General features: G+C 75.5%; 103 protein-coding genes (2 of these 103 only partly in view). 48 read left to right on the forward strand and 55 right to left on the reverse strand.

Annotated elements, in window-relative coordinates; translation table 11 throughout:
* A protein-coding gene (locus AC1050_RS10300; RefSeq protein WP_482387316.1) for a glycoside hydrolase family 13 protein crosses the window boundary here: on the forward strand, positions 1-2,631 show its 3' portion. 450 nt of this gene lie to the left of the window's left edge; only the last 2,631 of its 3,081 coding nucleotides appear in the window; the start codon falls outside the window, past its left edge; the stop codon is at positions 2,629-2,631.
* Positions 2,632-2,691: 60 nt separating this feature from the next.
* On the opposite strand, the gene AC1050_RS10305 is transcribed toward AC1050_RS10300, so the two are convergent.
* The 4 genes from AC1050_RS10305 to AC1050_RS10320 are packed head-to-tail and all read right to left on the reverse strand — an operon-like array spanning position 2,692 to position 5,159.
* The gene (locus AC1050_RS10305; RefSeq protein ID WP_482387317.1) at positions 2,692-3,681 is read right to left on the reverse strand and encodes a hypothetical protein; all 990 of its coding nucleotides are present in this window, start codon (positions 3,679-3,681) and stop codon (positions 2,692-2,694) included.
* Positions 3,678-4,322: a SigE family RNA polymerase sigma factor gene (locus tag AC1050_RS10310; RefSeq protein ID WP_482387318.1), complete on the reverse strand. Its 645-nt coding sequence runs from the start codon at positions 4,320-4,322 to the stop codon at positions 3,678-3,680. The genes AC1050_RS10305 and AC1050_RS10310 overlap by 4 nt, the downstream gene beginning before the upstream one ends.
* Positions 4,323-4,375: 53 nt before the next feature.
* Positions 4,376-4,930 (reverse strand): DinB family protein, encoded by a 555-nt coding sequence (locus AC1050_RS10315; protein ID WP_482387319.1) that lies wholly within the window; start codon positions 4,928-4,930, stop codon positions 4,376-4,378.
* 40 nt (positions 4,931-4,970) lie between these two features.
* Positions 4,971-5,159 (reverse strand): hypothetical protein, encoded by a 189-nt coding sequence (locus AC1050_RS10320; protein WP_482387320.1) that lies wholly within the window; start codon positions 5,157-5,159, stop codon positions 4,971-4,973.
* Positions 5,160-5,272: 113 nt separating this feature from the next.
* Here AC1050_RS10320 and AC1050_RS10325 point away from each other — a divergent pair, with 113 nt between their 5' ends.
* The 3 genes from AC1050_RS10325 (at position 5,273) to AC1050_RS10335 (ending at position 6,722) form a co-directional block, all read left to right on the forward strand.
* Positions 5,273-5,584: a hypothetical protein gene (locus tag AC1050_RS10325; protein WP_482387321.1), complete on the forward strand. Its 312-nt coding sequence runs from the start codon at positions 5,273-5,275 to the stop codon at positions 5,582-5,584.
* A gap of 37 nt (positions 5,585-5,621) precedes the next feature.
* A complete protein-coding gene (locus AC1050_RS10330) occupies positions 5,622-6,083 on the forward strand; it encodes a hypothetical protein (RefSeq protein WP_482387322.1) in 462 nt (153 codons plus the stop codon).
* Positions 6,084-6,215: 132 nt separating this feature from the next.
* Entirely contained in the window at positions 6,216-6,722 is a 507-nt protein-coding gene (locus AC1050_RS10335; RefSeq protein ID WP_482387323.1) for a GXWXG domain-containing protein, read from the forward strand.
* 10 nt (positions 6,723-6,732) lie between these two features.
* Here AC1050_RS10335 and AC1050_RS10340 read toward each other — a convergent pair whose 3' ends face one another.
* Genes AC1050_RS10340 through AC1050_RS10350 form a run of 3 tightly spaced genes read right to left on the reverse strand, consistent with a single transcriptional unit; the run spans position 6,733 to position 8,435 of the window.
* Complete coding sequence (locus AC1050_RS10340) at positions 6,733-6,933, reverse strand: hypothetical protein (protein WP_482387324.1); 201 nt, start codon at positions 6,931-6,933, stop codon at positions 6,733-6,735.
* Positions 6,934-6,954: 21 nt separating this feature from the next.
* Complete coding sequence (locus AC1050_RS10345) at positions 6,955-7,959, reverse strand: cation diffusion facilitator family transporter (RefSeq protein WP_482387325.1); 1,005 nt, start codon at positions 7,957-7,959, stop codon at positions 6,955-6,957.
* A complete protein-coding gene (locus AC1050_RS10350; protein ID WP_482387326.1) occupies positions 7,956-8,435 on the reverse strand; it encodes a transporter substrate-binding domain-containing protein in 480 nt (159 codons plus the stop codon). The genes AC1050_RS10345 and AC1050_RS10350 overlap by 4 nt, the downstream gene beginning before the upstream one ends.
* Before the next feature lie 134 nt (positions 8,436-8,569).
* Here AC1050_RS10350 and AC1050_RS10355 point away from each other — a divergent pair, with 134 nt between their 5' ends.
* Positions 8,570-8,890: a hypothetical protein gene (locus AC1050_RS10355; RefSeq protein WP_482387327.1), complete on the forward strand. Its 321-nt coding sequence runs from the start codon at positions 8,570-8,572 to the stop codon at positions 8,888-8,890.
* A gap of 162 nt (positions 8,891-9,052) precedes the next feature.
* Here the strand turns inward: AC1050_RS10355 and AC1050_RS10360 are convergent, their stop codons facing one another.
* Positions 9,053-10,282, reverse strand: a complete 1,230-nt coding sequence (locus AC1050_RS10360) for a saccharopine dehydrogenase family protein (protein WP_482387328.1) — start codon at positions 10,280-10,282, stop codon at positions 9,053-9,055.
* A gap of 75 nt (positions 10,283-10,357) precedes the next feature.
* Between AC1050_RS10360 and AC1050_RS10365 the strand changes: the two genes are divergently transcribed.
* A complete protein-coding gene (locus AC1050_RS10365) occupies positions 10,358-12,061 on the forward strand; it encodes an alpha/beta hydrolase (protein WP_482387329.1) in 1,704 nt (567 codons plus the stop codon).
* Between the two features lie 202 nt (positions 12,062-12,263).
* Here the strand turns inward: AC1050_RS10365 and AC1050_RS10370 are convergent, their stop codons facing one another.
* Positions 12,264-12,488, reverse strand: a complete 225-nt coding sequence (locus AC1050_RS10370) for a DUF2188 domain-containing protein (protein WP_482387330.1) — start codon at positions 12,486-12,488, stop codon at positions 12,264-12,266.
* Positions 12,489-12,565: 77 nt separating this feature from the next.
* On the opposite strand from AC1050_RS10370, the gene AC1050_RS10375 reads away from it, so the two are divergent.
* The gene (locus AC1050_RS10375; RefSeq protein WP_482387331.1) at positions 12,566-13,450 is read left to right on the forward strand and encodes an NAD(P)-dependent oxidoreductase; all 885 of its coding nucleotides are present in this window, start codon (positions 12,566-12,568) and stop codon (positions 13,448-13,450) included.
* Here the strand turns inward: AC1050_RS10375 and AC1050_RS10380 are convergent.
* Both AC1050_RS10380 and AC1050_RS10385 read right to left on the reverse strand, forming a co-directional pair.
* Positions 13,434-14,633 carry a GDSL-type esterase/lipase family protein gene (locus AC1050_RS10380; RefSeq protein WP_482387332.1) on the reverse strand — a complete coding sequence of 400 codons (1,200 nt, stop codon included), beginning with the start codon at positions 14,631-14,633 and terminating at the stop codon, positions 13,434-13,436. The two genes, AC1050_RS10375 and AC1050_RS10380, sit on opposite strands and share 17 nt — an antisense overlap.
* The gene (locus tag AC1050_RS10385) at positions 14,630-15,232 is read right to left on the reverse strand and encodes a TetR/AcrR family transcriptional regulator (RefSeq protein WP_482387333.1); all 603 of its coding nucleotides are present in this window, start codon (positions 15,230-15,232) and stop codon (positions 14,630-14,632) included. The genes AC1050_RS10380 and AC1050_RS10385 overlap by 4 nt, the downstream gene beginning before the upstream one ends.
* A gap of 752 nt (positions 15,233-15,984) precedes the next feature.
* Between AC1050_RS10385 and AC1050_RS10390 the strand changes: the two genes are divergently transcribed.
* Positions 15,985-18,606, forward strand: a complete 2,622-nt coding sequence (locus AC1050_RS10390; protein ID WP_482387334.1) for a glycoside hydrolase family 78 protein — start codon at positions 15,985-15,987, stop codon at positions 18,604-18,606.
* 10 nt (positions 18,607-18,616) lie between these two features.
* Here AC1050_RS10390 and AC1050_RS10395 read toward each other — a convergent pair whose 3' ends face one another.
* From AC1050_RS10395 to AC1050_RS10410, 4 genes are all read right to left on the reverse strand, one after another.
* Positions 18,617-19,660 carry a LacI family DNA-binding transcriptional regulator gene (locus AC1050_RS10395; protein WP_482387335.1) on the reverse strand — a complete coding sequence of 348 codons (1,044 nt, stop codon included), beginning with the start codon at positions 19,658-19,660 and terminating at the stop codon, positions 18,617-18,619.
* 86 nt (positions 19,661-19,746) lie between these two features.
* Positions 19,747-20,571 (reverse strand): carbohydrate ABC transporter permease, encoded by an 825-nt coding sequence (locus AC1050_RS10400; RefSeq protein ID WP_482387336.1) that lies wholly within the window; start codon positions 20,569-20,571, stop codon positions 19,747-19,749.
* Entirely contained in the window at positions 20,568-21,497 is a 930-nt protein-coding gene (locus tag AC1050_RS10405) for a carbohydrate ABC transporter permease (protein ID WP_482387337.1), read from the reverse strand. The genes AC1050_RS10400 and AC1050_RS10405 overlap by 4 nt, the downstream gene beginning before the upstream one ends.
* An 87-nt stretch (positions 21,498-21,584) precedes the next feature.
* On the reverse strand, positions 21,585-22,898 hold the full coding sequence (locus tag AC1050_RS10410; protein WP_482387338.1) for an ABC transporter substrate-binding protein: 1,314 nt from the start codon (positions 22,896-22,898) through the stop codon (positions 21,585-21,587).
* A 266-nt stretch (positions 22,899-23,164) separates the two neighbouring features.
* Between AC1050_RS10410 and AC1050_RS10415 the strand changes: the two genes are divergently transcribed.
* A complete protein-coding gene (locus AC1050_RS10415; RefSeq protein ID WP_482387339.1) occupies positions 23,165-25,201 on the forward strand; it encodes an alpha-L-rhamnosidase-related protein in 2,037 nt (678 codons plus the stop codon).
* Between the two features lie 5 nt (positions 25,202-25,206).
* On the opposite strand, the gene AC1050_RS10420 is transcribed toward AC1050_RS10415, so the two are convergent.
* The 3 genes from AC1050_RS10420 to AC1050_RS10430 all read right to left on the reverse strand — a co-directional run bounded on the left by AC1050_RS10420 (position 25,207) and on the right by AC1050_RS10430 (position 26,912).
* Positions 25,207-25,425 carry a hypothetical protein gene (locus AC1050_RS10420; RefSeq protein ID WP_482387340.1) on the reverse strand — a complete coding sequence of 73 codons (219 nt, stop codon included), beginning with the start codon at positions 25,423-25,425 and terminating at the stop codon, positions 25,207-25,209.
* 103 nt (positions 25,426-25,528) lie between these two features.
* Positions 25,529-26,629, reverse strand: coding sequence for a PQQ-dependent sugar dehydrogenase (locus AC1050_RS10425; protein ID WP_482387341.1), 1,101 nt, complete (start codon positions 26,627-26,629; stop codon positions 25,529-25,531).
* Positions 26,630-26,678: 49 nt separating this feature from the next.
* Positions 26,679-26,912: a DUF6480 family protein gene (locus tag AC1050_RS10430; protein ID WP_482387342.1), complete on the reverse strand. Its 234-nt coding sequence runs from the start codon at positions 26,910-26,912 to the stop codon at positions 26,679-26,681.
* 130 nt (positions 26,913-27,042) lie between these two features.
* Here AC1050_RS10430 and AC1050_RS10435 point away from each other — a divergent pair, with 130 nt between their 5' ends.
* Together AC1050_RS10435 and AC1050_RS10440 are read left to right on the forward strand one after the other, a co-directional pair.
* Positions 27,043-27,273 carry a hypothetical protein gene (locus AC1050_RS10435; protein WP_482387343.1) on the forward strand — a complete coding sequence of 77 codons (231 nt, stop codon included), beginning with the start codon at positions 27,043-27,045 and terminating at the stop codon, positions 27,271-27,273.
* On the forward strand, positions 27,274-28,029 hold the full coding sequence (locus tag AC1050_RS10440; RefSeq protein WP_482387344.1) for a ZIP family metal transporter: 756 nt from the start codon (positions 27,274-27,276) through the stop codon (positions 28,027-28,029).
* An 8-nt stretch (positions 28,030-28,037) separates the two neighbouring features.
* Here the strand turns inward: AC1050_RS10440 and AC1050_RS10445 are convergent, their stop codons facing one another.
* Together AC1050_RS10445 and AC1050_RS10450 are read right to left on the reverse strand one after the other, a co-directional pair.
* A complete protein-coding gene (locus AC1050_RS10445) occupies positions 28,038-28,493 on the reverse strand; it encodes a GAF domain-containing protein (RefSeq protein ID WP_482387345.1) in 456 nt (151 codons plus the stop codon).
* Positions 28,494-28,584: 91 nt separating this feature from the next.
* Positions 28,585-29,595, reverse strand: a complete 1,011-nt coding sequence (locus AC1050_RS10450) for a LacI family DNA-binding transcriptional regulator (protein WP_482387346.1) — start codon at positions 29,593-29,595, stop codon at positions 28,585-28,587.
* Between the two features lie 199 nt (positions 29,596-29,794).
* Between AC1050_RS10450 and AC1050_RS10455 the strand changes: the two genes are divergently transcribed.
* The 5 genes from AC1050_RS10455 to AC1050_RS10475 all read left to right on the forward strand — a co-directional run bounded on the left by AC1050_RS10455 (position 29,795) and on the right by AC1050_RS10475 (position 36,392).
* Positions 29,795-31,060 (forward strand): sugar ABC transporter substrate-binding protein, encoded by a 1,266-nt coding sequence (locus tag AC1050_RS10455; protein WP_482387347.1) that lies wholly within the window; start codon positions 29,795-29,797, stop codon positions 31,058-31,060.
* A gap of 62 nt (positions 31,061-31,122) precedes the next feature.
* On the forward strand, positions 31,123-32,064 hold the full coding sequence (locus AC1050_RS10460) for a carbohydrate ABC transporter permease (RefSeq protein ID WP_482387348.1): 942 nt from the start codon (positions 31,123-31,125) through the stop codon (positions 32,062-32,064).
* The gene (locus AC1050_RS10465; RefSeq protein ID WP_482387349.1) at positions 32,061-32,876 is read left to right on the forward strand and encodes a carbohydrate ABC transporter permease; all 816 of its coding nucleotides are present in this window, start codon (positions 32,061-32,063) and stop codon (positions 32,874-32,876) included. Before AC1050_RS10460 ends, AC1050_RS10465 begins: the two co-directional genes overlap by 4 nt.
* A 32-nt stretch (positions 32,877-32,908) precedes the next feature.
* Positions 32,909-34,849 carry a glycoside hydrolase family 127 protein gene (locus AC1050_RS10470; protein ID WP_482387350.1) on the forward strand — a complete coding sequence of 647 codons (1,941 nt, stop codon included), beginning with the start codon at positions 32,909-32,911 and terminating at the stop codon, positions 34,847-34,849.
* A 247-nt stretch (positions 34,850-35,096) separates the two neighbouring features.
* Positions 35,097-36,392 (forward strand): chloride channel protein, encoded by a 1,296-nt coding sequence (locus AC1050_RS10475; protein WP_482387351.1) that lies wholly within the window; start codon positions 35,097-35,099, stop codon positions 36,390-36,392.
* 67 nt (positions 36,393-36,459) lie between these two features.
* Here AC1050_RS10475 and AC1050_RS10480 read toward each other — a convergent pair whose 3' ends face one another.
* From AC1050_RS10480 to AC1050_RS10495, 4 genes are all read right to left on the reverse strand, one after another.
* On the reverse strand, positions 36,460-39,018 hold the full coding sequence (locus tag AC1050_RS10480; protein WP_482387352.1) for an MMPL family transporter: 2,559 nt from the start codon (positions 39,016-39,018) through the stop codon (positions 36,460-36,462).
* 41 nt (positions 39,019-39,059) lie between these two features.
* Positions 39,060-39,707 (reverse strand): TetR/AcrR family transcriptional regulator, encoded by a 648-nt coding sequence (locus tag AC1050_RS10485; RefSeq protein ID WP_482387353.1) that lies wholly within the window; start codon positions 39,705-39,707, stop codon positions 39,060-39,062.
* 80 nt (positions 39,708-39,787) lie between these two features.
* Positions 39,788-40,453, reverse strand: a complete 666-nt coding sequence (locus tag AC1050_RS10490; RefSeq protein WP_482387354.1) for a response regulator — start codon at positions 40,451-40,453, stop codon at positions 39,788-39,790.
* Complete coding sequence (locus tag AC1050_RS10495) at positions 40,450-41,703, reverse strand: sensor histidine kinase (RefSeq protein WP_482387355.1); 1,254 nt, start codon at positions 41,701-41,703, stop codon at positions 40,450-40,452. Before AC1050_RS10495 ends, AC1050_RS10490 begins: the two co-directional genes overlap by 4 nt.
* 116 nt (positions 41,704-41,819) lie before the next feature.
* Here AC1050_RS10495 and AC1050_RS10500 point away from each other — a divergent pair, with 116 nt between their 5' ends.
* Positions 41,820-42,428 carry a hypothetical protein gene (locus AC1050_RS10500; protein WP_482387356.1) on the forward strand — a complete coding sequence of 203 codons (609 nt, stop codon included), beginning with the start codon at positions 41,820-41,822 and terminating at the stop codon, positions 42,426-42,428.
* 40 nt (positions 42,429-42,468) lie between these two features.
* Here the strand turns inward: AC1050_RS10500 and AC1050_RS10505 are convergent, their stop codons facing one another.
* The 4 genes from AC1050_RS10505 to AC1050_RS10520 all read right to left on the reverse strand — a co-directional run bounded on the left by AC1050_RS10505 (position 42,469) and on the right by AC1050_RS10520 (position 47,048).
* Positions 42,469-44,274 (reverse strand): glycoside hydrolase family 2 protein, encoded by a 1,806-nt coding sequence (locus AC1050_RS10505; protein ID WP_482387357.1) that lies wholly within the window; start codon positions 44,272-44,274, stop codon positions 42,469-42,471.
* Positions 44,275-44,357: 83 nt separating this feature from the next.
* Positions 44,358-45,383, reverse strand: coding sequence for a LacI family DNA-binding transcriptional regulator (locus AC1050_RS10510; RefSeq protein ID WP_482387358.1), 1,026 nt, complete (start codon positions 45,381-45,383; stop codon positions 44,358-44,360).
* 48 nt (positions 45,384-45,431) lie between these two features.
* Positions 45,432-46,166, reverse strand: a complete 735-nt coding sequence (locus tag AC1050_RS10515) for an SIR2 family NAD-dependent protein deacylase (protein WP_482387359.1) — start codon at positions 46,164-46,166, stop codon at positions 45,432-45,434.
* Between the two features lie 9 nt (positions 46,167-46,175).
* Positions 46,176-47,048: a LysR family substrate-binding domain-containing protein gene (locus tag AC1050_RS10520; RefSeq protein WP_482387360.1), complete on the reverse strand. Its 873-nt coding sequence runs from the start codon at positions 47,046-47,048 to the stop codon at positions 46,176-46,178.
* 106 nt (positions 47,049-47,154) lie between these two features.
* On the opposite strand from AC1050_RS10520, the gene AC1050_RS10525 reads away from it, so the two are divergent.
* The 10 genes from AC1050_RS10525 to cydC all read left to right on the forward strand — a co-directional run bounded on the left by AC1050_RS10525 (position 47,155) and on the right by cydC (position 60,196).
* Positions 47,155-47,541, forward strand: a complete 387-nt coding sequence (locus tag AC1050_RS10525; protein WP_482387920.1) for a DUF5997 family protein — start codon at positions 47,155-47,157, stop codon at positions 47,539-47,541.
* Positions 47,542-48,175: 634 nt separating this feature from the next.
* A complete protein-coding gene (locus AC1050_RS10530) occupies positions 48,176-49,312 on the forward strand; it encodes a heme/hemin ABC transporter substrate-binding protein (protein WP_482387361.1) in 1,137 nt (378 codons plus the stop codon).
* A gap of 59 nt (positions 49,313-49,371) precedes the next feature.
* Positions 49,372-50,418 carry a FecCD family ABC transporter permease gene (locus tag AC1050_RS10535; protein ID WP_482387921.1) on the forward strand — a complete coding sequence of 349 codons (1,047 nt, stop codon included), beginning with the start codon at positions 49,372-49,374 and terminating at the stop codon, positions 50,416-50,418.
* The gene (locus tag AC1050_RS10540; protein WP_482387362.1) at positions 50,415-51,272 is read left to right on the forward strand and encodes a heme ABC transporter ATP-binding protein; all 858 of its coding nucleotides are present in this window, start codon (positions 50,415-50,417) and stop codon (positions 51,270-51,272) included. The genes AC1050_RS10535 and AC1050_RS10540 overlap by 4 nt, the downstream gene beginning before the upstream one ends.
* Positions 51,269-52,519, forward strand: coding sequence for a hypothetical protein (locus AC1050_RS10545; protein ID WP_482387363.1), 1,251 nt, complete (start codon positions 51,269-51,271; stop codon positions 52,517-52,519). The genes AC1050_RS10540 and AC1050_RS10545 overlap by 4 nt, the downstream gene beginning before the upstream one ends.
* Positions 52,516-53,769, forward strand: a complete 1,254-nt coding sequence (locus tag AC1050_RS10550) for a hypothetical protein (protein WP_482387364.1) — start codon at positions 52,516-52,518, stop codon at positions 53,767-53,769. The genes AC1050_RS10545 and AC1050_RS10550 overlap by 4 nt, the downstream gene beginning before the upstream one ends.
* Before the next feature lie 137 nt (positions 53,770-53,906).
* Positions 53,907-55,283, forward strand: coding sequence for a hypothetical protein (locus AC1050_RS10555; RefSeq protein WP_482387365.1), 1,377 nt, complete (start codon positions 53,907-53,909; stop codon positions 55,281-55,283).
* Positions 55,284-55,290: 7 nt separating this feature from the next.
* The gene (locus AC1050_RS10560; RefSeq protein ID WP_482387366.1) at positions 55,291-56,457 is read left to right on the forward strand and encodes a WxL protein peptidoglycan domain-containing protein; all 1,167 of its coding nucleotides are present in this window, start codon (positions 55,291-55,293) and stop codon (positions 56,455-56,457) included.
* A complete protein-coding gene (locus AC1050_RS10565) occupies positions 56,454-58,424 on the forward strand; it encodes an ABC transporter ATP-binding protein/permease (protein WP_482387367.1) in 1,971 nt (656 codons plus the stop codon). The genes AC1050_RS10560 and AC1050_RS10565 overlap by 4 nt, the downstream gene beginning before the upstream one ends.
* Positions 58,421-60,196 (forward strand): thiol reductant ABC exporter subunit CydC, encoded by a 1,776-nt coding sequence (cydC, locus tag AC1050_RS10570; RefSeq protein ID WP_482387368.1) that lies wholly within the window; start codon positions 58,421-58,423, stop codon positions 60,194-60,196. Before AC1050_RS10565 ends, cydC begins: the two co-directional genes overlap by 4 nt.
* A gap of 90 nt (positions 60,197-60,286) precedes the next feature.
* On the opposite strand, the gene trmB is transcribed toward cydC, so the two are convergent.
* The 5 genes from trmB to AC1050_RS10595 all read right to left on the reverse strand — a co-directional run bounded on the left by trmB (position 60,287) and on the right by AC1050_RS10595 (position 66,966).
* On the reverse strand, positions 60,287-61,057 hold the full coding sequence (gene trmB, locus AC1050_RS10575; protein ID WP_482387369.1) for a tRNA (guanosine(46)-N7)-methyltransferase TrmB: 771 nt from the start codon (positions 61,055-61,057) through the stop codon (positions 60,287-60,289).
* A gap of 116 nt (positions 61,058-61,173) precedes the next feature.
* Entirely contained in the window at positions 61,174-61,953 is a 780-nt protein-coding gene (locus AC1050_RS10580) for a VOC family protein (RefSeq protein WP_482387370.1), read from the reverse strand.
* 180 nt (positions 61,954-62,133) lie between these two features.
* Positions 62,134-63,537 (reverse strand): UDP-glucose dehydrogenase family protein, encoded by a 1,404-nt coding sequence (locus AC1050_RS10585; RefSeq protein ID WP_482387371.1) that lies wholly within the window; start codon positions 63,535-63,537, stop codon positions 62,134-62,136.
* Between the two features lie 53 nt (positions 63,538-63,590).
* Complete coding sequence (locus tag AC1050_RS10590) at positions 63,591-65,303, reverse strand: glycoside hydrolase family 26 protein (protein ID WP_482387372.1); 1,713 nt, start codon at positions 65,301-65,303, stop codon at positions 63,591-63,593.
* Positions 65,296-66,966, reverse strand: a complete 1,671-nt coding sequence (locus AC1050_RS10595; protein WP_482387373.1) for a glycosyltransferase — start codon at positions 66,964-66,966, stop codon at positions 65,296-65,298. The genes AC1050_RS10590 and AC1050_RS10595 overlap by 8 nt, the downstream gene beginning before the upstream one ends.
* Positions 66,967-67,611: 645 nt before the next feature.
* Here AC1050_RS10595 and clpB point away from each other — a divergent pair.
* The 3 genes from clpB (at position 67,612) to AC1050_RS10610 (ending at position 71,662) form a co-directional block, all read left to right on the forward strand.
* Entirely contained in the window at positions 67,612-70,224 is a 2,613-nt protein-coding gene (gene clpB / locus AC1050_RS10600; RefSeq protein ID WP_482387374.1) for an ATP-dependent chaperone ClpB, read from the forward strand.
* Positions 70,225-70,335: 111 nt separating this feature from the next.
* Positions 70,336-71,010, forward strand: coding sequence for a DedA family protein (locus AC1050_RS10605; protein WP_482387375.1), 675 nt, complete (start codon positions 70,336-70,338; stop codon positions 71,008-71,010).
* On the forward strand, positions 71,003-71,662 hold the full coding sequence (locus AC1050_RS10610; RefSeq protein WP_482387376.1) for a UdgX family uracil-DNA binding protein: 660 nt from the start codon (positions 71,003-71,005) through the stop codon (positions 71,660-71,662). The genes AC1050_RS10605 and AC1050_RS10610 overlap by 8 nt, the downstream gene beginning before the upstream one ends.
* Positions 71,663-71,686: 24 nt before the next feature.
* On the opposite strand, the gene AC1050_RS10615 is transcribed toward AC1050_RS10610, so the two are convergent.
* Complete coding sequence (locus AC1050_RS10615; RefSeq protein ID WP_482387377.1) at positions 71,687-72,778, reverse strand: FAD-dependent oxidoreductase; 1,092 nt, start codon at positions 72,776-72,778, stop codon at positions 71,687-71,689.
* A 140-nt stretch (positions 72,779-72,918) separates the two neighbouring features.
* On the opposite strand from AC1050_RS10615, the gene AC1050_RS10620 reads away from it, so the two are divergent.
* Entirely contained in the window at positions 72,919-73,716 is a 798-nt protein-coding gene (locus AC1050_RS10620) for a DUF3800 domain-containing protein (RefSeq protein ID WP_482387378.1), read from the forward strand.
* Between the two features lie 108 nt (positions 73,717-73,824).
* Here the strand turns inward: AC1050_RS10620 and AC1050_RS10625 are convergent, their stop codons facing one another.
* Positions 73,825-76,092, reverse strand: a complete 2,268-nt coding sequence (locus AC1050_RS10625; protein WP_482387379.1) for an aryl-beta-d-glycosidase — start codon at positions 76,090-76,092, stop codon at positions 73,825-73,827.
* A gap of 154 nt (positions 76,093-76,246) precedes the next feature.
* On the opposite strand from AC1050_RS10625, the gene AC1050_RS10630 reads away from it, so the two are divergent.
* Positions 76,247-76,846: a TetR/AcrR family transcriptional regulator gene (locus AC1050_RS10630; RefSeq protein ID WP_482387380.1), complete on the forward strand. Its 600-nt coding sequence runs from the start codon at positions 76,247-76,249 to the stop codon at positions 76,844-76,846.
* Here AC1050_RS10630 and AC1050_RS10635 read toward each other — a convergent pair.
* The 3 genes from AC1050_RS10635 to AC1050_RS10645 all read right to left on the reverse strand — a co-directional run bounded on the left by AC1050_RS10635 (position 76,843) and on the right by AC1050_RS10645 (position 79,508).
* Positions 76,843-77,505, reverse strand: a complete 663-nt coding sequence (locus AC1050_RS10635) for a DUF4190 domain-containing protein (RefSeq protein WP_482387381.1) — start codon at positions 77,503-77,505, stop codon at positions 76,843-76,845. The genes AC1050_RS10630 and AC1050_RS10635 overlap by 4 nt on opposite strands.
* 1 nt (position 77,506) lies before the next feature.
* On the reverse strand, positions 77,507-78,619 hold the full coding sequence (locus AC1050_RS10640) for a DUF4190 domain-containing protein (protein ID WP_482387382.1): 1,113 nt from the start codon (positions 78,617-78,619) through the stop codon (positions 77,507-77,509).
* 91 nt (positions 78,620-78,710) lie between these two features.
* Entirely contained in the window at positions 78,711-79,508 is a 798-nt protein-coding gene (locus AC1050_RS10645; protein WP_482387383.1) for an exodeoxyribonuclease III, read from the reverse strand.
* Between the two features lie 78 nt (positions 79,509-79,586).
* On the opposite strand from AC1050_RS10645, the gene AC1050_RS10650 reads away from it, so the two are divergent.
* On the forward strand, positions 79,587-80,360 hold the full coding sequence (locus tag AC1050_RS10650) for an SDR family NAD(P)-dependent oxidoreductase (protein ID WP_482387384.1): 774 nt from the start codon (positions 79,587-79,589) through the stop codon (positions 80,358-80,360).
* Between the two features lie 46 nt (positions 80,361-80,406).
* A complete protein-coding gene (gene pyrE / locus AC1050_RS10655) occupies positions 80,407-80,970 on the forward strand; it encodes an orotate phosphoribosyltransferase (RefSeq protein WP_482387922.1) in 564 nt (187 codons plus the stop codon).
* Positions 80,971-81,139: 169 nt separating this feature from the next.
* On the opposite strand, the gene AC1050_RS10660 is transcribed toward pyrE, so the two are convergent.
* Together AC1050_RS10660 and AC1050_RS10665 are read right to left on the reverse strand one after the other, a co-directional pair.
* Positions 81,140-81,904, reverse strand: coding sequence for an HAD-IIA family hydrolase (locus AC1050_RS10660; protein WP_482387923.1), 765 nt, complete (start codon positions 81,902-81,904; stop codon positions 81,140-81,142).
* 32 nt (positions 81,905-81,936) lie between these two features.
* Positions 81,937-82,686 carry a VTT domain-containing protein gene (locus AC1050_RS10665; protein ID WP_482387385.1) on the reverse strand — a complete coding sequence of 250 codons (750 nt, stop codon included), beginning with the start codon at positions 82,684-82,686 and terminating at the stop codon, positions 81,937-81,939.
* 115 nt (positions 82,687-82,801) lie between these two features.
* Between AC1050_RS10665 and purT the strand changes: the two genes are divergently transcribed.
* From purT to fbaA, 3 genes are all read left to right on the forward strand, one after another.
* A complete protein-coding gene (purT, locus tag AC1050_RS10670; protein ID WP_482387386.1) occupies positions 82,802-84,034 on the forward strand; it encodes a formate-dependent phosphoribosylglycinamide formyltransferase in 1,233 nt (410 codons plus the stop codon).
* Positions 84,031-84,699 carry a TrmH family RNA methyltransferase gene (locus AC1050_RS10675; RefSeq protein ID WP_482387387.1) on the forward strand — a complete coding sequence of 223 codons (669 nt, stop codon included), beginning with the start codon at positions 84,031-84,033 and terminating at the stop codon, positions 84,697-84,699. Before purT ends, AC1050_RS10675 begins: the two co-directional genes overlap by 4 nt.
* A gap of 161 nt (positions 84,700-84,860) precedes the next feature.
* Positions 84,861-85,883, forward strand: coding sequence for a class II fructose-bisphosphate aldolase (gene fbaA / locus AC1050_RS10680; RefSeq protein WP_482387388.1), 1,023 nt, complete (start codon positions 84,861-84,863; stop codon positions 85,881-85,883).
* An 87-nt stretch (positions 85,884-85,970) separates the two neighbouring features.
* Here the strand turns inward: fbaA and AC1050_RS10685 are convergent, their stop codons facing one another.
* Positions 85,971-86,390 carry an STAS domain-containing protein gene (locus tag AC1050_RS10685; protein WP_482387389.1) on the reverse strand — a complete coding sequence of 140 codons (420 nt, stop codon included), beginning with the start codon at positions 86,388-86,390 and terminating at the stop codon, positions 85,971-85,973.
* Positions 86,391-86,497: 107 nt separating this feature from the next.
* Here AC1050_RS10685 and AC1050_RS10690 point away from each other — a divergent pair, with 107 nt between their 5' ends.
* On the forward strand, positions 86,498-88,720 hold the full coding sequence (locus AC1050_RS10690; RefSeq protein ID WP_482387390.1) for an ATP-binding SpoIIE family protein phosphatase: 2,223 nt from the start codon (positions 86,498-86,500) through the stop codon (positions 88,718-88,720).
* Between the two features lie 147 nt (positions 88,721-88,867).
* Here the strand turns inward: AC1050_RS10690 and AC1050_RS10695 are convergent, their stop codons facing one another.
* Positions 88,868-89,245, reverse strand: a complete 378-nt coding sequence (locus tag AC1050_RS10695) for an STAS domain-containing protein (protein WP_482387391.1) — start codon at positions 89,243-89,245, stop codon at positions 88,868-88,870.
* Positions 89,246-89,337: 92 nt separating this feature from the next.
* Between AC1050_RS10695 and AC1050_RS10700 the strand changes: the two genes are divergently transcribed.
* From AC1050_RS10700 to AC1050_RS10715, 4 genes are all read left to right on the forward strand, one after another.
* Complete coding sequence (locus AC1050_RS10700; RefSeq protein ID WP_482387392.1) at positions 89,338-89,760, forward strand: DUF3151 domain-containing protein; 423 nt, start codon at positions 89,338-89,340, stop codon at positions 89,758-89,760.
* A 154-nt stretch (positions 89,761-89,914) separates the two neighbouring features.
* Positions 89,915-91,201, forward strand: a complete 1,287-nt coding sequence (locus AC1050_RS10705) for an adenylosuccinate synthase (protein ID WP_482387924.1) — start codon at positions 89,915-89,917, stop codon at positions 91,199-91,201.
* A gap of 31 nt (positions 91,202-91,232) precedes the next feature.
* Positions 91,233-92,495, forward strand: a complete 1,263-nt coding sequence (gene purD, locus AC1050_RS10710) for a phosphoribosylamine--glycine ligase (RefSeq protein WP_482387393.1) — start codon at positions 91,233-91,235, stop codon at positions 92,493-92,495.
* A 122-nt stretch (positions 92,496-92,617) separates the two neighbouring features.
* Complete coding sequence (locus AC1050_RS10715) at positions 92,618-94,240, forward strand: HNH endonuclease signature motif containing protein (RefSeq protein WP_482387394.1); 1,623 nt, start codon at positions 92,618-92,620, stop codon at positions 94,238-94,240.
* Between the two features lie 26 nt (positions 94,241-94,266).
* Here the strand turns inward: AC1050_RS10715 and AC1050_RS10720 are convergent, their stop codons facing one another.
* Positions 94,267-94,485 carry an SCO4848 family membrane protein gene (locus AC1050_RS10720; protein ID WP_482387395.1) on the reverse strand — a complete coding sequence of 73 codons (219 nt, stop codon included), beginning with the start codon at positions 94,483-94,485 and terminating at the stop codon, positions 94,267-94,269.
* Positions 94,486-94,541: 56 nt separating this feature from the next.
* On the opposite strand from AC1050_RS10720, the gene AC1050_RS10725 reads away from it, so the two are divergent.
* Positions 94,542-95,465, forward strand: a complete 924-nt coding sequence (locus tag AC1050_RS10725) for a phosphoribosylaminoimidazolesuccinocarboxamide synthase (RefSeq protein WP_482387396.1) — start codon at positions 94,542-94,544, stop codon at positions 95,463-95,465.
* Positions 95,466-95,502: 37 nt separating this feature from the next.
* On the opposite strand, the gene AC1050_RS10730 is transcribed toward AC1050_RS10725, so the two are convergent.
* Positions 95,503-96,507 carry an iron-siderophore ABC transporter substrate-binding protein gene (locus AC1050_RS10730; protein WP_482387397.1) on the reverse strand — a complete coding sequence of 335 codons (1,005 nt, stop codon included), beginning with the start codon at positions 96,505-96,507 and terminating at the stop codon, positions 95,503-95,505.
* Between the two features lie 92 nt (positions 96,508-96,599).
* On the opposite strand from AC1050_RS10730, the gene AC1050_RS10735 reads away from it, so the two are divergent.
* From AC1050_RS10735 to AC1050_RS10745, 3 genes are read left to right on the forward strand one after another with little or no spacing between them, the layout of a single operon-like run.
* Positions 96,600-97,655, forward strand: coding sequence for a FecCD family ABC transporter permease (locus AC1050_RS10735; protein WP_482387398.1), 1,056 nt, complete (start codon positions 96,600-96,602; stop codon positions 97,653-97,655).
* Entirely contained in the window at positions 97,652-98,701 is a 1,050-nt protein-coding gene (locus AC1050_RS10740; protein ID WP_482387399.1) for a FecCD family ABC transporter permease, read from the forward strand. Before AC1050_RS10735 ends, AC1050_RS10740 begins: the two co-directional genes overlap by 4 nt.
* The gene (locus AC1050_RS10745; RefSeq protein ID WP_482387400.1) at positions 98,695-99,504 is read left to right on the forward strand and encodes an ABC transporter ATP-binding protein; all 810 of its coding nucleotides are present in this window, start codon (positions 98,695-98,697) and stop codon (positions 99,502-99,504) included. Before AC1050_RS10740 ends, AC1050_RS10745 begins: the two co-directional genes overlap by 7 nt.
* Positions 99,505-99,648: 144 nt before the next feature.
* On the opposite strand, the gene AC1050_RS10750 is transcribed toward AC1050_RS10745, so the two are convergent.
* The 11 genes from AC1050_RS10750 to AC1050_RS10800 form a co-directional block, all read right to left on the reverse strand.
* Positions 99,649-100,617, reverse strand: a complete 969-nt coding sequence (locus AC1050_RS10750) for an anti-sigma factor (protein WP_482387401.1) — start codon at positions 100,615-100,617, stop codon at positions 99,649-99,651.
* On the reverse strand, positions 100,614-101,189 hold the full coding sequence (sigK, locus tag AC1050_RS10755; protein WP_482387402.1) for an ECF RNA polymerase sigma factor SigK: 576 nt from the start codon (positions 101,187-101,189) through the stop codon (positions 100,614-100,616). Before sigK ends, AC1050_RS10750 begins: the two co-directional genes overlap by 4 nt.
* 137 nt (positions 101,190-101,326) lie before the next feature.
* Entirely contained in the window at positions 101,327-102,619 is a 1,293-nt protein-coding gene (locus AC1050_RS10760) for a hypothetical protein (protein ID WP_482387403.1), read from the reverse strand.
* A 76-nt stretch (positions 102,620-102,695) separates the two neighbouring features.
* A complete protein-coding gene (locus AC1050_RS10765; RefSeq protein WP_482387404.1) occupies positions 102,696-102,881 on the reverse strand; it encodes a hypothetical protein in 186 nt (61 codons plus the stop codon).
* Between the two features lie 207 nt (positions 102,882-103,088).
* Entirely contained in the window at positions 103,089-104,807 is a 1,719-nt protein-coding gene (locus AC1050_RS10770; RefSeq protein ID WP_482387405.1) for an ABC transporter ATP-binding protein, read from the reverse strand.
* On the reverse strand, positions 104,804-105,406 hold the full coding sequence (locus AC1050_RS10775) for a GbsR/MarR family transcriptional regulator (RefSeq protein ID WP_482387406.1): 603 nt from the start codon (positions 105,404-105,406) through the stop codon (positions 104,804-104,806). Before AC1050_RS10775 ends, AC1050_RS10770 begins: the two co-directional genes overlap by 4 nt.
* Before the next feature lie 4 nt (positions 105,407-105,410).
* Complete coding sequence (locus tag AC1050_RS10780; protein WP_482387407.1) at positions 105,411-106,850, reverse strand: serine hydrolase domain-containing protein; 1,440 nt, start codon at positions 106,848-106,850, stop codon at positions 105,411-105,413.
* A 55-nt stretch (positions 106,851-106,905) separates the two neighbouring features.
* A complete protein-coding gene (locus AC1050_RS10785; RefSeq protein WP_482387408.1) occupies positions 106,906-107,808 on the reverse strand; it encodes an ABC transporter permease in 903 nt (300 codons plus the stop codon).
* Entirely contained in the window at positions 107,801-108,727 is a 927-nt protein-coding gene (locus AC1050_RS10790) for an ABC transporter permease (protein WP_482387409.1), read from the reverse strand. Before AC1050_RS10790 ends, AC1050_RS10785 begins: the two co-directional genes overlap by 8 nt.
* Positions 108,724-110,115 carry a M14 family zinc carboxypeptidase gene (locus AC1050_RS10795; protein WP_482387410.1) on the reverse strand — a complete coding sequence of 464 codons (1,392 nt, stop codon included), beginning with the start codon at positions 110,113-110,115 and terminating at the stop codon, positions 108,724-108,726. The genes AC1050_RS10790 and AC1050_RS10795 overlap by 4 nt, the downstream gene beginning before the upstream one ends.
* Positions 110,112-111,722, reverse strand: a complete 1,611-nt coding sequence (locus AC1050_RS10800) for a peptide ABC transporter substrate-binding protein (RefSeq protein ID WP_482387411.1) — start codon at positions 111,720-111,722, stop codon at positions 110,112-110,114. Before AC1050_RS10800 ends, AC1050_RS10795 begins: the two co-directional genes overlap by 4 nt.
* A gap of 343 nt (positions 111,723-112,065) precedes the next feature.
* Between AC1050_RS10800 and AC1050_RS10805 the strand changes: the two genes are divergently transcribed.
* Both AC1050_RS10805 and AC1050_RS10810 read left to right on the forward strand, forming a co-directional pair.
* Positions 112,066-112,821, forward strand: a complete 756-nt coding sequence (locus AC1050_RS10805; protein WP_482387412.1) for an FMN-binding negative transcriptional regulator — start codon at positions 112,066-112,068, stop codon at positions 112,819-112,821.
* 26 nt (positions 112,822-112,847) lie between these two features.
* On the forward strand, positions 112,848-113,626 hold the 5' portion of the coding sequence (locus tag AC1050_RS10810) for an amidohydrolase (protein WP_482387413.1). 709 nt of this gene lie beyond the right edge of the window; only the first 779 of its 1,488 coding nucleotides appear in the window; it begins with the start codon at positions 112,848-112,850; its stop codon lies off the right edge, out of view.

Genomic DNA, 113,626 nt, shown 5'->3' on the forward strand with positions numbered 1-113,626 from the left:
CCGCTCGGCGACGCGCTGCTCGCGCTGTCCGGCACGATGAACGACGGCGAGCCCGGTCCCGGGGACTACTTCGTGCGCAGCTGCGACGCCTACTTCCTCAACGTGGACCTGGAGGGCGCGCACGAGTTCGTCTTGACCGACCCGGTCGGGGGCGGCGCCACCACCTTCGGCGCGCCCGACGCCGAGCACGCGCAGGCGCAGCAGGACGTGCCGTTCCCGCTCGTCGCGCAGGGCGACGCCGCCACGGTCGAGCCGGTGCGGTTCGACTTCGCCGGCCGGCACACGCTGCGCCTGGACGTCGCCGAGGACGGCAGCGCGCCGACCCTGACGATCACCGAGGAGACGTTCGTGAACCCGGGCGTCCAGGAGCCGGTGACCGACCCGGTGGCGCGGCAGGTGCGGTTCGACTCGCGGGCCGAGTCCGACCGCGCGCCGTACGGCGCCCAGCCCGCCGGGACCACCGTGGACTTCGCGCTGCAGGCGCCGGCGGGCGTGGAGTCGGCGACGCTGGTCGTGGAGAAGCGCCGGCTCGAGGGCAACCAGGAGGTGCTCGAGTACCTCGACCCGGTCCGGGTGCCCCTGACCCGGGAGCCCGGCACCGACCTGGACCGGTGGACCGGGAGCCACACCTTCGACGCCGTCAGCGTCTACGGGTACTACTTCGAGGTCGTCGTCGGCGGCGAGACGTACGTCTACCAGAACAACGACGCGACGATCTACTGGACGCTGGAGCGCGGCTCCGGCGGCGTCGGCGAGATCGCGTTCGCGCCCGAGGACCGCGCGGACGTGCAGCGCTACCGGCACACCTCGTACAGCCCGGACTTCACCGTCCCCGACTGGGCGTCGGACGCCGTGTACTACTACGTGTTCCCGGAGCGGTTCCGCAACGGCGACGCCGGCAACGACCCGGACCCGGCCGAGGACACCTACCTCGACGAGCCGGTCGAGCTCCACGAGAACTGGCTGGAGCGCCCGTTCGTGCCCGGGGACGCCGACGGGTCGACCACGGACGACGACCAGTACAACAACGACTTCTTCGGCGGCGACCTGCCCGGGATCATCGAGAAGCTCGACTACCTGGACGAGCTCGGGGTGAACACCCTCTACATCAACCCGATCTTCGAGGCCGCGAGCAACCACAAGTACGACACCGCCGACTACCTGCACGTGGACGACAACTTCGGCACGGACGAGGACGTGTCCCGGCTGACCGCCGAGGCCGAGGCCCGCGGGATGCGCGTGGTGCTGGACACCTCGCTCAACCACACGGGAAGCGACTCCGCGTACTTCGACCGCTACAGCAACTTCCCCGAGGACGGCGCCTTCGAGGGCGGGACGATCAACCCGGCCTCGCCGTTCGCCGACTTCTACACCTTCCACCCCGAGCAGACCGAGCCCGACCGGCAGTACGACGGCTGGACCGGCGTGACGACCCTGCCGGAGCTCACGGAGTCCGAGAGCTGGAAGGACTTCGCGTTCCGCGGCCCGGACTCCGTCATGGGCACGTGGCAGGCGCGCGGCGTCGACGGGTGGCGGATGGACGTCGCGCCGTGGGTCAGCGACCCGTTCTGGCGCGAGTGGCGCACGTCGGTGAAGGCCACCGACCCCGAGGCGCTCACCATCGCCGAGACGTGGTTCGACTCCTCGAAGTACTTCCTGGGGGACACCTTCGACACGACGATGAACTACATCTTCCGCAACGCGGTGCTCGACTACGCCGACGGCCGCGACGCCGGCCAGGCGTACGAGAACATCGAGCTCATGCGGGAGGCGTACCCGGCGCAGGCGTTCTACGCGCTGATGAACCTGCTCTCCACGCACGACGCGGCGCGCGCGCTGCACCAGTTCGGGTACACCGACGACTCCGTCACGCCCGAGCAGGAGGCCGAGGCCAAGCAGCGGCTGCGCCTCGCGGTGCTGTTCCAGATGACGTTCCCCGGTGCGCCGAGCGTGTTCTACGGCGACGAGGTCGGCGTCACCGGCGGGGAGGACCCGTTCAACCGGGCCACCTACCCGTGGGAGGACGAGGGCGGCGACCCCGACACCACGCTGCTGGCGGAGTTCCAGGAGCTGATCGCGCTGCGCAACGAGCACGACGTGCTGCGCAACGGCTCGATCGGCGCACCGCTGCACGTCGACGAGCACGTGGTGGTCCTGCTCCGCGAGCAGGACGGCGTCCAGGCCGTCACCGCGTACAACAACGACACCGAGGCGCACGAGGTCACGGTCGACCTGCCGGACGGGGGAGCGGGCCGGGTGTTCACCGACGCGCTGACCCAGGCCGTCGCGACGCCGGCCGACGGGCGGCTCACGCTCACCGTGCCGGCGCTCGACGGCAACGTGCTGATCTCGGAGGCGGTGGCCGCCCCCACGATCGACGACCTGCAGGCGGCGCTCCGCGAGGCCCAGCGGGCCCGCGAGATCACCGGTCCCGTGTCGCTGCTGCTCAGCACGCACCTGCTGCTCGCCGAGAAGCTGCACGACCACGGCAAGGACGCGGCGGCCGTCCGGCAGCTCGAGCGGTTCGTCGACCGCCTCGAGGACCCGCCGGGGCGGCACAGCCGGGTCGCGCCGGGGGTGGCGGCCTCGCTCACGGCGCAGGCGAACGCGCTGGCGGCCAGCTGGTCCTGAGCCGTCGGGTGGAAGTGCGGGGCGCCGCGGACCGGGGACGGTCCGCGGCGCTCCGGCGCGCTAGGGGATCTCGGGGTGCGCCGCCAGGTACGCCTCCGCCCGTGCGACGACCTCCCGCTGGTACGCCAGCCGCTCCTGCAGCTCGTCGCGGAACTGCGCGATGACCGGCGCCTGCGCCGCCGCGTGCGCGTCGGCCATCCGCGGCACGAAGTCGACCGCGGTCTTGCACTGCACGTCGGTGACGGCCATCGCGACGCTCGCCGGGTCCCACCGGGTCGTCTCGGCACCTGCGACGGTGTACCCGCTGTCCCCGCCGGCGGGCTCCAGCCCGTGCTCCGCGAGGCAGGTCGTCCAGTCGGCGACCGCGCCGCGCGCCGCCTCGGACGACTCGGCCGCGTCCCACGACTGCCTGAGGGCGTCGGCCAGCTCGTAGCTGCCCTCCACCTCCGGGCTCAGGTCCCGCACCTCGTCGGTCTGGTTGCACGCCTCCCACACAGCACCGTCCACGTCCGCGTCGACCGCGCCGCCGCTCACCCCGCCCTCGGGCGGGACCGCGTACCCGTACTCCTGCGCCTCGGACAGCGACCAGACCCCGAACGTCCGGTCGCTGCGCGGGGTCCCCGGTACGGACTGCTGCCAGGCGATCGGTCGGCCGACCGCGGCCTCGGCGCAGAGCTTCATCTGCCAGCGGAGCGCCCGGTTCAGCGTGGACCGCTCCTGCTCCGTCAGGTCGTACCGGGACAGCGGGAAGGTGACGGTCCCGGCCACCGGGTCGACGTCGGCGTGCAGGTCGGCGGGGTCGATGCCCGCGTCCGGGGCCGAGGTCCCGGCGGGAAGCTGGACCTGGCCGCGACCATGGTCGAGCGCCTGCACACCGGACCAGGCCCCGCCGAGCACGAGCGCGCTCACGGCGAGCACCGCGCCGCCCCGGGCGACGCGTCGCCGGCGACCCGATCGCATGACCGTGTCGACGTCGACCGACATCGTCGGCACCGCGGCGTCGGCACGGTCGCGGAGGGTGCGGGCGAGGTCGTCGTCGGCGTGGCTCATCGGTCGCTCTCCTCTCGGGGCGTGCGCGGGGCGGGGGCGTGCTCGGCAGCGAGGACGGACCGCAGCTGCGCCATCGCCCGGGACGCGGTCGACTTCACCGTGCCGGGGCTGACGCCGAGGTCGTCGGCCACCTCCGCCTCGGACAGGTCCAGGAAGTGCCGCAGCACCACGACCCGGCGCTGCCGCGGGGTGAGCGTGGACAGGGCGCGCACCAGCTGGTCGCGGTCCCCGGTGCGGTCGCCCGCCTCGGCGCGGCCGTGCACCGGGGTGCTGTCCGGACCGACGTCGTCGGGAGGTACCAGCACCTCCCGCCGCCGACGCCGCCAGTGGTCGATCCGCAGGTTGGCGAGCGCCTTGCGGGCGTACCCGAGCGGGTCGCGCTGCCGCACGTGCGGCCACCGGCTGTAGGTGCGGACCAGCGCCTGCTGCACCATCTCCTCCGCCTGGTGCCGGTCCCCGCAGAGCAGCCACGCGGTCTTCAGCAGGTCGCCCTGGTGCGCGCGGACGAACTCGGTGAACTGCCGGTCCCGGTCGACCGCGACGTGCTCGGTCTCCTCGACCGGCTCGGGCGCGGCGGGGACGAGGTGCTCCGCGGCGTCCAGCCGCCGCCGGAGGAAGTCCACGCCGTCCGCGCTGCTCATCGTCGTCACAACCTGGAAGACGCAGCGGGGCCCGGATCGGTTGTGCCGCGCGGTCACTGCCCGACGCGGCCGTCGATGCACTCCCGCAGCAGGTCGGCGTGGCCGCAGTGCCGGGCGTACTCCTCGATGCGGTGCACCTGCAGCTCCCGGACGGCGATGCCGGCGGGCTCCAGGCGCTCGCCGAGGTCCGGGTGCTCGGCCAGCGCGGCGTCCGTCGCGGCCTGCTCCCGAGCGAGGTCGGCGAACGCCGCGTCGACCAGCGCCCGGTCGGGGGCGGCGCCGTCGAAGTCGGCGTCGCCGTCGCCGTACAGCCGCGGCAGGGGACCGCTGATCCACCCGCGCCAGTCGCGCTCCACCTCGGCGAGGTGCCGCACCAGCCCGAGCAGCGACAGGGTCGAGGGCGGGACCGAGCGGCGCGCGAGCTGCTCCGCGTCCAGGTCGTCGCACTTCATCCGCAGGGTCGCCCGGTAGCTGCTCAGGTAGTCGAGCAGCGTCGGCAGCTCGCCGTCGGGGCTGACGCCCTCGCTGTTCCGCGGGTCGTCCTCCGGGTCCACCCACATGTCGGGGTAGACGGTCGCCTTCGTCCAGCGGGGAGCCTGCTCGCTCATGCCGCCATGCTCGTCCTCCTGCGGTGCCGGACGCGAGCGCTTACCGCGAGGGCTCGTCGGGACCGAGGTCGGCCTCGCCGCGTCGCGCGCGGCGCCTGCTGTCCCGCTCCGCGATCCCCTGCCCGACGACGAGCAGCAGCATGGCGGCCGCGGTCCACCAGCTGCCGACGATCACCGACACCACGCCGATCACGAGGCCGGCGAGCACGAGGACGAGGCGCAACGTCATGGGCGCAGGATGGTGCACGGTCGCTCCCCGACGCCACCGTCGTCGGGCGAGGCGAGCACTGCGTCGCCGGACGCGGGTTCGGGACGTTGCGTGCGACGGGGGAGGATGCCTCTGTGGAACCGAACCGGATCGATCTGCGCTTCCTCTCCGAGGTGTGGACCGGGACCGTCGACCGCCTGATCGCGGAGCACGGGCCCGACCTGGAGATCACGCAGGACTACTTCTGGGCGATCGTCGATCCCGCGGTCGGCGAGACGGTGACGCCGCCGGAGCCGACCATCGGGCAGCTCACGGAGGCGTTGGCCTTCCTCAGAGGCGATGGCGCGAACGATCCTGCCGGGGATTGCCTCACGGCAGCTCGTCTGCGGTGGCTCGGGCAGATCCTGCAGGGGCTCGCGATGGAGCTCGGGGCGCGCAGGGGATGATGGCGGACCAATCTCCGCTCCGAGACGAGGTCAGGTCATGAGGTGCACGAGAGCAGCCGCCGCGCTGGCGGGGGTGCTGCTGCTGGCCGCCTGCACGGGCGGAGACCCCGAGTCCGCGCCGGCGGGCACGTCGGGACCGAGTCCGACTCCGACCCCGACGGCCACGTCCGAGCCGACGACCAGCCCGGCCCCGAACCCGACGCCCGCGCCGACCGCGCGCGTGGACGCCGCCGCGGCGGACGCCTTCGTGGCAGCCGTCGGCGAGGACCTCGGCCGGGACTCGGGCGAGATCAAGGACGCGCTGATCAGCCAGGGCGTCTTCATCTGCCAGACGCTCAGCGTGACCAGCCGGTCGCTCGACGAGGTGGTCGAGGTCTACGAGCAGTACCTGGCGGAGGACCCGACCACCACCGGCCCGCTGTGGGACAACGCCGTCCGGCACCTGTGCCCGGAGCTGGTCGACGGGTACGAGCTCGTCCTGGACCGCGCGCAGGGGTGACGCGCCCTAGGCTCGTCCCGCGGCCGACCTGTCGGTAAGGGCAGGCACGGGTCGGGTGCTCTCCGGGTGCCCGAGAAGGGCAGGAAGTAGACCCCGGCCTGACGCCGCACCCGCGCCGAGGAGAGGGCGTCGATGACCGGGACCGCGCTGGACCGCTTCGACGCCTTGCCGCCGGTGGCGCCCTTCGACCTGCGCGGGCTGTGGCGCGGCGAGGGCGTCCCGTCGGGGCACCCGCTGGACGGGGTGCTCGAACGGCTCGGCTGGTTCGGCAAGCGGTTCGACGACGACGAGCGTGTGCACCCCCTGGTGTTCCGCGCCGGCCACGGCCTCGTGAGCGTCAACCCGGCGCTGGTGCCGCTGGGCCCGGTCGTGCGGGTCGCGCCGCTGCTGCGGACCGCGCCCGCGGCCGCGGCGTTCGCCGCCGTCCGGCCCCTGGCGACGACGCGGCGACCGCGGGCGCGGCTCCGCGAGGTCCGGTACCGGGGTGTGGTGTCGGCGGCGCTGGTCTACGACGACCTGCCGGTGATCGACGCCTTCCGTGCGGCGGAGGACGGCTCGGTGCTCGGCGCGATGGACGCGCGGGGCATGGCGCAGCCGTACCTGTTCGCGCTGCGGCGCGCGCGGCCCGTCGGCGGGTAGCGCCCCCGGATCAGCGCCGTCGACGTCCGCGCAGGTACCAGATCCGCGTCGCGGTCGAGGTGACGAACAGCGCGGCGACCCCGAGGATCGTCAGCACCGGGTTGCCGGTGACGACGCCCGCCAGGGTCAGTGCGCCGCCGATCACGAGGCCGGCGACGATCCGGATGATCGCGGGCCGGTCGTCGCGGGGCAGGCGGGTCTCGTCGCTCATCGGACGAGCCTCGCACGGATCTCAGCCGGCCTCGGCCCGCTCGCCCTCCTCGGCGCGCACGCCGGGCAGCAGGTCGGCCGGCAGCTCCTCGACCGGGATCACGACCAGGTCCTGGATCTTCCAGTCCAGGGCGATCGTGCTCTCCCGCACTGCGGTCAGCTCGTCCAGACCGGGGGAGCGGCCGTCGCGCGGGACGACGAACGCCTCGACGTGGAACACGTGCCCCTCGTCCCGGATGCGGGAGCCCGCCTCCGCCACCCACGGCACGGCGTCCAGGTGGGCGTCGACCGTCCTGATCAGGGGGTGCGGCTCGTGGCCCTCGACCGTGGTGGCGCGGGCGTCCATCAGCGCGCTCGCCGCGACCCGCAGGTTGGTGAGGCCGTCGCGCAGGATGCTGACCGAGATGAACAGCGCCGCGGCGGAGTCCGCCCACCACAGCCCGGCGCCGATGCCCAGGATGCCGACGATGCTGCCGAGCGCCGTCATCCAGTCGGCCTTGTTCATGTCGGCGTCGGCGTAGAGCACGCGGTCGTGCAGGGTGCGGGCCAGCGGCATCTTGGCCCGGCCGAGCAGCACGGGCGGGACGCCGGTGACCACCATCGCGCCGATCATCGGCCACCCCGCCCAGAACACGTGGCCCCCGAGGTGCATGACGCCGACCGGCGGGTGCTCGGCGGCGAGCAGCCCGCTGGCGGAGTCGACGACGAGGAACGCGCCCATGGTCAGCAGCGCCGCGGCGGCGACGAGGTGCCCGACGCCGACCGACCGGTGGTAGCCGTACGGGTGCTCGGCGGTCGGCCGCCGCTTGGCGAACCGGACCGCGACCAGGAAGCTGATCGGCGGGATGAACGACAGCAGGTCCTCCGTCCACGCCGCCTTCATCGCCTGCGAGCTGCCCATGACCAGGTAGACCAGCGTGACGCCGACGACCAGGAACGCGATCGTGACCCACGCGAGCCGCACGGCCCGGCGCAGCGCGGCGGCCTGCTCGTCGGGGAGCTCGGTGTGCCCGAAGGTGGTGCTCACGGCAGCACGTCCTTGTGCTCCTCGAGCAGGAAGGTCTCGAGCGCGACGAGGAACGCGTTCTCCCCGAGCGGCGCGGCCATCACGTGCGGCTCGGGCTTGCCCTGCTCGTCCGGGACCGTGGTGTACGGCGTGGTCAGGGCGGCCTGGGCCGCCCACGGCGACTTCCCCGTGAAGCCGCCGACCACCAGGTCGAGCTCCTTGCGCTCCAGCCTGCCGATCAGGTCCTCCTCGCTGCCGACCGTGAACTCGACACCGGCGTCCAGGGTCTCCGCGAACTCGGTGGCCAGGTCGACCTCCAGGCCGGCGGGCGGACCGCCCGGCTCGGTGGCGGTCCACGGGTCGTTCGCGGTGACGCCGACGCGCAGCGTGCCACCGGTGACGCGCTGCAGGGTGCCGTCGGGGTCGGCGGGGAACGGCCCGCTGCACCCGGCGAGGAGGAGGACGGCGCCCAGGACGCCGGCGACGGTGCGGAGCATGGCCTCAGTGAAGCGCTGTCCCGATCGCGCCGCACGTCAGAGCAGCGGCGCGGATCTCCTCAGGGCGTGGGGTCGCGCGCCGATCGGAGGGACGAGCGGCGTGCGCCGCCCCCACCGCCTCCGGAAGGACCTCTGTGCTGCGACCGACCCGGATCCTGCTGCGGGACGGCGAGTCCCGCGCGCTGCTGCGGGCGCTCGACCTGCGCGGCCGCACGGTGCGCATCGAGGGCACGGCCGCGAGCCTGCGGGTCGCGGACGTCACCGACCCGGCGGCCGGCGCGGACGGCGCGCTGATCGTCGACGCGCCGATGGCCCAACTGGAGCTGATCGACGGCGAGGCGATCCACTACACCGGCGCCGGGCGGATCCTCGACTCGCGGGAGCTGCGGTACCTGCGGATCACGCTGGAGTTCTCGGAGCCGGAGAAGCGGTCGCTGCCGCGCGTGCCGCGCTGACCGCGAGATCACTACGATCCGTCGTACCACGACGCGTCGTAGTGAACTCTGCGGTTGCGCAACCTCACCGTCCCAGCACGAACGTCTGGATCGCGACGACCACCGCCCGGTGATCGACGGCGACCGCAGTGCCGGCGGCGGCGCGGCCGGAGGGTGCGCGGCTCACCAGGCGACGGGTGCCACCGGCACGGCGTCGAGCCGGAACCCCCGGGCTCGCAGCCGCTCGACCAGCACGTCGCCCAGCGCGGTCGCCGGGGTCAGCGAGCCCGCCCGGTCCGGCAGCGCGGCGCCGTCGAGCGCGAGCGCCAGCGCCGCCTCGCCGAGCATCACCGACGTCGCGGCGTAGCCGGGGTCGCCCGTGGCCTGGACCCGCGCGGCGTAGGTGCGGCCGCTCGTGGTGCGGGCGAGGAACCGGTGCCGGAAGAACCCGTCGTGCCGGGTCGTGGCGTCGGGGCCGCCGCCGGCGGGCAGCGCCCGCTCGACGAGCGCGCGTGCCCGCGGGAGCGCGAGCGCCGCCGCCCCGAGCGCGGTGCCGGCCGTGACGGCCAGCGCCGTGACCGCCCCCGACGCGCCCCGGCCGGCGTCCACGTGCTCGGCGTACCGCAGGTCGCGCCCGTAGGCCCACCCGGTCAGGGCGTTCGATCGCCGGACGACCATCGTGTTGAACGGCGCCATCACGAACGGCGCGGCCCACCGGCCCGCGAGCACCCGCGGCCCCGCGAACGGCGAGGGCTGCGCGCGGTCGCTCTCGGCGGCGCGGTCCGGGGAGAGGGCGAACGGGTCCGCGTGCAGGGCCCGCACCCGCGGGTCGGTCCGCACCGACTCGACCTCGCCCAGCATCGAGGCGACCGTCCCGCCGGACACGCCGCCGCGCGCGGTGGCGAGCGCGTGCACGTCGAGCAGGTCGCCCGCAGCGTCCGCCGTCGCGGCACGGTGCAGCAGGTGCACGCCCAGGTCGGACGGCACGGAGTCGTACCCGCACGCGTGCACGAGCCGCGCCCCGGTCGCACGGGCGACCGCGTCCGTGGCGTCGATCGCGGTCCGGACGAACCCGAGCTCCCCGGTGAGGTCGGCGTAGTGCGTCCCGGCCGCGGCGCAGGCCTCGACGACAGGCAGCCCGTGCCGCGTGTACGGCCCGACGGTCGTGACCAGCGCCGTGGTCGACGCGGCAACGCGATCCAGCGTGGGGCGGTCCTCGACGTCGACCACGAGCAGCGGCCAGGAGGCGGCGGTGCCGGGCAGCCGGTCGCGGAGGGCGGCCAGGCGCTCGCGGTCGCGGCCCGCCAGCGCGATCCGAGCGTGCGCCGGCGCGCTGCGGGCGAGGTGCTCGGCGGTCAGGGCTCCGACGAAGCTCGTCGCGCCGAGGAGGACCAGGTCGTGATCGCGTGCCACCCCCAGCACGGTAGGGGCCGACCGGGTGCGGCGCGCGTCGGCCCGTGACCGCGGGCACCGGGTAGCGTCCTCGGCGTGACGGCCGACGGACCACCCGAGCGCGAGCCCGCTCACCGGCGCCTCCGGATCCGCCCGCTGCACCCCGGCGGCCTGGTCGTCGGCGTCGCGTTCGCGATGCTCGCGATGACGCCGTCCCTGCTGCCCCGCGACTGGCTGTTCCAGGGTCTGGTCTCCGGCGTCTCGGGCGCGATCGGGTACGGCGTCGGCGTGGCGCTGGCCTGGCTGCTGCGGCGCTCGGCCACCTGGCGCCGGTTCCAGGCGTGGGTCGGCGCTCGGGTCCCGGCTCGGGTGCGGCGCTGGGTGCTCCCGGGGCTGTGCGTCGCCGGCGTCGCCGCCCTGCTGGTGATGCTCTCGGTCGCGGCCGGGTGGCAGCGCGAGCTGACCGCCGCGATGGGCATGCCGCCGACCACGACGTCCGGCTGGCTGCGCGCGGCCCCGGTGCTGGTGCTCGTCGCGGCGGCGTTCCTGGTGGTCGCGCGCGCGATCCGGGCCGTCAGCCGGATGGTCGCGCGGTTCCTGCGGCGCCGGCTGCGGCTGCCCGGGGTGGTCGCGGGTGCGGTCGGGGCGGTCGTGGTCGCGCTGGGCCTCGTCGTGGTCCTCAACGACGTCGTGCTGGCCCGGGCGCTGTCGCTCGCGGACCAGGCGTTCGCCGTGGCCAACACCGAGGACCACCCCGGGGTGGAGCAGCCCCAGGACGGGATGCGCTCGGGGTCGCCGGAGTCGCTCGCCGCCTGGGACACGCTCGGCCGGGAGGGCCGGCGGTTCGTCGCGCAGGCGCCCTCCACCGAGACGCTGGCGGCGACGCCGGCCGGCGCGGTCGCCGACCCGATCCGCGTCTACGCCGGGCTGGACACCGCGCCGGACGCCGAGGGCCGCGCCGCGACCGCCGTGGCCGAGCTGGAGCGGACCGGCGCCTTCGACCGCGCCGTGCTGCTGGTCGTGACCACCACCGGCAGCGGGTGGGTCAACGCCGCCGCGGTCGAGCCGCTCGAGCTGATGTACGGCGGGGACACCGCCACCGTCGCGACCCAGTACTCCTACCTGCCCAGCTGGCTGTCGTTCCTCGTGGACCGGATCCGCGCGAAGGAGGAGGCGCAGGCCCTCTTCTCCGCGATCGAGGCCCGGGTGGACCAGCTGCCCGTCGACGACCGGCCCCGGCTGCTGGTCTACGGCGAGAGCCTCGGGTCGTTCGGATCGGAGAGCGTCTACACGTCGCTGGCGGACATGCGCGAGCGCTCCGACGGCGTGCTCTGGGTCGGCCCGCCGAACGCCAACGAGGTGTGGCGGGCGCTGGTCGAGCGCCGGGACCCCGGCACCCCGGAGACCGCGCCGGTGTACGCCAGCGGCCTGGTCGTGCGGTTCGCCGACGAGACCGGTGACGTCGGCGTGCCCGACACCCCCTGGGAGGACCCGCGCGTGCTGTACCTGCAGCACCGGTCCGACCCCATCGTCTGGTGGGGCCCCGCGCTGCTCGTCCAGCGGCCCGACTGGATCACGGAGCCGGCCCCGGACCGCAGCGGCCCGACGATGACCTGGTACCCGGTGGTGTCGTTCTGGCAGCTGACGTTCGACCTGGTCAACGCCAAGTCGGTGCCGGACGGGCACGGCCACAACTACGACCTGCAGCTGGCCCCCGCGTGGGCGTCGGTCGCCGCGCCGGACGGCTGGGACGACGCGGACGCGGCGCAGCTCGCGGACGCGCTGGCCGCCGCGCCCTGAGCCCACGCGTCCGCAGGCCCGGGCCCCTGGGTCCAGGCTCGGGCCGAGCCGCGCTCCGGTCGTCAAGTGTCCATCAACGTGCGGACATATCGCCCGAACCGACCGCGTTTCCGGACACTCGGTGGCGGGATGCGCGCGTGTGCGGGGTGCGGGTGCGCACGGACGCGGGGTCGTCGCGGGCTGCGCGGGTCGCGGGCGCTCGTCAGCCCGGGATGCTCCGCGGGTCGTGGCCGTAGCTGTTCTTCTCGTGCACCTGGCCGTCGAGCCCGTGGATGTGGTGCTCCAGCCGGCGGGTCACCGCCAGCTCGCGGCCGGCGGCCACGGCCGGCTCCTTGGTCTCGTACGACTCGCCCTCCTGCACGCCGCCGACCTCGTTGCGCCACCCGCCGTCCCGGTGGACCGTGTGCACGCCGTTGCCCTCGCTCACGCTGACCTCCTCGCTCGTGGGACCTGCAGTCTCGCCCGGTCCGCGCGACGCGGCACGTCGGGGAGAGGATGGGAGCCATGAGCGACACACGGACGGTGGCGGTGCTGGGCACCGGGATCATGGGCGCGGCGATGGCCCGCAACCTGCTGCGCGCGGAGCACGCGGTGCGGGTGTGGAACCGGAGCGCGACGAAGGCCGACCCGCTGGCGGCGGACGGCGCCGTCGTGGCCGCGACGCCCGCCGAGGCCGTCGACGGTGCCGACGTGGTGCTCACCATGCTGCACGACGGCGCCGCGGTCGCCGAGGTGATCCGGCAGGCGGGGCCCGGGCTGCGGCCGGGGGCGGCGTGGGTGCAGTCGACGACCGTGGGGGTCGACGACACCCCGGCGCTCGCAGCGCTCGCCGACGACCTCGGCGTGACCTTCTACGAGGCGCCCGTGTCCGGCACGCGGCAGCCGGCCGAGGCCGGGACGCTCGTCGTGATCGCGGCCGGGCCCGTGGCCGGGCGCGCGGTGGTGGCGCCGGTGCTCGACGCCGTCGGTGCCCGCACGGTGTGGACCGGCGAGGACGGCGCCGCCGGCTCGGCGACGCGCTTGAAGCTCGTCGTCAACAGCTGGGTGATCACCGTGGCGAACGCGGCCGGCGAGGTGCTCGGTCTGGCCGACGCCCTGGACGTGGACCCGGACCGGTTCTTCGAGGTGCTGGCGGGCGGGCCGCTCGACACGCCGTTCCTCGCGGTCAAGGCCGACCTGATCCGGTCCGACCGGCTGACCCCCGCCGCGTTCGCGGTCGGGACGTCCCGCAAGGACGCGCACCTGATCGTCGACGCGGCGCGGGAACGAGGCCTCCGGCTGGACGGTGCGGAGGCGTTCGCCGCCCGCCTCGACCGCGCGGCCGATCAGGGCCGCGCGGACGAGGACATGGCGGCGACCTACCACGCGAGCATCACGCCCGGGCGCTGACCTCCGCCGCACCCGGGACGGCCAGCGGGCCGTCGGCACCGAACGCCAGGCGCCCGAACCGCTCGCCCATCACCTGGTGCGTCGCGGCGTCCGGGTGCAGCGCGTCGGGCAGCGGGTGCGCGGCCTCGTCGGCCGGGCCGTAGAGCGCGAGCCCGTCCAGGTACGCGATCCGGGGGTCGGTCGCGCGGCGCTGCTCGACGATCCGCGCGAGCTCGGCCCGGATGACCTCGAGCGTCAGCCGGCCCGCGGGCACCTCGGCGGGGTCGCCGGTGGCCAGGAACCGCACGGTGCCGGTGCCGAGCGACGCGGGGTCGACGGCGCCAGGGCCGGGCGTCCGCTCGTGGATCGGGCACAGGATCGGCGAGACCACGAGCAGCGGCGTGTCCGGGTGGCCGTCGCGGATCGTGTCCAGGAACCCGTGCACCGCCGGCACGAAGGCCCGCAGCCGCATCGCGTCCGAGTTCACGACGTTGATCCCGATCTTCACGCTGATCAGGTCGGCGGGGGTGTCCCGCATCGTCCGCGCGGCCAGCGGGTCCAGCAGCATCCCGCCGCCGAACCCCAGGTTGACCAGCTCGACGCCGCCGGCGACCGCCGCGACCGCGGGCCAGGTGCCGGCGGGGGTCGCCGCGTTCGACCCGTGGCTGATGCTGCTGCCGTGGTGCAGCCAGACCAGGCGCCCCGTGCTGGGCGCGCGCGCGACCGGGGCGTCGGCGCGCAGCGCCACCAGCTCGGTCAGCTCGTTGTGCGGGAGCCAGATCTCGACGGTCTTGTCCCGGTCGGGCAGCCCCGCGAACGTGACCGTCCCGGGCGCTCCGGGCCGGACCTCGCGCGCGCCGGTCTGCAGGTCGATCGCCAGCACGTCGCCGCCCGTGACGGTGCCGGCGGCGGTGCGCTCGCCGTCGACCACGAGCTCGTACACGCCGTCCGGCCGCGCGGGCGCCCCGAGGTAGGCGATCTTCGTCGGTCGCGTCGTCAGCTCCAGCACGGTCGCCCGGGTCCCCAGCGCCAGGCGCACGCCCGACGGCTGGGCCTCGGCCATCATCAGCTGCGGGTCCGGGAACTGCCGGCGGGCCCACGCGGGCAGCCGGTGCGGGCGCACGCCGTCCGCGGTGCGCTCGAGCTCGACCGCGCCGCGGACCAGGTCGTCGGTCAGGGGGACGTCGTGGGTGGTGGTCGTCATCGGGGTTCCTCGTCGGGGTCGTGGGGTCGGGAGGCGCGGGGCCAGTGCCGGAGGGCGGCGTCCAGCGCGTCGGTCATGCGGCGCCAGGACAGCTCGGCGTCCGGCGTCGAGTGGTCGAAGCCGCCGTTCGCCTGGAGGCGCACGAAGCCGTCGACCGTGCTGCCGAGCAGGCGCACGGCGTGCGGCTCCTCGTCCGGGTCGAGGCCGTATCCGTGCAGCGCGCCGCGCATCAGGGCCGACACCCGGAAGCCCGCGGCGCCGGCCCGGTCGACGTCGAGCCGCACCTGCGTCGCCGCCCACCGGCCCGGGTGGTCCCGGGCGTAGTCGCGGACCGCGTCGACCACGGCCTCCAGCGCGCCGAGCCCGGACCGTCCCGCCAGGCCCAGCGCGAGCCGGTCCCCGAGCTCCTCGAGCGCGCGCACGCCGATCCGGGTCCGCACGTCGTCCGTGCCGCGGACGTGCGCGTACAGGCTCGCGGGCTGCACCCCGAGCCGTCGCGCGAGCGCCGACACCGACACCTGGTCGAACCCGACCTCGTCGGCCAGCGTCACGGCGGCGTCGGTGACGGCCTCCACGGTCAACCCGGCCCGAGCGGCCACGGCGCGCCTCCTGTCTACTATGTGTCGGCGTCAGCCTACACGGCGTAGACACCCGCTCACCGTCCACCCGCGGTCCCGTCGCCGAGGTAGGGCGTTCGCGTCGAGGTAGGGCCGTACACCGCTCTACCTCGACGCGAACGCCCGACCTCGGCGAGGTCGCGGGGGTGCGGGGGCGAGGTCGCTGGGGTGCGGGGGTGGGTGCGAGGGCGCGGCGCGGGCGCGAGGGCGCGGCGAGCGCGCGGGGGCCGCGCGGCGGGGTGGCGCCGGGGGCGGCGGTCGCGGAAGCGGTGGTGGAACGGCCCTCCCGGCAGGGTCCGGGACGCTAGCGTGCGGAGGCACCCCGCAGCGGCGGGGACGATCCACCTCGGAGGTCCGGTGTTCGGCATCCAGCCCTGGCACGTCGTGACCGCCGTGCTCGTGCTGCTCGCGGTCGCGGCAGCGGTCGCGCTCGTCGCCGTCGCCGTGCGCGCCTTCCGCCGCTGACCCGCACCCTCCCAGCGCCGGCCGGCGCCGCACGAGGTCGAGCGTTCGTCGGTCGGGAGCGCCCGGGAACCCTCGACCTCGGCGGAAACCCTCGACCTCGCCGCCAGGCCGGCCCGCGCGCGCCACGAGGCCGCGCCCGACCTCGCCGCGCAGGGCGGCGCTTGACGGCGGCGGCATGGCGGCCGAGACTGAGCGCGGTTGAATCGCTTCAGTCCCGCGCGCTTCCGCGCGGTCCCGGTCATCGACGATCGACAGGAGAACGCGCCCCCATGGAGACCACCCCCACCGCGACGAGGGTGCGGTTCGAGCACCACGCACCCGGCCGGCTCGGCACCGGGGAGGCCACGCCGCGGCTCTCCTGGCAGGTCGCGGAGGCGGCACCCGGCTACCGGCAGCGCGCCGCCCGCGTCGAGGTGACGCTGTCGCTCCCGGGGCAGGCTCCCGAGACGTCCGAGCACGTGCTCGACGGCCCCGAGCAGGTGCTGGTCGCGTGGCCCGCCCGGCCGCTGCGGTCCCGCGAGCGCGCGAGCGTGCGGGTGCAGGTCGCGGACGACGCCGGCTGGGGTCCGTGGAGCGAGCCGACCTGGGTCGAGGCGGGCCTCCTGGAGCCGGTGGACTGGTCGGCCGCGCTCATCGGCCCGGCCTGGGTCGAGCCCGCCGACGACCTGCGTCGGCCCGCGCGCGTCCGGCACGAGTTCGACCTCCCGGGGGACGTCGTCGGCGCGCGGCTGTACCTGTCGGCGCACGGGCTGGCGGAGGCCGAGATCAACGGCGTCCGGGTCGGCGACGAGGAGCTGACGCCCGGCTGGACCAGCTACCACCACCGGCTGCGGTACGCGACGTTCGACGTCACCGGGCTGGTGCGCGCGGGGCGGAACGCGGTCGGGGTGTGGCTCGGCGACGGGTGGTGGCGCGGGCGCCTGGCGTTCGAGGGCGGGCGCCGGGACCGGTACGGCGACGACCTGGCGGCGCTCGTCCAGCTCGAGGTGACGACGATGGACGGCACCCGGCGCACCGTCGCGGGCGACGGCGGCTGGACCGCCGGCTACGGGCCGATCCGCTGGAGCAGCCTGTACGACGGCGAGGAGTTCGACGCGCGGCTCGCCAACCCGGCCTGGTCCACCCCCGGGTACGCCGACCCGGCGGCGACGCCGGTGCGGGTGCAGCCGCTGGACCCGTCGGTGCTGGTCGCGCCGGACGGCCCGCCGGTCCGCGTGGTCGAGGAGCTGGAGCCGGTGTCCGTCGAGCGCCGCGGCGCCGGCCGGTACCTGCTGGACTTCGGGCAGAACCACAGCGGCCGGCTGCGGATCACCGCCGACGGACCGCGCGGGACGACGATCACGCTGCGGCACGCGGAGGTGCTGCAGGACGGCGAGCTCTACACCCGCACCCTGCGGCAGGCGGCCGCGACCGACCGGATCACGCTGGCGGGCGACGGGCCGACCACCTGGGAGCCGCGGTTCACGGTGCACGGCTACCGGTACGCCGAGGTGCAGGGCTGGCCGGGCGAGCTGCGCCCCGGCGACGTCGTGTCCCGGGTGCTGCACTCGGACATGGAGCGCACCGGGTGGTTCCGGTCGTCGCACCCGCAGGTGGACCGGCTGCACGAGAACGTGGTGTGGAGCCTGCGGTCGAACTTCGTCGACGTGCCGACCGACTGCCCGCAGCGCGACGAGCGGCTGGGCTGGACCGGTGACCTGCAGGCGTTCGCGCCCACGGCGGCGTTCCTCTACGACGTGTCCGGGTTCCTGGTCTCGTGGCTGCAGGACCTGGCCGCGGAGCAGCGGGACCTCGGGTGGCTGCCGCTGTGGATCCCGTACACGCCGCAGGGCGGCTGGACGGACATGCCGGAGGACCCGGTCGCGGTCTGGGGCGACGTGGCGACGCTGACCCCGGCGGTGCTGCACGAGCGGACCGGCGACCTGGAGGTGCTGCGGCGGCAGTACGACAGCGGCCGGCGCTGGCTGCGGCACTGCGAGGAGCGCACGCGCGACGGCCTGGTGCAGGGGACGACGCAGCTGGGGGACTGGCTGGACCCGACCGCTCCGCCGGAGGACCCGATGCGCGCGGCGACCAGCCCGGAGCTGGTCGCCACCGCCTACCTGGCGCACTCCGCGCGGACGCTGGCGCGCACGGCCCGGCTGCTCGACGACGCCGCGGAGGCCGAGCGGCTGGACGCCCTCGCCACCCGGGTCGCGGCCGCGTTCGCCGCGGCGTACCTGGACCCGGCGGCGCCGGGGCACCAGGAGACGCAGACGGCGCTCGCGCTGACGACGGTGTTCGACCTGTGGCCGGACGAGGACTCGCGCCGCGCCGGCACGGCCCGCCTGGCCGAGCTGGTCGAGGAGTCGGGGGGCCGGGTCGCGACCGGGTTCGCCGGCACCCCGCAGGTGACCGAGGCCCTCACGCTCGGCGACCGGACGGAGGCGGCGTACCGGCTGCTCGAGTGCACCGACGACCCGTCGTGGCTCTACACGGTCGCGATGGGCGGGACCACGATCTGGGAGCGCTGGGACAGCATGCTCCCGGACGGCACCGTGAACCCGGGCGAGATGACGTCGTTCAACCACTACGCGCTCGGGGCGGTCGCCGACTGGCTGCACCGGGTGGTGGCGGGCCTGGCCCCCGGCGCACCCGGCTACCGGACGATCGAGTTCGCCCCGCGGCCCGGCGGCAGCCTGACCAGCGCGGGTGCCACCCACCGCACGCCCTACGGCGAGGCCGCGATCGACTGGCGGCTGGACGGCGGCGAGCTGGCCGTCGAGGTGGTCGTGCCCGTCGGGGCGACCGGCACGGTCCGGCTGCCGGGCGCCGACCCGGTCCGGGTGGGGCACGGCAGGCACGCGCTGCGGGTGCCGGTGGAGCGGCCAGCGGGGCAGCCGGTCGGGTAGCCGGCGCGGGTCAGCCCCGGGCGGTCGACATCCGCGGGACGAGCTGCGGCGTCAGCACCACGCGCTGGTGCACGTGCTCGTCCCGCGGCTGCGCCATCTCCTCCAGGAGCAGCCGCATCGACTCGACGCCCATCTCGTACGCGCGCATCCGCACCGTGGTCACGGTGAGGCGCGCGTCGGGGGCGGAGCGGTTGTCGTCGCAGCCCATCACGGCGACCTCGCCCGGGACGTCGACGCCCTGCTCCGACAGCTCCTCGATGAGGCCCACCGCGAGCTGGTCGGTCACCGCGATGATGCCGTCCGGCCGGGTCCCGGGGCCGCGGTCGGCGAGCGCCTTGGCGACGGCGGCGCCGTCCGGGGCGGTGAGCTCGTCCGCGAGGATCTCCTCGTAGAGCACGTCGTCGCCGCGCGCGGTCAGCTCGGCGATCGCGCGCCGCACGCCCTGCCGGCGCAGCGCGACGGGCTGGGCGCCGGGCCGCGCGAACACGTAGGCGATCCGCCGGCAGCCCTGGGCCGCGAGGTGCGTGGCCGCCAGGTAGCCGACCTGCTCGTTGTCGACGACCACCCGGCAGGCGGCGGAGGTGCCGGGGTCGTAGTTCATCAGGACGACGGGGCGGCCGCGGGCGGTCAGCCGGGCCATCTGCTCGGCGGAGTCCTGCATGGGCGCGAGCAGCAGGCCGGCGACCCGCGCTTCGTTGAACGTGTCGACGTTGGCGGACTGCACGGCGTAGTCGTCGTCGCTGCCGGTGATGAGCAGGGCCAGGCCGGCCTCGCGTGCCCGGGCCTGCGCGCCGCGCGCGGCCTCGGAGAACAGCGAGTTGCCCAGGTCGATGGCGACCAGGCCGATGCTGCGGGACCCGCCGGAGGCGAGCGACCGGGCGTTCGCGTCCCGCACGAACCCCAGCTCGTCGATGGCCTGCTGCACCCGGGCGCGGGTCGCCTCGCTGACCTTCTGCGGGTGGTTGAGCACGTGCGAGACGGTGCCGGTGGAGACGCCCGCGCGCGCGGCGACGTCCGTCAGGCGCGCCACGCGTCGTGCCGGCCTCGCGCTCATGCCCGGTGTCGTCCTCCCGCAGTGCGCCCGCGGGCGGGCGACGAAATGGTCCATGGTCCCACGCCGCGGCGGCGACGTGGGAGGCGTCAGCCCTTGACCGCCCCGGACGTCATCCCGGCGACGATCTGCCGGTTGAAGAAGACGTACATGACCAGCGGCGGGACGGTGATCAGCAGGACGTCCATGAACAGCAGGTTCCACTGGTTCAGGCCCTGGGACTGGAAGTTGTACAGGGTCAGCTGGACCGTCGCGTTGTCCTGGCCGGGCAGGAAGTACAGCGCGTAGGTGAAGTCATTGAACACCGTCACCGCCTGGACCACCACCACGGTCACGATCACCGACCTCAGCAGCGGGAAGATCACCGAGAAGAACAGCCGCGAGGGGCCCGCGCCGTCGATCAGGGCCGCCTCGTCCAGCTCGCGCGGGATGGTGGACACGAACGCCCGGAACAGCAGCACGCAGAACGACAGCCCGAACGCGACGTGCACCGCGATCAGCCCGGCCATCGTCTTGAACAGGCCGACGCCCTCGAGCACCCAGATGGTGGGGACGACGGCCGGCGGGATGATCAGGCCAGCCAGCACCAGGCCGTTGACCAGCGGGTTCCACCGGCTGCGCCGGCGCTGCACCACGTAGCCGACCATGGCGGCCAGCACGGTCATGATCGCGACCGCGGCGACGGTCAGCACGGTCGAGTTCCAGAACGCCCGGACCAGGATCGAGTCGTTGCTCTCCAGCACGGCGCGCATGTTCTCGACGAACGCCCACTCGGTGGGCAGCGAGAAGCCGAGCAGCGAGGCCTCCTGCTGCGTCTTGGACGCGGTCAGGAGCACGAACACGAACGGGACGACGAACACGATCGCGGACAGGACGACCGAGACGGACCCGAGGACGACGCCCTTGCGCTTCACGACTCCCCCTCCTTGCGGTTGAGCCAGCGGGAGAGCGGGAAGACGATCACCGCGATGACGACGAACAGCACGACGTTGCCGGCGGTGGACAGGCCGTAGAAGCCGGCCTGGTACTGCTTGTAGATCACCGAGCCGATCACGTCGCTGGTGAAGCCGGGACCGCCGCGGGTCATCGTCCAGATCAGGTCGAACGACCGCAGCCCGCCGATCAGCGACAGCAGCACCACCGTGACCGTCGCCGGCCGGGCCAGGGGCAGCGTGATGCTCCAGAAGTTCTGCCAGGAGCTCGCGCCGTCCACCCGGGCCGCCTCGTAGTACTCCTGCGGGATGGCGACGATGCCGGCGATGTAGATCAGGGTGGCCAGGCCGACGCCCTTCCAGACGTCCACCAGCGCGACCGAGACCAGCGCGAGGCTCGGGTCGGTCAGCCAGCCGGGGCCGGTGACGCCGAACCAGGACAGCACCTGGTTGACCGCGCCGTCGAACGGGTCCAGCAGCACCTTGAACGTCACGCCGACGCCGATGGTGCTGACCAGCACCGGGAAGAAGACCACGGACCGCAGGTAGCCCCGGGCGATGATCTGCGAGGTGAGCAGGACGGCCAGCAGCAGGCCGAGCACCACCTTGAGCCCGGAGGTGAGCACCGCGTAGACGAACGTGTTGACGAATCCCCGGACCAGCGCGGGCTCGCGGAAGAACTGCACGAAGTTGTCCAGCCCGATGAACTCGGACTCGAACAGGTCCCAGCGCGTGAGCGCGAAGTAGAACGACGCGAGCGTCGGGACGACGAACAGGACCAGGTAGAAGACGCCGGCGGGGATGAAGAACCAGGTGGGGTACGGGCTGCGGGCGCCGGCCCGCTTCGGTCCGGTCCCGGTGCGGCGACCCGTCGTGGCGTCGCGCAGCGCGGGGCGCACGAGTGTCATGGAGCTCTCCTTCGAGGTCGACGGGGCCCGCGTCCGACGCCGTCGGCGTGCGGCACGGGCCCCGTCGGGTGCGGCGACGGGTCCGTCCTACCAGTCCAGCCCGAGCTGCTGCGCCTGCTTCGTCACGTCCTCGTCGTAGAGGGCCGCGCCGTCCTCGGCGCCGCGGATGCCGGAGCCGACCTCGACCGTGATCTGCTCCAGCGCCGGGCCCTTGATCGGCGACAGGAACTCCAGCGCGAGGCCGGTGTCCCCGCTGTCGAAGTACGGCTGCATGTCGGACACGAGTGCCGGCACGTCGTCGGGCAGGTCGCAGCCGTCCACCACGAACGGTCCGCCGAGCGTGGAGACCTCGGCCTGGACGTCGCAGCTCTCGGGGGACACGAGCCACTCGAGGAAGGCCTTGGCGGCGTCGAGCTGCGCGCCCTCGGTCGACGTCGGGATGTAGGTGCCGTTGGGCATCCACACGGTCAGCCCGTTGGCGTCGGCGTCGTCGCCGGGCAGCGGGAACACGCCGATGGAGTCGGCGGCGTCGGGGTAGTTCTCCCCGATCGCGCTGGCCACGTTGCCGGTGAGCATCGGGTAGTGCGCGGCCTCGCCCGCCGTGAGCATCCGGACGCCGTCGTCGTAGGTGGCCGACGCGTAGTCCTCGTTGAGCAGGCCGGCCGCCTGCACCTCCTCGAGGTGCTGGAACCCGGCGAGCGCGGGCTGGTCGGCGAACTTCGCGTCGCCCGCGGTGTAGGCCTCGGCCCAGCCGGGCTCGGCCGCCTCGACGTTGTAGAAGTCGCCGAGCACCGGCACCTGCGACGTCCAGGTGTCGCCGTAGGTCTGCACGACGGCGACCAGGCCGGCCTCCCGGATCGCCTCGTTGTTGGCCATGTAGTCGTCCCACGTGGTGGGGACCTCCAGGCCCAGGTCGGCGTAGACGTCCTTGTTGTAGACGACCGCGCCGGCGAACGAGGCGCCGACCGGTGCGCCGTACAGGGCGCCGTCGGCGGACACGACCTCCGTGAAGTTGTCGTCGAGCGTGTCCGCCCAGGGCTCGTCGGTCAGCGGCACCAGGTTCTGCTCGGGCTTGAGCGCCTGGAACAGCGAGCCGGAGTTGTACCAGAACAGGTCGTTCATCTCGCCCGTGGCCAGCCGGGTCTTGATCAGGTTGTCGCCCTCCGAGCCGGCGGGGTGCGTCTCGACCTCGACCGTGACGTCGGGCTCGACCTCGGCGTACGCCGCGATCAGGCCGTTCCACAGGTCCACGGAGGACGGGGTGCTGTCGATGTAGACCGAGAGCGTCGTGGCCTCGCCGTCGCCGCCCTCGCCGCCGTCGGATCCGCCGCAACCGGTCAGGGCCAGCGCGGCTGCGAGCGACGTCGCGCCCACCGCGGTGAGCCGGGTTCCCACGTTCACCTGTACCTCCTCGTCAGGGCGCCGGGACGTCGTCGTCCCGGCGAGCGTGTCGTGCTCGATCGGTGCTTGAACCGTTTCAGTGCTGCGCCGAGGCTAGAGCAGGCGCCGGGAGGTGTCAACGGTCCGGGGGCCGGGCCCGAGAGATCCGATGATCCTGCCGCTGGGCACGTGGTTGACGCCGTGCGCGTGTGAGCGCAACCATGCGGGGCGGGCGCTTGAAGCGATTCATGACCCGACGCCCGCTGCTCCCGTCGACGAGGACGCCGATGCCCACCACCCCTGCCGGCGGACCCGCCCCCGCGACGACGGCCGAGGTCCTGGCCCGGGCGCGCGCCGTCGCCGACCCGTACCCGGACCACGTCCCGGCCCCGCGCGACGTCGGGTGGCACCACCGGGACGGCGACCTGGCGCGGGGGATGCTGCGGCACCTCGTCGCCGAGGGCTTCGCGGCCAACCGGCACGTCGACTACCCCGGCACCGCGGCCCGGCCGGCCGGCCGGGTGGAGTTCCGGTTCCGGCCCGCGGCCGACGGCGTGCTGGTGCTGTCCACCTCCGGCCCGTCCGGCGGCACCGGTGCCGTGCTGGCCGCGGCGCGGGTCCCCGTCGTGCGCGGCCGGGTGCTGGACGTCGTGGTCACGGCGCCGGCGGACGGGGCGGCGGCGCTCGGCGTGCACGACGGTTCCGTCGCCGGCGCCTGGACCTGCCGGGCCGTCGACGAGGACGCCGGCGCCTGGGCGCCCACCGAGCACCGCCGCGGCGGAGCCGTGCCCGCGTACGCGGCCGGCGAGGGGGTGCTGCGCGTCCCGCTCTCCGAGGTGGCCCCGGGCCGGTACGAGGCGCCGGCGCCCGGCCTCGGGCGGGTGGTCGTGCGGGCCGCGGCGGAGCCGGTGGTCGTCACCGGGGAGACCGAGGCCGAGGCGGCGGCGGACCCGGCCGAGGGGGAGTCGCGGTTCGACCTGGACCGCCGGCCCGACGGCACGTGGGCGACCCGGCACCGGCTGGGCTTCCGGTACGTGACCGTCCGCGGTGCCCGGCCCGAGGCGGTGCACGCCGAGCTGAGCCTGCGCGCGGCGCCGCGGCGCGGGGCGTTCCTGTGCGCCGACGACCGCCTGACCCGGATCTGGGCGGCCGGTGCGCTCACGCTGCGCAGCTGCCTGCAGGGCCTGCTGATCGACGGGATCAAGCGGGACCGGATGCCCTGGGCGGGCGATCTGGCGGTGAACGTCGCCCCGCTGGCGTACGCCTTCGGGGACGCCGCGGTCGTCCGGGACTCGCTGCGGGCGCTGGCCCACCCCCGGACGCCGCACGTGAACGGCATCGCGGACTACTCGCTGTGGTGGGTGGTCGCGCACGGGCTGCACCACCGGCACGCCGGCGACGAGCCGTTCCTCGCGGCGCAGGCCGGCGCGGTGCACGACCTCGTGACGCGGCTCGCCGAGCAGACCGACGCCCGCGGCCTGCTGCGTCCGGTCGCGGGCGCGGAGGCGTTCGTGGGGGCGGGCGGCGGCACCGGTGGCGCGGTGTTCCTCGACTGGGGCGTCCGGATCGAGGAGGGTCGGGACCCGGTCGCCCTGCAGGTGCTCTGGTGCTGGGCGCTCCGCACGGCCGGGGCCGTCCTGGCGCTCGCGGGCCACCCGGGGGCGCCGGGGTGGACGGCCCTCGCCGACCGGGTGCACGCGCAGCTGCTCCCGGTGGTGCGCCCGGACGGCGCCTGGCGCACCTACGTCGCGGGCGACAGCGCACCGGACCCCTATGCCACGATGCTCGCCGTGCACGCCGGCCTGGTCGACGGCGACCTGACCGAGTGCGCGCAGCACCTGGTCCTCGACGCCCGGTTCGGCACCCCGTTCATGGCCGCGCTCGCCCTGCGTGCGCTGACCGGGGCGCACGCCCAGGCCGCCGTCCGCCGGGTCGCCGACCGGTGGGGCCCGATGCTCGACGACGGGTCCGCGACGTTCTGGGAGGAGCTGCCCGGGGACGGCCCGCCGTCGACCGCGATGTACGGCCGGCCGTTCGGGATGAGCCGGTGCCACGGCTGGGCGAGCGGCCCCGCGGCGGCGCTCCCCGAGCTGGTGCTGGGCCTGCGGCCCACCGCGCCGGGCTGGCGCACGGCGGTGGCGGCGCCGCGGCTCGGGGACCTCGCGTGGGCGGCTGCCGTCGTGCCCGTGCCCGGCGGCGACCTGTCCGTCGTGGCGACGGACGACCGCCGGGTCCGGGTCGACGTGCCCGCCGGGCACGTGCTCGAGGTCGCGGGCGAGGCCGTCGTCGGCCCCCGGCGCGCGGAGCTGCGGCTCCCCGGCTGATCAGGTCAGACGGCGCACTCGCACACGAGGTTCCACTCGACGACCTGCTCGCCCTCGTCGGGCCGGGCCCACGCCTCGGCCTCGGCGCGCGAGCCGAACCGGCGGCCGAGCAGCCGGCCGTTGGCCAGCAGCACGCCGACCTCGATCTGGGTGCGGGGGTCGTCGACGTCGACCGCGTCGCCCGGGTCGGCCGGGTCCACGACCGGTGCCTGCTGGGTGCTCATGTCCGCCGCTCCTCGTGCTCGTCCCGGGGTCTCGCACCCGGTAGAACCACCGGCCGCCGCGGGGTAGTCCCGCGCGCCGGGCCCGGGTCGGCGGTCGGGCGGGTCAGCCGGTCAGGCGCACCCGCAGCACCCGGTCGTCGCCGGGTCCGGGGCTGCCGCGCCCGTCGGTGTTGCTCGTGACCACCCACAGCGACCCGTCCGGCGCGACCACCGCGTCCCGCAGCCGGCCGTACGTCCCGTCGAGGAGCACCACCGAGGCACCCGGCTCCGCCACGGGGACCGCCCGCAGGACCGCGCCCTTGAGATTCGCGATCAGCAGCGTGCCGCCGGTGTGCGCCATCCCGCTCGGGCTCGCGTCGTCGGGCGTCCACTGCTGGACCGGGTCGACGAACCCCTCGACGCCGGCGGCGCCCTCGACCTCGGGCCAGCCGTAGTTCCCGCCGGGCACCAGCACGTTGAGCTCGTCCCAGGTGTCCTGGCCGAACTCGGTCGCCCAGAGCGTGCCGGCGTCGTCCCACGCCAGCCCCTGCGGGTTGCGGTGCCCGGAGGTCCAGACCGGCGAGCCGGGGTGCGGGTTGTCGTCCGGCACCCCGCCGTCCGGCGTCAGCCGCAGCACCTTGCCGGCGAGCGACCCGAGGTCTTGCGCGTGCGTGGGGACGCCCGCGTCGCCGGTGGTCGCGTAGAGCATGCCGTCCGGCCCGAACGCCAGCCGGCCCCCGTCGTGCGTGCTCGCCGCCGGGATGCCGTCGAGCAGCTGCTCGCGCGGGCCGAGCGCCAGCCGACCCGGCTCGCCCGTCAGGGGGAACCGGTCGATCCGGTTGCCGCGGGCGGTGGTCGTGTAGGTGTACAGCCGCGACGCGTCGTCCACCGCGATGCCGAGCAGCCCGCCCTCGCCACGCGCCGCGACGTCCGGGACCGTGCCGACCACGCGGGTGCCGCCGTCCGGGGTCACCTCGAGCACCTCGCCGCGGTCGCGGGTGCTGATCAGCGCGGTGCCGTCCAGGAACGCCACCGACCAGGGGGCGTCCAGCCCGGTGACGACGTCGGCGGGGGCGCCCGCCGGCGTGGCGACCGGGACGTCCGGGGCGCTGGGCCCGGACGCCGGGGCCGGGGTGGTCGGGCCGGTGCAGGCGGCGAGCAGCCCGGCCAGGGCGAGGCAGGCCGCCACGAGGACGGCCGGCGGCACGAGCGTGCGACGCGGCACGCCGACCTCCTCGCCTCGGTGCGGCGTACGGTCGCCGCGGGCCCGCGACCTAGTCGAGCAGCCCCACGACGTAGCCGACGAACAGCAGCAGCGCGACGGCCACCACGGCGCCGACGATGCCGTACACCGCCCAGTTGGTGCGGCGGCCGGGCAGGTCCGGCTCCTGGAACGCGGCGCCGGACGTGCTGGACTCGCCGGGCGGGGTGTCGCCCGGGGCGACGCCGCCGCCGGGCTCGAGGCCCGGGGTGTTCGCCGGGTCCGGGTCGGGGCTCGGGCTGGTCATGCCGCCACGGTAGGCACCTCGCGCCCGCGCGGCGACCCGAGCGGGGGACCCCCGGTCCGCTCTGGCGGGCCGGGACCCGCGGGCCTAGCGTGGGGACCGCAAGCAGCCGCGTCGTGACGAGGGGGTCATCATGTCGAGCAGCGAGACCGGGGGCGTCACCGGAACCCCGGACAAGGACTACAACCTGATCTGGTTCGCCGAGGCGTGCCTGAGCAATGTGCTCCGCCTGGAGCAGTACGTGCAGGACGCCGACCGGGCGGGCGACACCGAGCTCGCGGAGTTCTTCCGCCGGGCGCAGGCGGAGAGCCGCAAGGGGGCCGAGCAGTCCAAGGCGATGCTGGCGCGCCGGCTGCAGGGCTGAGTGCCGGGCTGGGTCGAGGCCGGGCTCTGGGGGCTGCTCGGCGGGCTGGCGCTGGTCGTCGGCGCGGCGGTGGCCTGGCGGGTCCGGGTGTCGCCGCGCGTCACCGCGGGGGTGATGGCCTTCGGGTCGGGCGTCCTCATCTCCGCGCTGGCGTTCGACCTGGCGGCCGAGGCCGCGGACACCGGCGGGATCGTGCCGGCGTCGCTCGGCCTGGCCCTCGGCGCCGTGCTGTACGTCGCGGCGAACCTCGTGCTGGCCCGGCGCGGCGCCCGGCACCGCAAGCGGTCCGGCGGGCAGCAGCCGTCCGAGGACGAGCAGGGCGGCAGCGGCACCGCCATCGCCGTCGGGTCGCTGCTGGACGGGATCCCGGAGTCCGTCGTCCTCGGCGCCAGCCTGCTGGGCGGGCAGGGCGTCAGCGCCTCCGTCGTGGCGGCGGTCGTGATCTCGAACGTCCCCGAGGGGTTGTCCAGCGCGGCGGGGATGAAGCGGGCCGGCCGGTCCGCGCGGTTCGTGTTCGGGCTGTGGGGCGCCGTGGCGGTGGTCGTCACCGTCGCGGCAGCGGCCGGCTACGCGCTGCTCGGCAGCGCCTCGCCAGGGCTGATCGCGGTGGTCACGGCCGTCGCGGCCGGGGCGATCCTCACCATGGTCGCGGACACGATGATCCCCGAGGCGTTCGAGCGCGCCCACCTGTTCACCGGCCTGATCACGACGGCCGGGTTCATCGTCGCCTTCGCGCTCAGCCGGGCGGGTGGCTGAGCGGCGGCTCAGACGTCGCGGGTGCGGATGGCCTCGGCCATCTCCTGCACCAGGCGGTCCATGCCGACCAGCGCGTCGCGGTCCCACGGGTCGACGTCCGCGGAGTACATGTTGAGCGCGACCGTCGTGTCCGCGTCCACGATGCCGGGCAGCGCCGCGGCGGACCGGAAGCCCTGCTCCGAGGCCGCCTTCCGCCACGCCGGCCACAGCTCGGTGGCGAGCACGTCCGGGACGAGCTCCCCGCGCAGCTGCTGGATGGCGACCACGCACGGGCCCTCGCCGGCGTCGACCTCGACGGCGTCGCAGAACGCGGCGCGCGGACCGCTGCTGGCGACGTACTGCAGCAGGTGGTGGTGGCGCAGGATGATGCTGCACTCGGTCGGCACCCCGACGCGCTCGGCCGCCTCGCGGGCGTAGGCGTCGAGGAAGGCGTACGCCTCGTCGCGGTGCGGGGACTGCGTCACGGTGCTACCTCCGGGGCCGGCTCGGGATCGCACCTTCTCACGGCCGGGCACGGCGCTCCAATCTCCCGCCGAACCCGTGCCGCGCGCGGGGTCAGCCGCCCGTGGACTCCCGCACGATCACGCGCGGCGTGACCGTCTCGACGCCGCCGGGGTCCCGGCCCTCGAGCGAGGCGAAGAGCCGCTCGGCCGCCCGGCGCCCCATGGCCTGGAAGTTCATGTCGATGCTCGTCAGCGCCGGCCGGCACCCGGCGATCATCGGCTCCCAGTTGTCGAACCCGATGACGGCCACGTCGTCGGGCACCCGCACCCCGCGGTCGTGCAGGGCGTCGAGCACGCCGCGGGCGATCTGGTCGCTGCCGCAGACCACCGCGTCGACGTCCTGGTCCAGCAGCGCTGCGGTGCTCGACCGGCCCCAGGCCTCCGACCAGGACCCGTACCGCACCGGGCCGACCCGCTCGAGGCCGTGGTCGGCCAGGGCGGCGTCGACCCCCACGGCGCGGTCGGTCGCGGCGGCGTAGGTGATGTCCCCGGAGACGTGCGCGATCCGGCGGCGCCCCGTGGCGAGCAGGTGCTCGACCGCGATCCGCCCCGCGGTGACGTTGTCCGGGACGACGGAGGCGTCGGCCGGGTCGGTGGACGGCGCGTAGGTGTAGACGACCGGGACGGGCAGGTCGCGCCCGAGCGGGGGCCGCGCGTCCGTCTGCGACCCCACGACGATCAGCCCGTCCACCCGGCGCCCGAGCAGGGTGCTCAGGTGGTGCTGCTCGCGGATCGCGTCGCCACGGGAGTCGCACAGCAGCACGCTGGATTTCCCCGCGCCGAACGCGTCCTCGGCCCCCATGAGGATCGGCAGCGAGAACCGGCCCTCCAGGTCGTGCGTCAGCAGGCCCACGGTGCCGGTGTGCCCGTCGAGGATCGCCCGGGCCAGCGCGTTCGGCGTGAACGCGAGCCGCTCGGCGACGTCCAGCACCCGGCGACGGGTGTCGGGGCTGACCTCCGCCTTGCCGTTGATCGCCTTGGACGCCGTGGCCACGGAGACGCCCGCCAGCTGCGCGACGTCGCGCAGCGTGACCTGGCGCCGTCCCGGTGCGTCGGTGGTCATGGTTCCCCCTGTCGTGGTGCTCCGGGGCAGCGTACGACGAAACCGATCGGCACCGGCAGCCCGTTGACGCCCGCAGAAGTGCGGTGCTAGCGTGCCCGAAAAGGGTTTCGGGACGTTTCGTCCGGAGCCGCAGCACCAGCGATGGCGCGCGCACCGATGCCTGCGCCACCGACCGCACTCGACGAGGAGACCGGTCCGTATGAACGCACGTCGCACGTCTCTCATCGCCCTGGCCGCCGCGGGCGCGCTCGGGCTCGCCGCCTGCTCGGGCGGCACCAGCGCCGGTGGCGGCGGTGGCGAGACCTCCGGGGGTGACGGCGGCGGCGACGGCGTCGTCACCGTCTGGCACTACTTCTCCGACCCCAACCAGGTCGCGCTGATGGACGCGTACAAGGAGAAGTTCGAGTCCGAGAACGACGCATCGGTCGAGAACGTCTACGTCCCGTACGACCAGATGAACTCGAAGCTCGTCTCCGCCGCGGGCGCCGGCACCGGGCCCGACGTGGTCGTGTTCAACGGCGCCGAGGCCGCGACGCTCGCGCTCGCCGACGTGCTGGCCCCGCTGGACGACCGCTGGGCGGACTTCGCCGACGCCGACCAGTTCCCGGAGTCCGTGCTGCACAGCGTCGACGACCAGCTGTACGCCGTGCAGGGCTACGTGAACCTGCTGGGCCTCTGGTACAACCAGGACATCCTCGACGAGATCGGGGTCGAGCCGCCCACCACGATGGACGAGCTCGAGGACGCCATGGCCGCGGCCAAGGACGCCGGCTACGGCGGCATCACGCTGTCCGGCCTGCCGCAGTCGCAGGGCGAGTGGCAGGCGTACCCGTGGATCAGCAACGCGGGTTTCAGCTACGAGGACCCCGACGCCGACGCGCTGGCCGCCGGCTTCGAGCGGGTCCGGTCGTGGGTCGACAACGGCTGGCTGACGCAGGAGGCCGTGACCTGGGACCAGACCGTGCCGTTCCAGCAGTTCGCCGCGGGGAAGACCGCGTTCGCGCAGAACGGCAACTGGCAGATCGGCACCGCCGAGTCCGACGCCGACTTCGCGTACGGGGTGGTCCCGCTGCCGCTGGGCGACACCGGCCAGGTCTACCTGGGCGGCGAGGGCGAGGGCATCGGTGCGCACGCCGACGACCCGGACCTCGCCTGGGAGTACCTGACCAGCACCTACCTCGACGTCGAGGGCCAGGAGTCCGCGCCCGACCTGGTGGGCTCGATCCCGTCGCGGGCGGACACCGCCCAGGCCGACGTCGTCACCGGCAACGACCTGCTCGACCCGTTCGCCCAGACGATCGCCGACTTCGGCGCCAGCTACCCGGACCCGGTGATCCCGCCGGCCGCGGTCGCGGACGTGCAGCTGACCGTCGGCCAGGCGTGGTCCTCGGTCATCGGGGGCCAGAAGTCCCCGCAGGACGCGGCCGACGAGGCCGTCGCCACGCTGACCGGCCTGCTCGGCTGACACCCGACCCGGGCGGTGCCGGCCGCGACGCCGGCACCGCCCCCGCACCCCCCGAGGTCCTCATGTCCGCAACCGGCACCACCGCGCCCGCGCGGCAGGCGCTGCCCCGCACCGCCCCCTCGGCCCCGCGCCGCCGCGGCGGCAACCGGATCGTGTTCCTGCTGCCGGCCGCGCTGTTCCTCGGCCTGTTCAGCATCTACCCCCTCGTCCAGCTGCTCCGGATGGCGGTCAGCCAGGTCACGGCCGCGACGCTGAACGCCGACTGGGTGTTCACCGGCCTGGACAACGTGCGTCGGGGCTTCGAGACCGGGCAGACCGGTCCGGCCATCAGCCGCACGCTCGTGTTCGTGGTCGTGGTGACCGTGCTCGGCATGCTGGTCGGGTTCGGCGCCGCGATCGCCCTGCGCACCACCGGGCGGTGGTCCGCGTGGCTGCTGGCCCTCATGGTGTTCGTGTGGGCGCTGCCGCCCGTGGTCAACGGCTCGGTGTGGAAGTTCCTGCTGAACGACGCCGGCCTGATCAACACGGTGCTGCTCAGCACCGGGCTGCGCGACACCCCGGTGCCGTTCCTCTACGACCAGCACTGGGCGCTGTTCGCGGTGGCGTTCGTCAACGCGTTCGCGGTGATCCCGTTCAACACGCTCGTGTTCCGGGCCGCGCTGATGACCATCGACCCCGAGGTGTTCGAGGCCGCGCAGCTCGACGGCGCCAGCAAGTGGCAGCAGGTGCGGCACATCATGGTGCCGTCCGTGCGCCCGACCACGCTGGTGCTGCTGATCCTCACCCTGGTCTACGGGTTCCGGTCGTTCGACTTCATCTACGTGATGACGTACGGCGGCCCGGGCACCGCGACCAACACCCTGCCGTTCCTCGGCTACCTGCAGGCCTTCGTCCGGTACGACTACGGGCTCGGCGCGGCGACCTCCGCGCTCGCCGTCGTCGGCGTGCTGGCCCTGGCCGTGATCTACGCCCGCAGCATCAAGCGCGAGGAGGCCGACGGATGACCGTCAAGGCCGGCCCGCTGGCGGTCGCCGCCAAGGCCCTGCTCACCCTGATGTACGGGGTCCCGATCCTGTGGATCCTGCTCACCTCGGTCAAGTCGTCCGACGACGTCTTCGACCCGAGCCGCACGTTCCTGTTCCGCCCGGTGACCACCGCCTACGTCGAGGCGCTCAGCGGCGACCTGGCCCGGGCGCTGCTGCAGTCCGTCACCATCGCGACCTGCGCGACCGCGCTGGTGCTGCTGATCGCCATCCCCGCCGCCTACGGCCTGGCCCGCACCCGCGGCCCGCTGCCGACGCTCGCGCTTGGCCTGCTGATCGTGCTGCAGATGATGCCGCAGACGGCCACCGTGATCCCGCTGTTCCAGGCGTTCAGCGGCTGGCGGCTGCTCGACACCACGGCGGCGGTGGTCCTGGCGGACGCCGCGCTGCTGGCGCCGTTCGCGACGCTGCTGCTCCGGCCGTTCTTCCGGGCGGTGCCGCCGCAGATCGAGGAGGCGTCGTCCATCGACGGCGCGGGGATGCTCCGCACCTTCTGGTCGGTCGTGCTGCCCGTCGCCCGCAACGGCGTCGCCACCGTCGGCACGCTGACCTTCCTGCTGGCCTGGGGCGAGTTCCTGTACGCGGTGAACTTCTACCTCACGCCCGGGCAGTACCCGCTGTCCGCGCTGCTCGCCCAGCAGGTGAGCGCCTTCGGCATCAACTGGCCGGGGCTCATGGCGCTCGCCGTGCTCACCTCGATCCCGATCCTCGTCGTGTTCAGCGCCAGCTACCGGCTGCTGCGCGACGGCCTGACCGTCGGCGCGGTGAAGTGACCACCGCCGCCCGTCCCGCACTGGAGACCACGATGTCCGACCGCACCGGCACCACCGTCGACCGCGCCGCGCAGCACGGCCGCCCCCTCGTCCCCACGTCCGCCCGCTGGCGCCCGCTCGGCATCGACGAGGTCCGCCTGGACGGCGGCTTCTGGGGCGAGCTCCAGGAGCGCAACGCCACCGCGATGATCACCCACACCGAGCGGTGGGTGGAGCGGATGGGCTGGGCCGCCAACTTCGACCTCGCCGCCGCCGGCACGCTGCCCGAGGGCCGCCAGGGCCGCGAGTTCTCCGACTCCGAGATCTACAAGCTGCTCGAGGCGATGTCCTGGGAGGTCGGGCGCACCGGCGACGCCGACCTGGACCGGCGGCTGCGGGCCCTCGCGTCCCGGGTCGCCGCCGCGCAGGAGCCCGACGGGTACATCTCCACGATGTTCGGCCGGCCCGGCCAGGGCGCGCGGTGGTCCGACCCGGAGTGGGGCCACGAGCTGTACTGCATCGGCCACCTGATCCAGGCCGGTGTCGCCCGGGCCCGCACCCACGGCGACGACGAGCTGGTGCAGGTCGCCGTCCGCGCCGCCGACCACGTGTGCGCCGAGTTCGGCCCGGACGGCCGGCAGGGCGTCGACGGGCACCCGGAGATCGAGTCCGCGCTGGTGGAGCTGTACCGGCTGACCGGCGAGCAGCGGTACCTGGACCAGGCGCGGCTGTTCGTCGAGCGGCGCGGGCACGGGGTGCTCGCCGACATCGAGCTGGGCCGGTCCTACTTCCAGGACGACGAGCCGGTGCGGTCGGCGACGACCCTGCGGGGCCACGCGGTCCGCGCGCTGTACCTGGCCGCCGGCGCCGCCGACGTCGCCGTCGAGGACGGGGACCACGCGCTGCTGGAGGCCGTCACCGGCCAGGTCCGGTCGGCCCTCGCCCGCCGCACGTACCTGACCGGCGGGATGGGCGCGCACCACGAGGGCGAGTCGTTCGGGCTCGACTTCGAGCTGCCGCCGGACCGCGCCTACGCCGAGACCTGCGCGGGCATCGCGTCGGTGCTGGCCAACCACCGGCTGCTGCTGCAGAGCGGCGACGCCCGGCACGCCGACGCCGTCGAGCGCACGCTGTTCAACGTGCTGGCGGCGTCGCCGTCGGCGGAGGGCACCGCGTTCTTCTACACGAACCCGCTGCAGCAGCGCGTGCCCGGCGAGGTGCCGGACCCGGACGTGGCCAGCCCGCGCGCGTCGTCCAGCCTGCGCGCGCCGTGGTTCCACGTGTCCTGCTGCCCGACCAACGTCACCCGGACCGTCGCGTCCCTCGCGGCGTACGTGGCCAGCACGGACGACGACGGCGTGCAGCTGCACCAGTACGCGCCGGGCACGGTCGAGGCCACCGTCGGCGGCGAGCCCGTGCGGCTGCGCGTGGTGAGCGGCTACCCGCACGCCGGCCGCGTCGAGGTGCACGTCGAGCAGGCGCCCGCCGCGTGGACGCTCACGCTCCGCGTCCCCGCGTGGGGCACGGGCGCGACCGTCGACGCCGGGAAGGGGCCGCAGCCGGCTGCCCCCGGGTACGTCGCGGTGGCCGGTCCGGCCGCGGGCGGGACGGTCGTGCTGGACCTGCCCGTCGACCCGCGGTTCACCGTCGCGGACCCGCGGGTGGACGCCGCGCGCGGGCAGGTCGCCGTCGAGGCCGGGCCGCTCGTGTACGCGCTGGAGTCCGTCGACCTCGGCGCGGACGTCGCGCTGGTCCGGCTGGACGCCGCGCAGGCACCGGAGCGGGGGGCGGACGGGAGCGTGTCCGTGCGGGCGCGCACCGTGCCCGCGGACGACGGCGACTGGCCGTACCGCGGCGAGCCGGGTGCCGGGGGCGAGCCGGCGGGTGCCGACGAGGCGCGCACCGACGAGGCGCAGCCGGTCCCGCTCGTGCCGTACCACGCGTGGGGCAACCGCGGCCCGAGCACGATGCGCGTCTGGCTCCCCACGAGCTGACCCCGAGCGCTGGCCCGGGCCGCTGCCCGGGCGGACCCCGCCCGGGCCGCCCCGACCGCGCTCCACCGCGGCCCGTCCGCGCGGGCGAGTCGTCGAGTGTCCACGAACTCGTGCGGTCTGGACCGGTATGTCCGCGAGTTCGTGGACACTCGGCGCGGGACCGGGACCGGGACCGGGGCCCGAGCGCGGGCGGGTCACCCCGGCGGGGTGGGGTGCGGCCGCGCGGCACGTCGGTACGGTCGCGGGCGTGGCTGTCCCGCGGTCGACCCAGCCGGCCCCGCCCGCATCCGCCGTGCCGACGAGGGACCTGGCCCGGCTGACGCTCCTCGGCGCGCTCGTCGGGCTGCCGGCCGGGCTGGTCGCGTTCGCGTTCGTCGGCGTCGTGCACCTGCTGCAGACCCTGCTGTGGGACACGCTGCCGACGGCGCTCGGCCGGGACTCCCCGCCCTGGTACCTGGTGCTGGGGCTGCCGGTCGTCGGGGCGGTGCTCGTCGCCGCGGCCCGCGCCCTGCCGGGGGACGGCGGGCACCGGCCGGTCGACGGCCTGCACATGGGACCGGTCCCGCCGTCGCACGCCGCCAGCATCGCCGCGGCGGCGGTCGCGACCCTCGGCTTCGGCCTGGTGCTGGGCCCCGAGGCGCCGCTGATCGCGCTCGGCACGATCGTCGGCATCGCCATCGCGGGCGGGGCCGGGGTGCGCGGGCAGCCCGCCGCGCTGCTCGGCGCGTCGGGTGCGGCCGGGGCGATGTCCACGCTGTTCGGCGGGCCGCTGGTCGCGGGCGTGATGCTGCTGGAGGCGGGTGCCGGGGCGCTGACGGCGGCGACGCTGCTGCCGCCCCTGGCCGCCGCCGCGGTGGCCTACCTGCTGGTCACGGGCTTCGGCGACTGGACCGGCCTGCCCACCGGCGGGCTCACGGTCCCCGACCTGCCGACCTACGACCCGACTCTGCCGGACCTCGGCGTGGCGCTCGTCGTCGGGGTGCTCGCGGCGGTCGTCGTCACAGGCGTGCGCCGCGCGGCCCGCCGCGTCGTCGCCGCCGAGGCGCGGGTGCACCGGCTGCCGCTGCTGCTGGGCTCCGCGCTGCTGGTCGGGGTGCTGGCGCTCGCGGCGCAGGCGCTCGGGGCCGACCCCCGGGACGTGCTGTTCTCCGGGCAGACGTCGATCCCGGCGCTCGTCTCCGGCGACTCCACCGGGATCCTGCTGGTGCTGCTCGCGGCGAAGGGGCTGGCGTACGCGCTGAGCCTGGGCGGTGGGTTCCGCGGCGGGCCGATCTTCCCGTCGATCTTCCTCGGGGTCGGCCTGGCCGGGCTCGCGGTGACGCTGCTCGACGTCTCGCCGACGCTGGCGGTCGCGGTCGGCGTGGCCGCGGGGATGGCCGCGACCAGCCGGCTACTGCTCTCGGCGGTGCTGTTCGCCGCGCTGATGGTGGGGCGGGCGGGGCTCGACACGGCGCCGGCCGCGGTGCTCGCGGCGGTGGCCGCCTGGCTGGTCGTGCGCGTCCTCGATCCGCTGCCGCCGCCCGCAGGGTCCGACGGGGCCTGACCCGGACGCGCGAGAGCCCCGCCCGACGTGCGTCGGACGGGGCTCCGCGTCGTGCGCGAGGCGCGGGTCAGGCCCGGTGGGCCGGCTCGTGCCCCTCGGTCGGCGCCTCGGTCGACGGGTCGCCGGAGGTCCGGTGCATCGGGTGCGGGTGGCTGCGCTCCAGGGACGCGCCCTCCACGTCGACGTCCGGCAGGATCCGGTCGAGCCACCTCGGGATCCACCACGCGTGCTTCCCGGCCAGGTGCATGACCGCCGGGATCAGCAGCATGCGGACCACGAACGCGTCGAGCAGCACGCCGAACGCCAGGCCGAAGCCGAGCGGCCGGATGATCGCGGACTCGGCGAACATGAAGCCGGCGAACACCGACGCCATGATGATCGCCGCGGCGGTGACCACGACCCGGCCGGCGTGCAGGCCGCGGCGGACCGCCACCCGCGGGTCGACCCCGTGGGCGAACGCCTCGCGCATGCCGGACACCAGGAACAGCTGGTAGTCCATCGCCAGGCCGAACAGGATGCCGGTGACGATGATCGGCAGGAAGCTGAGCACCGGCGCCGGGTCGTGCACGCCGAACACGGAGCCGAACCAGCCCCACTGGTAGATGGCGACGACGCCGCCGAGTCCGGCGAACAGCGACAGCACGAACCCGAGCGTCGCGGTGACCGGCACGAAGATCGACCGGAACACGATGATCAGGATGATCAGCGACAGGCCGACCACGATCGCCAGGTAGCCCGGCAGGGCGTTCGCCAGCTTCTCGGACACGTCGACGTTGGCGCTGGTGGAGCCGGCGACGCCGAGCTGCACGTCCCCGTCCAGCGGCGAGGCGTCGCGCAGGTCGCGGACGAGCTGCTCGGTGCTCTCGCTCTCCGGGCCGTCCGTCGGGACGACCTGGAACGCGAGGACCGTGCCGGCCTCGTTGGCGCCGATCGGGGCGACCGCCACGACGTCGTCGAAGGCCGCGAGCTCCTGGCCGATCCGGACCTGCTCGCCGACCAGCTCCTCCTCGGTGACCGCCTCCGGGAGGTCGGCGACGACGAGCAGCGGGCCGTTGACGCCCGCGCCGAACTTCTCGGCGGTGATCGCGTACGCCTGGTACTGCGTCGACTCCTCGGGCTCGGCGGAGCCGGTGGGCAGGCCCAGCCGCATGGACAGCGCCGGGATCGCGATGACCAGCAGGGCCGCGAGGCCCGCCACCAGGGTCAGCACGGCGCGCGAGGTGCGCATCGGGGTGGTCGGGACCGCCTCGGGCTCCTCGTGGCCGACCGTCGCCCGCTTCTTCTTGGGCAGCACCTTCAGGCCGATCCGCGACAGCAGGGCCGGGGTCAGCGTGATGGCGATGAGGACGGCGACCAGGATGCAGAACGCGCCGACCGAGCCCATCAGACCCAGGAACGGGATGCCGGTGACGTTGAGCGCGAGCAGCGCGACGAACACCGTGGCGCCGGCGAACACGACCGCGTTGCCCGCGGTGCCGTTGGCCAGGCCGATGGACTCCTCGAGCTCGACGCCGTCGCGCAGCTGGCGGCGGTGCCGGTTCAGGATGAACAGCGAGTAGTCGATGCCCACCGCGAGGCCGAGCATGAGGCCCAGCACCGGGGTGACCGACAGCATCTCGACGGTGCCGGACAGCGACAGCGACGCGACCGCGCCGACCGCGACGCCGACCAGGGCGGACACGATGGGCAGCGCCGCGGCGATCGCCGAGCCCAGCATGATCAGCAGGACGATGCCGGCGATGACCACGCCCGCGACCTCGCCCGGGCCGAGCACGCTCGGCACGCCCTGGGTCAGGTTGTTCGACAGCTCGACCTCGGCACCCGCCAGGTCGGCGTCCTCCAGCACGGCGACGACCGCGTCCTGGGTGTCCGTGCTGATCTCGAACTGCGAGGCCTCGAACGAGATGTTCGCGACGGCGGCCGACTCGTCGGCGGAGACCTGCCGGATCTCGCTGGCCAGCTCCAGGAGGGCGGCGCCGTCCTCGAGCTGCGCGCGCTGCGCCTCGAGCTCCGCCCGACCCTGCTCGGCGGACTCCCGCCCGGCGTCCAGCTGCGCCTGCTGCGCGTCGATCTGGGCCTGGCCGGCGTCGAGCTGCGGCTGCACCTGCGCGAGCGCGCCCGCCGCCTCGGCCTGCGCGCGCTGCGCGTCGAGCGCGGCCTGCGCCTGGTCGATCTGCGCCTGGCCCGCCTCGAGCTGGGCGTCGCCGGCCTCGAGCTGGCTCTCGCCGGCCGCGATCTGCTCGCGGCCCGCGTCGATCTGCGCCTGCTGCTCGGCCAGCTGGGCCGTGGTCGCGAACGGGTCGGTGACCCCCGCGATGCCCTCGACCTCGGTCACGTCGGTGAGCGCGGCGCTGATGGCCGCGCGCTGCTCCTCCGTGAAGGCCTCGTCGTCGCCGGTGTGGAAGACGACCGTGCCGCTGCCGCCGCTCGCGGCCGGGAACTCCTCCGCGAGCTGGTCGGTCACCTCCTCCGTCGCGGTGCCGGGGATGGTGACGGCGGAGGTCAGCGCGCCGCCGAAGGCGAGGTAGGCGCCGACGGCGAGGGCGAGCACGACGACCCAGGCCGTCACGACGGCCCAGGCGCGGCGGGCGGAGAAGCGCCCGATTCGGTAGAGGAGTCCTGCCATGGTCCCTGTTCTCTCGCTGGATGGGTGGGGGTGGCGGGGCGTCAGTGCTCCGGCATGTACCCGGCTCGGACGCTGTGGATGAGCCGGTCGACGAGGGCGTCCCACGTGGCGCGCGCGTCCGGCGCTGCGGGGTCGGTGGTGGTGACCCAGTGCAGGGCGATCACGGCGACGCCGTGCACCAGGGAGGACACGAGCAGGCGGACGTCGAGCAGGTCCGCACCGGGGTAGCGGCGCAGCAGCTCGGCCGCCAGGTGGTCCGCGACCCGGGAGAACGCCTCCTCCGCGAGCGCCTGGGCGCGGGGGTCGTTGCCCTCGGCGAGCGGCCCCAGCGCACCCGCCAGGTACGTGATCGCGGCGGGCAGGTCGGCGCCCCGCAGCGTCATCGCCAGCTCGTCGAACATCGACGCGCGGGTGCCGTCGCCGACGGGGGTGGCGCTGGCGACCTCCTGGACCTGGTGGATGACCTCGTTGAGCCGCTCGGTGCAGATGCTCAGCACGACGTCGTCCAGGGAGCCGAAGTGGTTGAACACCGTCCGCCGGGAGACGTCGGCGCGCTCGGCGAGCTCGTCGACGGTGAACTGCGACCCGCGGCGCTCGTGGATCAGCGCGTCGGCAGCGTCCAGGATCGCCCGGCGGGTGCGCGCCTTGAGCGCGGTCCGTCGGTCGGTCGTGGGGTCGTCGAGCGTCACGAGGACGACGGTAAGCACGTGCCTGCACGCAGTGCAACCGTGCACGGGGTGCAACCGGTCCAGATCGGGCCCGGTGTGGCTCAGGTCACCAGGCCGGCGCGGTGCGCGACCGCCGCGGCCTCGAGCCGGGTCCGGCAGCCGAGCTTGGCGAGCACCCGGCTCACGTGCGTCTTGGCCGTCGTCTCGGACACCGTCAGCGCCGCGGCGACCTGCAGGTTGGACCGGCCGCGCCCGAGCAGGACCAGCACCTCCCGCTCGCGCGGGGTCAGCAGGTCCAGCCCCGGGACGTCGCCGGGCGCGGGTCCGGGGTCGGGCGCGGGCCCGGGCACGCTCGCGAGCACCCGGCGCGTCACCTCCGGGGCGAGGATGCCGTCGCCGGCGGCTACTCGGCGGACCGCGTCCACCAGCTCCGCCGCGCCGACCGACTTGAGCAGGAAGCCCACCGCCCCGGCCCGCAGCACGCCGAACAGGTACTCGTCCAGGTCGAACGTCGTCAGCGCCACCACCGCGGCCAGGCCCTCGGCCGTGATCCGCCGGGTCGCCTCGATGCCGTCGGTGCCGGGCATCCGGATGTCCATCAGCACCACGTCCGGGCGCAGCGCCCGCGCGTTCGCCACCGCCGCGGCGCCGTCCGCGGCCTCCCCGACGACCGTCACGTCCGCGGCCTGCTCGAGCATGAGGCGCAGGCCCGCGCGGATCGCGCCGTGGTCGTCGGCGAGCAGCACGCGGACCGGGGCGGCGGTCACGGGACGACCTCCGGGTCCAGCGGGAGCAGGGCGTGCACCCGCCAGCAGCCGTCGTCGGGCCCGGCGCTGAGCCGGCCGCCGAGGGACCGCGCGCGCTCGGTCATCGTCAGCAGGCCCGTGGCCGACCCGAGCGCCGGGGACCGGCGCGCGTCGGGCGCGCCCGCAGCCGCCAGGGCGTTGCGCACCTCGATCTCGACCCGGTCGGCGTCGACGCGGACCCGCAGGTCGACGCGGCCGCCGGCCGGCCCGTGCGCCGCGGCGTTGGTCAGGGCCTCGTGCGCGATCCGGTAGGCGGCGTGGTCCACCACCGCGGGCAGCGGCGTGGTGGCCTCCGGGGGCACGTCCACGTGCACGTCCAGGCCGCGGTCGCGGGCGGTGGCGACGAGGTCGCCGAGCCGGTCCAGGCCGGAGGCGGCCGTGCTCGCGTCCGGGGCGCGGGTGGCCTCTACGCCCGAGCTGCCCCGGAGCACCAGCACCATCGACCGCATCTCGGCCAGCGACGCCAGCGCCTCGGACCGGACGGCGCCGAGCGCGGTGCGGCCGACCGTCGCGTCCGGCGGCGCGGCCAGCGCGGCCTCGGCGTGGATCGCGATGGCCGACAGCCGGCTGGCCACGACGTCGTGCAGGTCGCGCGCCATCGCCGCCCGCTCGCCGCGCACCGCCGCCTCGCGGTCCAGGTCGGCGATCCGCTCGACGTCGGCGGCGTGCGCGCGGGCGAGGTCGGCCTGCGCGCGCTCGAGCTCCGCCCGGCGGGCCTCGGACGCCGCGAGGTCGGACTTCGCGCGGACCTCGGACCCCCACCACAGCGGCGTGACCAGCAGGGCGACCGCCTGCAGCGTCGCCGCGAGCGCGGACCGGAGCCCGCCCCCGGTCGCCGCGGTCACCACCGGGGTGGCGACGACCAGCGCGGCGACGACCCCGGTGAGCACCCGGCGCCCTCGCGGCGGCAGCTGCACGGCGGCGGTGTAGAGCGCGTCCACCAGGACCAGCAGCAGGCCGATGCTGCCGCCGAGCGGGACCGCCGCCGCGTTCGCCGCGACGGCGACCACGAGGACCGCCACGGGGTGCCGGCGCTTCGCCACCAGCGCGGCGCAGGCGGCCAGCAGCAGCGCGGCGTGCAGCCAGCCGGCCGCGGCGCCCTCGGCCGCCGGGCCCGACCCGGCGACCCCCGCGCCGAAGAGGAGCAGCCCGGCCGCCAGGTACGCGAGCGCGACGCCGCGGTCGTCGAGGCGGGGCGGACGCAGGCGCATGCCGCCATCCCAGCACGAGGCGTCCCCGGACGGGTCCTCCGGACGGAGGACCCGGGCGGCGAGGATCGTGCGGACGGCCGACGCCCGCGCCCCCGGACCCCGGCGACGCTGCGGTCATGGACCTGATCCGCTCGAACCCGGTCGCCGCGCTCGTCCTCGCCTGCGAGGTGGCCTTCTGGGTGTTCCTCGCCGCCGCGGTCGTCACCCGCTACGCGCTGCGGATGCGCCGGCTGTCGACGGTGCTCCTGCTCTGCGAGCCGCTGCTGGAGGTCGTGCTGCTGGTCGCGACGGTCGGCGACCTGCTGCGGGGCAGCGAGGCGACGTGGACGCACGGCCTGGCGGCGCTCTACCTGGGGTTCACCGTGGCGTTCGGCAAGCGGACCGTGCACGCCGTCGACGCCTGGGTGGCGCACCGGTTCGCCGGCGGGCCGGCGCCCGTGCGGCCCCCGCGGCACGGGCCGGTGCGCCTCCGGTACGAGTGGGCGCTGTGGCTGCGGGTGCTGCTGGCGTGGGCCGTGGCGTGGGTGGTGCTCGGGGTGCTGCTGCTCATCACCCTGGGGGCCGGCGACGCCGCGGCCCAGCAGCAGGAGGTGCTGCTGGGCTGGGGCGCGCGGGCGACCGTCGTCCTCGTGGCGTGGCTGGTGTTCGGGCCGGTCTGGGAGCTGCTCACGCCGCGCGAGCGGGCCGGGGCGCCGCAGGACCAGCACGCGCCGGGCGGACGGTAGCCGCCGGCCCGGCGCGTGCCGTGCTGTGCTGTGCCGGCCCTCAGCCCGCGAAGATCCGGTGCAGGGTCTCGACCGGGAGCTTCGGGTTCCGGTGCTCGTCGCACAGGCCGTTGGTCTCCAGGCCGGTGTCGGTCAGCTGGGTGTAGCAGTACCCGCGCAGCGCCGTCGACGCCCGCACCGCTCCCAGCAGGTCGGACAGCCGCGCCTCGAGGTCCTCGGCCGACCGCGCCTCGGAGTAGCCCCACGAGCCCGCGGGCGCGTCCGGCGCGTAGGACACGCCGCCGAACTCCGTGAGCAGCACCGGGATCGTGCCCGGCTCGGGCGCCGGCCCGCCGACCCACATCCGCCGGCCCGCGGGGCCGAACCCGGTCACGGTCGTCGCGACGGCGGCGTCGTCGGCGTACCGCTCGGCCAGCACCGCCCCCGTGTCGGCGTAGTCGTGCACGGTGAGCAGGTCCGAGGAGGTGTGCTCCCAGCCGTCGTTCGAGATCACCGGCCGGGTCGGGTCGAGCGCGCGGGTCAGGTCGGTGAGCGCGCGGCTGTACGCCTGCTGGGCGGGGTCGTGCGCGACGTGCTGGACGCCCCAGGACTCGTTGAACGGCACCCAGGCGATGATCGAGGGGTGCGAGACGTCGCGCCGCACGATGTCGAGCCACTCGCGGGTGAGCTGGGCGACCGCCTCGTCGCTGAACCGGTAGGCACCGGCGGTCTCGGACCACACGGTGAGGCCCAGCACGTCGCACCAGTACAGGTAGCGCGGGTCCTCGATCTTCTGGTGGATCCGCACGGAGTTGAACCCGAGCGACTTGGTCAGCTCCACCTCCGCGCGCAGCGCGGCCACGCTCGGCGGCGTCAGGTGCGACTCGGGCCAGTACCCCTGCTCCAGGACCGAGCGCAGGAAGTACGGCCGGTCGTTGAGCAGCAGCTGGTCGCCGGCGGTCGCCACCGACCGCAGCCCGCAGTACGAGTCCAGGCGGTCCAGGACGCCGTCGTCGCCGTCCAGCAGCGCCACGTCGGCGTCCAGCAGCACGGGGGACTCGGGCGACCAGAGCAGCCGCTCGTAGGCCTGCCCGTTCTGCTGCCGGGGCAGCGGGACGGACAGGGCGGCGACGGACCCCTCGACGGGGACCTCCGCGGCGCCGAGGTCCTCGCCGGCCCGGGACAGCCGCACCCGCACCCGGGTGCCGGCCGGGGCGGTGGCGCGCAGCCGGACCTGGGCGTGCATCAGGCCGCCCGGCACGTCCGGCCGCCAGGTCAGCGTGTCCACGGCGACGGCGGGCACCTGCTCCAGCCAGACGGTGCGCCAGATCCCGGACGTGCGGTGGTACCAGATGGCGTGCTGCTCGGGCTGCCAGTCCTGCTTGCCGCGGGGCTGCTCGACGTCCGTGCGGTCGTCGGTGGCCCGCACGACGACGACGTGGCCGTCCGCGGGCAGGTCCGGGTCCAGCAGGTCGGTGACGTCGGCGCTGAACGTCGTCTGCCCGCCCTCGTGCCGCACGGCGTGCCGGCCGTCGACCCACACGTCCGCCTCGTGGTCGACCGCGCCCAGGTGCAGCAGCAGCCGGTCGCCGCCGAGCCCGGTCGGCACCGGCAGGGACCGGCGGTACCAGAGCGCGGCGTGATCGCCGTGGTCGCCGATGCCGGACGCGGCCGACTCCGGGGGGAACGGCACCTGGATCTCGCGGTCGAAGCCGGGGGCCCCGACGGCGTGCCACCGCTCGCGGAGCCCCGCGTCGGAGTCGTCGAACCCGAACTCCCACGTGCCGTCGAGCGACCACCAGCGGCCGTCGCGGATCAGCTGGGGGCGGGGGTGCAGGCCTCGGTCGGTGGCTGACGTCGTCGTCATGGCGGTCCTTCGCTCGGGTGCTGGGCGGCTGCCGTCGCCCATGTTGCCACGTGGCAAAGCCCGCCGTCACGGGGGTCTTCGCCTCAGGTGCCGGTCGACTCCCGGACCACGACGGCGTGCGGCACCGTGAGGTCACGCGCCGCGCCGGCGTCCCCGCCGTCCTCCAGGCGGGCGACCAGGCGGCCGACGGCGACCCGGGCGATCGCGTCCCGGTCCGGTCGCACCGAGCTCAGGGACGGCGTCGCGAACCGCGCCTCCTCGACGTCGTCGAACCCCATCAGCGCGACGTCCTGCGGGACCCGCACCCCGCGCGTCAGGCATGCCCGCAGCGCGCCGACCGCCAGCACGTCGGTGAAGCAGAACACCGCGTCCGGGCGGACGTCCTCGTCCAGCAGGGCGCTCATCGCGGCGTACCCCGCGGACCGCTCGTAGGCGTCGACGTGCCGCAGCAGCCGGGGGTCGGCCACCAGCCCCGCGTCCGCCAGCGCCAGCCGGAAGCCCTCCTCGCGCTGCCGGCCGGTCTGCGCGAGCGGGTCGTGCTGCAGGCCGATCGCCCCGATCCGACCCCGCCCCGTGGACACCAGGTGCGCGGTCGCCGCGCGGGCCGCGGCGACGTTGTCGATGTGCACGTGGTCGAACGCCGTGTCCACCGTGCGCTCGCCGAGCAGCACGACCGGCCGGTCCGGGTCGGCCTCCAGCAGGTCCGCCGCCGTCAGCGCGAGCGGGCTGAGCACGAGCCCGTCGAACATGGCGCCGCGCGGGCCCCGCAGCAGCAGCTCGCGCTCGCGGTCCGGGTCGCCGTCGGTCTGGTCGACCACGACCGTGAAGCCCGCGGCCGTGGCCTCGCGGACCACGGCGCGCGCCAGCTCGGCGAAGTACGGCTGGTCCAGCGCCGGCACCACCAGGCCCAGCAGCCCGGTGCGGCCGGTCCGCAGCGAGCGCGCCGCGGCGTTCGTCCGGTAACCCAGCCGGTCGATGACGGCCTGCACGTGCGCACGGGTGTGCGGCGCGACGTGCGGGAAGCCCGTGACGACGTTGGACACGGTCCGCGGCGAGACGCCGGCCGCGCGCGCGACCTCCTGCAGCGTCACCGCACCCTTGCGAGCCATGCGCCGCACCCTAACGGGTGCGTGCGGCGGCGCCGGGGTGAGCGGACCTCAGTCCCGGGCGAGCAGCTCGGCCACGAGGGCGGGCAGCGCCTGCTCGATCGGCTCGCGCACGACCCGGTCCGCCAGGCGGTCGTAGGGCGTCGGCTCGGCGTTGACGATGACCACCTCGGCCCCGGACTCCGCGGCGAGCCCGGCCAGGCCGGCGACGGGCCCGACCGTGAGCGTGGTGCCGACCGCCACGAAGACGTCACCGTCCTGCGCCGCCGCGATCGCGCGCTCCAGCGGGCGCTCGGGCAGCCGCTCGCCGAAGTAGACGACGTCCGGCTTGAGCACGCCGCCGCACACCCGGCACGGCGGGTCGGGCTCGGCGTCGAGGCGGGCGAGCACGTCGGCGGTCGGCTGCCGGGCCCCGCACGCCAGGCAGGACGTGGTCCGCAGCGTGCCGTGCAGCTCGAGGACCTGCCCGGGGTCCGAGCCTGCGGCCTGGTGCAGGCCGTCGAAGTTCTGGGTGAGCAGCGCCTGCAGGCGGCCCGCGCGCTCCAGGTCGACCAGGGCGTGGTGGCCGGCGGCCGGCTGCGCCGTGAGCACCGGGTGGCCCCGCCAGGCGGCCCAGCCGCGCCGGCGGACGTCGGGGTCGGCGACGTACCGGCCGATCTCCAGCAGCTCGACCTGGTCGGGGTGCCGGGTCCAGGTGCCCTGCGGCCCGCGGAAGTCGGGGATGCCGGCGGCGGTGGAGATGCCGGCGCCGGTCAGCACCGTGACGCGCAGGCCGGGCGCGGGCATGTGCACGGCTCAGCGCCCCCGGCCGCCGCGGGACCGGCCGCGACCGCCGCCGGACCCGAAGGACGGCCGGCCGCCGCGGGCCCGTGCGGGGGCGCCGCCGCGGCCGGAGGTGGCCGGGCCCGTGCCGCGGGTCCGCCCGGCCGCCTGCGGGGGCTCCGGCGTCGAGGCGCTCGCGGTGCCGCGCCCGCGGGAGCTGTTCGCGGTGCGCCCGCGCACGATGCCGATCAGCTCCTCGACCAGCGGGTCGCCGTCCCGCTCCCGCGGCCACGCGAGGGCCGCCTGCACCGTCGGGGCGTCGACCAGCGGCCGGTAGGTGAGGTCCTTGCGGTGATGCAGCCGGGCGAGCGACTGGGGCACGGCCAGCAGCCCGACGCCGGAGGCCACCAGGGCGACGGCCTCCTCGGTGGTCGCCGGGGTCGGCAGCGCGGACGGCTCGCCGGGCGGGTCCGCCCAGCGCAGCACGTCGTCGGCGGGGACCAGCAGCGTCTCCTCCGCGAGGTCCGCGGGCGCCACCTCGTCGAGCGTCGTGAGCACGTGGTCCTTCGGCAGCACGACGACGGTGGTCTCGACGTAGAGCGGGATCGCCGACAGCGCGTCGCGGTCGACGGGCAGCCGCAGCAGCGCCGCGTCCGCCTGCCCGCCCGCGAGCGCCGGACCGGCGTCGGCGTCGGTGGTCGGCACCAGCTCCAGCGCCACGTCGGCCACGCGCTCGCGCCAGGTGCGCACCCAGGACGCCGGGACGACGCCCGGTGCGAGCAGCAGCCGGAAGGCGGCCCGGCCGTCCCGCGTCGGCTCGCCGGCGGGCCGCGGCGCGGGCGGGGCGGGGGCGAGGTCCTCGGGGGCGAGGTCCTCCGGCGCGAGGGGTTCGGGGTGCTCGGACATCGGCGCCAGCGTAGCCGGGCGGTGCATCCGTATCCTGGTGCCCGTGACTTCCGACTCCTCGTCCTCCCCGGCGTCCCCCGCCCGCCGTCCGCGCGCCTCGCAGACCATGAAGCCGACGACCGCGGCCGCCAAGCTGGGCGTGTACCTGCCGGCGACGCCCGCGGAGTTCCAGGACGGCCCGGTCTCCCGCGAGGAGCTCGACGCCCTGCAGCGCACGCCGCCGGAGTGGCTGACCGAGCTGCGCCGCACCGGCCCGCACCCGCGGTCCGTCGTCGCCGCCCGCCTGCGCATCTCGACGTCCGCCCTGGCCCGCAACGGCCTCACGGACCCGCTGACCACCGAGCAGATCGACGCGATCATCGCCGAGAACCCCGAGTGGCTGCACCGCGAGCGCGCGACGCAGGCCGAGGTGAAGCGCGAGGAGCAGCGCATCCGCGAGCGTGACGCGGCCCGCGCGGCCGAGCGCGCGGAGCAGCCGAAGCCGCAGGACTGACGCCCCTAGCGCGGGGATCCCCGCGCGCCGCTCCTGGTCGACGACGCCCAGGAGCGTTCACGGGCGCGCCCGGGATCCACGACCCGCGCGCGCCCCGCGGCCGCGCCGACGGGCACCGAGTGCGCAGAACCTGCGCCGAGATGTCCGTTTCGCGCGCACGTTTCTGCACACTCGACGCGGGTTGGCGCCCGCGGACGCACAGGACCGCGGTCGGGTGCGCGGGGTCGCGCCCGGGCCCGCCCGCTCGCGCCCGCGCGGCTGCGCGGTCCCGGGGTCGCGGGAGATCGAGTGTCCAGAAACTCGGTCGAGATGTCCCGTTTGCGCCCCGGTTTGTGGACACTCGACGGCCGCGCGGCGGTTTCGAGCCGGTCGATCGAGCGGCTGGTGCGCGGGCTTGCGGGCCCCGTGGGGCCTGCCGCGCAGTGCCCCCCGCTCGCGGCCGCCTGCCTGCGCGACCCGCCTTCGCGGTCCGCGTGGGGGCCACGGTCGCCGGGCCCGGGCCACCAGCCGCACTGCTGCGGCTGTGGCTGCCGCTGTGCCACCCGGGATGTCCCGGATGTCCTGCGGTGTCTTGTCTTCTGAGGGCTACCTAACTTAGGTTTGGCTCACCTTCCCACCTCAGGAGTCCTTCCGCATGGTCCCGCGCCGCCCGTCCGGCCTCCCGTCGCAGCACCGCAGCACCCGCCGGACGGTCCCGGCGCTGGTCGCGGCCCTGCTGGCCGTCGTCCTCGCCGGGTGCACCACGGCTGCGGGACCCGGCGGCGACGGTGCCGCGGCGGCCGGTGACCGGCCCGCGCTGAGCGAGCTGACCCCGCTGGAGGACCCGCGCGCGTTCGTGGGGGAGCAGACCGCGCTCTCGGCGCCGACCCCCGTCGAGCCGGTGACCGACGACGCGCGGCCCGCCCTGCCGGTGACCGTCACGGACGCGCAGGGCACCGCCGTCACGGTGACCGACACCAGCCGGATCCTCGCGCTGGACCTGTACGGGTCGACGTCCCGGGTGGTCTACGAGCTGGGGCTCGGGGACAGCGTGGTGGGGCGCGACGTCTCGTCGGACTTCCCGGAGATCGCCGACAAGCCGCTGGTCACCAGCAACGGCCACGAGCTGACCGGGGAGGCGATCCTCGAGCTCGCGCCGACCCTGATCATCACCGACACCACCCTCGGCCCGTGGGACACCGTGCTGCAGATGCGGGACGCCGGGATCCCGGTCGTGGTCGTCGACGCGCACCGCAGCCTGGACACGGTCGACGACCTGATCGCGTCCGTCGCCGCCGCCGTGGGGCTGCCGGAGGAGGGCGCCGCGCTGGCCGCGCGCACCCAGGCCGAGATCGGCGAGGTCACCGCGGAGATCGCCCGGCTCGCCCCCGAGGACCCGGCCGACCGGCTCCGCGTGGTGTTCCTCTACCTGCGCGGGCAGGCCGGCGTCTACTACATGTTCGGCTCGGGATCGGGCGCGGACTCCCTGATCACGGCGCTCGGCGGCGTGGACGTGGCGGGTGAGATCGGCTGGGACGGCATGCGGCCGATCACCGACGAGGGGCTGGTCGCCGCCCAGCCCGACCTGGTGCTGGTGATGACCACGGGCCTGGCGTCCGTCGGCGGGGTGGACGGGCTGCTCGAGCAGCTGCCCGCCGTCGCGCAGACGCCGGCCGGGGAACACCGCCGCGTCGTCGACATGGCGGACACCCAGATCCTGTCGTTCGGGCCGACGTCGGCGCAGACGCTCGACGCCCTGGCGCGCGCCTTCTACGCGCCGGACGCCGCGTGACCGCGCTCCGCGAGCAGCAGGTCGGGACCCGGGCACCGGCCGCGCCGGGCCGCCCCGCGCTGCCGCCGGCCCACACCCGCCGTGTCGCGCTGCTCGCCGCCGGCCTGGTCCTGGCGCTGCTGGTGGTCGCGGTCGTGTCGGCGGGCACGGGCCAGCTGCGGGTGCCGCCGGCCGAGGTGCTCGGGTCCGTGCTGCACCGGCTCGGGCTGGACGTCGGCCCGCTGCCGAGCCACCCGAACGGCGACGCGGCCCTGTGGACCATCCGGTTCCCGCGGGTGGTGATGTCGCTGCTGGTCGGCGCCGCGCTCGCCACGGCCGGCGCCCTCATGCAAGGCGTGTTCGGCAACCCGCTGGCGGAGCCCGGCGTGGTCGGGGTGTCCTCGGGCGCCGCGCTCGCGGCGTGCACGGGCATCGTGTTCGGGCTGTCGTTCCTCGGGCCGTTCACGTCGGCGGCGCTCGCGTTCGCCGGCGGCCTGGTCACCACGCTGGCGGTCTACCTGCTGGCTCGGTCCGGCGGTCGCACCGAGGTCGTGACGCTGGTGCTGACCGGGGTCGCCGTCAACGCCGTGTGCGGCGCCGGCATCGCCTTCCTCACCTTCCTCGGCGACACCCAGGCGCGCGAGCAGATCGTGTTCTGGCAGCTCGGCAGCCTGAACGGCACCCGCTGGGAGTACGTCGCGGTGGTCGCGCCGTTCGTCGCGGTCGGCCTGGTCGTGGCCCTGCTGGTGGCGCGCCGCCTGGACCTGCTGGCGCTGGGGGAGCGGGCCGCCCGGCACGTCGGGGTCGACGTCGAGCGGCTGCGGGTCGTCTGCATCGTCGCGGTCGCGCTGCTGACCGGCGCGGCCGTGGCGTTCTGCGGGATCGTGTCGTTCGTCGGGCTGGTCGTGCCGCACCTGGTGCGGATGGCCGTCGGGCCGGGGCACCGTGCGCTGGTCCCGCTCAGCGCGCTGGGCGGCGCCGTCCTGCTGCTCGCCGCCGACCTCGTGGCGCGGACCGCCGTGGCCTACGCCGACCTGCCCATCGGCATGCTGACCGCGCTGGTCGGCGGGCCGTTCTTCTTCTGGCTGATCCGGCGTACCCGCCGGCAGGCGGGGGGCTGGGCGTGACCGGCGTCGACGGCGTGCGGGTGTCCGCACGCGACGTCGCGTTCGCCGTCGAGGGCGCGGTGCTGCTGGACGGCGTCGACCTGGACGTGCGCGCGGGGGAGGTGCTGGCGGTCGTCGGGCCGAACGGCGCCGGCAAGTCGACGCTGCTCGGCGTGCTCGCCGGCGACCTCGCCCCCACGCGCGGCGAGGTCCGGTACGCCGGTGCCGACGTGCGCCGGCTGAAGGTCGGCGACCTGGCCCGGCTCCGCGGGGTGCTGCTGCAGGAGCACACGCTGTCCTTCCCGTTCCCCGTCGTCGACGTCGTGCGGATGGGCCGGTCACCGTGGCGCGGCACCCCGCTGGAGGACGACGACGACCGCGCCGTGGCCGCCGCCCTCGTCGAGGCCGAGGTCGCGCACCTCGCCGCCCGGCGGTTCCCGTCGCTGTCCGGCGGGGAGAAGGCGCGGGTCGCGTTCGCCCGTGCGCGGGCGCAGGCCACCCCGGTGCTGCTGCTGGACGAGCCGACCGCGGCCCTCGACATCCGGCACCAGGAGCTGCTGCTGGAGCGCGCCCGGGACCGCGCGCGGGCCGGTGACGCGGTGGTCGCGGTGCTGCACGACCTGTCCCTGGCGGCCGCGTACGCCGACCGGGTCGCGGTGCTGGCGCGCGGGCGGGTGCGCGGGATCGGCGCGCCGCCCGACGTGCTGACCTCCGCGCTGCTGACCGAGGTGTACCGGTACCCGGTCGAGGTGCTGCCGCACCCGCGGACCGGCGCGCCGCTGGTGCTGCCGGACCGGACCTCCGCCGCCTCGCCGACGCCCGGACCCGCCAGCCCGCCCAGCCCCACGACCGCCGAGACGGAGCCCGCCCGATGACCCCCCTGACCCACCCGGCCCGCGCGCTGCTCGCCCGGGCGGCCGCGGCCGCGCTGGCCGCGGTGCTCGCGCTCGTCGGCTTGGTCGTCATCGCGCCCGCCGCGTCCGCCGCCGCCTCGGTCACCGTCTCCGGCGGCACCGTGTCCGCCGACGGCCCGACCACCGTGCGGGTCAGCGGCGTGGGGTTCCAGTCGATCCAGGGCGCGTTCGGCGGCATCTACGTCGTGTTCGGCTGGGTCTCCGACCCCACCGGGTCCGCGTGGAAGCCGTCCGCCGGCGGCCGCACCGGCGACGGGTACCGGTACGCGCCGGACACCGAGTCGACCGAGAACCAGGGCTTCCAGCGCTTCGTCGCGTTCCCCGGCTCGGACACCGCGGGCGCGGCCAACGGCGGGCTGATCGCCGCCGACGGCACCTGGTCCACCGACCTGGTCATCCCCGGTGCGCGGTTCGTGTCGCAGGACCGGGACGGCGCGCAGACCGAGGTCGACTGCACGCAGGTGCAGTGCGGCGTCCTCACCTTCGGGGCGCACGGCGTGGTGAACCCGTCCAACGAGACGTTCACGCCGATCTCGTTCGGCTCCGCGCCCGTAGCCGCCGCAGGTGCCGGCGCAGCCGCGGCCGGGACGCCCGCGGCGGGGACCGAGGCCGTCGCCGAGCGCGCCCCCGCGTCGCTGGGCGTCGACCGGGCGACCGCGGTGCAGGGCCGGGCGATGACCTTCGCCGCCCAGGGCTTCGAGCCGGGTGAGCAGGTGGTCGGCACCCTCGACTCCGGCGTGGTCTCCGTCGGGCCGCTGACCGCCGGCGCGCACGGCGAGATCGCCGGCGTGCTGCAGCTGCCCGCCGACCTGCGGCTGGGCACGCACGTGCTCAAGCTGACGGGCGCGCAGTCCGGGCTCGCGCCCGAGGTCGAGGTCACCGTGACCCGCGATCCCGCGGAGGCGAGCGCCGCCGACCTGGTCGCGGCCGCCGCGGCGACCGGCGCGACCGACGGGGGCGTGCTGCTCGGGCTGTCCGGTGCGGAGCTCGCCGTGGCGGTCGCCGGGCTGCTGCTGCTCGTCGTCGTGCTGGTGTCGGCGGCGACCGCCGTCCGCCGCCGGCGCGCGACCCGGCGCACGGCGGCACCCGCTCCGTCCGCACCCGCCGTGGCGCCCGATCCCGACCGCACGCAGACCGTCCCGCCGGTGCGCGTGCCGGTCGCGACGTCGCCGGGTGCCGCCAGCACCGCGACCGGGGCGACGCGGTGAGGCGGGCCCTCGCCCTCGCCGCGCTGTCCGCCGGCCTGCTGCTCGCCGCAGCCCCGGTCGCCGCGGCGGCCCCGGCCGCGCCCGTGCCGGACGACCAGATCGACATCACCGTCACCGTCCCCGACCGCTCGGGCCTGCCGTTCACGGTGTCCGACGCGGCGCTGCGCTGGTCGGTGAACACCGAGATGGGATCGGGCGCGTACTTCGGCGGCTGCAACTACCTGATGGCCGGTGTGCCCGGGCCGGACGGCGACGCGGGGAAGGCCAAGGTCTGGTCCGCGACCGACGGGCTGTACCGCGCCGTGCAGGACGACGTCCGGGTCGAGAAGCCGGGTCCCGACGGCACCTTCGCCCCGGCGACCTGGGCGAACCGGTGCCAGGACCGCCACGGCACCACCGTCACCACCGGCAACGGGCTGAGCACCGAGACCCAGGTGGTCCTCGAGGGCGGCACCGGCCGGGTCGACCCCGGCACGGGCACGGCGACGGTGCGCTGGACCGGCACGTTCTCGGTGGTGATGTACGGCGGCATGTCCTACTGGTGGGCGTCCGACCCGGTGCTCACCGTCGCGGCCGACGGCTCCGCGCGCCTGACGGCGACCGCCGGCGGCTTCGGCACCGACATGGCGGACCAGTCCCGGTGGGAGCGGCTCGACCCGACCACGGTCGTGCTGGCCGAGCTGCGCGGCGTCGACGTCGGCGCGGACGACCGCGGCCTCTCCGGGCTGCCGGCGTACCTGGGCGTCGCGGTGCGCACTCCCGCCGGCTCGGCTCCGCAGGACCGCCGGGGCGCCGACTGGGGCGCGTTCCCGCAGTCGTTCGTCGACTTCCAGGGCAGGACCGGGCAGGCGGCGTACTGGTACTCCAGCGGCGGCGCGGCCGACGCCCGCAAGCCCGCGACCCCGCTGTACGTGTCCTACGACGCCGACGTCCCGCTCACCCCGGCCGACGAGCGTCCCGCGGCGCCCGCTGCCGGGCAGACCTCGGCGCTGACCGCCGCCGGCAACCGGGTCGTGCCCCGTGCGGCGGCCGGGTCCTCGTCCGACGTGCTCGCCGCCGGTGCGCTGCCGCCGGTGCCCGGCGTGACGGCGGTGACCGTCGGGCGCGACCTCCCCGGCCTGGTGCCCGCCACGGCCGGCTCCGGGACCGGCCGCGACCGGGCGGCGTGGGGCCTGACCGGCCTGCTGCTCGCGGGCTCGGGCACCGTCATCGGCTTCCGCCGCGGCTGGCTCGTCCTGCCGTGGCGCTGATCCCCGGGCCGGCGCGGACGCCGGCTCGGACCCCCGGTGCGCCGCACGGCGCGCCGACCCCCGCCGGGCCCCCGCCCGGCACCGACCGAGAGGAACTGACGATGGTGGATGCGAACCGTCACCGAGCGCGGCGTGCCGTGGCCGCCCTGGGGGCAGTCGCCCTGGGTGCCGCGACCGCGCTGGTGACCGCGCTGCCGGCCGCCGCGGCGCCGGCGACCGTCGACGACGTCCAGCTGCGCTGGACCCTGAACCAGGAGACCGGCGGCGGCGCGTACTTCGGCGGCTGCAACTTCCTCAGCGCCGGCGCGGCCGGCAACACCGGGTCGTCCCGGACCTGGACGGAGGCGGACGGGTTCTACGCGTCGGCCGCCGGGAACGTCACGATCCAGAAGCCGACCGCCGCGGGCGGCTACGAGCAGCCGACCTGGGCGACCAGGTGCGTGGGGGCGAACGGCGCCGCCGTGAACCCGCAGGCCGGCAGCAGCACGCTGAACCAGGCCGTGTTCGCGGGCGGCACCGGCACCGTCGACGTCGCCGCGGGCACCGCGTCGATCGCGTGGGACGGCGACGTCACCGTCGCGTTCTACGGCGGCATGACCTACTGGACGTTCAGCGACCCGGTCCTCACCGTGGCGGCGGACGGGACCGGCCAGCTGACCGGTACGGCGTCCGGCTACGGCACCTCGATGGAGGACATGTCGCAGTGGGTCCCGGTGGCCCCGGAGCAGATCGTCCTCGCCGACCTGACCGGCGTGGCCGTGGACGCCGACGGCTTCACCGTCACCCCGGACTACCTGGGGGTCGAGGTCACCCCGGCGGGCGGCACCCAGACCCGGACGGGCGCGAGCTGGGGCTCGTTCCCGCAGTCGTTCGTGGACTTCCAGGCCAAGACGGGCCAGACCTCGTACTGGTACTCCTCGGGCGGCGCGGCCGACCCGAAGAAGGTCACCCAGCCGCTGGCCGTCGCGTGGACCGTCGACGCGACCGACCCGGGCACCGACCCCGGCACCGACCCGGGCACGGGCGGGGACGCGGACGTCGACCTCGAGGTCACCGTCCCCACCACCCCCGTCGAGCCCGAGCCCGGTGAGCTGACCTGGTCGGTCGGCGGCGGCGCGGGCGCGGTCAGCCTCGGCACGGCCGTCGCGGACGCGAGCGGGTTCAGCGCGTCCGGTGCGCTCAAGCAGGTCTCGGTCTCCGACACGCGCTCCACCGGCGACGCGTGGACCCTCAACGGCGCGGTCTCGGCGTTCACCGGCACGGCCGGCTCGTTCCCGGGCTCCGCGCTCGGCTGGACCCCCGCGCTGAGCGGCAACTCCGTCGGCGCCGTCGCCGGTGCGCCCGTGACCGCGGGTGCCGGTTCCGGCCTGTCGGCGTCCTCGACGCTGGTCTCCGCGCCCGCCGGCCACCCCGCCGGCACCGTGGCGGTCGACGCCGCCCTGGGTCTGCGCCTGCCGCTCGACACCCCGTCGGGCGACTACACCGGGGTGCTGACCCTGACCGTGGTCGGCTGAGCCGACCGTGACCGACGCCCCCGTCCTGCCCCCCGCTGCTCCCGTCCCGCGCGGCACCCGCCCGCGCGGGACGGGACGAGCGGTGGCGGCGCTGCTCGCCGCGGCGCTGCTCCTGCTCGTCCCCGGCCCGGCCGGCGTCGCGGCTGCCGCCACCGACCCCGCTACCGACCCCGCCGCGCTGTCCTGGGGCGTCGTGCCCGCCGACGGCGACCAGGGCACCGGCCGGGCGAACTTCGCCTACGCCGTCGAGCCCGGCACCGAGCTGCGCGACGCCGTCGTGGTCACCAACCACGGGCAGTCCCCCCTGGAGCTCGACGTCTACGCCGCCGACGCCCGCACCACGACCAGCGGCCAGCTGGACCTGCTGCCCGCCGACGAGCCCTCGACCGGCGCGGGCACCTGGGTCGCCCTGGACGTCCCGCACGTCTCCCTCGCGGCCGGAGCGTCCGTCGAGGTGCCGTTCACCGTCCGCGTCCCCGCCGACGCCACCCCCGGCGACCACAGCGGCGGCGTCGTCACGGCGGCCGTCAGCGCCGACGACGGCTCCACCGTGCGCCTGGACCGCCGCCTCGCGCTGCGGATGCACCTGCGCGTCGCGGGCGAGGTCGCCCCCGCGCTCACGATCGAGGGCCTGACCGTCGAGCACCACGGCACCCCGAACCCGGTGGGCGCCGGCTCCGTGGTGGTCCGGTACCGCGTGACGAACACCGGCAACGCCCGCATCGTGGCGACCGAGGCCGTCACCGTCGCCGGCCTGGCCGGCACGCGCCGCACCGTCGAGGCCGTGCCCGCCGACGAGGCCGTCGAGGTGCTGCCCGGCTCGGTCGTCGAGCGCGAGGTCGTGCTCGACGACGTGCGCGCGCTCGGCTCCGTCGACGTCCAGGTCCTCGCCGCCGCCACCGCCGTCGGGCTCGGCGGCGGGGCGACCGCGCGCGCCACCGCCGACGCGTCCGTCGTGGCCGTGCCGTGGGCGTTCGCGGTCCTGGTGCTGGCGCTCGCCGGGGGGATCGTGGCCCTGCTCGTCGTCCGGCGCCGCCGCGCTCGGGCCGCCGTGGCTGTGAGTCCCGTCGCACCCGCCGCCCGCGGGGCCGCCCCGGAGAGCGGTCCGGGGGTGCCGGGTGGCATCGTGCTCCCCGAGACCTCGCGACCGCACGACGGAGGACACCCCGCATGACCGCGCCGCACGCCGCACGACCCGCCGGGGCTCCCGGGACCGGGCCGGGTGGCGGGCACCCCGGTGGCGGGCACTCCGGTGGCCACCCGGGCGGGCGGCCCGGCGGTCGTCCGGCCGGTCACCCCGGTGGCGGGCACCCCGGCCGGCCCGGCGCGGGTCCGGTCGGCCCCCCGCAGGTCCCGACCCCCGCGCTGCCCCGGCGGGTCGGCGTGCTGCCGGCCGTGCTCACCTGGGTCGTCGCCGCGGGGACCACGGCGGTCTACCTGGCGCTCGGTGCCGTGCTGGACTCCGCCCGCACGGGCGACGGCGTGCCGGCCGGGGCCGTCGCCGTGATCGTGCTGGGCGTCGTGGCGCTGGCCGCGGCGGCGTTCGCCGGCCCGCGTCTGAGCCTCGGCGCCGTCGGACCGCGCGAGTCCGAGCGGCGCGACGTGCTGCTGGAGCAGGTGTTCCGGCTCGGCGTCGCGTTCCGCACCCAGGAGCGCTCCGGCCGGTTCGTGTCGACCGCCACCGACGGCGTCGAGCGTGCCGCCTCCTACGAGGCCACCTTCAAGTTCCCGATCGTCGCGTCGATGACCGTGCCGGTGGTCGCGCTGGTGGCGCTGGGTGCCGCCGTCGACTGGGTGGTGGCCGGCTGGCTCGCCCTGGCGCTGCCCGCGATCCCGCTGCTGGTCGGCGGGTTCCAGAAGGCGTTCCGCGGCGTCTCCGTGCAGTACCGGATGACCGCGCGCCGGTTCGCCGCGCAGTTCCTCGACGCGATCCAGGGCCTGCCGACGTCGACGGCGTTCAACCGCGCGGGTGCCAAGGGTGCCGAGCTGGCGCGCGGCGCCGAGCAGCTGCGGCGGATGGTGATGGGCCTGCTCGCGCGCAACCAGCTGGTGCTGCTGGTCATCGACTCGTCGTTCTCGCTCGCGATGGTGACCGCCGCCGCCGGCCTGGCGATGGTGCGGCTGCGGGACGGCGCGATCACGCCGGGGCAGGCGATCGCCGTCGTGCTGGTGTCGACCGTCCTGCTCGAGCCGCTCGACCGCGTCGGCCAGTTCTTCTACGTCGGCATGGGCGGCCGGGCCGCGGTCCGGGAGATCGACGCCGTGCTCGCGCAGCCCGCCACGGCGGGCGACGCCCCGGGTGTGCGCGCGCCCGCGACCAGCACGTTCCACGTGGATCACCGGGCGACGGCCGCCGACGTCGGCCCCGGCGACGGGACCGCCGACCGGCCCGAGGCCGTCGCGCTCGAGCACGTGTCGTTCGCCTATCCCGGCGGCCGCCCGGTGCTGGACGACGTGTCGTTCACCGTGCCCCGCGGCGGGCGCGTCGCGCTGATCGGGCCGTCCGGCTCCGGCAAGAGCACCGTCGCCGCGCTGGTCCAGGCGCACCTGCGACCCGGCTCCGGGCAGGTCCGGGTCGGCGGGCACGACGCGACGACCGTGCCGGTCGACTGGGTGCGCGCGCAGACCGCCGTCGTCGCGCAGAGCACCTACCTGTTCACCGGCACCCTCGCGGACAACCTGCGGCTCGCGGCGCCCGACGCCGACGACGACCGGCTGTGGGACGCGCTCGCGCAGTCGAACCTCGCCGACGACGTCCGGCGGTTCCCCGACGGGCTCGCCACCCGGGTGGGGGAGCGCGGGCTGTCGCTGTCGGGCGGGCAGGCGCAGCGGCTCGCCGTCGCGCGGGCCCTGCTCAAGGACGCGCCCGTGCTGCTGCTCGACGAGCCCACCAGCCAGGTCGACGCCGCGTCGGAGTCCGCGCTGGTCGAGGCGCTGGACCGGGCGGGCACCGGCCGCACCGTGATCCTGGTGGCGCACCGGCTGAGCACCGTGCGCGGCGCGGACGAGGTGCTCGTCCTCGCCGAGGGCCGGATCGTCGAGCAGGGCCCGCCCGACCACCTCGGCGGCATCGACTCCTACTACGCCCGTGCGCTGGACCTGTCCGGTGTCGCCCCGACCGCGACGGAGGCCCGCCCGTGACCGCGACCACCGCCCCGGGCACGGCCGCCACGGCGTCCCCGGCGGCCCCGGGCGCCGACGTCCCGCTGAGCCGGGCCGCGATCTCGCGCCGGCTGGTCCGGTTCGGCCGCCCCGTGCTGCCGCCGCTGGCGGCGTCCCTCGTCTGCCGGGTGCTCGGCCAGCTGCTGGGCATCGCGCTGCTCGGCGTCGCGGCCTGGGGCGTCGCGCGGCTCGCCGACGACCCGTCCGCGCCGGTCGCCCCGGTGGTCTGGACGCTCGTCGTGCTGTCGCTGGTGAAGGGTGTCGTCCGGTACCTGGAGCAGTTCACCGGGCACGCCGTCGCCTTCCGCGCGCTGGCCATGCTGCGCGTCGACTTCTACGACCGCCTCGCGCCGCAGTCGCCCGCGGGCGTGCTGTCGCGACGCACGGGCGACCTGGTGAACCGCGCGACCAAGGACGTCGACAAGGTCGAGGTGTTCTTCGCGCACACCCTGGTGCCGGCCGTCGCCGCGGTCGTCGTGCCCCTGACCGTCCTCGTGGTGCTCGCCGTCGGGTTCGACCTGGTGCTCGCGCTGGTGCTGCTGCCGTTCCTGCTGCTGGTCGGGGCCGTCGTCCCCGCCTGGGGCCGCACGCCGAGCGCCGCCGCGGCCACCCGGGTGCGTGCCGCGCGCGGCCGGCTCGCGCAGCTGGTCACCGAGTCGCTGCAGGGCGTGCGCGAGGTGCTCGCGTTCGGCGCCGCCGACCGCCGCCGCGCCGAGGCCCGGGCCGTCGCCGCCGACGTGGGCACCGGGCTGGCCGGCCTGGCCACCTGGACGGCCCGACGCCGTGCCGCGAACGCCGTCCTGCTGGTCGCCGCCGTCGTGGTGGTGGCCCTGGTCGGGGCCGCGCGGGTCGAGGCCGGTGCCCTGGACTGGGCCTCCTACGCGGTCGCCGTGGTCGTCTCCCTCGCGGTCTTCACGCCGGTGCTCGCCGTCGAGGACGTCGCGCCCGAGCTGGAGCAGGCGTTCGCCGCCGCCCGGCGGATCTGGCGGGTCACCGACGCCGCCCCCGCGACCCGCACGCCCGCCGACCCCGTGCCGCTGCCCGACGGGCCGCTGGACGTGCGGTTCGAGGGTGTCGCGTTCACCTACCCCGCACCCGACGTCGACCCCGACGACCCGGCCGCCGCCCTGGCGCCCGCCGAGCGCCGGCCCGTGCTCACCGGGCTCGACCTGCACGTGCCCGCGGGCAGCACCACCGCGGTCGTCGGCTCCTCCGGTTCCGGCAAGTCCACGCTGGTGAACCTGCTCACCCGGGCCTGGGACCCGGACGCCGGGCGCGTCCTGCTCGGCGGCGTCGACGTGCGGGACGTCTCGCTGGAGGACCTGCGCCGGCACGTCGCCGTCGTCGGCCAGAGCACCTACCTGTTCAACGACACCCTCGCGGCGAACCTGCGGCTGGCCGCGCCCGACGCCACCGACGCCGAGCTGGAGGACGCCTGCCGCCGGGCCGCCCTGCACGACGCGGTCGTCGCCATGCCCGACGGCTACCAGACCCGTGTCGGGGAGATGGGCGAGCGGCTGTCCGGCGGGCAGCGGCAGCGCGTCGCCATCGCCCGGGCGCTGCTGCTGGACGCGCCCGTGCTGGTGCTGGACGAGGCGACCAGCCAGCTCGACGTCGCCACCGAGGCCGAGATCACCGGCGCCCTGGCCGAGGCCGCCCGCGGCCGCACCGTGCTGGTCATCGCGCACCGGCCGGGCGCCGTGCGCACCGCCGACCGCGTGCTGCGCATCGACGACCTCACCCGGGGCTGACCCCGCGGCGATCGGGCCGGCGACCAAGCAGCAACCGGGCCGGGACCAGGTCGGGACCAGGCGGGACCGGGCTGGGCACCCGGCCGGACGTCAGGACGTGCGGGTGGCGACGACGTCGCGCGAGGCGCGGCCCTCCTCGAGGCCGCGGGCCTCGAACTTGGTCACCGGCCGGTGCTCCGGCCGCGGCGTGTAGCCGGCGGAGACGTTCGTCAGCCCGGGGTCGCCCTCGACGACCTCGAGCATCTGCTGCGCGTACTGCTCCCAGTCGGTCGCGCAGTGCAGCGTGCCGCCGACCCGCAGTCGGCTGCGGAGCAGCGCGACGTGCTCGGGGGCGATGATGCGGCGCTTGTGGTGCCGGGCCTTCGGCCACGGGTCCGGGAAGAACACGTGCACCGCGTCGAGCGCGTCCGGGGCGACGAGCCGCCGCACCAGGTCGAGCGCGTCGCCGTGCGCCACCCGGACGTTGGTCAGGCCGGCGTCCTCGACGAGCGTCAGCAGGTGCGCGACCCCCGGCAGGTGCACCTCGACCGCGAGGTAGTCACGGCCGGGGTCGGCGGCGGCCATCTCGACGGTGGTGTCGCCCATCCCGGAGCCGATCTCGAGCACGACCGGCGCCACCCGGCCGAACAGCGCGGCCGTGTCGAGCGTGCCGTCCGGGGCGGTGGGCGGCAGGCCGAGCGCCGGGTCGTGCACGGAGAACCCGAGGCGGGGCCACAACCGCTCCAGGGCCTCGGCGCGGCGCGGGCCCAGGGCGGCCTTGCGCGGGTGGAAGGTGCGCACCGGCTCCCCGGCCGACTTCCGGGCGGGCTGGAACGCGGCCCCGGCGGACGGGGCGGCGGGGCGGTCGTCCGGCGCGGGCACGGCGTCGAGGGTAGCCGCGCGAGCACCCCCGGCGCGCGGCCCGGACGCGCGCCCCGGGACCGGCTCTGGCGACCGGGTCAGGCGACCAGCTCGGGCGACCGGCTCGGGCGACCGGCTCAGGCGAGCGGCGCGCTGCTCGGCTCGGCGGTCGACATCAGCCAGAGGTGCTCGCCGAACGGCCCGGTGACCTCGGCGAGCCGGCCGTACGGCGTGTCCTCCGGCTCGGCCACGACCGCCCCGCCGAGGCGCACGGCGGCAGCGGCCGCCGCGTCCGTGTCGGGCACCGCGAAGTAGACCGCCCACGACGCCTGCGGCCAGTGCGGACCGCCACCGATCCCGCCGACGTCCCGGCCGTCCACCTGCAGCGTCGCGTAGTCGAAGCCCTCGGCGCTGATGTCCTGCAGCCCGTACCCGAACGCGTCCCGGTAGAACGCCCGGGCGTCGGCCGAGCGGGTGGACAGGTGCTCGTTCCAGATCATCGCGCCGGGCTCGTTCACCACCTCCGCGCCGATCGACGTGCCCGCCTGCCAGAGCGCGACCGCCGCGCCGGTGGGGTCCGCGAGCACCGCCATCGACCCGAAGTCCATGACGTCCATCGGCCCGGCCAGCGCCGTCGCACCGGCCGCCGTCGCCCGGTCGGCGTCGGCGCGCACGTCCGACGACGCGAGGAACGTGAGCCAGGCGGGTGCGGCGCCGTCCGGGAGCACGCCGCTCAGCGCGGCGGCGCGGCGGCCGCCCAGCAGCCCCTCGCTGTAGAAGCCGGTCTCCTCCGGACCCACCTGCCACCGCCAGCCGAGCAGCTCGCCGTAGAACCGGCGCCCCGCCTCGAGGTCGGGGACGGCGAGCTCCGCCCAGCAGGGCGTGCGGTCGGGCCAGGGCTGGTCGCGCACGGTCATCGTCGTCTCCCTCGACGTCGGGCCCCGCCGGTCCGGGGCGCCGTGCGCCCATCAGACCACCGCGCACCGACACGCGACCAGACCGCGCGGACCCCGGGGACGGCGAAGGGGGCGTCCCGGCGGACCGGCGCCCCCTCCGCGCGCCGGTCCACCAGGACGCCCCCGTCCGGGGCCGCCGTCTCAGGCGGCGGTGCGGCCCAGACCCGCGAACTGCCAGCCGGCGTCGCGCCAGCGGGCCGGGTCCAGCTTGCCGCGCGCGTCGACGACGCGCGGGGTGGCCGCCAGCGGCGCCAGCTTCACGGCGTCGGCGTTGGCGAACTCGTCCCACTCGGTGAGGACCAGGACGACGTCGGTGCCCTCGACGGCCTCCTCGATGGAGGTCGCGTAGGACAGCGTCGGGAAGGACCGGCGCGCGGTGTCGCCGGCCTCGGGGTCGAAGACCGTCACCTGGGCGCCGCGCAGGTGCAGCGCCGCGGCGACGTTCAGCGCCGGCGAGTCGCGGACGTCGTCGGTGTCCGGCTTGAACGCCGCGCCGAGCACGCCGATCCGGCGGTTCAGCACGGAGCCGCCGCAGGCCTCGACCGCCATGTCCAGCACGCGCTCGCGCTGGCCCATGTTGATCTCGTCGACCTGCTGCAGCAGCGCCGAGGCCCGGTACGCGCCGAGCTCGTTGGCGCGGTGCATGAGCGCGCGGATGTCCTTGGGCAGGCAGCCGCCGCCGAAGCCGAGGCCGGCGTTGAGGAACTGGCGGCCGATGCGGACGTCGTGGCCCAGGGCGTCGGCGAGCACCGTGACGTCGGCGCCGGCGGCCTCGCAGACCGTGGAGATCGCGTTGATGAACGAGATCTTCGTGGCCAGGAACGCGTTGGCGCTGACCTTGACCAGCTCCGCGGTCGGCAGGTCGGTCACGACGACCGGGGTGCCCTCGGCGATCGGGCCGGCGTAGACCTCGCGCAGCGTGGCCTCGGCACGGGCGGAGGTGCCGCCGATGACGATGCGGTCCGGGTGCAGGGTGTCCTCGACGGCCTTGCCCTCGCGCAGGAACTCGGGGTTCCAGACCAGCTCCGCCGACGTGCCGGCGGGCAGCTCGGGCGCGATCAGCTCGCGCAGCCGGGCCGCGGTGCCGACCGGGACGGTCGACTTGCCGACGATCAGCCCGTCCTTGGTCAGGTTGCGGGCGATGGTGGTCGCGGCGGACTCGACGTAGGCCAGGTTGGCGGCGTGGCTGGTCTTCATCTGCGGGGTGCCCACGCAGATGAAGTGCACGTCGCCCCAGGCGGCGGCCGCCGCGAGGTCGGTCGTGAACTTCAGGCGGCCGGTGGCGAGGTGCTTCTCGAGCAGCGGGTCGAGCCCGGGCTCGTAGAACGGCACCTTGCCGGCGGCGAGGGCGTCGACCTTGCTCTGGTCGATGTCGGCGCCGAGGACCTCGAAGCCGAGCTCGGCCATGGCGACCGCGTGCGTGGCGCCGAGGTAGCCGGTGCCGTAGACGCTGATCTTGTGCGAGCCGGCGGGCTCGGGGGCGGGGCCGGAGGCGGCCAGGTCCTCGGCCGCCAGGGTGGCGGCGGAGAGGGACGCGTCGTTCATGGGAGTGCTCCTCACGGTGGGGCGCGGGCTGCGGGGGGTGCGGGTCCGGCGGTTCACGGGGCGGCCGTCGGGGTCGGGGTGGGCGTGGGCACGGCGGTGGGGGCCGGGCTCGGGGTGCCGCTGGGCGCCGGGGACGGCGCCGGGCCCGGCGCGGTCGTCGGGGCCGGGGCCTCGGCCGCCGGCTCGGGGGCCGGCGCCGCGGGCAGCGTCGGGGCCGCGAGCGGCAGGGCGGCGGTGGTGCCGAGCACCGACCCGCCGAACCCGCGGGCGGGGGCGGCGATGCCGGCGCGGAACGCCTCGAGGCTGTTGGCCCGCGAGTCGACCCGCCAGTCGTTCGTCGCCAGCTGGCCGTCGACGTAGGTGCTGACCGCGAGGTTGAACCACGCGAAGCCGATCACGTCGTCGTTGGCGCCGGGGTCGAAGCCCTCGAAGAACGACTTCACCCAGGCGGGCTTGGTGCCGCCGATCTCGGACGCGCCGACCTCGGCCAGCAGGATCTTCTTGTCCGTGATCGCCCGGAGCTGCTCGAGCGTCCGGCCGTAGGTGTACGAGAACGTCGAGTCGTTGTCCGCCTTGTACGGCGGACGCTGGTAGCCGGAGAGGCCGACCCAGTCGACGTACGCGTCGCCGGGGTAGAGCGCCTGCAGGAACTCCTGGCTCTGGTTGGCCGCCGGCAGGTTGTTGACGATGTTCGGCGCCCACACCCAGACGACGTACTGGTTGGCACCGTTGGCCTCGAAGATGTCGTGCACGTGCTGCCACATCTGCACGAAGTCGCCGACGCCGTTGCCGTTGATCGGCGCGCCGGAGCCGGTCTGCTCGGCCCAGGGGTACCAGACGCCGTTCATCTCGTGGTCGAGCCGGATGGCCAGCGGCAAGCCGGTGGCGGCGATGTCCTGCGCGTACTTGGTCAGGTAGGCGTCGAAGTCGCCGGCGAGGATCCGCGGCAGGCTGTAGGCCGGCTCGTCCACGACGTCGTTCTTCGAGGCGATCGGGCGCGACTCCCAGGTGAGCATCGGCAGCATGTCGCGCTCCCAGGCCCGCGTGACCGCGTTGGCCCGGAAGTCCTCGTCCCAGCCGCCGAAGTAGCCGACCATGTTCTGCGTCTGGCCGACGTCGGAGGCCGCCGCGTCGAACGTGGCCCAGTTGAACGGGGCCTGCTCGGTGTACATGCCGAAGTAGCGGGACGACGGGTCCACCAGCTCGGCCTTGGTGGGCGCGGTCGGCTTGGTCGGCGTCGCGGGCGGCGCCGTCGGGTTGCTCGGCACCGGCGTGCTCGGGTTGTTCGGCGTGGCGCCGCCGGAGCCCGCGCCGGCGCCGCCGGCCGCGGCCTTGGAGCCGCTGCGGGAGCCGGACTTCGAGCCCGACGACGTCGAGCCCGTGGACTTCTTGCCGGCGTCGGCCTCGGCGGCGGCCGCCGCGGCCTCGCGCTCGGCCTGGGCCTTGGCGCCGTCGGCCTCGCCCTTCTTGCGGGCGGCCTGCTCGTCGGCCAGGACGTCCCGGAGGGCGTCGGCCTGGGAGCGGCTGGCCTGCAGCTGCCCCTCCAGCTCGGCGTTGCGGGCCTGGAGCGCGAGCTCCTCGGCCGTCGGCTCGTTGGCGGCGGCCCCCACGATCGAGGAGACCGTCGGGGTGTTCCACACCACCAGGGTGATCGCCAGGAGCGCCACGGCGATGGTCGCGGTCGCGATGCGCGCCCGCATGGTCATCCGGCCCATCGTGGGCGCCCACCAGGCCTTGCCGGTGTGCGTGCTCGGTGCGTCAGACATAGAGGAGTGCCTCCAGGGCGAACAGGATCACGGCGATCCCGTAGGGGATGGCGGCCAGCGGGTTGAGCCGCTTGCGGGTCGGGGCGGGGGCAGCCGTACGGGCCTGCCGCCGCGAGCTCTCGGGGAGCGTGGCGAGCGCCGCCTGCCGGTCGGGCGCGGCCAGGTCGGGTGCGGCCAGCACGGCAGCAGCGGCGGGGGCGTTCTCCGGCGCGTCGCCGGCCGCGAGGGCGGCGGGCGAGACGTGCGCGTGGACCGGGGTGCCCGGGTCCGTGGCGTGGTCGCGCTGCGTCGGGAAGCCGCCGGTCGCGTCGGCCGACGTCCGGTCGACGACGTCCACCGGGGCGGGTCCGGCCATCAGGCCGAGCTCGGCCTCGAGCGACTGGTCCGTCGGGGTCTCCTCGGAGAACCCCGGGTCGCCACCGGCGTAGGCGCCGGCGCGGGTGCCCCAGCCGGAGGCGTGCGCCATCCGCAGGAAGCCGAGCAGGCGGACCGGCATGAGGAAGAACGTCGACACGATGATGAAGATCGGGAGCCGGAAGAAGTCGCTGGGGACCTCCTGCAGGTGCCGGATCTGGCGGATCGCCATCGACAGCACGGAGGACACGACCATCAGGCCGATGACCCAGAACCAGCCGGCCTGCGCGCCGTAGGTCTCCAGCATCGCCTCGTAGAGGTTGACGCCGGTGCCGCTGACGGACCGGTAGATCCAGCCGGCGATCGTGCCGACCAGCAGGAACGGCAGGATGATGTCGGCGAGGAAGAAGATCGACAGCACCGGCGCGTGCCCGAGCATCCAGGGCAGCATCCGCAGGGTGTTGTACTGCGACCCGCGCGCCCAGCGCAGCTGCTGCTTGAACAGCTTCTTCACCTGCAGCGGAGCGTCCGTGTAGACCAGGCTCGTGTGCTGGTAGACGGTGCGGTAGCCCTGCTTCAGCGTGAGGTTGGTCAGGGTGCGGTCGTCGGAGACCTCGAGGAACACGCCCATGAACCGCTGCGTCATGAAGTCGTGCATGACCTCCATGAGGATGTGCCGGCGGAACGCGATCGTGCGGCCCGGGAGGCAGCCGACCTGGCCGAGCACCGACTGCGCGGGCATCGAGTAGAGCGACCGCGAGTTCTCGAGCCAGTCCGCCCAGCGGGTGATCCAGGAGCGCGACGGCTCCAGGATGCGCTGGCGGGTGGTGACGCCGCCGACGTTCGAGTCCTTGAACGGCTTGATGAGCTCGGACAGCGCGCCCGGCGTCCAGACCGTGTCGGAGTCGAGCAGCACGGTGATGTCGTACTTCGACAGCTCGGTGCCGATCTTGACGGCGTTGCGCTTGCCCGGGATCGGGGTGTGCACCCAGCGCACGAGGGGCGCGAACTCGTCGCAGACCGCCTCGAGGTCCGGGTTCCGCTTGCCGTTGATGACGACGATGACCTCGTCGGGGCGCTGCTCGGTGACGCGGGTCAGCACGTCGCGGAACAGGTCGAGCGGCTCGTCCACGACGGGGACGATGACGCTGGTGGTCTCGTGGTGCTCGGCCGTCCACGGGCGGTACCGCCGGGACAGGCCCACCTTGAGGAGCCAGAGGGCCCACACGAGGCCGGAGAAGATCGTGAACAGGTACAGCTCGGCGTTGTCGTCGAGCATGTGCCGGATCTGCAGGATGAAGATGAACATCGCTCACCTCGGCGCTGGTCGGGAGGGGAAGAGCCAGCGGCGACGGTGACGCGGCGAAGAGGACGAGATCGGAGAGCGCATCCCCGGCGAGGACGCCGGCGGGCGGAGCGCGGTCCGCTGTGACTCGGTGACGGGCGATCTGGGCAGGGGTGTCACCCGAAAGGGCGGGCGACGAGGTGGTGGCGGACGATCCTGTGAGCCGGATGTGCTCCCGGCCGACGGTGGTCCAAGAGTGTTGGTCGCGACCTCCGCAGCGCAACTCTCTTCGGGCGAATCGGGCACCGTTTGTGACATGTGCCACACGAGCGCTGTCCGGTTTGCGGGCATATGCGCAGATGACAGACGTGCAACTCGGACATGCAAGGACGTTTGCGACGCTCGGTCGAGCTCCTGGTCAGATGCGAGATCGGCGATGTCGTGCATGTGTCGCGCGCGGGTCGGGCGAGTGAACATGGTCACAACGGGTCATGACAGATGTCAGTGTCATGACGGGATGTGACTGCGCGTGTGACACGGCGGGGCGGGAAGGGGTCCGCCCCGGGGTCGACGGCGAGAGTTGAGCGGAATACGCTCAACTTCGGCACGGTTGCGCCGGGTGCCCGGCGGGACGTGCCGGGCCTCGAGGACTCACGCACGGAGGGGACGTTGGACGCGAAGCTGACCACCAAGACGCAGGAGGCGCTCGGCGACGCCATCCAGCAGGCGACGGCCGCCGGGAACCCGCAGCTGGAGCCGGCGCACCTGCTGAACGCGCTGCTCGCGCAGGAGGGCGGGGTGGCCACCGGGCTGCTCGACGCCGTCGGCGCCGACCGCCAGGCGCTCGGCCGCGCCGTGCGCGCCGTCCTGGTCGGCCTGCCCGCCGCCACCGGGTCGTCGGTCGTGCAGCCCGTGCCGTCCCGCGCGACGGGTGCGGCGCTCGACGCCGCGAACGCCGAGGCGCGCACGCTCGGTGACGACTACGTCTCCACCGAGCACCTGCTGCTCGGCATCGCCGCCGGGCAGACCGGGGTCGCCGACGCGCTGCGCGCGCAGGGTGCCTCCCGGGACGCGCTCGCCGCGGCGCTGCCGTCGGTGCGCGGCTCGGCCCGCGTCACCAGCCCGAACCCCGAGGGCACCTACAAGGCGCTCGAGCAGTACGGCGTCGACCTCACCGAGCGCGCCCGCGACGGCAAGCTCGACCCCGTGATCGGCCGGGACGCCGAGATCCGCCGGGTGATCCAGGTGCTGTCCCGGCGCACCAAGAACAACCCCGTGCTGATCGGCGAGCCCGGCGTCGGCAAGACCGCCGTGGTCGAGGGGCTCGCGCAGCGCATCGTCGCCGGGGACGTCCCCGAGTCGCTGCGCGGCAAGCGGCTGGTCTCGCTGGACCTCGCGGCGATGGTCGCGGGCGCCAAGTACCGCGGCGAGTTCGAGGAGCGGCTCAAGGCCGTCCTGACGGAGATCACCTCCTCCGAGGGCGAGGTCGTCACGTTCATCGACGAGCTGCACACCGTCGTCGGCGCGGGCGCCGGCGGCGAGGGGGCCATGGACGCCGGCAACATGCTCAAGCCGATGCTCGCCCGCGGCGAGCTGCGGCTGGTCGGCGCCACCACGCTGGACGAGTACCGCGAGCGGATCGAGAAGGACCCCGCCCTGGAGCGCCGGTTCCAGCAGGTGTACGTCGGGGAGCCGTCCGTCGAGGACACCGTCGCCATCCTGCGCGGGCTGAAGGAGCGGTACGAGGCGCACCACAAGGTGACGATCGCCGACGCCGCGCTCGTCGCGGCCGCCGCGCTGTCCGACCGGTACATCACCGGCCGCCAGCTGCCCGACAAGGCCATCGACCTGGTCGACGAGGCCGCGTCCCGGCTGCGCATGGAGCTGGACTCCTCGCCGGTCGAGATCGACGAGCTGCAGCGGGCCGTGACCCGGCTCGAGATGGAGGAGGTCGTGCTCTCCGAGGCCGACGACCCCGCCTCGCGCGAGCGGCTGGAGAAGCTGCGCGCCGACCTGGCCGACCGCCGCGAGGAGCTGGCCGGGCTCACCGCGCGGTGGGAGAAGGAGAAGGCCGGGCACAACCTGGTCGGCGACCTCAAGGCGCGCCTGGACGAGCTCCGGTCCACCGCGGACCGGCTGCTGCGCGAGGGCGACCTGTCCGGCGCCGCGCGCATCCAGTACGGCGAGATCCCGGCCGTCGAGCAGGAGATCGCCGCCGCCGAGGAGCGCGAGCGCGCCACCGACGCCCTGGTCCTGGCGGAGCACGACGCCGCGCCGATGATCGCGGACAAGGTCGGCCCCGACGAGATCGCCGAGGTCGTCGCCATGTGGACCGGCATCCCCGCCGGCCGCCTGCTCGAGGGCGAGACGGCCAAGCTGCTCCGCATGGAGGAGGTGCTCGGCGAGCGCCTGATCGGGCAGCGCACGGCGGTCGCCGCCGTGTCCGACGCGGTGCGCCGCTCCCGCGCGGGCATCGCCGACCCCGACCGGCCGACGGGCTCGTTCCTGTTCCTCGGCCCGACCGGCGTCGGCAAGACCGAGCTGGCCAAGGCGCTCGCGGACTTCCTGTTCGACGACGAGCGCGCCATGGTGCGGATCGACATGTCCGAGTACGCCGAGCGGCACTCGGTGGCGCGCCTGATCGGGGCGCCCCCGGGCTACGTCGGCTACGAGGAGGGCGGCCAGCTCACCGAGGCCGTCCGGCGCCGCCCGTACTCCGTGCTGCTGCTGGACGAGGTCGAGAAGGCGCACCCCGAGGTGTTCGACATCCTGCTGCAGGTGCTGGACGACGGCCGGCTGACCGACGGCCAGGGGCGCACCGTCGACTTCCGGAACGTCATCCTGGTCCTGACGTCCAACCTCGGCTCGCAGTTCCTCGTCGACCCGCTGCTCGACCCGGCCGGCCGCCGGGACGCCGTGATGGGCGCCGTGCGCGAGGCGTTCAAGCCGGAGTTCCTCAACCGGCTGGACGACGTCGTGCTGTTCGACCCGCTGTCGCTGGCCGAGATCACCCGGATCGTCGACCTGCAGGTGGCGGCGCTCGCCGCCCGGCTCCGCGACCGGCGGCTCACGCTGGACGTCGACCCGGCCGCCCGGGAGTGGCTCGCCATGGAGGGGTTCGACCCCGCCTACGGCGCCCGGCCGCTGCGGCGCCTGGTGCAGCGCGAGATCGGCGACCGGCTGGCCCGGCTGCTGCTGGCCGGCGAGGTGCACGACGGGGACACCGTCCGCGTCACCCGGTCCACGCAGGAGGGCGAGGGGCTGGCGCTGGCCCGCGCCTGACGCCTCGCTCGTCGATGACGGCGGCGGAGGTGCGCCCGAGGCGGTACGCACCCCCGCCGCCGTCGTCGTCCCCCAGGCCGCCGCGTCGCGGGCGTGCGACGATCGATCGCGATGATCGCCACCGTCGTCCGCACCGCCCCGGCCGCGGCCCAGGGCTCCGGCGCCGAGCTCACCGGCCTGGCCGGCTGGGTGGTCGGCGTCATCGAGGCGCTCGGCCCGCTCGGCGTCGGCCTGATCGTGGCGCTCGAGAACCTGTTCCCGCCCATCCCGTCCGAGGTCGTGCTGCCCGTCGCCGGCTACGTCGCGAGCCAGGGGCAGATGAACCTGGTCGCGGCCGTCGTCGCCGCGACGGCCGGCGCCGTGGCCGGGGCGTGGCTCCTGTACGGCCTCGGCGCCTGGTTCGGCCGGGACCGCCTGCGCCGGTGGCTCGAGGTGATCCCCCTCATGGAGGTGGAGGACCTGGACCGCGCCGAGGCGTGGTTCGACCGGCACGGCGGCGCCGCGGTGCTGATCGGGCGGTGCGTGCCCGTCGTGCGGTCGCTGGTGTCCGTCCCGGCCGGGCTCGAGCGGATGCCGCAGGGGAGGTTCCTGCTCTACACCGCGATCGGCTCGGCGGTCTGGAACAGCCTGCTGATTGTCGGCGGGTACGTGCTCGGCGCCCGGTGGCAGGACATCGGGCACTACTCCGACTCCATCAACTACGCGGTGTACGCCGCGATCGTCCTCGTCGTGGTCCGGTTCGTCTGGACCCGCCTGCGCCGCCGGAGCAGCGCCGGCCGTGGCTGAGCGCCGAGCCGCGCCGGACCGCCCGGGCGCCCAGGAGTGGGTGCCGCCGGACGCCGACGTCGACGCGCTCGCCGCGGCCGCCCCGGGGTGCCGTGGCTGCGAGCTGTGGGCGCCCGCCACCCAGGTGGTGTTCTCCAGCGGGCCGGCGCACGCCCGTCTGGTCCTGGTCGGCGAGCAGCCCGGCGACCGCGAGGACCTCGCGGGGGAGCCGTTCGTCGGGCCGGCCGGGCGGCTGCTGCACGACGCCCTCGCCGACGCCGGGGTCGACCCCGCCGACGTCTACCTGACCAACGCGGTCAAGCACTTCCGGTTCACCGAGCGCGGCAAGCGCCGCCTGCACACGAGCCCCGCCGTCGCGCACGTGCGCGCCTGCCTGCCCTGGCTCACCGCCGAGCTCGCCGCCGTCCGCCCGCGGGTCGTCGTGTGCCTGGGCGCCACCGCGGCCCGCGCCGTGCTCGGCCGGGACGTCACCGTCGGCGAGCTGCGCGGCCGGGTGCTGGACGAGCACCCGGCGGACGCGCCCGACGCCGCCGTGCTGGTCACGGCGCACCCGTCGGCGCTGCTGCGGCTCCGCGGCCGGGACGGCTGGGACGAGGCCCGGGCGGCGCTGGTCGACGACCTCCGCACCGCCGCGGCGGCCACCGGGTCCTGACCAGCCCGCGGCCCGGCGGCTCGCTCAGGCGAACAGCTCGGCCATCGCCGAGGAGTACAGGTCGGCGCCCTTCATCCGGCTGGTCTCCTCCGCGCCGAGCACCCGGCGCACCCCGTCATCGCCGACCACCTGCGACGCCCCGCCCGTACGGCCCAGCGGCAGCACGATCCGCTCCGGCGCCGGCGCGTAGGTCGCGGCCGGCTCCCGCCCGTCCAACGCCGCCCGGATGTTCGCGGCCACCACCTCCGCGTGCGCCCGCGCGGCGGACGCGCGCTTGGACTCCGGCACGTCGGTGATGTCGCCGACCGCCCACACCGTCCGGTGCCCGGCGAGCGCCAGCGTCGGCCCGACCCGCACCTCGCCGAGCCCGTTGCGCGCCGCCGCGAGGTCCCCGGCCAGGTAGTCGCTGGCCGGCAGGTTGCCGTGGCAGCGGAACCACATCTGGGCCTCGACGCGCACGCCGGCCTCCGTGTGCACCACGAACGGCTCGCGCACGCCGACGTCGACGGGCGGCAGGTAGCCCAGCCGCGACCCGAGCACGAAGTCCACGCGGCCGTCGAGCTGCGCGTGCACCGCGGCCCGCAGCTCAGGCAGGTAGTCGCCGCTGGTCAGCGCGTCGTCCGCCTGGTCGACCACCGTGATCCGCAGGTGCGGGTAGGTGTCCAGCAACTCGCCGACCAGCTCCAGGCCGACCGCGCCCGCACCCACGACGAGCACCCGCTCGACCTGCTCGAGGCCCTGGCGCATCCGGGCCAGGCGGGCCCGTGCCACCACCGTCTCCGACTCGATGAACTTGGCGGGGAACGGGTACGCCGTTCCCGTCGCCAGCACCAGGTGGTCGGCGTCCAGCGCGGTGCCGTCCGCGAGCCGGACCTGGGTCGACGTCGCCCGCTCCACGCGCTGCTGCACGACGCGGCCGCGGTCCAGCAGCCCGTCGTAGCCGAAGAACACCCGGTCCTCCCAGAGGGGGTCGACCGCCGCCCGCAGCGCCGCGGAGGCGTGCACGAACGCGTCCTTCGGCTCCACCAGGACCACGTCCGCGACGTCGTCCAGCAGTGCCGCCACCCGCGTCCCGCCGTACCCGCCACCGACGACGACGACCCGTCCCGCTGCCATGTCCTGCCCCTCTCGCCCGTGCGACCGCGCTGGTCGGGCGGCCCTGCGTCCAGCGTCCCACCGGGCGCGGGCGCCGGACCGGGACGCAAGGCCCGGTCCGGGTCGGTTGAGTACCCGCAGGTTCTCTAGCGTCGCTGATCGTGACCCCACTCCACGACGCGGGGCCGGGCTCGAGAGCCGGGCAGCTCAGCCGGCTGCTCTACGTCGACGACTCCGGCAGCGAACGATCCGGGCTGATCGTCTACGGCTGGGTCGAGGTGCAGCCGGCGGAGTGGTCGGACGCCCAGCGCACCTGGCTCGAGCTGCGCAAGGACCTGGTGCGCGCGTACGGGATACCGGTCCGGCACGAGCTGCACTGCACCAAGTACGTCAACGGCCGTGCCCGTGTCTCGGTCGACCCGCCACCACGATTCCGGGAGGGCGATCGGGTCCTCTGGAAGGACCTGGGCCGCGAGGTCGCGGTCCGGTGCCTGGCCGCCCTCGCGGGTTCCGTCCACCTCCGCGTCGGTGCGGTCTTCCGGCGCGTCCCGGACCGGGGGGCGGCGTACGGCCGGGCGAAGTACCTGACCTATGCGGACTTCGTGGCGGACCTCGACACCGAGCTCCGCGGCGCGGGGACGTTCGGGCTCGTGACCATGGACGGTGACGACCCGCACTACCGGGACGCGCACCGGAGGCTCAGGCTGCGCGACCGGCACATCATCGAGGACCCGGTGCCGCACGACAGCCGGGTGTCGCAGTGGACGCAGATGGCGGACCTGGTGGCGTACTGCGCCAACCTGACGCTCGACCGCTACGCCGGGAACGCGTTCGGGTGGGACTGGTACGGCCGCTACCTGGCGCACCTGGACCCGCACGGTGGACCGCGCGAGCTGGTCCGGACACAGCTAGACCCGCCTGGTCCACGAGCGTGGGGCGGGTCCGCACTCCCAGGCTAGGGCGAGGTCGGGGTCGCAGACAAGGCCGGTCTCCTGGCCGTTGTCTGGCCCGCACGCAGCACGGCCCGCCCCGCGCGAGGCGGGACGGGCCGCGGGAGGCGGGCCGGCTCAGGCCGCGGCGGCCTCCTGCACCAGGCGGTCGAGCGCCGCGTCGTCGATCCCGGCCATGCCGAAGGACGCGATGACGCGCATCGGCATGTCGCCCAGCATCGCGAGCATCGTCGGGTCGAGCTCCGCGGTGGCGTCCGCGAACGCCGCGCCGAGCAGGCGCTGCCCGACGGGGTGCGTGCGCCACTCCGTCACCGTGGAGTCGGCGGACAGCGTTCCCCACAGCGGCTCGCCGGTGACGTCGACCTCGACGGTGCCGCGGACGTCGCGCGAGGACGCCGCGACCTCGACGACCGTGCGCCCCCCGCCGACCACCCAGCGCCGGAGCGCGGGGTGCCAGTACGACAGGTCGCGCGCCGTCAGGGTGAACGCGAGCGTGCGGGACTCGCCCGGCTCGAGCGCGACCTTGGCGAACGCCTTGAGCTCGCGGGTCGGGCGCAGCACCGCCGCGTCGGGGTCGCCGACGTAGACCTGAACGGTCTCGGCACCCGCGACGGGCCCGGTGTTGGTGACGGTGGCGGTGACCTCGACGGACGACGCCGCGCCCTCGCCGGACACGGTCGCCGCCACGTCGGAGTAGTCGAACGTCGTGTACGACAGGCCGTGGCCGAACGGGTAGGCGACGTCGACCAGCCGGGTGTCGTACCAGCGGTAGCCGATCAGCACGCCCTCGCCGTAGCGGACGTGCCCGTTGTCGCCGGGGAAGTTCCCGAACGCCGGGGTGTCCTCGACGCGGTGCGGGATGGTCTCCGCCAGCCTGCCGGACGGGTTGCGGACGCCGAGCAGCAGGTCGGCCACGGCCGAGCCCCCGGCCTGGCCGCCCAGCCAGGTCTCGAGCACCGCGGCGGCGTCGTCCTGCCACTCGACGCTCACCGCGGAGCCGTTGGCCAGCACGACGACCACCCGGGGGTTGACCGCGGCGACGGCGCGCAGCACGGCGACCTGGTTCGCGGGGATGCCCAGGTGCGTGCGGTCGTAGCCCTCGGACTCGTCGGGGGCCGGCAGCCCGAGGAACAGCAGGACCGTGCCGGCGTCGCGGGCGACCGCCACCGCCTCGTCCAGGAGTGCGGCGTCGTCCGCGTCCGGGGTCACGCCCGCGACCGAGAACCCGGCCGCGAACGGCAGCTCCGTCCCGGTGGCCGCCCGCAGCGCGGTCAGCGCGTCGTCCAGGCGGGTGGGGTTCACCTGCGAGGAGCCGGCGCCCTGGTACCGCGGGGTGCGGGCGAACTCGCCGATCACGACGGCACCGGCGGCGGCCTCCGCGCCGAGCGGCAGCACGGGGGTGCCGTCGACCGGGGCGTTCTTCAGCAGCACCGAGCCGTCCGCCGCGGCCTCGCGGGCCAGGGCGTGGTGCGCGTCGGCGTCGATCGTGCCGGGCTCGGCCAGCGCGGGCTGCGCGCGGGCGATCAGCTGCAGCACCCGGCGCGCGGCGACGTCGAGCACGGCCTCGTCCAGCTCGCCGCTGCGCACCGCCTCGACGACGAGCGCGTCCGTGCGGCCGCCGGTGGCCGGCATCTCCAGGTCCAGGCCGGCGGCGACGGCGGCGACGCGGTCCACCACGGCGCCCCAGTCGGACACGACCAGGCCCTCGAAGCCCCACTCGTCGCGCAGCACCTCCGTCAGCAGCCAGTGGTCCTGGGAGGCGTAGGTGCCGTTGACCTTGTTGTACGCGCACATGACGGTCCACGGCTGCGCCCGCGTCACCACGCGCTCGAAGGCGGGCAGGTAGATCTCGCGCAGCGTGCGCTCGTCGACGTCCGCGGAGACGCGCATGCGGTCCGTCTCCTGGTTGTTCGCGGCGAAGTGCTTGAGCGACGTGCCGACGCCCTGCGACTGGATGCCCTGCACCAGCGCCGCGCCCAGGTCGCCGGCCAGGGCCGGGTCCTCGGAGAAGTACTCGAAGTTCCGGCCGCACAGCGGCGAGCGCTTCATGTTGACGCCGGGGCCGAGCAGCACCGCGACGTCGTTGCCGCGGGTCTCGCGGCCGAGCGCGCGCCCGACCCGGTCCAGCAGCGCCACGTCCCAGGTGGAGGCCAGCGCGGCGGCGGGCGGGAAGCAGGTGGCGGGCACGGACGCGCCGAGACCCAGGTGGTCGGCGCTCGCCGCCTGCTTGCGCAGGCCGTGCGGGCCGTCGGTCACCATCACCCGCGGGACGCCGAGGCGGTCCACGCCGTCGGTGTGCCAGAAGTCGGAGCCGGACGTCAGCGCGGCCTTCTCCTCCAGGGTGAGCTCGGCCAGGACACGCTCGACGTCGAGTGCGACGGACATGCGGGGCACCTCCTCGTGCGGGGTCGGATCGCCTCCACAGTAGCCGATGCCTACCGGGCGGTCGGCTTTGCCGGACCGTGCCGCGCGGCGGTTGTGAGACTCTGTGCGCCAGCGCCGGACCGGCGCTCGGGTCTCAGGCGCAGGGGGCAGGACGATGACCGTCGAGATGCAGCGTGGCTACGCGAAAGGTCGTGCGAAGCGGCGCGAGATCATCGACCAGGCGATGGCGATGTTCGGCGAGGTCGGCTACCGCGGCGCCTCGCTCCGCGAGATCGCGGCACGGTGCGGGATCTCGCACCCGGGGCTGCTGCACCACTTCCCGACCAAGGAGTCGCTGCTGCTCGCCGTGCTCGAGCACCGCGACGACACCGACATCGAGTGGCTCGAGACCGACAGCGCCGACGGCGTGACGACGCTGCGGCACCTGGTCGAGCTGGTCGCGCTCAACACCACCCGCCGGGGCATCGTCGAGCTCTACGCCGTCCTGTCCGCCGAGGCGACGTCCGCCGACCACCCGGCGCACGCCTACTTCCGGGACCGGTACCGCCGCGCCCTGGACGCCGCGGGCGTCGCCTACGAGCGCGCCGCCGCGTCGGGGGCCCTGCGCGCCGGCGTGGACCCCCGGGTCGCCGGCCGCCAGCTCATCGCCCTGATGGACGGCATGCAGGTGCAGTGGCTGCTGGACGACGCCGGCACCGACATGGCGGGCGTCGTGCGGGCGCACGTGCAGGGCCAGCTGACCGTCCCGCTCTAGGGGACCAGCAGCGAGCCGGTCACCGGCTGCGGCGGCACCGCGAGGCACAGGCCGGTCCGGTCACCGCGCGACCAGGACGCCGCCGTGGGCGCCCACGCCACCATCCGCAGGCCCTGCGCCCGCTCCGCCTCCGTCAGCGTGCAGGCGGCGTGCACCCGGGTCGTCACCTCGTCCGTGCCCGGCCAGGAGGCGTCGTCGGGGAACTCGTACGCCGTGACCACCTGCGCGGCGTGCTCCTGCTCGCACGGGACGACCCGCACCCGGTCGACGGCGCCGTCCGGCGGCAGCTCCTCGACGCAGCTCCCGGTGACCAGCTGCACCGCGTGGGCGTCGACCGGGTCGGCGACGTCGGCCGGCAGCGGCCGGGTGGCCAGGACCGTCCCCACGCCGACCGCGACGACCGCCGCCCACGCCAGCGTCCCCACGACGCCGAGGACCGTCCCCGCCACGGCGAACCCGCGGCCGCGCGTCCCGCGGGAGCCCGGCGCCCCGGCCGGCCGGGTCCGGCGCAGGCCGAGCACCCCGAGCACCACGGCCACCGGGCCGAGCCCGAGGACGCCCGAGACCAGAGCCGCCACCGCCACGGCGTCCGTGCGGGGCCGCGGCTCCTGCCAGCCCGGGGCGTAGAACGGCTCGGGGTAGGCGTACCCGTCCGGCACGTCAGACCTCCGCGCCGGGCAGCGTGCCGGACCCCGGCGCGAACGAGCCCGTCCGGGCCGAGCCCGTGGCCGGCGCCTCGGTCGTCAGCACGCAGTACGCGATCCGCCCGCCCGCGGCCCACTCGTCCGGGTGCGGGTAGTACACGTCCGTCCACCCGGCCTCCTGCACCGTCGCCGGGTCCAGGAGCGCCTCGGCCACCGCCTGGCACCGGTCGAGCAGGTCCGTGTAGACCGCGTCCGGCACCGTGAGGTCGGTCAGCACGGGCTGCGCCATCGCGAGCTCCTCGAGCACCTCGGTCGTGTGCCCGTCGGCGCAGTCGACCGGCACGGCGTCCGACATGTCGTACGTCTCCGGCGCCTCGGCCAGGCAGTCCCCCGGGACCAGGGCGTCGGTCAGGTCGAAGGGCGGCATCGTGGTGCCCTCGAGCGCCCCGTCCGGCGCGGGCCACACCGGCGCGCCGCTCGCCGTCGGCGTGCCGTCCTCCGTCAGCGCCGTGACGACCAGGACCGTGCCGATCACCGCCAGCAGGACGGTGAGCACCGCACCCACGACCACGCCGCCGACCGCCAGCGACCGGCCGCCCGCGCCCGTGCGGCGGATCCGGCGCAGCGACGCGATGCCGAGGCCCAGGCCGACCGGCGCGGTGAGCAGCGCGGTGCCGACAGCGGCGCAGCTCAGCACCAGCGACGCGATCGCGAGGCCGTCCGTGCTGCGGCCGGCCGGTCGCGGGAGCCCGGGACCGGGGTACGGGGGCGGTCCGTACGGAGGCGGCCCGGACTGGGGCGGTCCGTACGGGGCGGGTCCGCCGCCGTACGCGCCGGGCGCGCCCGGGTGCGGCGGGGGCGCGCCGTACGGGGCCGCGGGCGCGGTGCCCGGCGCCGTGCCGTACGGAGCGGGTGCCGTCGCGCCGTACGGAGCGGGGACGGTGGCGCCGGACGGGCCGGGCGCCGCGAACCCGGACGGGACGGGCCCCGGCGCGCCGTACGGGCGGGGCCCGGGCGCGCCGTCAGGGCCGGGCGGGCCGGGCGGGATCTGCGTGCCCGGCCCCACGGAGGGCGGCAGGGCGGAGGGTGCTCCCGGCGCGACCGGTCGACCCGCGTCGGGCGTCGTCATGGGCAGAACCTAGCCGAGCGCCGCGCCCGGGTGGCCCCGTCCAGGGCGGTTCCCCCGGACGGCCGCGCGTCCCGCCCCGCGGGCGGACCCGTCAGGCGGCGTCCGCGATGTCCAGCACCACCGGCACGTGGTCCGAGGGCGCCTTGCCCTTGCGCTCGTTCCGCTCGATGGACACGTCGGTCACGCGCACCGCGAGCGTCGGGGACGCCCAGGTGAAGTCGATCCGCATGCCCTCGTTCCGCGGGAACCGCAGCTGCTGGTAGTCCCAGTAGGTGTAGGTGTGCTCCGCCGGCAGGTGCTCGCGGGACACCTCGGTGTAGCCCGCGGCGGCGAACGCGGCGAACGCCTCGCGCTCCGCCGGCGTCACGTGCGTGCTGCCGGCGAACTTCGCGATGTCCCACACGTCGGTGTCCAGCGGCGCGACGTTCCAGTCGCCGACCAGCGCGACGGGGAGGGCCGGGTTCTCCTCCAGCCAGCGGCCCGCCTCCTTCTGCAGGGCCTCCAGCCAGCGGAGCTTGTAGTCGAAGTGCGGGTCCCCGACCTCGCGGCCGTTCGGGACGTACAGGCTCCACACGCGGACGCCGCCGCAGCTGGCGCCCAGCGCGCGGGCCTCGGTCACCGGGTCCTCGCCCCAGCCCGGCTGGCCGCCGAACGCGTGCTCGACGTCGTGGATGCCGACGCGCGAGGCGATCGCGACGCCGTTCCACTGGGAGAACCCGCTCGTGACGACCTCGTACCCGGCGGCCTCGAACGCCTCGCGGGGGAACTGCTCGTCCTTGCACTTGGTCTCCTGCATGGCCAGCACGTCCGTGCCCGAGCGCTCCAGGAAGGAGATGACACGGTCGACCCGTGTGCGGACGGAGTTCACGTTCCAGGTGGCGAGGCGCATGCCCGGCACGGTACCGGCCGCGGCCGACACCGGCGCCCACGAGGACAACCGAGCGCCGCGCTCCGTAGGGTGAGGCGCATGGGAACCGCACTCATCACGGGCGCCAGCTCGGGCCTCGGGCTGGAGTTCGCCTGGCAGCTCGCCACCGCCCGGCACGACGTCGTCCTCGTGGCCCGGGACGGTGACCGGCTCGACCGGCTCGCCGCCCAGCTCCGCGCCGCCGCCGGCGTGCACGCGGAGGTGCTCACCGCCGACCTCACCGTCCGAGAGGACCTGGACCGCGTCGCGGACCGGCTGCGCGCGGAGGAGCGCCCCGTCGGCCTGCTGGTCAACAACGCGGGCATCGGGCTGGGGGAGCGGTTCGTCGGCGGCGACCTCGCCCGGCAGGAGGCCGCGCTGGACCTGATGGTCCGCTCCGTCCTGGTGCTGTCGCACGCCGCGGCCGGCGCCATGGTCGAGCGCGGGCGCGGTGCCGTGCTCAACGTCGGGTCCGTGGCGGCGCTCACCGCCTCCGGCACCTACTCCGCGCACAAGGCCTGGGTCCGCACGTTCACCGAGGGGCTCGCGGTGGAGCTCGCCGGGACCGGCGTCACGGCGACGGTGCTGTCGCCGGGGCTCACGCACACCGAGTTCCACGAGCGCGCCGGCCTGCACGGCGCCACGGCGTACCCCGAGGTCGCCTGGCTGTCCCCAGACCGCGTGGTCGCCACGGCGCTCGCGGACGTCCGGCGCGGGGCGGTGCTGTCCACCCCCAGCCTGCGGTACCGGGTCGCGTCCGGAGCCCTGCGCGTGCTGCCCCGCGGCGCCGTGCGCCGGCTCGGGGAGCTCCGGGTCGACCGCGAGCGGCACTGAGGACGGCGCGGGCCTCGCTACCCTGGCGGGCGTGACGAACTCCCCGATGTCCCCGACCCCGCGCGAGCAGCTCCGCGACCTGATCACCGAGCTCGCGGTCGTGCGCGGCAAGGTCACGCTGTCCTCCGGGCGCGAGGCCGACTACTACGTCGACCTGCGCCGCGTGACGCTGCACCACCGCGCCGCGCCGCTGATCGGCCACGTGCTGCTGGACCGGCTCGAGGAGGTCGGGCTCGGCACCGCGGAGGTCGAGGCCGTCGGCGGCCTCACGCTCGGCGCCGACCCGGTCGCGACCGCGCTGCTGCACGCCGCCGCGTCCCGCGGGCAGGACCTGGACGCGTTCGTGGTCCGCAAGGAGGCGAAGGCGCACGGGATGCAGCGCCGCATCGAGGGCCCCGACATCGCGGGCCGGCCCGTCGTCGTGCTCGAGGACACCTCGACCACCGGGGCCTCCCCGATCGCGGCCGTCGAGGCGGCGCGGGAGGCCGGCGCCGACGTGCGCGGCGTCGCCGTCATCGTGGACCGGGCCACGGGGGCGCAGGAGAAGATCGAGGCGCTCGGCGTGCCGTACCACTACCTGTTCGACCTGACCGACCTCGGCCTGGCCTGACACCGGGGACCGGCCCGGCCCGGCCGGCTCGGGCCTCGGCCGCCGAGGTCGTCAGACGTGGGCGAGGTCGTCAGTCCTGCAGGACGACCTCGTCCACGAGTGACGACCTCGCCGCGCGCGGGGGCCCGCAGTCCGGGGGCGGCGCCGGGTGCGGGGCGCTGCGCGGGGCTCAGCCGGTGGTGCGGGCCCACTCCGGCACGCGGGGGACCAGGTCGGCGATCGAGTCGAACACCTGCGTCGGCCGGAACGGGTACCGCACCAGGTCCTCGGTGCGGGTCGACCCGGTGAGCACCAGGAACGTCCGCAGGCCCGCCTCGATGCCCGCCACCACGTCCGTGTCCATCCGGTCGCCGATCATCGCCGTCGTCTCCGAGTGCGCGTCGATCCGGTTCAGCGCGGACCGGATCATCATCGGGTTCGGCTTGCCGACGAAGTAGGGCTGCCGCCCGGTCGCGGCGGTGATCATCGCCGCGACCGCGCCGGTGGCGGGCAGGTCGCCCTCCTGGCTCGGCCCGGTGACGTCGGGGTTGGTGGCGATGAACCGGGCGCCGCCCTGGATGAGCCGGATGGCCCGGGTGATCGCCTCGAACGAGTAGGTGCGCGTCTCGCCCAGGACGACGAAGTCCGGGTCCGCGGAGGTGAGGGTGTACCCGGCCTCGTAGAGCGCGGTGGTCAGGCCGGCCTCGCCGATCACGTACGCCGAGCCGGCGGGCTCCTGGTCCGTGAGGAACTGCGCCGTGGCGAGCGCCGAGGTCCACAGCGACTCCTCGGCCAGGTCGATGCCCGACGCGGCGAGCCGGGCGCGCAGGTCGCGCGGCGTGAAGATCGAGTTGTTGGTCAGCACGAGGAACCGGTGCTCGCCGTCGCGCAGCGCGCGCACGAACTCCGGGGCTCCGGGCAGCGCCACGCCCTCGTGCACGAGCACGCCGTCCATGTCGGACAGCCACGAGACGATCGGCCGGGCGGTCACGCGTCGAACGCCTTGCGCTCGACCTCGGCCCGCTCGGCGGGCTCGTCGTAGCGCTCGTCGCGCCCGGTCTCCCCGCGCTTCGCCGCCCGCCGGCCGCGCCACACCTCGACGGCGACCGGGATCACCGAGATCAGCACGATCAGCACGGCGAGCGCCTCGATGTTGTCCCGGACGAACGAGATCGTGCCGAGCGCGAAGCCGAGCACGGTGATCCCGACGCCCCACAGCAGCGCCCCGACGACGTTGTAGGACACGAACGTGCGGTACCGCATGCCGCCGACGCCCGCGGCGACCGGCGCGTAGGTGCGCACGATGGGCACGAAGCGGGCCAGGATCACCGTGCGCCCGCCGTACCTGTCGAAGTACGCGTACGTCTGGTCGACGTACTTCTGCTTGAAGACGCGCGAGTCCGGGCGCGCGAACAGCCGCGGCCCCACCTTGTTGCCGATCAGGTACGCCACCTGGTCACCCAGGAACGCCGCCAGGAACAGCAGCACGCACAGCAGCCAGAGCGGGAAGTCCAGCGCGTCCTGCGCCACGAGCGCCCCGGCGGTGAACAGCAGCGAGTCGCCCGGCAGCAGCGGGAACAGCAGCCCCGTCTCGACGAACACCACCAAGACGATGCCGACCAGGGCGTACGAGCCGAACGAGGAGATGAGGTGCTCGGCGTCCAGCCAGTCCGGGAGCAGCGCGGGCTGCGCCCCCAGGGCAGGGACGAGGGTCACGAGCGCGGCTGACGCAGGCATGGGGACCAGGGTACGACCGCGCCCGCCGCGGGCGGCTCGGCCCCGGGTGCCGTCCGGGCGCGGCGGCAACACCCGGTGCCGTCCTGGGTGCTGCCGCGTGCGGGAGGATGGCCGCGTGACGACTCCGCAGCCCCCGGCCGTGCCCGCCACGCCCGGCACCCTCGGCACCCCGCTCGCCCCCGGCGCCACCCGCGTGCTGCTGCTCGGCGCGGGCGAGCTCGGCAAGGAGGTCGCGATCGAGCTCCAGCGGCTCGGCGTCGAGGTGGTCGCCGTCGACCGGTACCCCGACGCCCCGGCCATGCAGGTCGCGCACCGGGCGCACGTCGTCGACATGCTCGACCCCGTCGCGCTGCGCGCCGTACTGGACGTGGAGCGGCCCGACGTCGTGGTCCCCGAGATCGAGGCCATCGCGACCCGGGTGCTCGCCGACGTCGAGGCCGGCGGGACCCGCGTCGTCCCGACCGCCCGCGCCACCGTGCTGACCATGGACCGCGAGGGCATCCGCCGGCTCGCCGCCGAGGAGCTCGGGCTGCCGACGTCCGCGTACCGGTTCGTGGACGACCTCGCGGCGCTCCGTGCGGCCGTGGCCGAGGTCGGGCTGCCGTGCGTCGTGAAGCCGGTGATGTCGTCCTCCGGCAAGGGGCAGTCCGTCGTCCGCTCGGACGCCGACGTCGAGGCCGCCTGGACGTACGCCCAGTCCGGCGGCCGGGCGACCGCGGACGGCGGCGCCGCGGTCCGGGTGGTCGTCGAGGGCTTCGTCCGGTTCGACTCCGAGATCACCCTGCTGACCGTGCGGCACGCCGGCGGCACGACGTTCTGCGACCCGATCGGGCACGTGCAGGTGGACGGCGACTACCGCGAGTCCTGGCAGCCCGCGCCGCTGCCGCCGGCGACGCTCGCCGAGGCGCAGCGCGTCGCCGCGACCGTGACCGACGCGCTCGGCGGGTGGGGCGTGTTCGGCGTCGAGCTGTTCGTCGTCGGCGACCGGGTGCTGTTCTCCGAGGTCTCGCCCCGGCCGCACGACACCGGCCTCGTCACGCTGGCCTCCCAGGACCTCTCCGAGTTCGCGCTGCACGCCCGCGCCGTGCTCGGGCTCCCGGCCGGCGAGGTGCTCCCGCTCGGCCCCGCGGCGTCCTGCGCGGTGCTCGCGGACGGCACCGGCGTCCCGCTGTTCACCGGCGTCGACGCCGCGCTCGCGGTGCCCACCGCGCAGGTGCGGCTGTTCGGCAAGCCCTCGGTGGCCGGGCGGCGCCGGGTCGCGGTGACCCTGGCACGCGGCGCGGACGTCGAGCAGGCGCGGTCGCGGGCCCGCGCGGCGGCGGACGCGCTCGGGGTCGAGCTGCGGTGACCGTGCCCGACGAGGACGCGCGGGTGCCCGACGAGGTCGGCGTCGGCCCGTGGCCGGGCGGGCCGGACGCGTGGCCCGACGACCCCCGGTACGACCCGGAGCTGCTCGCCGCCGGCGACCGGCGCAACGTCGCCGACCGGTACCGCTACTGGACCGTCGAGGCCGTCGTCGCCGACCTGGACACCCGGCGGCACCCGTTCCACGTGGCGATCGAGAACTGGGCGCACGACCTGAACATCGGGTCCGTCGTCCGCACCGCCAACGCCTTCAACGCCGCCGGCGTGCATGTCGTCGGGCGCCGCCGGTGGAACCGCCGCGGCGCGATGGTGACCGACCGCTACCTGCACGTGCACCACCACCCCGACGTCGAGGACCTGCTCGCCTGGGCCCGGACCGCCGGCCCGGACGGCGGCGGGCTGCCCGTGCTCGGCGTCGACAACGTCCCCGGCTCCGTCCCGCTGGACGGCTACGCCCTGCCCCGGGACTGCGTCCTGCTGTTCGGCCAGGAGTCCGCGGGGCTGTCCGAGGCGGCGCGCGCCGGCGTCGAGGCGGTGCTGCACATCGACCAGTACGGGTCGACCCGGTCGATCAACGCGGGCGCGGCCGCCGCGATCGCCATGCACGCCTGGGCGGTGCGGCACGCCGGGCCGCCGCCCGCAGCCTAGGCGGCGGCACCGCCGGCCGGCGCGAGGCGTCGGGCCGGGGTCGGGCGTCGGCAGGACGTCGGCCGGGCGTCCGCTGGGCAGGACGTCCCGGACGGCGTGCGCCCAGGACGTGCCAGACTTGGTGCGATAGCGAAAACCCCACTCTCTTTGGAGCCGCTGCGATGCCGATCGCCACCCCCGAGGTGTACGCCGAGATGATCGACCGGGCGAAGGCGGGCAAGTTCGCCTACCCGGCCGTGAACATCACCTCCTCCCAGACCATCACCGCTGCGCTGCAGGGCTTCGCCGAGGCGGAGTCGGACGGCATCCTGCAGGTGTCCGTCGGTGGCGCCGAGTACGCCTCGGGCTCGACGATCAAGGACCGCGTCTCCGGCACCCGCGCGCTCGCCGCGTACGCCACCGAGGTCGCCAAGGGCTACGGCATCACCGTCGCCCTGCACACCGACCACTGCGTCAAGAAGAACCTGGACTCCTGGGTCCGCCCGCTCCTGGCCCTCGAGGCCGAGGAGGTCAAGGCCGGCAAGAACCCGACCTTCCAGTCCCACATGTTCGACGGCTCGGACATCCCGCTGGACGAGAACCTCGTCATCGCGGCGGAGCTGCTCGAGCTGTCGCAGGCGGCCCGCACGATCCTCGAGATCGAGGTCGGCGTCGTCGGTGGCGAGGAGGACGGCCACGAGGCCGCGATCAACGACAAGCTGTACACCACGTCCGAGGACGGCCTGGCGACCATCCAGGCCCTCGGCGCCGGCGAGAAGGGCCGCTACCTGACGGCCCTCACGTTCGGCAACGTGCACGGCGTCTACAAGCCCGGTGCCGTCAAGCTGCGCCCGTCGATCCTGGCCGAGATCCAGAAGACCGTCGGCGAGCAGATCGGCAAGGAGAACCCGTTCGACCTGGTCTTCCACGGCGGGTCCGGCTCCACGGCCGAGGAGATCGCCGAGGCGGTCGACAACGGCGTCATCAAGATGAACATCGACACCGACACCCAGTACGCGTTCACGCGTCCCGTGGTCGGCCACATGTTCGCCAACTACGACGGCGTCCTGAAGGTCGACGGCGAGGTGGGCAACAAGAAGGCCTACGACCCGCGCGCCTGGGGCAAGCTGGCCGAGGCCGGCATGGCCGCCCGCATCGTCGAGGCGAGCCAGCAGCTGCGCTCCGCGGGCCACAGCATCCGCTGACCCGCCGCAGACGCGACGAGGGCCCGGTCACCGTGCGGTGACCGGGCCCTCGTGCGTGCGGGGTGGCGCGTGCGTGGCGGGGCCGGCTCAGCCGGCGGGCGCGTCGTCGTCGACGACGTCGAGCAGCTCGCCGATGCGGGTGACCTCCAGCAGGAACTGCACCGTCGGCGGCACGTGCAGCAGGCGCACCCGGTGCGGCGTGCGCATCGCGAGGCGCGCGAGGAACGCCACGCCCGAGGAGTCCATGAACGTCACGTGGTGCGCGTCGACCTCGATCGGCACCCCCGCCTGCTCGGCGTCCGTCGTCGCCTGGACCAGGTCCGCGCCGAGGTCCGCGTCGACCTCGCCGGACAGCACGATGGTGGTCCGGTCGGGGGACAGGATGACGTGGACGGAGCCCGGCTCACCTGCGGCGTCGCGCGGAGCAGGTACGGTCGGGGTGGCCGCGGCTTCCGAGCCCTGGTCCCCGGCGAGCCCGCCCGGCGGGGTGCTGTTACCGTCGCGCACGACGCTCCCTTCGATCCGGATGGCGGCCCCGTGGGACCGTGCCGGTGGCGGCCCGGTCCGGTGGGTGCTTCGCCGGTACCTGTAGGGACGCTAGACGATCGGAGGCGGTGGTGGTCAACTCCACGCCCGGTGACGGCGCCGAGGTGACCCCCGAGACCATCGGCCGCGCGCTCGGCCGGGTGGTCGGGATGCCGGTGGTCGTGGCCGCCGCGCAGGCCCCGGAGTGGCCCGTCGTCTGGGTCAACGCCGCGTTCACCGAGGCCACCGGCCTCACGCTCGACGACGTCGCCGGCCCCGCCTCCGGCCTCGTGGCCCTGGCCGCCGAGGACGGGTCCGGCCTGCACCAGCTCCGCGACGCCGTCCTCGCCGACCGGGCGACGTCCGCGCTGCTGCGGCTGCGCCGGTCCGGCGGCGACTGGTTCTGGGCGCGCACCGTCGTGACCCCCGTGCTCGGCGAGGGCGGCGAGGAACCGGCGTACTGGGTCGCCGCGTTCGTGGACGTCACCCCCGAGGTGGACCGCGACGCCGCCGTCGCCGCGGAGGTCGAGGTGGTCCGCCGGGAGAGCGAGGACCTCGCCCTGATCGGCACCGTCTCCGACCTCGTGATGGACCTGGACGACCCGTACGCCCTGCGGGCCATCGCCGAGCTGCTGCAGCGCCGCGTCGTCGGCTGGGCCGGCTTCTACGTCGACGACGACGGCCTGCACGCCACCGACGGCGTCGACGGCAGCCGTCCCCCGCGCCCCAACGGCCGGCGGCCGGGCCCCGGCGGCGCCGTCCCGCCCGCCTTCGTGCCGCGGCGCGGCAACCGACCCGCCGGCCACGACCCCGTGAAGCGCCTGCTGGACGGCGAGGGCGAGGGCGCCCCGGTCCTGCACCTGGACACCGACGCCGACCACGAGCCCGGCACCGCCTCCGCCTGGCTGGTCGCCGACCTGCGCGCGCGCGTGCCCGGCGCCGACGGCGGCCTGGGGCACGTGGCCGTGCTGCCGCTGCCCGGCCGGCACCGGGTGCTCGGCGTGCTCGCCGTCGTCCCGCACCCCGCGCCCCCGCGGCCCGACGACGCCCGGCCGGCCCCCGCCCGCGGCGGGATCGACGAGCGCACCCGCACCATCCTGTCGCTCGTCGCCCGCCGGGTGGGCCTCGGCATGGAGAACGTGCGCCTGTACGCCCGCGAGCACCGCGTCGCCGAGACCCTGCAGCGGGCGATGCTGCCCGAGCAGGCCGAGGTCGACGGCCTGGACGTGTGGTCCTACTACGCGCCCAACGTCGTGTACGCGCAGGTCGGCGGCGACTGGTACGACGTCGTGCAGGTCGCGCCGGACGTGGTGGGGATCGTCATCGGCGACGTCGTCGGGCACGACGTCGAGGCCGCCGCCGCCATGGGCCAGCTGCGGTCCGTCGTGCGCGCCTACGCCTTCGAGGTCACCGAGCCGGGCGCCGTGCTGGCGCGCGTCGACCAGCTCGTCGCCGGCATGCGGATCCCGCGGTCCGCCGGGCTCGTCCTCACCACCCTGACCCGGCACGAGCCCGACGCCGGCGGCTGCCCCTCCTGGCACCTCGAGTACTCCCGGGCCGGGCACCTGCCCGCGCTGCGCGTGCGGGCCGGGGAGGTCGTCCTGCTCGACGACGCCGGCGGTCCGCTGATCGGCTTCGGCGACGGCAACCGCCGCACGGCGCGGCACGACCTGCTGCCCGGCGACGTCCTCGTCTTCTACACCGACGGCCTGATCGAGCGGCGGGACCGTGCGCTGCTCGACGGGCTCAAGGCCCTGCGCGAGGTCGCGGCCGGCGCCACCGCCGTCGACGCCGCCGGCATCGGCGAGGAGCTGCTCGCGCGGCTCGCCGACAGCCCCGAGGACGACGTCGCCGTCGTCGTCGTGCGGATCCCCGACCTGACCGACACCTCCGGCCACGGCGGCAACGTGCGCAGCCGGCGCTGGCAGCTCCCGAGCGAGCCCGCGTCCATCGCCCGCGCCCGGCACGCCGTGCTGCGCACCTCGCACGCCTGGGAGCTCGGCGACGCGGCCAACGCCGAGCTCGTCGTGTCCGAGCTCGTCGCCAACGCCGTCCTGCACGGCTGGGGACGCGTCACGCTGCAGCTGCACGACACCGGCGACGGCCTGCGGATCGAGGTCGAGGACTCCAACCCGACGCCGCCCGTGGCCACCGAGGGGCACCCCGGGCGCATCGGCGGCTTCGGCATGCGGATCGTCGAGCGGCTCGCCGATTGGGGGTGGCGGCCCTCACGCGGCGGCAAGGTCGTGTGGGCGCGGGTGCGGCCGTCCGAGCCGCCGGTGACGCGCGCGCCGGAGCCGGCGGGGGACTGAGCGCCGGAGCGGGCCGGGGGTCGAGCGCCCGGGGACCTGCGGCGCGGGGTCGTCGGCCGGTGCTTCCCCGGGGTCGGGCTCCGTGTCGGGTCGCGGTGTCGGGCGGGCGCCCTTCGAGAGGGGCTCCGCGTCAGGCCGGCCGGTCCGTCAGGCGCGGGTCGGTGCGCCCTCGGCCGGGGTGCCGGCGTCCTCGGTCGTGCCCTCGTCGCTCGCGCAGCGGTGGTCCGCGTCGATGCGGAACAGGTCGAGCGCCCCGCAGATCTCCAGCACGAACAGGTCGCGCGGGTCCGCGCCGCGCAGCACCGTGGCGCCACCGCGCTTGCGGCTCGCGTCGGCCAGCGAGATGAGGAACGCGGCGCCCGTCGAGTCCATGAACGTGACGCCGCACATGTCGATGACGAGCAGCTGGCGGCGCAGGCCGACGACGCGCGCGGCGATCTCGGGGAACTGGTCGCGCTCGGCCAGGTCGAGGTCGCCGGCGATGACGAGCGTGGTCGTCGCAGCCGAGGTGGCGATCTCGATCATGGGGGGCCTCACTGGCGGGGGACACGGGCGCCACGACTGTAACCACCACCCGGGACCCGTGCACGTCGAGCCGCGGCTGCCAGACTGGCCCCATGACCGGACCCAACCTGCTCGAGCCCGAGCCCACCCTCCTGCCGCAGGGCGCCGACGCCGACGCGCGCGCCGTGCTGACCGGCGGCGGCGACCTCCGCGACGCGGCCCGCCAGGTGCCCACGTCGTCCCTCGCCTGGGCGCTGCTCGCCGAGCGCGCCCTGCGCGACGAGGGCGACCCCGTCGCCGCGTACGCCTACGCCCGCACCGGCTACCACCGCGGCCTCGACTCCCTGCGGCGGGCCGGCTGGCGCGGCCGCGGTCCCGTGCCGGCGCAGCACGAGCCCAACCAGGGGTTCCTGCGGGCGCTGCTCGCGCTCGCCGAGGCCGCCGAGGCGATCGGCGAGGACGACGAGGCCGAGCGCTGCGCGCAGTTCCTCGTCGACTCCGGGACCTCCGCCGCCGAGGTCGCCGAGCTCCGCTGACCGGGACGCCGGGGCGGCGACCAGGCTCCGGGCGGTAACCTTCCGGAGGTACCGGGGTCGCCTGCCGCCCCGTGCCCGGACCTCCCGCGCCCGAGCCGCCGCGCTCGGCCCCGCTGCGGGTGTGCCGCCGCGAGGCAGGGTAGGAGTGGTGACAATGCCGGCCGTCGTGGTGCTCGGGACCCAGTGGGGCGACGAGGGCAAGGGCAAGGCGACCGACCAGCTCGGATCGCGGATCGACTACGTCGTGAAGTTCAACGGCGGCAACAACGCCGGGCACACGGTCGTCATCGACGGCGAGAAGTACGCCCTGCACCTGCTGCCGTCCGGCATCCTGTCGCCCGGCGTCACGCCCGTCATCGGCAACGGCGTCGTCATCGACATCGCCGTGCTGTTCGAGGAGATCGACGCCCTCGAGGCCCGCGGCGTGTCCGCCGAGCGCCTGCTGGTGTCGTCCGCCGCGCACGTCATCGCCCCGTACCACCGCACCGTCGACAAGGTCACCGAGCGGTTCCTGGGCAAGCGGAAGATCGGCACCACCGGCCGCGGCATCGGCCCCGCGTACGCGGACAAGATCAACCGCGTCGGCATCCGCATCCAGGACCTGTTCGACGAGAAGATCCTGCGGCAGAAGGTCGAGGGCGCCCTCGACCAGAAGAACCACCTGCTGGTGAAGGTCTACAACCGCCGCGCGATCACCGTCGACGAGACCGTCGAGGACCTGCTGGGCTACGCCGAGCGGCTGCGCCCGTACGTCGCCGACACCCCCCTCGTGCTCAACCAGGCCCTCGACGCCGGCAAGACGCTGGTGTTCGAGGCCGGCCAGGCCACCATGCTCGACGTCGACCACGGCACCTACCCGTTCGTCACGTCGTCGTCCGCCACCGCCGGCGGCGCGTGCACCGGCTCCGGCGTCGGGCCCACCCGCATCGACCGGGTCGTCGGCGTCGCCAAGGCGTACACCACCCGCGTCGGCGAGGGCCCGTACCCCACCGAGCTGTTCGACGAGGACGGCGAGTGGCTGCGCCAGACCGGCGGCGAGTTCGGCACCACGACCGGTCGGCCCCGCCGCACCGGCTGGTACGACGCCGTCGTCGCCCGGTACTCCTCGCGGATCAACGGGCTCACGGACCTCGTCGTCACCAAGCTCGACGTGCTGACCGGGCGGGACAAGATCCCCGTGGCCGTCGCGTACGACGTCGACGGCCGCCGGTTCGACGAGATGCCGGACGACCAGAGCGACTACCACCACGCCACGCCCGTCTACGAGTACCTGGACGGCTGGACCGAGGACATCTCCGGCGCGCGCGAGCTGTCCGACCTGCCGGTCAACGCGCAGCGGTACCTGACCCACCTCGAGGAGATCTCCGGCTGCCGGATCTCCGCCGTCGGCGTCGGCCCCGGTCGTGAGGCCACCGTCTCGATCCACGACCTGCTGGGCTGAGGGCGCTCGGGCGCTGGGTAGGGTCGGGCGCGTGAAGATCCTCGTCGTCGGGACCGGTGCCCGCGAGCACGCCCTCACCCTCGCCCTGTCCCGCGACCCGCAGGTCACCGAGCTGCACGCCGCCCCCGGCAACCCGGGCATCGGCGCGCTCGCGACCCTGCACGCCGTCGACCCCCTGGACGGCGCCGCGGTGGCGGCGCTGGCCACGTCCCTCGGGGCCGACCTCGTCGTCGTGGGCCCCGAGGCCCCGCTCGTCGCGGGCGTCGCCGACGCCGTGCGCGCCGCGGGCGTCCCGGCGTTCGGACCCAGCGCCGCGGCCGCGCGGCTCGAGGGGTCCAAGGCGTTCGCCAAGGAGGTCATGGCCGCCGCCGGCGTGCCGACCGCCGACCCCGTCGTCGTGACCGACGCCGCCCTGGCCGGCGCGGCGCTCGACACCTTCGGGGCCCCGTACGTCGTCAAGGAGGACGGGCTCGCCGCGGGCAAGGGCGTCGTCGTCACCGCCGACCGCGCCGTCGCCCTGGAGCACGCCCTCGCCTGCCTGGCACGGCCGGGCGGGCAGGTCGTCGTCGAGGACTTCCTGGACGGGCCCGAGGTGTCGCTGTTCGTGCTGTCCGACGGCGCGACCGTCGTGCCGCTGGTGCCCGCGCAGGACTTCAAGCGCGTCGGCGACGCCGACACCGGGCCGAACACCGGCGGCATGGGCGCGTATACCCCGCTGCCGTGGGCGCCGCCCGGGCTGGTGGACGAGGTCGTGGCGACCGTCGCCCAGCCGACCGTCGACGAGATGGCCCGCCGCGGCACCCCGTTCGTCGGCGTCCTGTACTGCGGGCTGGCCCTGACCAGCCGCGGCATGCGCGTCGTCGAGTTCAACGCGCGGTTCGGCGACCCCGAGACCCAGGTCGTGCTCGCGCGGCTCGAGACCCCGCTCGCCGGCGTGCTGCTGGCGGCGTCGACCGGGGCGCTGGCATCCGTGCCGCCGCTGCGCTGGTCGGACCGGGCGGCCGTCACCGTCGTCGTCGCGTCCTCGGGGTACCCCGAGTCGCCGCGCACCGGTGACGTCATCACCGGGCTGGACGACGCCGAGGCCCTGCCCGACGTGCACGTCCTGCACGCGGGCACCGCGGCCGGCGCCGAGGGCGCCGTCGTGTCCGCCGGCGGGCGGGTGCTGTCCGTCGTGGGCACCGGCGCGGACCTGGCCGCCGCGCGCGCCGCCGCGTACGCCGGCGTCGGGGAAATCGGCCTGGACGGCTCGCACCACCGGTCGGACATCGCGCAGGCCGCCGCCGAGGACTGAGGCCCTGCTGCCGCTCCGTCGCCGGGCGGCGGGTGGTCCACAGGGTTGGTCGGGGTGCGTCGTCCCCAGGCGGCTCGGCGTCGGCCGGGGCCGAGGGCCGGGCGGCTCCTAGCGTCGTCCGCATGCCTCCTGCCCAGCACGAACGCGAGCCCGGACCGTCGACCGACGGCACGGTGCCGGGCGCCGTGGTGCCTGATGCCGTGGTGCCCGACGCCGTGGTGCCCGACGTCCTGGTGCCCGGTGACGTCCTGCTGCAGGAGGCGCGGGACAAGGAGTTCGCGCAGTGGCTCGCCGACCTGCCCGCCGGGGTCGAGCTGATGACGGCGCTGGAGGCGCTCGACCTGGAGGCGCTCAGTGCCTTCCAGCGCGTCGAGGTCGTCGTCGCGGCCGGGCGGCTCGCGGCCCGGGCCCACGCGCTCAAGGCCCGGGCGGCCGTCGCCGTGGACCGGCACCCGGACATGCGCCCGCCGCCCGCCCGGTACAAGCCGGGCCTGGCCCTGCGGTCGTCGCACCTGACCGCGGCGACGCTGGCCATGCGGATGCAGACGACGTCCCACGAGGCGGAGCTGCTCGTCCTCGAGGGCCGGGCCTATGCGGGCGTGCTCGCCGACACCGGGGCGGCGCTGGCCGACGGCCGGGTCTGCCCGGGCCGGGCGCGGGCGATCGCGCGGGGCCTGGCGAGCGAGCCCGTGGAGGTCGCCGTCGTGGCCCAGGCCGAGGTGCTGCCCCGGGCCCCCGGACGCACCGTGCGGCAGGTGCAGCAGGACGTCGAGGCCGCGGTCCTGCGGGCCGACCCCGAGCACGCCGTCGACCGGCACCGCGAGGCGCGACGCGGCCGGTGCGTGTCGCGGCCGACCGTCCTCCAGTACGGCATGGCGGGGTCCTGGGTGGTGCTGCCCGCGGCCGAGGCCGTGCAGGTCGACGCCGCGCTCGACGGTGCCGCGCGCGCGGCGCGGGCGGCAGGGGACGGGCGGGACCTGGACCAGCTGCGGGCGGACACGCTCTGCGACCGCGTGCTCGGGCGAGCGCCGGGCAGCCCGCCCGGCGTCGTGCCCAGCCGGCGCGACGGGGCGTTCGAGCTGCTGCACGACGCCGCGCACCCGGCGCCCGAGGCCGGTGGTACCGGGGGCGCGGCCGCCGGGGCGGACCAGGTCGCGGGAGAGCACGTGCCCGAACCGGCGCAGCCGGGGCCGCAGTCACCGCGCACCCGGGTGCTCGTGACCGTCCCGCTGTCGACCTTGATCGGGCAGGACGACCTCCCGGCCGTGCTGGAGGGCTACGGCCCGGTCGACGCCGTCCAGGCCCGGGCCCTCGCGCTCGGCGGGGTGTGGCAGCGGCTGGTCACCGACGACGTCTCCGGAACCGTCCTGGACGTCGGGCGCACGACCTACCGACCACCCACCGCGCTCGCCGAGCACGTGCGCTACCGGGACAGGTACTGCAGCGCGCCGGGCTGCCCCGTGCCCGCGTCCCGGGCCGACCTGGACCACACCGAGGAGTTCGACCCGCCGCCCGCAGGCGCACCACCACGCCCGCTGGGCACCACCAGCGCGGACAACCTCGGACCCGGGTGCCGGCACCACCACCGTCTCAAGACGAGCGGTGCGTTCGGGGTGCGGCAGCGCACGGCGGGGGAGTTCGACTGGCGCACGCCGAGCGGGCACGTCTTCCGGGTCCGGCCGGGCTCCGACGAGCCGACCGTGCACCTCACCGGCCCGGAGCTACCGGAGCCGCCACCGTTCTGAGGCCGTCGGCCGGTCCTGGTGGACCGTCAGACCAGCGTCAGCACCCCGAGCAGCGCGACCGCCGCGCCGAGCAGCATCGACACGCTGATCAGGACCAGGTGCACGGTGAGGAACCGCGTCGGCCTGCCCTCGGCGTCGCGCGCACGCGGGTCCTTGACGATCCGGGCGCCGAACCGGGGCCACACCAGCAGGCTCCAGAGGCCGGCGACGACGAGGACCACGGACCAGGCGACGGGCAGCTCCATACGGCGAGTATCCCCCGAGGTCCGGGTCCCTCCCGCCGCTGCGGCAGGATGTGAGCATGACCGCACCCACGCTGCCCGGCTGGACGCACACCTACTCGGGCAAGGTCCGCGACCTGTACGTGCCCGACACCTCGCAGGACGAGGGCGCTGCCGTGGCCGAGGCGCACGGCGACGTGGTGCTGGTGGTGGCGAGCGACCGCGTCAGCGCGTTCGACCACGTGCTCAGCCCGGGGATCCCGGACAAGGGCGTGGTGCTCACCCAGCTGAGCCTGTGGTGGTTCGGTCAGCTCGACGACCTGGTGCCGAACCACGTCGTGAGCGCGTCGGCGCCGGACGTGCCGCAGGCGGTGCTCGGTCGCGCGATGGTGTGCCGGCGGCTGCAGATGTTCCCGGTCGAGTGCGTCGCACGCGGCTACCTGACCGGATCGGGCCTGCTCGAGTACCGGGCCTCGGGCGAGGTCACCGGCATCCCGCTGCCCGAGGGCCTCGTCGACGGCTCGCGGCTGCCGGAGCCCATCTTCACCCCCGCGACCAAGGCGGAGCTCGGCGAGCACGACGAGAACGTCAGCCTCGCCGTCGTCGCCGAGCAGCTGGGCCGCGCACGCGCCGAGGAGCTCCGCGACCTCACGCTCGCCGTCTACGCGCGGGCCGAGCAGATCGCCCGCGCGCGCGGCGTGATCCTCGCGGACACCAAGCTGGAGTTCGGCGTGGACCCGACGACGGGTGCGGTGACCCTGGGCGACGAGGTGCTGACCCCGGACTCGTCGCGCTTCTGGCCGGCGGACGCGTGGCAGCCGGGCCGTGCGCAGCCGAGCTTCGACAAGCAGTACGTCCGGGACTGGCTCGCCTCCCCCGCGTCGGGCTGGGACCGCGCCGGCGACGGCGAGCCCCCGGCGCTGCCGGCGGACGTGGTGGCGCGGACCCGCGCGCGCTACCTGGAGGCCTACGAGCGCCTGACGGGGACGCCGCTCACCGTGTGAGCGACGCCCCCGCCGGGTCGGGCGACCGGTGCGGCGCTCAGGACCCGAGCGCGTCCTCGATCAGCGGCACGAGGTTGTCCAGCGCGTACTGCTGCGCGCCGATGGTGCCGAGCGAGTAGGCGGAGGACAGGTCCCCGTCGATGACCACGGCGCGGCCGTCGGCGACGGCCGGGATGGCCTGCCACTGCGGGTCCTCGGTGATCTCGGTCGTCTCGATGTAGATCGGGAAGGCCACGATCAGGTCGGCGTCGAGCAGGTCGAGCTGCTCGGAGGAGATGTCGACGGAGAACCCGGACTCGGACACCGGCAGCTCGGCGATGGTCGGCGACTGGACGAAGCCGAGGTTCTCCAGGAAGTCGACGCGGTCGCCACCCTCGATGTACGCGCCCCAGCCCTCGGAGGTCCGGGTGGCGGCGGCGATGGTCTTGCCCTCCCAATCGGGGTGGGCCTCACGGGCGGTGGCAAAGGTGTCCTCGAGCTGGGTCTGGAGCTCCTCGCCCTTCTCCGGGACGCCGAGGGCGGCGGAGATCAGCTCGAGCTGCTGCTGACCGGTGGTCAGGTACGAGTCGCCGCCCTCGGGCACGCCGACGGTCGGGGCGATCTCGGACAGACGGTCGTAGCGGTCCTGGTCGCCGGAGGACTTCACGTCCAGGATCAGGTCCGGCTCGAGCGCGGCGATGGCCTCGTACGACGGCTCGAGGGTGTCGATGATCTCCGGGGACTCCTCGTACTGGCCCTCGGCCCAGGGCCCCACGCCCTCGCCGCCGAACGCCAGCCAGTCGGACGCGCCGACGGGCTGGTAGCCGAGCGACAGCGCGGTCTCGGCGTCGCCCCAGCCGAGGGCGACGATCCGCTCGGGGCGGGACTCGACGGTGACCTCGCCGAACTTGGTGTCGACGGTGGCGGGGAAGGTGCCCTCGCCCGTGGAGGCCGCGGTGGTCTCGCCCTCGGAACCGCCGGCGGGCTCGTCGGTGGACGAGCAGGCGCTCAGGGTGAGGACGGCGACGGCGGCCAGGCCGGCGGCGACGCGCATGGACTTCATGGCAGGCCTTTCGTGGAGGGTGCCCGCCGACCGCCTTGTGCACGGCGTCACGACGGGGCTGATGCCTGGGAAGGGTAGCCTAAGCTCATGACGTGCGAGAACCCCGGGTGACCGCCGTCGCTGCCGGGACGACCCGCACGACGACGTCCGCGCCCGCGCGGCGCGGCCTGGCGCTGCTGGCTCTCCTGGTGCTGCTCGCGCTCGCCCTCGGGCTGAGCCTGGCCGTCGGGTCGCGTCCGGTGGGCCTCGGCACGGTGTGGGGTGCGCTGACCGGGCAGGACGTGCCCGCTCCGGACCGCGCGGCGGTCGTGGGTCTCCGGCTACCGCGCACGGTGCTCGCGGTGCTGGTCGGGTCGGCGCTCGCGGTGGCGGGGGCCCTGATGCAGGCGCTGACCCGCAACCCGCTGGCGGACCCGGGCATCCTGGGGGTGTCGAGCGGGGCGGCGTTCGCGGTGGCGATGGGCGTGGTGCTGCTGGGCGTGACGCGGCCGTCGGGCTACGTGTGGTTCGCCTTCGCGGGCGCGCTGGTGGCGACGCTCGCCGTCTACCTGGTCGGCTCGGCGGGGCGGTCGAACGCGAGCCCCGCCCAGCTGACCCTGGCGGGGGTGGCGCTGAGCGCGGTGCTGACCGGCGTGATCGGTGCGCTGCGGCTGACCGACCCGGAACGGTTCGCGGTGCTGCTGACCTGGGAGTCGGGGTCGTTCCAGGCGCGGGGCTGGAACGTCGTCCTCCCGGTGCTGCCGTTCGTCGTGGCCGGGCTGGTGCTGGCGGCGGTGGTGGCGGGGGCGCTGAACACGCTGGGGCTCGGCGAGGACCTGGCGACGGTGCTCGGCGCGTCGGTGCAGCGCACGCGCGTGCTCGCCGTGGTCGCGATCACGCTGCTGGCGGGCGGGGCGACGGCGATGGCCGGGCCGATCGCGCTGGTGGGGCTGATGGTGCCGCACATCGTGCGCTGGCTGGTCGGTCCGGACCAGCGCTGGATCGTCGGCCTGTCGGCGGTGGCCGGGCCGGTGCTGGTGCTGCTGGCGGACGTGGCGGCGCGGGTGCTGCTGTGGCCGGGCGAGCTGCCTGTGGGCGTGGTGACGGCGTTCGTCGGGGCGCCGGTGCTGATCGCGCTGGTCCGGCGGCGGAAGGCGAGCGGGCTGTGAGCGGCACTGCGACGGAGCGGACCACGGCCGGGCGGCGGCCGCGTGCGGTGCGGCCGTCGACGCCCGCGCGACGGCGCGGCCGGGTCGCGGTCACGGGCCTGACCGTCGCCGCGGTGCTCTTGGCGCTGCTCGCCCTGGGGCTCGGCGACTACCCGCTGAGCGTCCCGGACGTGGTGCGGGCGCTGGTCTCGGACCAGGGCTTCGCGAGCACGATCGTGACGCAGTGGCGGCTGCCCCGGGTGCTGGTCGCGCTGGTGTTCGGCGCGGCGCTCGCCGTCTCCGGCGCGCTGTTCCAGTCGCTGACCCGGAACCCGCTGGGCTCGCCGGACCTGATCGGCTTCTCGACGGGGTCGTACACCGGCGTGCTGGTGGTGACCACGCTGCTCGGCGCGGGCACGGTCGGCGTCTCGACCGGCGCGCTGGTCGCGGGTCTGCTGACGGCGCTGGTGGTCTACCTCCTGGCGTACCGGGACGGGGTGCAGGGCTTCCGGCTGATCGTGGTCGGCATCGGCGTGACGGGGATGCTGCACGGGCTGAACGTGTGGCTGCTGCTGCGCGCGGACACCGAGGTGGCGATGACCGCCTCGATCTGGGGCGCGGGGTCGATCTCGCTGGTGGGCTGGCCGCAGGCGGTGCCGGCGCTGGTGGTGCTGGCCGTGCTGGCGCCGCTGGTCGGTGCGGTCCGCGGCCCGCTGCGGCAGCTGGAGCTCGGGGACGACGCGGCGGGCGCGCACGGCCTGCGGGTCGAGCCCGCGCGGCTGGCGGTGGTGGTGCTGGGTATCGCCCTGATCGCGACGGTGACGGCGACGGCCGGCCCGATCGCGTTCGTGGCGCTGGCCGCCCCGCAGATCGCCCGCCGGCTGGCGGGGTCGGCGGGGCTGCCGCTGCTGGCGTCGGCGCTGACGGGCGGCGTGGTGCTGCTCGGCGCGGACGTGGTGGCGCAGCACGTGCTGCCGACGGCGGTGCCGGTGGGTGTGGTGACGGTGGTGCTGGGCGGGGCGTACCTGCTGGCCCTGATCGTGCAGGAGGCGCGGCGACGATGGTGAGCGAGCAGCGGCTGCGGACCGACGGGGTGACCCTCGGCTACGAGCGCAGGACCGTGTCGACGGACCTCGACCTGGCGATCCCGGACGGCTCGTTCACGGTGATCGTCGGGCCGAACGCGTGCGGCAAGTCGACGCTGCTGCGCTCGCTCGCCCGGCTGCTCCGCCCGAGCAGCGGCGAGGTGGTGCTGGACGGCGAGTCGATCCACCGGATGCACACCAAGGAGGTGGCGCGCCGGGTGGGGCTGCTCCCGCAGATCGCGCTGGCGCCGGAAGGCATCACCGTCGCCGAGCTCGTCGCCCGCGGCCGGTACCCGCACCAGAACCTGTTCCGGCAGCAGTCCGAGGCCGACCGGCACGCGGTGGCCGAGGCGATGGTCGCGACCCGCGTGGCCGAGCTCGCCGACGTGCCGGTGGACGAGCTCTCGGGCGGCCAGCGGCAGCGGGTGTGGGTGGCGATGGCGCTGGCGCAGGAGACGGGCATCCTGCTGCTCGACGAGCCGACGACGTTCCTGGACATCGCGCACCAGATCGAGCTGATGGACCTGTTCGCCCGGCTGCACCGGGAGGGGGCGACGCTGGTCGCCGTGCTGCACGACCTGAACCACGCGGCGCGGTACGCGACGAACGTCGTGGTGATGAAGGACGGCGCCGTCGTGGCGCAGGGCCCGCCCGCCGAGGTCGTCACGGCGGAGCTCGTGGAGCGCGTGTTCGGGCTCCCGTGCCTGGTGATCCCGGACCCCCTGGCGGGGACGCCGCTGGTGATCCCGCGGGGCACCGCGCACCCGGCGGCCGACGCCACCTGAGCGCGCGGCACCGACGACCCGGCACCGAGACCCGGCACCGACGACCCGGCGCCCACGACCCGGCACCCACGACCCCGTGCCGGGACCGAGACGGCCCCCGGTCGCCGCAGCGATCCGGGGGCCGTCGTGCACGTGCGGCGCGGGTCACGCCGGGGCGAGCACCACCACCGGCTCGGTGGTCGGCGCGGCGGAGCCGCCCTCGGGCTCGACCGTCAGGGCGAGCGCGTCGCCCTCGCGGTAGGCGTCGGTGCTGATCTCGAGGACGCCGTCGGTCGTGCCGGTGGTGGCGTCGGGGACGGGGACGCCCTCCTGCATGACCCACAGCTGGTAGACCTCGCCGGCGCCGGGCGCGTCGAGGCCGGTCGCGGTGACGAGGGCGGCGTCGTCGGTCACGACGGCGACGGCCGTGCCGCCGGTCGAGACGTCGGCGGCGAGGACCTGGGCGCCGGGCTCGGCCAGCAGGCTGGTGAGCCGGTCGGTACGGGCCTGGACCTCGGCGGCGCGCTGGGACTCGCGCCAGGCGATGGTGCTGGGCACCGCCACCGCGAACGCGACGGCCGCGGCGACGACGGCGGTCAGCCAGGGCCGACGGCGGCGCGCGCCCCGGCGGCCCGCGGGCCGGGTGCCGGCGTTCCCGGGTCCGGTCGACCCGCCGGCGGCGGGCCCGGAGGCCGAGGCGGACCCGGAGGTCGCGTTCGGGCGCGACGGCGCCGCGTGCGGCGGCGCGGTGTGCGGCCGGGCGGGCGCGGCTGCCCCGGGCGCCTCCGCCGGAGCGGACGCAGCCGGAGCGGAGGCAGCCGACGCAGACGCAGCCGGCGCGGTCCCCGCGGTGCCGACCCCGTCGCCCGACTCCTGGGCAGTGCGCGCGACGGCGGCGAGCACGGCGGCCCGGACGTCGTCGGGCGCGGGCACGGCGACGGCCGCGGCGAGCACGGCGGCGGTCTCCTGCAACGACCGCGCCTCGCGGGCGGCGTCGGGGTCGCGGGCGAGCAGGTCGTCCACCGCGGCGCGCTCGGCGGGGTCGAGGGCGTCGAGCGCCCACGCGCCGATCAGCTCGCGGGTGGCGGCGTCGTCCGGGCGGCGGTCCCCGGGACGGGGCGTCGGGGCGCTCACGCGGCCACCCCCAGGCAGTCGCGCAGGCGGATGAGGCCGTCGCGGATCCGGCTCTTCACGGTCGGCAGGGCGGCGGCGAGGGTCTCGGCGACCTCGCGGTAGGTGCGCCCGTCGTAGTAGGCGAGGACGACGGCCTCGCGCTGGGTGTCGGTGAGCCCGCCGAGGCAGTGCCGCACGCGCTCGGCCTCCAGGTTGGTCTCGACCTGGTCGGCCACGACGTCGAACTCGCGCGGCCGGTCGCCGTCGAGCACGGCCTGGTCGCGGGTGCGCTGGGCCTGCACGGACCGCACGCGGTCGACGGCCCGGCGGTGCGCCATGGTGGACGCCCACGCGCGCGCGGAGCCGCGGCGGGGGTCCCAGCGGGACGCCGTGCGCCAGATCTCCACCATGACCTCCTGAGTCACTTCCGCCGCGTGGTCGGGGTCGCGGAGGACGGCGAGGGCCGTGCCGTGCACGGCGGGGGACAGCGAGTCGTACAACGCGGTGAACGCGTCGAGGTCGCCCGCGGCGACCCGCGCGAGGGCGTCGTCGGCCGTCGCGCGCGCTGGGGGGTGGGTACCGGGGGAGGACACGTCCGACAGTCTGCCGCACGGACCGCGACCGGCCCCGACGGCCGCCCGGCCCGCCTCGCGGCCGCTCCGAGGGGCGCGGGCCGGGCGGCACCGGCCGGGCGGCGAGCCCGGCCGGTGCGCCCGTCACCGGGTGCGCGTCACTTGACGAGCGCGGCGGCCAGCGAGTCGATCGCACCGGCCAGGGTGGAGACGTGCATGCCCAGGCCGGCGGCGACGTCGTCGGCGGGCAGCTCGCCGTTGCTCACCGTCTCGAAGAACTCCCCGGCGGGGCCGCGGTAGCCGTCGAGGTCCATGAGCGCCTGGTTCCGGGCGCCCTCGTCGCCGGTGGCGTCGGCCACCGCGTAGTCGACGAAGAAGCCGATGTGCTCGCGCCACAGGTCGAGGAACGCGGTGCCGTTCTCCTCGCCGGCGAGCGAGGCGACGGCCTCGGACAGCTGGACGGAGTTGGCGTCGAGCGTGGCGGCCGCGGCGGTGAACGCCGGGGACTCCACGCCGCCCTCGGCGGTGTACGCCGTGAACACCGCGTACGAGGCCAGGTAGACGTGCTCCTGGAGCATGGCGGTGAGGTTCGCCCGCAGGGTGGAGGCGTCGTCCATGGCGTCGCCGGACAGGCCGGCGCCGGCGGCGAGGCCGGTCGCGATGGTGGCGGCGTCCATGCCGACGTGGTCGGCCGCGGCCTTGAGCGTGTCGGACGCGGTGGGCTCGCCGGCGGCGAGGGCGTCGATCGCGGCGGTGAGGGTGGTGACGTGCATCGTCAGCGCCTCGGCCACGGCGGCGGCGGGCAGGTTGCCCGCGCTGATCTGCTCGAAGAACGCACCGGCCTCGGTGGTGTAGCCGGCGAGGGAGACCTGCGCGGCGTCGGCGGCGGCCTGGTCGCCGCCCTTGACGGCGACGGCGTAGTCGACGAAGTAGCCGATGTGCTCGTCCCAGAGCTGCTGGAACGCCATGCCCTGCTCCTCGCCGGCGATCGAGCCGACGGCGTCGGCCAGGTCGGCGGTGTTGCCGTCCAGCGCGGCCTTGGCGGCGGTGAACTCGGCGGAGTCGGGGCCCGCGGTGTAGGCGGTGGCGACGCCGATGCCGGTCAGGTAGACGTGCTCCTGGAGCATCGCGGTGAGCCCGGACCGCAGGGCGGCGGCCTCGGAGTCGACCTCGCCTGCGGTGCCCGTCGCGGCGGCCAGGCCGGTCGCCAGCGTGAGGCCGGTCTCCGGCATGTGCTCGGCGGCGGTGCGGGCGTCGGCGAACGGGTCGCCGGTGCTGACGGGCTCGACGGAGCCCATGTCCATGCCGCCCATGTTCATGGTGGACGAGGCCGCCGGGCTGTTGCCCGCGGTGGTGTCGTCGCCGCTGCTGCCGCACGCGGCGAGGGTCAGGCTCAGGGTCAGTCCGGCGGCCATGGCGGCCACGGCGTAGGTGCTGCGGGTGCGTCGCATCATCGCTCCTGGGATCCCATCGGGGGTGGTGTCACCGAGGGTTCGGAGCGGGTGGCGTCCCGGATGGGTGCTCGCCCTACGCGGCGCCGGTCCGGGGCCGGGCGACGTCGGCGAGGGGGCTGAGGTGCTCGGGCGCGGGGCCGCCGATGAAGCACTGGCAGGGCCCGTCGCGGTGCACGAGGCCGGAGTGCGGCCGTGCGGCGCAGGGCAGCGGGCCGACGACGGCCTGGAGGTCGTCGAGGGGAGTCATCTCGATGGTCATGCTGGTACCTCCTCGCGGCAGGCCGCACGGTCTGCAGCCCGGGACGGCACCGGGGGACCGGTGCCGCGGTGCCACAGGAGGTCGCGCCCCCGTGGTCTCGTCCTCATCGGACGGTCGCACGCGTTCCTGTGGCGAAGTCGCCATCTTGGTGGTATCGGGCTGCGAAATCCAGTCGTGTGGTCGGCATCACCCGCCCGGACGACGCGGTCAGGAGGCCGCGCGCGCCGCCCGCCGGGTGGCCTGCGCGGCCGGGTCGGGGACGGGTGCGGCGTCCAGCAGCCGCCGGGTGTACGGGTCCTCGGGGGCGCCCAGGACCCGGCTGCGCTCGCCGGTCTCGACCAGCCGGCCGCGGTGCATGACGGCGACGCGGTCGGCGAGCTCGTCGACGACGGCGAGGTCGTGGCTGATGAACAGGCAGGCGAACCGGAGGCGCCGCTGGATGGACCGGAACAGCTCGAGCACGGTCGCCTGCACGGACACGTCGAGCGCGGAGGTGGGCTCGTCGGCGATGAGCAGCTCGGGGTCGAGCGAGATCGCCCGGGCGATGGACACGCGCTGGCGCTGGCCGCCGGACAGCTCGTGCGGGTAGCGGGCGGCCCAGGCGGCGGGCAGCTCGACGCTGTCGAGCAGCTCGGCGACGCGGGCCTCCAGCGCGGCCCCGCGCAGGCCGGCGTGCACCTGGAGCGGCTCGGCCACGGACTGGCCGATGGAGTAGCGCGGGTTGAGGGACGCGGCGGGGTTCTGGAACACCACGCCGATCCGGGTGCGGGCGGCGCGCACGGCGCGAGGGGTGTCCCGGCCGAGCCGCGTGCCGACGACCTCGACGGTCCCGGAGGTGAGCGGGGCGAGGCCGAGGGCGCACCGGCCGAGGGTCGACTTGCCGGAGCCGGACTCGCCGACCAGCGCGAGCATCTCGCCCGGCTGGACGCGCAGGGTGACGTCGTCGACGGCCCGGACGACGCGCCCGCGCCGGTTCCGGTACTCGACGACCAGGTGCTCGACGTTCAGCGCGGGCCGCTCGCGGTCGTCCGCGCCGCTGGGCCGCTCGGGGGTGCCGGTGCGCGGCACGGCGGACAGCAGGGTGCGGGTGTAGTCGGCCTCGGGCGCGGCGAACAGGTCGGCGACGCGGGCCGTCTCCACGACGGCGCCGTGCCGCATGACGACGACGCGGTCGGCGAGGTCGGCGACGACGCCCATGTCGTGCGTGATGAGCACGATGGCGGCGGACGTGCGGTCGCGCAGCCGGCGCAGGACGTCGAGCACCTCGGCCTGCACGGTGACGTCGAGGGCGGTGGTGGGCTCGTCGGCGACGAGCACCTCGGGGTCGCAGGCGAGGGCCATGGCGATCATCACGCGCTGCGCCTGCCCCCCGGAGAGCTGGTGCGGGTAGAAGCCGAGGCGCTGCTCGGGCTCGGGCAGCTCGACCAGGCGCAGCAGCTCGACGGCGCGGGCCTTGGCCTCGGCGCGGGACAGGCCCGGCAGGTGCCGGCGCAGGGTCTCGCGGAGCTGGTAGCCGATGGTGAAGACGGGGTCCATGGCGTTGGACGGGTCCTGGAAGATCATCGCGACCCGCCGGCCGCGCACGTCGGACAGGGCGCGGCGGTCCAGGCCGACGAGCTCCAGGTCTCCGAGCAGGGCGCTGCCGGTCACGGTGGCGGAGCCGGGCAGCAGGCCGAGGACCGCCAGGGACGAGACGCTCTTGCCGGAGCCGGACTCCCCGACGACGGCGAGCACCTCGCCGCGCGCCAGGTCGAACGACACGCCCCGCACGGCGTGCACGTCGGGGGACCGCCCGCCGTCGATCCGGAACGTGACGGTGAGGTCGCGCACGGACAGCACGGTGGATCCCGCGCTCCCGGTGGATCCCGTGGTGTCCGCGGGGGGAGCGGTGTCGAGCGCGCCGGTCGGCGTGGGGTCGGTGGTCACGGTTCTCCAGTCCCGGCCTGCGCGTCGCGGTAGGCCTCCCAGTCGGCGAGCATCTTGCGGTGGTACCCGGCGAGCCACTCCATGTAGTGGCGCGCGTTGAGCAGGCGGCGGCGCTGGCTCGCGTCGGCGCCGGCGCTCGCGGCGATCCCGTCGTCGATCACGCGCTGCAGCCGGGGCAGGTAGGCGCGCTCGCTCTCCAGCCAGCTGCCCCAGACGTCGTCCTCGACGCGGAAGTAGTGGTTCCGGTCCCCGGCGACGGCGTGCCGCTTCACGAACCCGCCGTCGACGAGCTTGCGGGTCGCCCCGGAGACCGCGCCGGCGCTCGCGGAGAGCAGCCGGGCGATCTGGTGGGACGACAGGTAGGGGGCGTCGACGATCATGAGCAGGCCGAGGATCCGGCCCTCCATCCGCGGGGTCTTGGACGACCCCTCCCAGGTGAGCGCGAACTCCTCCACCCAGGCCAGCGCCTCGGCGGACGGCACGGGCTCGACGGGCTCGGCGGGCGCCGCGGGATCGGCAGGCGCCGTGGGCCCGGCGGTGGTCGGCTCCGCGGGCGCGGGCGCGGGCGCGGGCGGGTGGAGGGCGTCGTCGCTGCTCATGCGCTCACCCTAGGGACGGCTCGACCGGCGCACCGGCGGGTCGCAGGCGCGTCATCCCGGTGCGCCGGCGGCGGAAGGCGTCGAGCGGCCAGGCGGTCATCCCGTCGCGCACGGCGGTGATCGCGTCGTCGGCGTCGCGCTCGAGGACGACCTGCTCGCCGACGTTGCCGAACCCGGGCCCGGACTTGATCCGCAGGGTGTCCCGGCCGGTGACGGTGAGCTCCTCGTAGGCGGCGGCCGGGTCGGGCAGGTTCGGGCGCAGCATCAGCAGCCGCCCGCCGAGCTCGGCGATGTCGGAGACGCCCCACAGGGCGCCGAACCGGCCGGTGTACTCGGCGAGCGGCCGGGCGTCGGCGGGCGGCTCGGGCGCGTCGGCGGGCGGGTTCAGCGCGAGGTCGATCAGCTTGATCAGCCCGACGGCGATCGGGTCGGCGGGGCCGTCGATGGCGTTGGTGAGGACGCTGACGACCAGGTGCGCCTCCGGGTCGATGTAGGTGCGGGTGATGTGGCCGGGGTAGCCGCCGGAGTGCCCGACGACCTCGCGCTCGCCGATGGTGCGCAGGTCCAGGCCGATGCCGTACCGCCCGATCTCGGCGCCGTAGGCCGTCACCACGGACTCCTGGCGGTGCAGCAGCCGCTTGCCGGCGTCGGACAGCAGGGTCTCGTCGCCCCGGAAGTGCGCGGCGCCGAACGCGGTCATGTCCCGGGCGGTCGAGTAGAAGCCGGTGGCGGCGGCCAGGGCGCGGGTGTCGACGTGCTCGATCGGCTCGCGCTCGTCCTCGGCGTCGAGCAGGGCGGTGTGCCCGCCGGCGTAGTCGGCGGCCCGGGCGGGGTCGTACTCGGCGCCGGTGTCGGCCATGCCGAGCGGCTCGAGGACGGCGGTGCGCAGGTGGTCCGCGTAGGACTCGCCGGTGACCTCCTCGATGATCAGGCCGAGGATGCCGTAGCCGTAGTTCGAGTACTTGAAGTGCTCGTTGGCGCCGAACACCTCCCCGGACTCGAGCAGCTCGGCGACGAGGGTCTCCCGGTCCGGGAACGGGCCGTCGAGCTGCCAGAAGTCGCCGCGCTCGCCGTCGCGGATGACGCCGGCCTGGTGGCCGAGCAGCTCGCGGACGGTCCGGGTCGCCAGCGGGGAGCCGGCGAGCTCGGGCACCCGGCTGCCGACGGTGTCGTCCAGGCGCAGCCGGCCGGCCTCGACCAGCCGCATGACCGCGGTGGCGGTGAACGACTTGGAGTGCGAGGCGATCCGGAACAGGTGGTCGGTGCGCAGGGCCTCACCGGTGGTCACGTCGGCGGTGCCCCACGCGTGGTCGAGGACGACGTCGTCGCCCGACCGGATCGCCACCTGGACCCCGACGGCGCGCCGGAACGTCGCCTGCTGGTCGACCCAGGAGGCGAGGTAGGGCGCCGCGGCGCGGATGGTGGCGGTGGTGCTCTCGGACATGGGACGGGCCTCCGGCGGGGACGAGGGGGAGTCGGGCCCAGCTGGGCCCGCGGGCCTAGCGGCCCTTGGGGTCGAGGACGTCGCGCAGGACGTCGCCCAGGGTGATCATCGCCAGGACGGTGACGGTCAGAAAGATGCTCGGGAACAGCAGCATGTGCGGGGAGGTCTGGAAGAACGTCTGCGCGCTGGACAGCTGCAGCCCCCAGGAGATCGACGGGGCGCGCAGCCCGAGGCCGAGGAACGTCAGGGTCGACTCGGACACGATGACGCCGCCGACCATCGTGGTGGCCACGGCGAGCACGGGGCCGATGGAGTTGGGCAGCACGTACCGGGCGATGATGCGCCGGTCCCGCAGGCCCATGGCGCGCGCGGCCTCGACGTACGGGGCGTCCCGGACGGCGCGGACGGAGCCGCGGACCAGCCGGGCCATCGTGGGCCAGGAGAACAGCGCCAGCACCAGGGCCACGGTGACGGCGGACCGGGTGCCGATCGACGTCAGGACGACGACGGCGCCGAGCAGGAACGGGAAGCCCAGGAACACGTCGGTCAGGCGCCCGATCAGCCGGTCGGCGAGGCCGCCGTAGAACCCGGCGGCGGTGCCGACGACCAGCGCGACGACCAGGGCGATGGCGGTGCACAGCAGGCCGACGGTGAGCGAGGCGCGCGCGCCGTAGATGACGTTCGCGTACACGTCGCAGCCCTGGACGTCGGTGCCGAACACGTGCTCCCCGCCCGGCGGCCGGGCGCTCGCGGACAGGTCGCACGCGCGCGGGTCGGGCTGGCCGAACCAGCCGGCGAACCACGACGGCGCGACGGCGACCAGCGCCAGGACGGCGAGCACGCCGGTGCAGATCCAGAACAGCACGCGCCGGCGCAGGGTGCGCCACACCCCGCGGGGCGCGGCGGTGGGCTCGCCGACGGCGAGCTCGGGCACGGTCGCGGCGACGGTCTCACTCATGGCGGATCCTCGGGTCGAGCACGGACGAGAGCAGGTCCACGACCAGGTTCGTCAGCAGGAAGACGATGATCAGCGCGGTGGAGACGCCGACGACGGTCGGACCCTCGTGCGCGCGGATCGCCTGGAACAGCAGCTGGCCGACGCCGGGCAGGTTGAACACGCCCTCGACGACGACGGCGCCACCGAGCAGGAAGCCCAGGTCGATCGCGAGGAACGTCAGCACGGGGATCGCGGAGTTGCGCAGCACGTGCACGCCGACGACCTGCCGCTCGCGCAGCCCCTTGGCCCGCAGGGTGCGCACGAAGTCGGACTGCAGGGTGTCCACCACGGACCCGCGCATCAGGCGGGTCACGGACGCCAGCCCGAACACGGCGATGACGGCGGCCGGGAGCAGGTAGGCGGTGGGCCAGCCCTCGCCCGTGCCGGCGACCGGGAACCAGCCGAGCCGGACGCCGAGCACCAGCTGGGCGGTCACCGCGACGACGAACGCCGGGATGCTCGTGGCCAGGATGGTGCCGGCCAGGACGACGCGGTCGCCGGTCCGGCCGCGGCGCAGGGCCGCGAACAGGCCGAGGGCCACGCCGACGACGACCTCGATGCCCCAGGCGGTCAGGGCCAGGGTGATGGTCACGGGCCAGCGGGACTCCATGCGGGAGGCGACGGACTGCCCGCTGAAGTTGGTGCCGAGGTCGCCGGTGAACAGCCCGCCGATGTACCGCGCGTACTGCTGCAGCACGGGCTCGTCCAGGTGGTACCGCTCGCGCAGCTCGGCCACGACGTTCTCCGGCAGCGGCCGGTCGCCGCCGAGGGACCGGATCGGGTCGCCGGGCAGCGCGAACACCATCAGGTAGATCACCAGGGTGACGCCCAGGAACACGATCAGCAGCTCGACGCCCCGGCGCAGGGCGAACCGGGTCACCGGGCGCCCCGGTCCGCCAGGACGCGGGACATCGCCAGCGTCGCGCCGTACTGCACGCCGACCAGCTGCTCGACGGGCAGCACGGTGAGGCCGGCCAGGGAGTCCGCCTCGGCCGTCCACCCGGCGTAGACCCGGCGGGCGCGCTCGGCGACGCGGTGCACCCGCGCGGTCGCGAGCCCGGCGTGCACCTCGGCGTCCAGCGCGCGCAGCAGCATGCCGCCCCAGCGCAGCCGGAACATCCGGACGACGTCCTCGTTGCTGAACACCTCCGCGGCGGTCGCCGTGCGGCGGACCTCGGGGCGCTCGGCGCGCAGGAGCTCGGACCGGCCCATCTCGCCGGTCATCGGGATGAACGCCTCGCTGGCCCGCAGGAACGGGGACCGGATGGTGAGGTCCGGCCGGGCCTCGTCCAGCAGGCCGACCAGGGTCGCCCCGAGCTCGACCATCGCCTCGCCCTTGGCACGGACGACGTCGGCGTAGTCCAGGGACGTCGGCGTGCTGTCGTCGGCCAGGGGGTGCGACCAGTACGGCAGCTCGGCGACGAGCGACACGGTGCCGTGCCGGCGGGCGTACGCCGAGGAGGAGTCGCCGCCGACCATGGCCGCCGCGTCCATCCCGAGCCCGTCCAGGTAGTCGTACTCGTCGGCCATGCTCGACATCAGGTAGACGGCCGGGGCGATGGACCGGATGGCGGGGGACTCGGCCTCGCCGACGTCCAGCGGCAGCCCGAGGGCGCGGGGCACGGCGTGCAGCGCGGGCACCGCGCCGGGGACGTCCTCGGACAGGTAGTAGTAGACGCCGCCGAGCTCGGCGTTGTGCAGGCTGACCATGAGCTCGGGCCGGACCTCGTCGATCACGCGCATCAGCGCCTGGGTCTCGGGGATCACGTCGTCGAAGTAGGCGTCCCGGTACGCGAACGGGAACGTCCACTCGGCCTGCTCCGCCGGCGCGGGCCGGTAGAACCCGCGGGAGTACGCGGTGCGGTCGGACGGGTCGGCGAACCAGGACTCGTTCAGCCGGGTGCCGTCCGGGTCGATGCACGGGACCAGGTGCCAGGTGGCGCCCGACGCGGCGAGCAGGTCGGGGTCGGCGACCAGCTCGGAGGCGAGGTGCTGCAGGGTGCGGAAGCCGATCGGCTCGTTGGGGTGCACGCCGGCGAACAGCAGGTGCGGCCGCGGGCCGGACCCGACGGTGAACATCGGGATGGGCTCGCCGAGCCGCGAGGTGCCGATGCGGCGCTCGCGGACCAGGCTGGGGTGGGCGGCGGCGAGCGTGCCGAACCAGGCGAGCAGCTCGTCGACCGGGGGGAAGCCGGAGATCGGGGCGACCCGGCGGGCCCGCTCGAGGACGTCCTCGAGCGAGCCCGTCGGCGTGGTGCGCTGGTTCATGCGCCCTCGGCGAGGACGACGGCGGTGAAGGTCGGGTTGCCGACGGCCGACGTGGGCAGCTCGGCGACGCGGTCCGACGTCACGTAGGAGTAGGTCTCGAAGAACAGCGGCGGGGCCGGGAAGTCCTCGATGATGCGCTCCTGCACGGCGGCGTAGGCGTCGGCGGCCGCGGCCGCGTCGGTCTCGGCGTCCGCCGCCGCGATCAGGTCGGCGACCTCCGGCTCGTAGTACGGGATGCAGTTGGGGCAGCCGCCGCCCTCGACGTAGAACGCCCGCAGGGTGTTCTGCTGGCTCGGGTAGAGCGCGCCCCAGCGGGAGAAGAACGGGCCGCTGATGGTGCCGGCCTCGCGGTTGCCCGCGAACTCGGCCCAGTCGGTGCTCGGGGTGGCGACCGCGTCGACCCCGAGGTTCTGCCGCAGCTGGTTGGCGATGGCGGTGTACAGCTCGTCCATGCCGCTGCCGCCGGGGTAGGAGATGTCGATCGTGCCGTCGAACCCGCCGGCCTCCTCGAGCAGCGCCTTGGCGGCGGCGGGGTCGTACTCGCAGTACTCGCCGCAGATGCCCTCGGGCGTGCCCGCCTCGACGGCCGGGGTCAGCGCGGTGGCCGGGGTGAACAGGCCGCCGTAGATGACGTCGTTGATGGTGTCGCGGTCGATCGCCATGGAGATCGCCTGGCGCACCCGGACGTCGCCGTAGCGCTCGTCCCAGAGCGGCAGGCCGAGGTAGGAGATGCCCGCGGCCTCGAACGAGTACAGGTGGTCGCCGAAGTCGGCGGCGGCCTGCGTCTGCCGGGCCACCGGGACGCCCGCGATGTCGAGGTTGCCCGCCTGCACGTCGGTGTAGGCCGTGGTGGTGTCGGTGTAGGGGACGAAGGTGATCTCGTCGACCGTGGGCTCCGTGCCCTGGTAGTCCTCGTACGCCGTGACGGTCATCTCCTCGTTCTCGGCGTAGTCCGTCTCGACCTGGAACGGGCCGTTGCCCACGGGGTGCGTGTTGTACGCGTCGAAGTCCTCGAACGCCGACTCGGGCATCGGGTAGAACGCCGTCTGCGCCTGGGACAGCTGCATCGGGAACTGGCCGTCGGGACCGGTCAGCTCGACCGTGAAGGTGGTGTCGTCGACGACGGTCAGGCCGGACATCTCGGTGGCGGGCTCGCCCTCGGTGGTGTTGAGGTCCGCGTAGCCGACGATGTTGGCCAGCTGGCCGGTGTTCTCCCACGCGTTCGGGCCGTACGCGACGGCGTTCCACGCGTCGACGTAGGACTGCGCGGTGACCGGCGTCCCGTCGTGGAACGTCCAGCCGTCCTTCAGCGTGATCGTCCAGGTGGTCGCGTCGTCGGACTCGACCGACTCGGCGGCGACGTAGGACAGCTCGCCGGCCTCGTCGACCCAGGTCAGCGAGGACCAGACCGCCATGTTGAAGTCGAAGGCGATCGACTGGCGGCCGGGGATCAGCTGGACCGGGTCGGTGACGGCGACGCGGATCGCGCCGCCGGCGGACGTGCCGGTCGAGGCCTGGTCGTCGCTGTCGGAGCCGCCGCTGCACGCGGTGAGCGCCAGGGCCAGCACGGCTGCGCCGGCGACCAGCCGGAGCCGGGTCGATGTCATGTGTCCTCCACAGGGGGTCGGCGGCGCGGGGCCGCCCGAGATGGCGGGGGAGTGCGGGGGTACGACGAGGTGCCGCGAGCGTGCCGGGATGGATCGGGACGCGTCGGGACGCTGCGGCGTGCGGGGGGAGAGGTGCCGGGGGAGGGCGGTCGCGCCGACGTCGGGGTGGGACGGTGCACGATCCGCCGGCGTGGTGGCCGGCTGCGGTGCGGTCAGTCAACTCCGCGGGCGGGCCGGACTCAATACCCACGCTGCTGAAAGTTCAGCAGGAAATGAAAGTTTTACGCGCCCGTCACACGCCGCGGGGTGCCGCCGGCACCGTCCGCGGTGGTGGAATGTGCCCGTGATCCACACCACCGAGTACGTCCTGACGGACGAGGCGCAGGTCCGCGAGGTCGTGCGCCGGCACGGCTGGGCGACGCTGGTGAGCAGCACGGACGACGGGCCCGTCGTGTCGCACGTGCCCGTGCTGCTCGCGGACGACGTGCCGCTGCCCGGTGCCGCCGCGACGCCGGGGCCCCCGTCGGCTTCGTCGACCTCGCCGGCACCGCCGGCCCCGCGCCCGCGGCGCGACGCCCACGGCCTGCCCGACCGGTTCCGGGTGCCCGCCGCGCCGCTGGAGGTGCTCAGCCACCTCGGCCGCCCCGACGAGGTGCTGCACCAGGTCGACGGCACGCGCGAGCACCTGCTGGTGGTCGAGGGCCCCTACGGCTACGTGTCCCCGGGCTGGTACGGCTACGCCCCGGCCGTCCCGACGTGGAACTACGTGGCGGTGCACCTGTACGGCACCCTCGAGCTGCTCGACGCCGAGGACTCGTACGCCGTGATGGCCGCGACGGTCGACCGGTACGAGGCGCCGATGCCGGAGCCGGTGCGGATGCCGGACGTCGAGGGCTACGCCCGCCGGATCGCACCGGGCGCCGTCGGCTTCCGGCTGCGGGTGACCCGGTTCCAGGCCAAGGCCAAGCTCAGCCAGGACAAGCCGCGCGCCGTCGCCGAGCGCGTCGCCGCGGCCCTGGAGACCGACCCGCACTACGCCGACCCGGCGCTCGCGGCCGCCATGCGCGCCGAGCTCGACCGCCGCCCCGACTGGGCCTGACTGCCCGCACCCCCCCGGAGACCCCTGTGACCGCCGCCGCCCTCGTCCTGACCCGCGCCCGCCTGCTGGGCGCCGCCCGCACCGTCGACGTGCTGCTGCGCGACGGGCGGGTGCAGGCCGTCGGGCCGGACGTCGCCCGCACGGCCGGCGCGGGGGTGGAGCAGGTCGACCTGGACGGGCGCACGGTGCTGCCCGGGCTGTGGGACGCGCACACGCACATGACGCAGTGGGCGCTCGCCCGGCAGCGGCTCGACGTGTCCGCCGCGACGTCCGCCGCGCACGCGGTGCAGATCGTGCGGGACCGGCTCGCCGCGCGGCCGGTCACGCCGGGGACCGCGCTGGTGGGCTACGGGTTCCGCGACGGGCTGTGGCCCGACGCACCGACCGCGGCTCTGCTCGACGCGGCCGTCGGCGAGACCCCGGTGGTGCTGGTGTCCGCCGACCTGCACTGCGCCTGGTTCAGCACCGCCGGGCTGCGGTACGCCGGGGTCGGCGGGCACCCGACCGGGCTGCTCCGCGAGGGCGACTGGCTGCCGCTGACCGCCGTGGTCGACCAGGTCTCCGACGACGTCGCCGACGCCTGGGTCGCCGAGGCCTCGCAGGCCGCAGCGAAGCGCGGCGTCGTCGGCGTGGTCGAGCTCGAGATCACCGAGAACCTGACCCCGTGGCGGCGCCGGATCGCGGCCGGGAACGACGCGCTGCGGGTGCGGGCCGGCGTCTGGGAGCCGTACCTGGACCGGGTGCTCGCCGAGGAGCTGCGCACCGGCGACGTGGTCGTCGGCACGCGCGGGCTGCTGCAGCAGGG

The organism is Cellulomonas sp. NEAU-ZC6 (assembly GCF_056844425.1).

Excerpts from the sequence above, each read along its gene's own strand:
- AC1050_RS10305 (WP_482387317.1), bottom strand. The coding sequence starts at position 3,681 with ATGAGCCACGCCGACGACGACCTCGCCCGCACCCTCCGCGACCGTGCC.
- AC1050_RS10310 (WP_482387318.1), bottom strand. The coding sequence starts at position 4,322 with ATGAGCAGCGCGGACGGCGTGGACTTCCTCCGGCGGCGGCTGGACGCC.
- AC1050_RS10315 (WP_482387319.1), bottom strand. The coding sequence starts at position 4,930 with ATGAGCGAGCAGGCTCCCCGCTGGACGAAGGCGACCGTCTACCCCGAC.
- AC1050_RS10320 (WP_482387320.1), bottom strand. The coding sequence starts at position 5,159 with ATGACGTTGCGCCTCGTCCTCGTGCTCGCCGGCCTCGTGATCGGCGTG.
- AC1050_RS10330 (WP_482387322.1), top strand. The coding sequence starts at position 5,622 with ATGAGGTGCACGAGAGCAGCCGCCGCGCTGGCGGGGGTGCTGCTGCTG.
- AC1050_RS10335 (WP_482387323.1), top strand. The coding sequence starts at position 6,216 with ATGACCGGGACCGCGCTGGACCGCTTCGACGCCTTGCCGCCGGTGGCG.
- AC1050_RS10340 (WP_482387324.1), bottom strand. The coding sequence starts at position 6,933 with ATGAGCGACGAGACCCGCCTGCCCCGCGACGACCGGCCCGCGATCATC.
- AC1050_RS10350 (WP_482387326.1), bottom strand. The coding sequence starts at position 8,435 with ATGCTCCGCACCGTCGCCGGCGTCCTGGGCGCCGTCCTCCTCCTCGCC.
- AC1050_RS10375 (WP_482387331.1), top strand. The coding sequence starts at position 12,566 with ATGAGCGACACACGGACGGTGGCGGTGCTGGGCACCGGGATCATGGGC.
- AC1050_RS10380 (WP_482387332.1), bottom strand. The coding sequence starts at position 14,633 with ATGACGACCACCACCCACGACGTCCCCCTGACCGACGACCTGGTCCGC.
- AC1050_RS10390 (WP_482387334.1), top strand. The coding sequence starts at position 15,985 with ATGGAGACCACCCCCACCGCGACGAGGGTGCGGTTCGAGCACCACGCA.
- AC1050_RS10395 (WP_482387335.1), bottom strand. The coding sequence starts at position 19,660 with ATGAGCGCGAGGCCGGCACGACGCGTGGCGCGCCTGACGGACGTCGCC.
- AC1050_RS10405 (WP_482387337.1), bottom strand. The coding sequence starts at position 21,497 with ATGACACTCGTGCGCCCCGCGCTGCGCGACGCCACGACGGGTCGCCGC.
- AC1050_RS10415 (WP_482387339.1), top strand. The coding sequence starts at position 23,165 with ATGCCCACCACCCCTGCCGGCGGACCCGCCCCCGCGACGACGGCCGAG.
- AC1050_RS10420 (WP_482387340.1), bottom strand. The coding sequence starts at position 25,425 with ATGAGCACCCAGCAGGCACCGGTCGTGGACCCGGCCGACCCGGGCGAC.
- AC1050_RS10430 (WP_482387342.1), bottom strand. The coding sequence starts at position 26,912 with ATGACCAGCCCGAGCCCCGACCCGGACCCGGCGAACACCCCGGGCCTC.
- AC1050_RS10435 (WP_482387343.1), top strand. The coding sequence starts at position 27,043 with ATGTCGAGCAGCGAGACCGGGGGCGTCACCGGAACCCCGGACAAGGAC.
- AC1050_RS10450 (WP_482387346.1), bottom strand. The coding sequence starts at position 29,595 with ATGACCACCGACGCACCGGGACGGCGCCAGGTCACGCTGCGCGACGTC.
- AC1050_RS10455 (WP_482387347.1), top strand. The coding sequence starts at position 29,795 with ATGAACGCACGTCGCACGTCTCTCATCGCCCTGGCCGCCGCGGGCGCG.
- AC1050_RS10460 (WP_482387348.1), top strand. The coding sequence starts at position 31,123 with ATGTCCGCAACCGGCACCACCGCGCCCGCGCGGCAGGCGCTGCCCCGC.
- AC1050_RS10465 (WP_482387349.1), top strand. The coding sequence starts at position 32,061 with ATGACCGTCAAGGCCGGCCCGCTGGCGGTCGCCGCCAAGGCCCTGCTC.
- AC1050_RS10470 (WP_482387350.1), top strand. The coding sequence starts at position 32,909 with ATGTCCGACCGCACCGGCACCACCGTCGACCGCGCCGCGCAGCACGGC.
- AC1050_RS10480 (WP_482387352.1), bottom strand. The coding sequence starts at position 39,018 with ATGGCAGGACTCCTCTACCGAATCGGGCGCTTCTCCGCCCGCCGCGCC.
- AC1050_RS10495 (WP_482387355.1), bottom strand. The coding sequence starts at position 41,703 with ATGCGCCTGCGTCCGCCCCGCCTCGACGACCGCGGCGTCGCGCTCGCG.
- AC1050_RS10500 (WP_482387356.1), top strand. The coding sequence starts at position 41,820 with ATGGACCTGATCCGCTCGAACCCGGTCGCCGCGCTCGTCCTCGCCTGC.
- AC1050_RS10505 (WP_482387357.1), bottom strand. The coding sequence starts at position 44,274 with ATGACGACGACGTCAGCCACCGACCGAGGCCTGCACCCCCGCCCCCAG.
- AC1050_RS10510 (WP_482387358.1), bottom strand. The coding sequence starts at position 45,383 with ATGGCTCGCAAGGGTGCGGTGACGCTGCAGGAGGTCGCGCGCGCGGCC.
- AC1050_RS10515 (WP_482387359.1), bottom strand. The coding sequence starts at position 46,166 with ATGCCCGCGCCCGGCCTGCGCGTCACGGTGCTGACCGGCGCCGGCATC.
- AC1050_RS10520 (WP_482387360.1), bottom strand. The coding sequence starts at position 47,048 with ATGTCCGAGCACCCCGAACCCCTCGCGCCGGAGGACCTCGCCCCCGAG.
- AC1050_RS10525 (WP_482387920.1), top strand. The coding sequence starts at position 47,155 with ATGAAGCCGACGACCGCGGCCGCCAAGCTGGGCGTGTACCTGCCGGCG.
- AC1050_RS10530 (WP_482387361.1), top strand. The coding sequence starts at position 48,176 with ATGGTCCCGCGCCGCCCGTCCGGCCTCCCGTCGCAGCACCGCAGCACC.
- AC1050_RS10545 (WP_482387363.1), top strand. The coding sequence starts at position 51,269 with ATGACCCCCCTGACCCACCCGGCCCGCGCGCTGCTCGCCCGGGCGGCC.
- AC1050_RS10565 (WP_482387367.1), top strand. The coding sequence starts at position 56,454 with ATGACCGCGCCGCACGCCGCACGACCCGCCGGGGCTCCCGGGACCGGG.
- AC1050_RS10580 (WP_482387370.1), bottom strand. The coding sequence starts at position 61,953 with ATGACCGTGCGCGACCAGCCCTGGCCCGACCGCACGCCCTGCTGGGCG.
- AC1050_RS10585 (WP_482387371.1), bottom strand. The coding sequence starts at position 63,537 with ATGAACGACGCGTCCCTCTCCGCCGCCACCCTGGCGGCCGAGGACCTG.
- AC1050_RS10590 (WP_482387372.1), bottom strand. The coding sequence starts at position 65,303 with ATGTCTGACGCACCGAGCACGCACACCGGCAAGGCCTGGTGGGCGCCC.
- AC1050_RS10595 (WP_482387373.1), bottom strand. The coding sequence starts at position 66,966 with ATGTTCATCTTCATCCTGCAGATCCGGCACATGCTCGACGACAACGCC.
- AC1050_RS10605 (WP_482387375.1), top strand. The coding sequence starts at position 70,336 with ATGATCGCCACCGTCGTCCGCACCGCCCCGGCCGCGGCCCAGGGCTCC.
- AC1050_RS10615 (WP_482387377.1), bottom strand. The coding sequence starts at position 72,778 with ATGGCAGCGGGACGGGTCGTCGTCGTCGGTGGCGGGTACGGCGGGACG.
- AC1050_RS10625 (WP_482387379.1), bottom strand. The coding sequence starts at position 76,092 with ATGTCCGTCGCACTCGACGTCGAGCGTGTCCTGGCCGAGCTCACCCTG.
- AC1050_RS10630 (WP_482387380.1), top strand. The coding sequence starts at position 76,247 with ATGACCGTCGAGATGCAGCGTGGCTACGCGAAAGGTCGTGCGAAGCGG.
- AC1050_RS10640 (WP_482387382.1), bottom strand. The coding sequence starts at position 78,619 with ATGACGACGCCCGACGCGGGTCGACCGGTCGCGCCGGGAGCACCCTCC.
- AC1050_RS10645 (WP_482387383.1), bottom strand. The coding sequence starts at position 79,508 with ATGCGCCTCGCCACCTGGAACGTGAACTCCGTCCGCACACGGGTCGAC.
- AC1050_RS10650 (WP_482387384.1), top strand. The coding sequence starts at position 79,587 with ATGGGAACCGCACTCATCACGGGCGCCAGCTCGGGCCTCGGGCTGGAG.
- pyrE (WP_482387922.1), top strand. The coding sequence starts at position 80,407 with ATGTCCCCGACCCCGCGCGAGCAGCTCCGCGACCTGATCACCGAGCTC.
- AC1050_RS10660 (WP_482387923.1), bottom strand. The coding sequence starts at position 81,904 with ATGGACGGCGTGCTCGTGCACGAGGGCGTGGCGCTGCCCGGAGCCCCG.
- AC1050_RS10665 (WP_482387385.1), bottom strand. The coding sequence starts at position 82,686 with ATGCCTGCGTCAGCCGCGCTCGTGACCCTCGTCCCTGCCCTGGGGGCG.
- fbaA (WP_482387388.1), top strand. The coding sequence starts at position 84,861 with ATGCCGATCGCCACCCCCGAGGTGTACGCCGAGATGATCGACCGGGCG.
- AC1050_RS10695 (WP_482387391.1), bottom strand. The coding sequence starts at position 89,245 with ATGATCGAGATCGCCACCTCGGCTGCGACGACCACGCTCGTCATCGCC.
- AC1050_RS10700 (WP_482387392.1), top strand. The coding sequence starts at position 89,338 with ATGACCGGACCCAACCTGCTCGAGCCCGAGCCCACCCTCCTGCCGCAG.
- AC1050_RS10705 (WP_482387924.1), top strand. The coding sequence starts at position 89,915 with ATGCCGGCCGTCGTGGTGCTCGGGACCCAGTGGGGCGACGAGGGCAAG.
- AC1050_RS10715 (WP_482387394.1), top strand. The coding sequence starts at position 92,618 with ATGCCTCCTGCCCAGCACGAACGCGAGCCCGGACCGTCGACCGACGGC.
- AC1050_RS10720 (WP_482387395.1), bottom strand. The coding sequence starts at position 94,485 with ATGGAGCTGCCCGTCGCCTGGTCCGTGGTCCTCGTCGTCGCCGGCCTC.
- AC1050_RS10725 (WP_482387396.1), top strand. The coding sequence starts at position 94,542 with ATGACCGCACCCACGCTGCCCGGCTGGACGCACACCTACTCGGGCAAG.
- AC1050_RS10730 (WP_482387397.1), bottom strand. The coding sequence starts at position 96,507 with ATGAAGTCCATGCGCGTCGCCGCCGGCCTGGCCGCCGTCGCCGTCCTC.
- AC1050_RS10745 (WP_482387400.1), top strand. The coding sequence starts at position 98,695 with ATGGTGAGCGAGCAGCGGCTGCGGACCGACGGGGTGACCCTCGGCTAC.
- AC1050_RS10760 (WP_482387403.1), bottom strand. The coding sequence starts at position 102,619 with ATGCGACGCACCCGCAGCACCTACGCCGTGGCCGCCATGGCCGCCGGA.
- AC1050_RS10765 (WP_482387404.1), bottom strand. The coding sequence starts at position 102,881 with ATGACCATCGAGATGACTCCCCTCGACGACCTCCAGGCCGTCGTCGGC.
- AC1050_RS10775 (WP_482387406.1), bottom strand. The coding sequence starts at position 105,406 with ATGAGCAGCGACGACGCCCTCCACCCGCCCGCGCCCGCGCCCGCGCCC.
- AC1050_RS10780 (WP_482387407.1), bottom strand. The coding sequence starts at position 106,850 with ATGTCCGAGAGCACCACCGCCACCATCCGCGCCGCGGCGCCCTACCTC.
- AC1050_RS10785 (WP_482387408.1), bottom strand. The coding sequence starts at position 107,808 with ATGAGTGAGACCGTCGCCGCGACCGTGCCCGAGCTCGCCGTCGGCGAG.
- AC1050_RS10795 (WP_482387410.1), bottom strand. The coding sequence starts at position 110,115 with ATGAACCAGCGCACCACGCCGACGGGCTCGCTCGAGGACGTCCTCGAG.
- AC1050_RS10800 (WP_482387411.1), bottom strand. The coding sequence starts at position 111,722 with ATGACATCGACCCGGCTCCGGCTGGTCGCCGGCGCAGCCGTGCTGGCC.